102 protein-coding genes and 2 tRNA genes (1 of these 104 only partly in view) are annotated in these 113433 nt (G+C 74.5%); 67 read left to right on the top strand and 37 right to left on the bottom strand.

What is annotated here, in order from left to right; genetic code table 11:
• The 3 genes from QYM41_RS13180 to QYM41_RS13170 form a co-directional block, all read left to right on the top strand.
• Positions 1–443: the 3' portion of a glutamine amidotransferase gene (locus tag QYM41_RS13180; RefSeq protein ID WP_368800223.1), read on the top strand. 292 nt of this gene lie to the left of the window's left edge; 443 of the gene's 735 nt are visible here — the last part of the coding sequence; its start codon lies beyond the left edge, outside the window; the stop codon is at positions 441–443.
• A gap of 77 nt (positions 444–520) precedes the next feature.
• Positions 521–1645, top strand: a complete 1125-nt coding sequence (locus tag QYM41_RS13175; RefSeq protein WP_368800222.1) for a CPBP family intramembrane glutamic endopeptidase — start codon at positions 521–523, stop codon at positions 1643–1645.
• Between the two features lie 9 nt (positions 1646–1654).
• On the top strand, positions 1655–2974 hold the full coding sequence (locus tag QYM41_RS13170; RefSeq protein WP_368800221.1) for a M18 family aminopeptidase: 1320 nt from the start codon (positions 1655–1657) through the stop codon (positions 2972–2974).
• 158 nt (positions 2975–3132) lie between these two features.
• Here the strand turns inward: QYM41_RS13170 and QYM41_RS13165 are convergent, their stop codons facing one another.
• Entirely contained in the window at positions 3133–4584 is a 1452-nt protein-coding gene (locus QYM41_RS13165) for a glyceraldehyde-3-phosphate dehydrogenase (RefSeq protein WP_368800220.1), read from the bottom strand.
• Positions 4585–4797: 213 nt separating this feature from the next.
• Here QYM41_RS13165 and QYM41_RS13160 point away from each other — a divergent pair, with 213 nt between their 5' ends.
• From QYM41_RS13160 to QYM41_RS13140, 5 genes are read left to right on the top strand one after another with little or no spacing between them, the layout of a single operon-like run.
• Positions 4798–5727 carry a carbohydrate kinase family protein gene (locus tag QYM41_RS13160; RefSeq protein ID WP_368800219.1) on the top strand — a complete coding sequence of 310 codons (930 nt, stop codon included), beginning with the start codon at positions 4798–4800 and terminating at the stop codon, positions 5725–5727.
• 41 nt (positions 5728–5768) lie between these two features.
• Entirely contained in the window at positions 5769–6287 is a 519-nt protein-coding gene (locus QYM41_RS13155) for a YbhB/YbcL family Raf kinase inhibitor-like protein (protein WP_368800218.1), read from the top strand.
• A 14-nt stretch (positions 6288–6301) separates the two neighbouring features.
• Complete coding sequence (locus tag QYM41_RS13150) at positions 6302–7183, top strand: HAD family hydrolase (RefSeq protein ID WP_368800217.1); 882 nt, start codon at positions 6302–6304, stop codon at positions 7181–7183.
• 10 nt (positions 7184–7193) lie between these two features.
• The gene (locus QYM41_RS13145; RefSeq protein ID WP_368800216.1) at positions 7194–8018 is read left to right on the top strand and encodes a glycerophosphodiester phosphodiesterase family protein; all 825 of its coding nucleotides are present in this window, start codon (positions 7194–7196) and stop codon (positions 8016–8018) included.
• Positions 8019–8058: 40 nt separating this feature from the next.
• Positions 8059–9120, top strand: coding sequence for an enoyl-CoA hydratase/isomerase family protein (locus tag QYM41_RS13140; RefSeq protein WP_368800215.1), 1062 nt, complete (start codon positions 8059–8061; stop codon positions 9118–9120).
• A gap of 19 nt (positions 9121–9139) precedes the next feature.
• Here the strand turns inward: QYM41_RS13140 and QYM41_RS13135 are convergent, their stop codons facing one another.
• Complete coding sequence (locus QYM41_RS13135) at positions 9140–9751, bottom strand: hypothetical protein (protein WP_368800214.1); 612 nt, start codon at positions 9749–9751, stop codon at positions 9140–9142.
• Between the two features lie 234 nt (positions 9752–9985).
• Here QYM41_RS13135 and QYM41_RS13130 point away from each other — a divergent pair, with 234 nt between their 5' ends.
• Together QYM41_RS13130 and QYM41_RS13125 are read left to right on the top strand one after the other, a co-directional pair.
• Positions 9986–11368 (top strand): phosphoribosyltransferase family protein, encoded by a 1383-nt coding sequence (locus QYM41_RS13130; RefSeq protein WP_368800213.1) that lies wholly within the window; start codon positions 9986–9988, stop codon positions 11366–11368.
• Entirely contained in the window at positions 11365–12690 is a 1326-nt protein-coding gene (locus QYM41_RS13125) for an erythromycin esterase family protein (RefSeq protein WP_368800212.1), read from the top strand. The genes QYM41_RS13130 and QYM41_RS13125 overlap by 4 nt, the downstream gene beginning before the upstream one ends.
• A 19-nt stretch (positions 12691–12709) precedes the next feature.
• Here the strand turns inward: QYM41_RS13125 and QYM41_RS13120 are convergent, their stop codons facing one another.
• Positions 12710–13255: a hypothetical protein gene (locus QYM41_RS13120; protein WP_368800211.1), complete on the bottom strand. Its 546-nt coding sequence runs from the start codon at positions 13253–13255 to the stop codon at positions 12710–12712.
• Positions 13256–13569: 314 nt separating this feature from the next.
• Here QYM41_RS13120 and QYM41_RS13115 point away from each other — a divergent pair, with 314 nt between their 5' ends.
• From QYM41_RS13115 to QYM41_RS13100, 4 genes are all read left to right on the top strand, one after another.
• Positions 13570–13986: an Hsp20/alpha crystallin family protein gene (locus QYM41_RS13115; protein ID WP_368800210.1), complete on the top strand. Its 417-nt coding sequence runs from the start codon at positions 13570–13572 to the stop codon at positions 13984–13986.
• 155 nt (positions 13987–14141) lie between these two features.
• The gene (locus QYM41_RS13110) at positions 14142–14573 is read left to right on the top strand and encodes a universal stress protein (protein ID WP_368800209.1); all 432 of its coding nucleotides are present in this window, start codon (positions 14142–14144) and stop codon (positions 14571–14573) included.
• A 76-nt stretch (positions 14574–14649) separates the two neighbouring features.
• Positions 14650–15078, top strand: coding sequence for a universal stress protein (locus tag QYM41_RS13105; protein ID WP_368800208.1), 429 nt, complete (start codon positions 14650–14652; stop codon positions 15076–15078).
• Between the two features lie 85 nt (positions 15079–15163).
• Complete coding sequence (locus tag QYM41_RS13100) at positions 15164–15592, top strand: universal stress protein (RefSeq protein WP_368800207.1); 429 nt, start codon at positions 15164–15166, stop codon at positions 15590–15592.
• Between the two features lie 22 nt (positions 15593–15614).
• Here QYM41_RS13100 and QYM41_RS13095 read toward each other — a convergent pair whose 3' ends face one another.
• The 5 genes from QYM41_RS13095 to QYM41_RS13075 all read right to left on the bottom strand — a co-directional run bounded on the left by QYM41_RS13095 (position 15615) and on the right by QYM41_RS13075 (position 22314).
• Complete coding sequence (locus QYM41_RS13095; protein WP_368800206.1) at positions 15615–17504, bottom strand: heavy metal translocating P-type ATPase; 1890 nt, start codon at positions 17502–17504, stop codon at positions 15615–15617.
• Positions 17501–19948 carry a phosphoenolpyruvate synthase gene (gene ppsA / locus QYM41_RS13090; RefSeq protein ID WP_368800205.1) on the bottom strand — a complete coding sequence of 816 codons (2448 nt, stop codon included), beginning with the start codon at positions 19946–19948 and terminating at the stop codon, positions 17501–17503. Before ppsA ends, QYM41_RS13095 begins: the two co-directional genes overlap by 4 nt.
• Before the next feature lies 1 nt (position 19949).
• Positions 19950–20375: a four-helix bundle copper-binding protein gene (locus QYM41_RS13085; RefSeq protein ID WP_368800204.1), complete on the bottom strand. Its 426-nt coding sequence runs from the start codon at positions 20373–20375 to the stop codon at positions 19950–19952.
• Between the two features lie 38 nt (positions 20376–20413).
• Positions 20414–20815: a hypothetical protein gene (locus tag QYM41_RS13080; RefSeq protein WP_368800203.1), complete on the bottom strand. Its 402-nt coding sequence runs from the start codon at positions 20813–20815 to the stop codon at positions 20414–20416.
• A 140-nt stretch (positions 20816–20955) separates the two neighbouring features.
• Positions 20956–22314: a uracil-xanthine permease family protein gene (locus QYM41_RS13075; protein ID WP_368800202.1), complete on the bottom strand. Its 1359-nt coding sequence runs from the start codon at positions 22312–22314 to the stop codon at positions 20956–20958.
• Between the two features lie 161 nt (positions 22315–22475).
• On the opposite strand from QYM41_RS13075, the gene QYM41_RS13070 reads away from it, so the two are divergent.
• Positions 22476–23537 (top strand): iron-containing redox enzyme family protein, encoded by a 1062-nt coding sequence (locus QYM41_RS13070; protein ID WP_368800201.1) that lies wholly within the window; start codon positions 22476–22478, stop codon positions 23535–23537.
• Positions 23534–23791, top strand: coding sequence for a CDGSH iron-sulfur domain-containing protein (locus QYM41_RS13065; RefSeq protein WP_368800200.1), 258 nt, complete (start codon positions 23534–23536; stop codon positions 23789–23791). Before QYM41_RS13070 ends, QYM41_RS13065 begins: the two co-directional genes overlap by 4 nt.
• Positions 23792–23794: 3 nt before the next feature.
• On the opposite strand, the gene QYM41_RS13060 is transcribed toward QYM41_RS13065, so the two are convergent.
• The 5 genes from QYM41_RS13060 to QYM41_RS13040 all read right to left on the bottom strand — a co-directional run bounded on the left by QYM41_RS13060 (position 23795) and on the right by QYM41_RS13040 (position 28346).
• Positions 23795–24682, bottom strand: coding sequence for an ABC transporter permease (locus QYM41_RS13060; protein WP_368800199.1), 888 nt, complete (start codon positions 24680–24682; stop codon positions 23795–23797).
• Positions 24679–25860, bottom strand: a complete 1182-nt coding sequence (locus QYM41_RS13055; RefSeq protein WP_368800198.1) for an ABC transporter substrate-binding protein — start codon at positions 25858–25860, stop codon at positions 24679–24681. The genes QYM41_RS13060 and QYM41_RS13055 overlap by 4 nt, the downstream gene beginning before the upstream one ends.
• Complete coding sequence (locus QYM41_RS13050) at positions 25857–26621, bottom strand: ABC transporter ATP-binding protein (RefSeq protein WP_368800197.1); 765 nt, start codon at positions 26619–26621, stop codon at positions 25857–25859. Before QYM41_RS13050 ends, QYM41_RS13055 begins: the two co-directional genes overlap by 4 nt.
• The gene (locus tag QYM41_RS13045) at positions 26597–27688 is read right to left on the bottom strand and encodes an acyl-CoA dehydrogenase family protein (protein WP_368800196.1); all 1092 of its coding nucleotides are present in this window, start codon (positions 27686–27688) and stop codon (positions 26597–26599) included. Before QYM41_RS13045 ends, QYM41_RS13050 begins: the two co-directional genes overlap by 25 nt.
• Before the next feature lie 124 nt (positions 27689–27812).
• Complete coding sequence (locus tag QYM41_RS13040) at positions 27813–28346, bottom strand: DUF4242 domain-containing protein (RefSeq protein ID WP_368800195.1); 534 nt, start codon at positions 28344–28346, stop codon at positions 27813–27815.
• A gap of 212 nt (positions 28347–28558) precedes the next feature.
• Between QYM41_RS13040 and QYM41_RS13035 the strand changes: the two genes are divergently transcribed.
• Positions 28559–29257 (top strand): metal-dependent transcriptional regulator, encoded by a 699-nt coding sequence (locus QYM41_RS13035; protein WP_368800194.1) that lies wholly within the window; start codon positions 28559–28561, stop codon positions 29255–29257.
• Here the strand turns inward: QYM41_RS13035 and pgm are convergent.
• Positions 29247–30881 carry a phosphoglucomutase (alpha-D-glucose-1,6-bisphosphate-dependent) gene (pgm, locus tag QYM41_RS13030; protein ID WP_368800193.1) on the bottom strand — a complete coding sequence of 545 codons (1635 nt, stop codon included), beginning with the start codon at positions 30879–30881 and terminating at the stop codon, positions 29247–29249. The two genes, QYM41_RS13035 and pgm, sit on opposite strands and share 11 nt — an antisense overlap.
• A gap of 247 nt (positions 30882–31128) precedes the next feature.
• Here pgm and QYM41_RS13025 point away from each other — a divergent pair, with 247 nt between their 5' ends.
• The gene (locus QYM41_RS13025) at positions 31129–31314 is read left to right on the top strand and encodes a hypothetical protein (protein WP_368800192.1); all 186 of its coding nucleotides are present in this window, start codon (positions 31129–31131) and stop codon (positions 31312–31314) included.
• Here the strand turns inward: QYM41_RS13025 and QYM41_RS13020 are convergent.
• On the bottom strand, positions 31311–32846 hold the full coding sequence (locus QYM41_RS13020; protein WP_368800191.1) for an amidase: 1536 nt from the start codon (positions 32844–32846) through the stop codon (positions 31311–31313). The genes QYM41_RS13025 and QYM41_RS13020 overlap by 4 nt on opposite strands.
• Positions 32847–32991: 145 nt before the next feature.
• Here QYM41_RS13020 and QYM41_RS13015 point away from each other — a divergent pair, with 145 nt between their 5' ends.
• Together QYM41_RS13015 and QYM41_RS13010 are read left to right on the top strand one after the other, a co-directional pair.
• The gene (locus QYM41_RS13015; protein ID WP_368800190.1) at positions 32992–33417 is read left to right on the top strand and encodes a hypothetical protein; all 426 of its coding nucleotides are present in this window, start codon (positions 32992–32994) and stop codon (positions 33415–33417) included.
• Between the two features lie 531 nt (positions 33418–33948).
• On the top strand, positions 33949–34698 hold the full coding sequence (locus QYM41_RS13010) for a putative endonuclease domain-containing protein (RefSeq protein ID WP_368800189.1): 750 nt from the start codon (positions 33949–33951) through the stop codon (positions 34696–34698).
• 422 nt (positions 34699–35120) lie between these two features.
• On the opposite strand, the gene gabT is transcribed toward QYM41_RS13010, so the two are convergent.
• The 4 genes from gabT to QYM41_RS12990 all read right to left on the bottom strand — a co-directional run bounded on the left by gabT (position 35121) and on the right by QYM41_RS12990 (position 41677).
• Positions 35121–36464: a 4-aminobutyrate--2-oxoglutarate transaminase gene (gabT, locus tag QYM41_RS13005; RefSeq protein ID WP_368800188.1), complete on the bottom strand. Its 1344-nt coding sequence runs from the start codon at positions 36462–36464 to the stop codon at positions 35121–35123.
• 285 nt (positions 36465–36749) lie between these two features.
• Positions 36750–38288: an NAD-dependent succinate-semialdehyde dehydrogenase gene (locus QYM41_RS13000; protein ID WP_368800187.1), complete on the bottom strand. Its 1539-nt coding sequence runs from the start codon at positions 38286–38288 to the stop codon at positions 36750–36752.
• A 296-nt stretch (positions 38289–38584) separates the two neighbouring features.
• A complete protein-coding gene (locus QYM41_RS12995) occupies positions 38585–40126 on the bottom strand; it encodes a PucR family transcriptional regulator (protein WP_368800186.1) in 1542 nt (513 codons plus the stop codon).
• 81 nt (positions 40127–40207) lie between these two features.
• Complete coding sequence (locus tag QYM41_RS12990) at positions 40208–41677, bottom strand: APC family permease (protein ID WP_368800185.1); 1470 nt, start codon at positions 41675–41677, stop codon at positions 40208–40210.
• A gap of 313 nt (positions 41678–41990) precedes the next feature.
• Between QYM41_RS12990 and QYM41_RS12985 the strand changes: the two genes are divergently transcribed.
• The 3 genes from QYM41_RS12985 (at position 41991) to QYM41_RS12975 (ending at position 43827) form a co-directional block, all read left to right on the top strand.
• The gene (locus QYM41_RS12985; RefSeq protein ID WP_368800184.1) at positions 41991–42326 is read left to right on the top strand and encodes a rhodanese-like domain-containing protein; all 336 of its coding nucleotides are present in this window, start codon (positions 41991–41993) and stop codon (positions 42324–42326) included.
• Entirely contained in the window at positions 42323–43345 is a 1023-nt protein-coding gene (gene pheA / locus QYM41_RS12980; RefSeq protein ID WP_368800183.1) for a prephenate dehydratase, read from the top strand. The genes QYM41_RS12985 and pheA overlap by 4 nt, the downstream gene beginning before the upstream one ends.
• Before the next feature lie 143 nt (positions 43346–43488).
• Entirely contained in the window at positions 43489–43827 is a 339-nt protein-coding gene (locus QYM41_RS12975) for a hypothetical protein (protein WP_368800182.1), read from the top strand.
• Between the two features lie 93 nt (positions 43828–43920).
• Here the strand turns inward: QYM41_RS12975 and QYM41_RS12970 are convergent, their stop codons facing one another.
• A complete protein-coding gene (locus QYM41_RS12970) occupies positions 43921–44862 on the bottom strand; it encodes a diacylglycerol/lipid kinase family protein (RefSeq protein WP_368800181.1) in 942 nt (313 codons plus the stop codon).
• A 158-nt stretch (positions 44863–45020) separates the two neighbouring features.
• Here QYM41_RS12970 and serS point away from each other — a divergent pair, with 158 nt between their 5' ends.
• The 6 genes from serS (at position 45021) to QYM41_RS12940 (ending at position 51184) form a co-directional block, all read left to right on the top strand.
• Positions 45021–46325: a serine--tRNA ligase gene (serS, locus tag QYM41_RS12965; RefSeq protein WP_368800180.1), complete on the top strand. Its 1305-nt coding sequence runs from the start codon at positions 45021–45023 to the stop codon at positions 46323–46325.
• Between the two features lie 74 nt (positions 46326–46399).
• Positions 46400–47401, top strand: a complete 1002-nt coding sequence (locus tag QYM41_RS12960) for an HAD family hydrolase (RefSeq protein ID WP_368800179.1) — start codon at positions 46400–46402, stop codon at positions 47399–47401.
• A gap of 121 nt (positions 47402–47522) precedes the next feature.
• Positions 47523–48164, top strand: coding sequence for an ABC transporter permease (locus QYM41_RS12955; RefSeq protein ID WP_368800178.1), 642 nt, complete (start codon positions 47523–47525; stop codon positions 48162–48164).
• The gene (locus QYM41_RS12950; protein WP_368800177.1) at positions 48157–49398 is read left to right on the top strand and encodes an ABC transporter ATP-binding protein; all 1242 of its coding nucleotides are present in this window, start codon (positions 48157–48159) and stop codon (positions 49396–49398) included. Before QYM41_RS12955 ends, QYM41_RS12950 begins: the two co-directional genes overlap by 8 nt.
• Positions 49395–50207, top strand: a complete 813-nt coding sequence (locus QYM41_RS12945; protein WP_368800176.1) for an ABC transporter permease — start codon at positions 49395–49397, stop codon at positions 50205–50207. The genes QYM41_RS12950 and QYM41_RS12945 overlap by 4 nt, the downstream gene beginning before the upstream one ends.
• Entirely contained in the window at positions 50204–51184 is a 981-nt protein-coding gene (locus tag QYM41_RS12940) for a glycine betaine ABC transporter substrate-binding protein (RefSeq protein ID WP_368800175.1), read from the top strand. Before QYM41_RS12945 ends, QYM41_RS12940 begins: the two co-directional genes overlap by 4 nt.
• On the opposite strand, the gene QYM41_RS12935 is transcribed toward QYM41_RS12940, so the two are convergent.
• The 4 genes from QYM41_RS12935 to QYM41_RS12920 form a co-directional block, all read right to left on the bottom strand.
• Positions 51142–51807 (bottom strand): hypothetical protein, encoded by a 666-nt coding sequence (locus QYM41_RS12935; RefSeq protein WP_368800174.1) that lies wholly within the window; start codon positions 51805–51807, stop codon positions 51142–51144. The two genes, QYM41_RS12940 and QYM41_RS12935, sit on opposite strands and share 43 nt — an antisense overlap.
• Before the next feature lie 52 nt (positions 51808–51859).
• Positions 51860–52522, bottom strand: coding sequence for a hypothetical protein (locus tag QYM41_RS12930; protein ID WP_368800173.1), 663 nt, complete (start codon positions 52520–52522; stop codon positions 51860–51862).
• Positions 52519–56148, bottom strand: coding sequence for a TM0106 family RecB-like putative nuclease (locus QYM41_RS12925; protein WP_368800172.1), 3630 nt, complete (start codon positions 56146–56148; stop codon positions 52519–52521). Before QYM41_RS12925 ends, QYM41_RS12930 begins: the two co-directional genes overlap by 4 nt.
• Positions 56149–56598: 450 nt before the next feature.
• On the bottom strand, positions 56599–57126 hold the full coding sequence (locus tag QYM41_RS12920; RefSeq protein WP_368800171.1) for an inorganic diphosphatase: 528 nt from the start codon (positions 57124–57126) through the stop codon (positions 56599–56601).
• Between the two features lie 214 nt (positions 57127–57340).
• Between QYM41_RS12920 and dacB the strand changes: the two genes are divergently transcribed.
• The 20 genes from dacB (at position 57341) to QYM41_RS12820 (ending at position 77792) form a co-directional block, all read left to right on the top strand.
• Complete coding sequence (gene dacB, locus QYM41_RS12915) at positions 57341–58798, top strand: D-alanyl-D-alanine carboxypeptidase/D-alanyl-D-alanine endopeptidase (RefSeq protein ID WP_368800170.1); 1458 nt, start codon at positions 57341–57343, stop codon at positions 58796–58798.
• A gap of 45 nt (positions 58799–58843) precedes the next feature.
• On the top strand, positions 58844–60028 hold the full coding sequence (locus tag QYM41_RS12910; RefSeq protein ID WP_368800169.1) for a zinc-dependent metalloprotease: 1185 nt from the start codon (positions 58844–58846) through the stop codon (positions 60026–60028).
• Between the two features lie 129 nt (positions 60029–60157).
• Positions 60158–60637: a DNA-binding protein gene (locus tag QYM41_RS12905; protein WP_368800168.1), complete on the top strand. Its 480-nt coding sequence runs from the start codon at positions 60158–60160 to the stop codon at positions 60635–60637.
• Positions 60634–61746, top strand: coding sequence for a tRNA lysidine(34) synthetase TilS (gene tilS / locus QYM41_RS12900; RefSeq protein ID WP_368800167.1), 1113 nt, complete (start codon positions 60634–60636; stop codon positions 61744–61746). Before QYM41_RS12905 ends, tilS begins: the two co-directional genes overlap by 4 nt.
• Positions 61736–62287 carry a hypoxanthine phosphoribosyltransferase gene (gene hpt / locus QYM41_RS12895; protein ID WP_368800166.1) on the top strand — a complete coding sequence of 184 codons (552 nt, stop codon included), beginning with the start codon at positions 61736–61738 and terminating at the stop codon, positions 62285–62287. Before tilS ends, hpt begins: the two co-directional genes overlap by 11 nt.
• Positions 62288–62457: 170 nt before the next feature.
• A complete protein-coding gene (ftsH, locus tag QYM41_RS12890; RefSeq protein ID WP_368800165.1) occupies positions 62458–64608 on the top strand; it encodes an ATP-dependent zinc metalloprotease FtsH in 2151 nt (716 codons plus the stop codon).
• 12 nt (positions 64609–64620) lie between these two features.
• Positions 64621–65367 carry a GTP cyclohydrolase I FolE gene (gene folE, locus QYM41_RS12885; protein ID WP_368800164.1) on the top strand — a complete coding sequence of 249 codons (747 nt, stop codon included), beginning with the start codon at positions 64621–64623 and terminating at the stop codon, positions 65365–65367.
• A 4-nt stretch (positions 65368–65371) separates the two neighbouring features.
• The gene (gene folP, locus QYM41_RS12880) at positions 65372–66343 is read left to right on the top strand and encodes a dihydropteroate synthase (protein WP_368800163.1); all 972 of its coding nucleotides are present in this window, start codon (positions 65372–65374) and stop codon (positions 66341–66343) included.
• On the top strand, positions 66340–66798 hold the full coding sequence (gene folB, locus QYM41_RS12875; protein ID WP_368800162.1) for a dihydroneopterin aldolase: 459 nt from the start codon (positions 66340–66342) through the stop codon (positions 66796–66798). Before folP ends, folB begins: the two co-directional genes overlap by 4 nt.
• A gap of 1 nt (position 66799) precedes the next feature.
• Positions 66800–67330, top strand: a complete 531-nt coding sequence (folK, locus tag QYM41_RS12870; RefSeq protein ID WP_368800161.1) for a 2-amino-4-hydroxy-6-hydroxymethyldihydropteridine diphosphokinase — start codon at positions 66800–66802, stop codon at positions 67328–67330.
• 11 nt (positions 67331–67341) lie between these two features.
• Positions 67342–67911 carry a DUF3180 family protein gene (locus QYM41_RS12865; RefSeq protein ID WP_368800160.1) on the top strand — a complete coding sequence of 190 codons (570 nt, stop codon included), beginning with the start codon at positions 67342–67344 and terminating at the stop codon, positions 67909–67911.
• A gap of 10 nt (positions 67912–67921) precedes the next feature.
• Complete coding sequence (locus QYM41_RS12860; RefSeq protein ID WP_368800249.1) at positions 67922–68434, top strand: PH domain-containing protein; 513 nt, start codon at positions 67922–67924, stop codon at positions 68432–68434.
• Positions 68431–69948 (top strand): PH domain-containing protein, encoded by a 1518-nt coding sequence (locus QYM41_RS12855; protein ID WP_368800159.1) that lies wholly within the window; start codon positions 68431–68433, stop codon positions 69946–69948. Before QYM41_RS12860 ends, QYM41_RS12855 begins: the two co-directional genes overlap by 4 nt.
• A complete protein-coding gene (locus tag QYM41_RS12850; protein WP_368800158.1) occupies positions 69945–70883 on the top strand; it encodes a Rossmann-like and DUF2520 domain-containing protein in 939 nt (312 codons plus the stop codon). The genes QYM41_RS12855 and QYM41_RS12850 overlap by 4 nt, the downstream gene beginning before the upstream one ends.
• Positions 70880–71758: a pantoate--beta-alanine ligase gene (panC, locus tag QYM41_RS12845; RefSeq protein ID WP_368800157.1), complete on the top strand. Its 879-nt coding sequence runs from the start codon at positions 70880–70882 to the stop codon at positions 71756–71758. The genes QYM41_RS12850 and panC overlap by 4 nt, the downstream gene beginning before the upstream one ends.
• Positions 71759–71802: 44 nt before the next feature.
• A complete protein-coding gene (gene lysS / locus QYM41_RS12840; protein ID WP_368800156.1) occupies positions 71803–73326 on the top strand; it encodes a lysine--tRNA ligase in 1524 nt (507 codons plus the stop codon).
• A 73-nt stretch (positions 73327–73399) separates the two neighbouring features.
• Entirely contained in the window at positions 73400–73615 is a 216-nt protein-coding gene (locus tag QYM41_RS12835) for a hypothetical protein (RefSeq protein ID WP_368800155.1), read from the top strand.
• A 267-nt stretch (positions 73616–73882) separates the two neighbouring features.
• A complete protein-coding gene (locus QYM41_RS12830) occupies positions 73883–74212 on the top strand; it encodes a histone-like nucleoid-structuring protein Lsr2 (RefSeq protein ID WP_368800154.1) in 330 nt (109 codons plus the stop codon).
• 357 nt (positions 74213–74569) lie between these two features.
• Positions 74570–77134, top strand: a complete 2565-nt coding sequence (locus tag QYM41_RS12825; protein ID WP_368800153.1) for an ATP-dependent Clp protease ATP-binding subunit — start codon at positions 74570–74572, stop codon at positions 77132–77134.
• A gap of 130 nt (positions 77135–77264) precedes the next feature.
• Complete coding sequence (locus tag QYM41_RS12820) at positions 77265–77792, top strand: amino-acid N-acetyltransferase (RefSeq protein WP_368800152.1); 528 nt, start codon at positions 77265–77267, stop codon at positions 77790–77792.
• Here the strand turns inward: QYM41_RS12820 and QYM41_RS12815 are convergent.
• Positions 77776–78753 carry an iron-sulfur binding domain-containing protein gene (locus QYM41_RS12815; protein WP_368800151.1) on the bottom strand — a complete coding sequence of 326 codons (978 nt, stop codon included), beginning with the start codon at positions 78751–78753 and terminating at the stop codon, positions 77776–77778. The two genes, QYM41_RS12820 and QYM41_RS12815, sit on opposite strands and share 17 nt — an antisense overlap.
• 24 nt (positions 78754–78777) lie before the next feature.
• Here QYM41_RS12815 and QYM41_RS12810 point away from each other — a divergent pair, with 24 nt between their 5' ends.
• On the top strand, positions 78778–79515 hold the full coding sequence (locus QYM41_RS12810) for a hypothetical protein (protein ID WP_368800150.1): 738 nt from the start codon (positions 78778–78780) through the stop codon (positions 79513–79515).
• A 16-nt stretch (positions 79516–79531) separates the two neighbouring features.
• On the opposite strand, the gene disA is transcribed toward QYM41_RS12810, so the two are convergent.
• The 4 genes from disA to QYM41_RS12790 form a co-directional block, all read right to left on the bottom strand.
• Positions 79532–80608, bottom strand: coding sequence for a DNA integrity scanning diadenylate cyclase DisA (gene disA / locus QYM41_RS12805; RefSeq protein ID WP_368800149.1), 1077 nt, complete (start codon positions 80606–80608; stop codon positions 79532–79534).
• A 7-nt stretch (positions 80609–80615) separates the two neighbouring features.
• Positions 80616–82043 (bottom strand): DNA repair protein RadA, encoded by a 1428-nt coding sequence (radA, locus tag QYM41_RS12800; RefSeq protein ID WP_368800148.1) that lies wholly within the window; start codon positions 82041–82043, stop codon positions 80616–80618.
• A 184-nt stretch (positions 82044–82227) separates the two neighbouring features.
• A complete protein-coding gene (locus QYM41_RS12795) occupies positions 82228–82581 on the bottom strand; it encodes an ArsR/SmtB family transcription factor (RefSeq protein WP_368800248.1) in 354 nt (117 codons plus the stop codon).
• Positions 82566–83714 carry an FUSC family protein gene (locus tag QYM41_RS12790; protein ID WP_368800147.1) on the bottom strand — a complete coding sequence of 383 codons (1149 nt, stop codon included), beginning with the start codon at positions 83712–83714 and terminating at the stop codon, positions 82566–82568. The genes QYM41_RS12795 and QYM41_RS12790 overlap by 16 nt, the downstream gene beginning before the upstream one ends.
• Before the next feature lie 302 nt (positions 83715–84016).
• On the opposite strand from QYM41_RS12790, the gene pstS reads away from it, so the two are divergent.
• From pstS to pstB, 4 genes are all read left to right on the top strand, one after another.
• Positions 84017–85132, top strand: coding sequence for a phosphate ABC transporter substrate-binding protein PstS (gene pstS, locus QYM41_RS12785; protein WP_368800146.1), 1116 nt, complete (start codon positions 84017–84019; stop codon positions 85130–85132).
• Positions 85133–85305: 173 nt separating this feature from the next.
• Entirely contained in the window at positions 85306–86262 is a 957-nt protein-coding gene (gene pstC, locus QYM41_RS12780; RefSeq protein WP_368800145.1) for a phosphate ABC transporter permease subunit PstC, read from the top strand.
• Entirely contained in the window at positions 86262–87395 is a 1134-nt protein-coding gene (gene pstA, locus QYM41_RS12775) for a phosphate ABC transporter permease PstA (RefSeq protein WP_368800144.1), read from the top strand. The genes pstC and pstA overlap by 1 nt, the downstream gene beginning before the upstream one ends.
• A gap of 83 nt (positions 87396–87478) precedes the next feature.
• A complete protein-coding gene (gene pstB, locus QYM41_RS12770; protein ID WP_368800143.1) occupies positions 87479–88258 on the top strand; it encodes a phosphate ABC transporter ATP-binding protein PstB in 780 nt (259 codons plus the stop codon).
• 100 nt (positions 88259–88358) lie between these two features.
• Here pstB and QYM41_RS12765 read toward each other — a convergent pair whose 3' ends face one another.
• From QYM41_RS12765 to glsA, 4 genes are all read right to left on the bottom strand, one after another.
• The gene (locus tag QYM41_RS12765; RefSeq protein ID WP_368800142.1) at positions 88359–89372 is read right to left on the bottom strand and encodes an inorganic phosphate transporter; all 1014 of its coding nucleotides are present in this window, start codon (positions 89370–89372) and stop codon (positions 88359–88361) included.
• A gap of 4 nt (positions 89373–89376) precedes the next feature.
• Positions 89377–89991 (bottom strand): DUF47 domain-containing protein, encoded by a 615-nt coding sequence (locus QYM41_RS12760; protein ID WP_368800141.1) that lies wholly within the window; start codon positions 89989–89991, stop codon positions 89377–89379.
• A 342-nt stretch (positions 89992–90333) separates the two neighbouring features.
• The gene (locus tag QYM41_RS12755) at positions 90334–90978 is read right to left on the bottom strand and encodes a hypothetical protein (protein WP_368800140.1); all 645 of its coding nucleotides are present in this window, start codon (positions 90976–90978) and stop codon (positions 90334–90336) included.
• 43 nt (positions 90979–91021) lie between these two features.
• Positions 91022–92893 carry a glutaminase A gene (glsA, locus tag QYM41_RS12750; RefSeq protein ID WP_368800139.1) on the bottom strand — a complete coding sequence of 624 codons (1872 nt, stop codon included), beginning with the start codon at positions 92891–92893 and terminating at the stop codon, positions 91022–91024.
• A gap of 176 nt (positions 92894–93069) precedes the next feature.
• On the opposite strand from glsA, the gene QYM41_RS12745 reads away from it, so the two are divergent.
• A tRNA-Lys gene (locus tag QYM41_RS12745) sits at positions 93070–93142 on the top strand.
• A 69-nt stretch (positions 93143–93211) separates the two neighbouring features.
• Here the strand turns inward: QYM41_RS12745 and QYM41_RS12740 are convergent.
• On the bottom strand, positions 93212–93529 hold the full coding sequence (locus tag QYM41_RS12740; protein WP_368800138.1) for a hypothetical protein: 318 nt from the start codon (positions 93527–93529) through the stop codon (positions 93212–93214).
• Between the two features lie 240 nt (positions 93530–93769).
• On the opposite strand from QYM41_RS12740, the gene QYM41_RS12735 reads away from it, so the two are divergent.
• Together QYM41_RS12735 and QYM41_RS12730 are read left to right on the top strand one after the other, a co-directional pair.
• Positions 93770–94006: a hypothetical protein gene (locus QYM41_RS12735; protein ID WP_368800137.1), complete on the top strand. Its 237-nt coding sequence runs from the start codon at positions 93770–93772 to the stop codon at positions 94004–94006.
• A 29-nt stretch (positions 94007–94035) separates the two neighbouring features.
• Positions 94036–95328 (top strand): DUF2254 domain-containing protein, encoded by a 1293-nt coding sequence (locus tag QYM41_RS12730; RefSeq protein ID WP_368800136.1) that lies wholly within the window; start codon positions 94036–94038, stop codon positions 95326–95328.
• A 10-nt stretch (positions 95329–95338) separates the two neighbouring features.
• Here QYM41_RS12730 and QYM41_RS12725 read toward each other — a convergent pair whose 3' ends face one another.
• The gene (locus QYM41_RS12725; protein WP_368800135.1) at positions 95339–96865 is read right to left on the bottom strand and encodes an MFS transporter; all 1527 of its coding nucleotides are present in this window, start codon (positions 96863–96865) and stop codon (positions 95339–95341) included.
• Positions 96866–97027: 162 nt separating this feature from the next.
• On the opposite strand from QYM41_RS12725, the gene QYM41_RS12720 reads away from it, so the two are divergent.
• From QYM41_RS12720 to QYM41_RS12705, 4 genes are all read left to right on the top strand, one after another.
• Positions 97028–98821, top strand: coding sequence for an AMP-binding protein (locus QYM41_RS12720; RefSeq protein ID WP_368800134.1), 1794 nt, complete (start codon positions 97028–97030; stop codon positions 98819–98821).
• Positions 98822–99410: 589 nt separating this feature from the next.
• The gene (locus tag QYM41_RS12715) at positions 99411–101657 is read left to right on the top strand and encodes a RecQ family ATP-dependent DNA helicase (RefSeq protein WP_368800133.1); all 2247 of its coding nucleotides are present in this window, start codon (positions 99411–99413) and stop codon (positions 101655–101657) included.
• Between the two features lie 54 nt (positions 101658–101711).
• Positions 101712–102806, top strand: coding sequence for a glycosyltransferase family A protein (locus tag QYM41_RS12710; protein WP_368800132.1), 1095 nt, complete (start codon positions 101712–101714; stop codon positions 102804–102806).
• Positions 102807–102879: 73 nt separating this feature from the next.
• Complete coding sequence (locus tag QYM41_RS12705) at positions 102880–105033, top strand: acyltransferase family protein (protein ID WP_368800131.1); 2154 nt, start codon at positions 102880–102882, stop codon at positions 105031–105033.
• Between the two features lie 7 nt (positions 105034–105040).
• Here the strand turns inward: QYM41_RS12705 and QYM41_RS12700 are convergent, their stop codons facing one another.
• On the bottom strand, positions 105041–106507 hold the full coding sequence (locus QYM41_RS12700; protein ID WP_368800130.1) for a lipopolysaccharide biosynthesis protein: 1467 nt from the start codon (positions 106505–106507) through the stop codon (positions 105041–105043).
• Between the two features lie 106 nt (positions 106508–106613).
• Between QYM41_RS12700 and QYM41_RS12695 the strand changes: the two genes are divergently transcribed.
• From QYM41_RS12695 to QYM41_RS12675, 5 genes are all read left to right on the top strand, one after another.
• Entirely contained in the window at positions 106614–106850 is a 237-nt protein-coding gene (locus QYM41_RS12695; protein ID WP_368800129.1) for a hypothetical protein, read from the top strand.
• Positions 106851–106861: 11 nt separating this feature from the next.
• A complete protein-coding gene (locus QYM41_RS12690) occupies positions 106862–107962 on the top strand; it encodes a glycosyltransferase (RefSeq protein WP_368800128.1) in 1101 nt (366 codons plus the stop codon).
• 61 nt (positions 107963–108023) lie between these two features.
• Positions 108024–108112: transfer RNA gene (locus QYM41_RS12685), tRNA-Ser, on the top strand.
• A gap of 165 nt (positions 108113–108277) precedes the next feature.
• Positions 108278–108700 (top strand): spore germination protein GerW family protein, encoded by a 423-nt coding sequence (locus QYM41_RS12680; RefSeq protein ID WP_368800127.1) that lies wholly within the window; start codon positions 108278–108280, stop codon positions 108698–108700.
• A 12-nt stretch (positions 108701–108712) separates the two neighbouring features.
• Positions 108713–109123, top strand: coding sequence for a phage holin family protein (locus tag QYM41_RS12675; protein WP_368800126.1), 411 nt, complete (start codon positions 108713–108715; stop codon positions 109121–109123).
• A 13-nt stretch (positions 109124–109136) separates the two neighbouring features.
• Here the strand turns inward: QYM41_RS12675 and QYM41_RS12670 are convergent, their stop codons facing one another.
• The gene (locus tag QYM41_RS12670) at positions 109137–111254 is read right to left on the bottom strand and encodes a prolyl oligopeptidase family serine peptidase (RefSeq protein ID WP_368800125.1); all 2118 of its coding nucleotides are present in this window, start codon (positions 111252–111254) and stop codon (positions 109137–109139) included.
• A 62-nt stretch (positions 111255–111316) separates the two neighbouring features.
• Here QYM41_RS12670 and QYM41_RS12665 point away from each other — a divergent pair, with 62 nt between their 5' ends.
• On the top strand, positions 111317–113332 hold the full coding sequence (locus QYM41_RS12665; protein ID WP_368800124.1) for an FAD/NAD(P)-binding protein: 2016 nt from the start codon (positions 111317–111319) through the stop codon (positions 113330–113332).
• The last annotated feature ends 101 nt before the right edge of the window (positions 113333–113433 follow it).

Below are 113433 nucleotides of genomic sequence, written 5' to 3'. Positions count from 1 at the left end.
GCGCCTGCTACGGCGTCGGCACCCTCGGCACCCACCAGGGCGGGGTCGTGGACCGCAGCCGCGGCGAGGAGATCGGCGTCATCGAGGTCACCCTGACCGAGGAGGGGCTGCGGGACCCGCTGCTCCAGGAGTTCCCGCCCGTGTTTCACGGCTTCGTGGGGCACAAGGAGGGCACGCGCACCCTGGCGCCCTCCGCCGTCCTGCTCGCGACCGGCACGGACTGCCCCGTCCAGATGTTCCGGATCCGGCGGAACCTCTACGCGACCCAGTTCCACCCCGAGCTGGACGCCCCCGCCCTGCTCAACCGGATCGAGGCGTACAAGGAGCACGGGTACTTCCCGGCCGGCGAGGCCGAGGACGTCAAGGACCGCATCCGCACCGGCCCGCCGGTGACCGAGCCCCGGAGGATCCTGGCCGCGTTCGTGGACCGCTACGCGCGCTGAGCCCGGCCGGGGAACCGGCGCGTCCCCCGGGCCGGAGCCGTCCCCGCGCGGGCACGGCTGCGGATACCGTGGGAGGTATGACCGCGCGCGCCACCCCCTGGAGGAATGAGCCTCCCGCCGACCACCGCACGGGCCCCGCTGCCCGTCTCCTGCCGTACCACCGCCTCGGCCACGCCGACCCCGAGCACCGGTGGTGGAAGCCGCTCGTGGAGCTGCTGCTCTTCGGGGCCTTCTACCTGGTGCTCGCGATCGTCCTCGGCATCGTGTGGGCCGTGGGGCTCGTGGCCGTGCGCGGCGAGGAGGCCCTGGACGAGGTCTTCCTCCCGGGCGCGGAGCTGGACATCCTGGACCCGGCGATCTTCTTCGTGCTGTTCTTCTCCCTGGTCCTCATGATCCCGGCGCTGCTGGCGGCCCGGGCGATCATGGGTCCTCGGCCCCTCGGGCTGCTGCTGTCCGTGACGGGCCGGCTGCGCCCGGGCCTCCTGGGCCGGTGCCTCCTGGCGGCCCTCGTGGTCTACGCGGTGGCCCAGGCGGCCGCCTCCCTGGTGGAGTACGCACTGGCCGGAACGCCGGCCGCCCCGCAGCCGGTGGAGGGCTTCTGGTGGCTGATCGCGATGATCGTGCTCGTGGTCCCGCTGCAGTGCGCGGCGGAGGAGCTCGTCTTCCGGGGCTACCTGCTGCAGACCGTGGGGCGCTGGCTGCGCCGGCCCGTGTTCGCGATCCTGCTGCCCGTGCCGCTGTTCACGTTCGGGCACCTGTACGACGCGTGGGGGCTGCTGGCGGTCGCCGTGATGGCGGTCGTGGCCGGCTATCTGACCTGGCGCACCGGCGGGCTCGAGGCGGCGATCGCCCTGCACGTGGTCAACAACGTGGTCGCCACGCTCCTCGGTGCCCTCGGCCTGGCCGACCCCGACGCCGTGGAGTCGACCTGGGTGGCCCTGACGGTCTCCGCGGGCACGCAGCTGGTCTTCGCCTGGTGGGTGGTCCGGTTCGTGCGCCGGCACGGCGTGGAGGTGACCCGCACCGTGCGCCCGCCGCGGCCGGGTGCGCTCCCGGTGCCCGGACCCGCGGGACCCGCCGGCCTCGCCGGCCGCGGCGGGCCGGGCGAGGGGACCGGCGCCTGGGTGTGCCCCGGGCCGCCGGCCTGCCCCGGCCACTGGGCGGCGCGGACGCCCGGCCGCGCGCCCGAGCCCCTTCCGTAGACTGGCCGCATGGAACCGAGCACCGCAGCCGACCCCCGCCCCGCCGTCGAGGACCTCGGCCGCTACGTGACGGCGTCGCCGAGCTCCTTCCACGCCGCGCACGCCGCCGCGGCCCGCCTCGAGGAGGCGGGCTTCGTCCGCCTGCACGAGCCGGAGGACTGGACGGGCGCCGGCGTCCGCGGGCGCCGCTACGTGCTCCGCGACGGGGCGGTCATCGCGTGGGCCACCCCCGCCGAGGTCCCCGCGGCGGCCGGCTTCCGGATCCTCGGCGCGCACACCGACTCACCGGGCTTCAAGCTCAAGCCCCGGCCCACCAGCACGGTCCACACCTGGCACCAGGCAGGGGTCGAGACCTACGGCGGGGCGCTGCTGAACTCGTGGCTGGACCGGGAGCTACGCCTGGCGGGCCGGCTCGTGGTCCGGGGCGCGGACGGCGCCCCGGCCGAGCACCTGACCGCGACCGGCCCCGTGGCGCGCATCCCCCAGCTGGCCATCCACCTGGACCGGGAGGCGAACAAGGGCCTGCAGCTCGACCGGCAGCAGCACGTGCAGCCGGTCTGGGGCGTGGGGGAGCCGGAGGACGCGGACGTGCTCGCGCTGCTCGCCGAGCACGCGGACGGCGGGCCCGTGGACCCGGCCCGGATCGTCGGCTACGACGTGGTGCTGGCGGACTCCCAGCCCCCGGCCGTGTTCGGGCAGGACGGCACGCTGTTCGCCTCCGGCCGGCTGGACAACCTCTCCTCGGTGCACGCCGGGCTGAGCGCCCTGGTGCGGGAGGCCGAGGCGGTCGAGCAGGGCCGGCACATCGCGGTGCTCGCCGCGTTCGACCACGAGGAGATCGGCTCGCGGACCCGCTCCGGCGCCGCGGGGCCGTTCCTGGAGGACGTGCTGGTGCGCATCGCCGAGGGCCTGGACCGCACGCCCGCCGAGCACCGGCGCTCCCTGGCCGCGTCCGTGTGCCTGTCCGCCGACGCCGGGCACCTGGTGCACCCCAACTACCAGGGCCACCACGATCCCGTGAACCGCCCGCTGCCCGGGGCGGGTCCGCTGCTGAAGATCAACGCGGACCAGCACTACGCCACGGACGCCGTGGGCGCCGGGATCTGGGCCGAGGCCTGCGCGCGCGCCGGGGTGGCCTACCAGGAGTTCGTCTCCAACAACCGGGTGCCGTGCGGGTCCACGATCGGGCCCATCACCGCCGCCCGGCTCGGCGTGCGCACGGTCGACGTGGGCATCGGCCTGCTGTCGATGCACTCCGCCCGGGAGCTGTGCCACGTGGCCGACGTCGCGGCCCTCGGCGCCGTCGCGGGCGCCTTCTACACCTCCTGACCCGCTGCGCCGCCGTACGAGGGGCGTCGTCTGCTCGACCTGCTGCGCGAGGGGTCGCCACTGAACGGTGTGAGTCGGTCGTTCCGTTCAGTGGCGACCCCTCGCGCGGACGGTTCGCAGGTCGCGACCCCTCGGCCGCCCGGGCTTGCCGGGGCGGGTCAGCCGGCGACGGCGCCGACCGCGACCCGCTCGCCCGGGAACTGCGGCATGGCGATGTCGGCCATCCGGGCGAGCACCCGCACCACCTGGCAGGAGTAGCCGAACTCGTTGTCGTACCAGACGTAGAGCACCAGCGAGCTGCCGTTGACGATCGTGGCGAGACCGTCGACGACGCCCGCGCGGCGCGAGCCCACGAAGTCGGTGGAGACGATCTCGGGGGAGTCCGTGTAGTCGATCTGCTTGCGCAGCGACGAGTTCAGCGAGATGTCCTTCAGGTACTGGTTGACGGCGTCCGCGGACTCCGGGGCCTGCTCGAGCTGCAGGTTCAGGATGGCCATCGACACGTCCGGGGTGGGGACGCGGATCGCGTTGCCGGTCAGCTTGCCGGCCATCTCCGGCAGCGCCTTGGCCACGGCCTTCGCCGCGCCGGTCTCCGTGATGACCATGTTCAGGGCGGCGGAGCGGCCGCGGCGGTCGCCCTTGTGCCAGTTGTCGATGAGGTTCTGGTCGTTGGTGTAGGAGTGCACCGTCTCCACGTGGCCCTGCCGGATGCCGTACCGGTCGTGGAGGACCTTCACCACGGGGGTGATCGCGTTGGTGGTGCAGGACGCCGCGGACAGGATGGTGTCCTCCGCGGTGATGACGTCGTCGTTGACGCCGCACACGATGTTCTTCAGCTCGCCCTTGCCCGGTGCCGTGAGCAGCACCTTGGCCACGCCCTTGGACTGCAGGTGCTTGGACAGCCCGGCCTCGTCGCGCCACACGCCGGTGTTGTCCACGACGATCGCGTTGTCGATGCCGTGCGCGGTGTAGTCGATCTCGGTGGGGTCGTTCGCGTAGATGAACTTGATGGCCACGCCGTTGGCCGTGATGACGTCGTTCTCCTCGTCGACGTGGATGGTCCCGTCGAACTTGCCGTGCACCGAGTCGCGGCGCAGCAGGGACGCGCGCTTGACCAGGTCGTTGCCCGGCTTCTTGCGCACCACCACGGCGCGCAGGTTCAGCCCGGTGCCGTCGTTGCGGTTGATCAGGATGCGGGCGAGGAGGCGGCCGATGCGGCCGAACCCGTAGAGCACCACGTCCTGCGACTCGGGGGAGTTCTGGGCCCGGCGGTCCACCACGGGGGCGAGCTCCTCGCGCAGGAACGCCTCGAGGTCCTGGCCGGAGTCGTGGGCGAGCCGGTTGAGCTTGCCGAGGTCCACCGCGCAGGTGCCCAGGTTCAGGCCGGACATGGTCTCGAGCAGGCGGGCCGTGTCCTCCAGCGGCAGCTCCTCGCCGTCGATGCGGCGGGCGAAGCGGTGCGCCTTGATGATCTGGGTGACGGACTTGTGCACCAGGGAGCGGCCGTAGACCGTCGGCACGACCTTGTTCTCGCGGTGCAGGCGTCCGACCAGGGGGACGATGCCCTCGGCGAGTGCCTCGCGGTCGGCCCAGCTTTCAGGAGTGCTCAAGAATGACTCTCTTCCTCGGCCGGGGACGTCATCGTGTCCGGCCGTGACGTGCCGCGCCTCGTTGCGCGGTCGGGTGCGCGCGCCGCTGCGGTTCGCGCAGTGCGCCGCCCACCATTCTAGGGCCACGGGGACGGGACCGCGGTCCCTGTGACGCGCCCGCGGCACCGCTCCGGCGCCGGGGGCGGTGGGACGGGCGGGTGCTACCGTGAGGGCATGCTGACGGTGATCGGTGAAGCCCTCGTCGACGTGGTGTCGAAGCACGGCCAGGAGCCCCGGGCGCACGCCGGGGGGAGCCCCATGAACGTGGCCGTGGGCCTGGCCCGGCTCGGCCACGACGTCCAGTTCCTCGGCCGGTACGGGGAGGACGAGTACGGCACGCAGGTCGAGGCGCACCTGCGGGACAACGGTGTCCGCCTGCCCTTCGGGGCCGACGCGCGGCCCACCTCCGTGGCGGAGGCCGTGATCGGGGACGACGGCGCCGCGACCTACGACTTCCAGCTGGACTGGTCCCTGGACCTCTCGGACGAGCAGCTGGCGGAGCTGCTCCGGGACACCTCCCTGCTGCACGTCGGGTCGATCGGGGCCATGCTCGAGCCCGGCGCCTCGAGGGTGCTGCACGCCGTGGAGCAGGCCCACCGCTCCGCCCTGATCTCCTACGACCCCAACTGCCGGCCGTCGATCATCCCGGACTCCTCGGACGCCCGGGCCCGGGCCGAGCAGCTCGTGGCCCTCGCCGACGTGGTGAAGGCCTCCGACGAGGACCTGCTGTGGCTGTACCCCCACCGCAGCGTCGAGGAGAGCGCGGGCGCCTGGCTCAAGGCCGGCGCCGAGCTCGTCGTCGTGACCCGCGGTCCGCTGGGCCCCTGGGCCCGCACCCGCGCCACCGGTCCGCGCGGGGTGGAGGTGCCCGCGGCCCGCACCACCGTGGTGGACACCGTGGGCGCCGGGGACTCCTTCATGGCGGCGCTGCTGTCCTGGCTCACCGACCACGGGTACACGGGAGCGCCGGCCCGCGAACGGATCGACAACCTCGACGAGCAGCAGGTCGGCGAGCTGCTGCGCTACGCCGCCTCGGCGGCCGGCGTCACGGTCTCCCGCGCCGGCGCCGACCTGCCCCGGAAGGACGAGCTGCCCGCTCCCTGACCCGTTCCGCCACCGACCCGTTCCCGACCGGAGGAGATCCCGTGCTCGACCGCGACCCGTACGCCGACCTACCCGAGCTGCCGGGCTTCACCGTCACGTCCGAGGACTTCCACGACGGCGGGCCGCTCGCCCCGGCCCAGCTCTCGGGCCTCATGGGCGCCGGCGGCCAGGACGTGTCCCCCCAGCTGAGCTGGTCCGGGGCCCCGGAGGGCACGACGAGCTACGTGGTCACGGTCTTCGACCCGGACGCGCCCACCCCCAGCGGGTTCTGGCACTGGTGCCTGTCCAACATCCCCGCCGACGTCACCTCCCTCGCGCGAGGCGCGGCGTCCGACCCGCCGGCCGGGGCGGTCAAGCACCGCAACGACGGCGGCACCGACGAGTACGTGGGGGCCGCCCCGCCGCCCGGCCACGGGCCGCACCGCTACATCGTGTGCGTGACCGCGGTGGGGGAGGAGCAGGTCGACGTCGACGAGAGCGCCAGTCCCGCGGTCGTGAACTTCCAGCTGTTCAGCTCCGGGATCGCCCGCGCCTGCCTCACCGGGATCCACGAGGCCTAGGTGGCAGAACAGCCGTGAGCCCTGATCCGGGAGGCCCCGGGGCGGAGGCGCCGATCCGGATGATCGCCAGCGACCTCGACGGCACCGTGCTGGGGCACGACTTCCGCTTCCGCCCGCGCACCGTCGACGCGATCCGGGCCGCCCAGGACAGCGGCATCCACGTGGTGTTCGTGACGGGCCGCCCCATGCGCTGGCTCGATCCGCTGCGCGAGCAGCTCGACCACGAGGGCGTGGTGATCTGCTCCAACGGGGCGGTGGTCTACGACCTCGGCGCCGACCGCGTGGTGGAGTCGAGCCTGTTCCCGGCCCGGGACGCGTTCGTGGTGATGGACGAGGTCGCGGCCCGGCACCCCGGCACGCTGTTCGCCGCGGAGACGCTCGAGGGCGTGGTCACGGACCGCGGGTGGGCCCGGACGGACCGGATGGAGCTCGGCGCGCCCCTGGTCGGGGCCCTGCGCGAGCGGGTGCCGGAGGACCAGGGGCTGGTGAAGTTCCTGGCCAAGCTGGACACCGCGGAACCCCAGGAGTACTACCGGGCGCTCACCGAGCTCGTGGCGGGCCGGCTGTCCGTGACGCACTCCGTGGCGGCCTCCCCGCTCGTGGAGATGGGCCAGCGGGGACTCACCAAGGCCCGCACCCTCGAGCAGTACGCGGCCGAGCGCGGCATCCGCCCGCAGGAGGTCATGGCGTTCGGGGACATGCCCAACGACCTCGAGATGCTCACGTGGGCCGCCCACGGCTACGCGATGGCCGGCGGGCACCCCGCGGTGGCGCGCGCCGTGGGCCGCACGGCCCCGCCCTTCGAGGAGGACGGGGTGGCGCAGGTGATCGAGGCGCTGCTGCGCCGGGGGCGACCCGGTGCGTCATGGGCGGGACAAACCGCTACCATGGGGTAACAATAGGGGGGTGACCCCACCAGCGCACCGCCGCGACGCCCCCGCGGCCCTGGCCCACCGCGGTTTCTGCCGGGACGGGGCCGAGAACACCCTCGACGCCTTCCGCGCCGCCCGGGACCTCGGCTACGAGTGGATCGAGACCGACGTCAACACCACGGCCGACGGCGTGGTCCTCTCCTTCCACGACGAGACCCTGGACCGCGTCACCGCCGGGAGCGGGCGGGTCTCCGCGCTGACCTGGGAGCAGATCCGCACCCAGCGCGTCGCCGGCGCCGGGGGCATCCCGCGCCTGGCCGACCTGCTGACGGAGCTCCCCGAGCTGAAGTTCAACGTGGACGTCAAGGACGAGGCGTCCGTGGCGGCCCTGCCGGAGCTGCTGCACGAGCTCGGGGCCGTGGACCGCGTCCGGGTGACCTCGTTCTCCGAGAGCCGCCGGCGGCGCACGCTGCGGCGGATCCGCGAGCTCGACGGCCGGAGCGTGCCCACCTCCTCCGGCAAGGAGGGGATGCGCCTGCTGCTCGTGTGCTCGTGGCTGGGCGGGCCCAGCTGGCGCCTCGCCCGCCGGGCGGCCGCCCGGTGGATCGAACCGTTCGACACCGTGCAGATCCCCCGCCGGTACCGGGTGCGGGGCGGGGCCGAGCTCCAGCTCGTGACCCCCCGGTTCGTGGACTTCGCCCACCGGCACGGCATCGACGTGCACGTGTGGACCGTCAACGAGACGGCCGAGATGGCGGAGCTGCTCGAGCTCGGGGTCGACGGCATCGTCACCGACCGGGCCGACCTGCTCGCCGCGCTGCTGGCCCAGCGTGGACAGTGGCCGCCCGCGGGCGAGTGAGCCATGACACGGCCGCCCGGCCCGTGGCAGGCTGGGGGCCATGACCGACACCGCCACACCCGACACCGCCACGCCCGGCACCGACCGGCACGTCCTGTCCGAGGTCCGCAACGGCACCGGGCACATCGTGCTCAACCGGCCCCGTCAGCTCAACGCGCTGACCGCGCAGATGTACCGGGACCTCAAGGCCGCGCTCGAACAGTGGCGGGACGACGACGCCGTGCAGCACGTGCTCGTCACGTCCGCCTCGCCCAGGGCGTTCTGCGCCGGCGGCGACATCCGCGAGGTCCGTGACGCCGTGCTCGGCGGGCGGACCGAGGAGGCCACCGCGGTGTTCGCGGTGGAGTACGCCCTCGACTGCCTGATCGCCGACTACCCCAAGCCCTACGTGGTGCTGATGAACGGCATCTGCATGGGCGGCGGCATGGGCATCTCCGTGCACGGCTCCCATCGCGTGGTGGGCCCCTCCACGGTCATGGCGATGCCCGAGACGAAGATCGGCTTCTTCACCGACATCGGCGCCTCCTGGTTCCTGCCGCGCGTCTCCCGGCCGGAGCACCGCGACGGGACGGGGCGGGCCGTGGGCCGCTGGCTCGCCCTCGGCGGGCAGCGCGTCAGCGGCGCGGACGCCGTGGCGCTCGGCCTGGCCGACGTGCTCGTGGCGGACGAGGACTTCGAGGCCCTCGCGGGGGCCGTGCTGGAGGAGGGCCCGGAGGACGCGCTGGCCCGCTTCGCGCGCGAACCCGGTCCCTCCGAGGTGGTGGCGCAGTGGGAGCGGATCGAGGAGCGCTACGGCGCCCCGACGCTCGAGGAGATCGTCGCGGCGGCGCCGGAGGACCTCGCGGGGATGAGCCCGTCCTCCCTGGTGCGCACGTTCGAGCTGCTCGAGCGGGGGGCCGCCGACCACAGCGTGCGCTCCTGCCTCGAGCGGGAGCTGCGCCTGGCCGCGGACACCATCGCCCGCCCCGACTTCGCCGAGGGCGTGCGGGCCGTCCTCGTGGACAAGGACAACGCGCCGTCCTGGGAGCACGGCTCCGTCACGGACGTCGACGTCGCGGCCGTCCGGGCCGTGCTCGACGAGAAGCTGCCGCTGCCGCTGTAGACCGGCGCGCGCCCTGGGCTCAGCGGCGGGACGGGTGCTTGCCGTTGTCGCTGACCACCGTCCGCGGACCCGGCAGGTCGCCGTTGCCGCTGGGCCGGTCCACGAACCGGCGGTAGCCGAGGAACAGCACCACGACGAGGGCCACGGTCACCACGCCGAACGTGGCCAGGGTGTCCTGCGAGAGCAGGCCGCGGACCACGCTGTGGAGCAGGGTGAACAGGCCGCCCAGCAGGATCCCCTGGCCGAGCACCGCCCGGCGCCGCTCCACGGCCGGACCCGTCGCGAGGAGCGCGACCGAGACCATCAGGGTCGCCACGGCGACGTCGCGGTTGTAGCGCATGAACCGGTCCTCCCACGCCGCCCACTCGCGCTCGTAGGACGCCCACTGCTGCTGCTCCTCCGGGGCGAGCTCCCGGGACTCCCTCGCCATGGCGATCTCCGGGGGCGGGGCGGGCTCCTCCGGGCCCGGGTGGACCGTGGCGACGCCGAGACCCACGAACAGGGCCAGCAGAACCCCCAGGAAGACCGTGTAGACGGTCCGCAGGACCCTGCTGTCCGCGCGGGCCCCCCTGCTCGGTCGGGGGCGGTCCCCGGGGCTCCTGCGCGGGTGGCCCTCCGTGTGCTCCGGCATGCGGCGTGCTCCGTTCCCCCGCCCGTGCGGGACGTCCGTCCAGGTGCCCGGGGCCGCGGCCGGCCGGCCGCCGGGGCGTGCTCGCATTATGGGTCGCCCCGGATCCGTTGTCCACAGCCGTCACGTGGCCACCGGACCTTCCACCGGCCCGACGGGGCTCCTACGCTGGAGTCGTCCACGGCGGCCCGCAAGGCGCGGGCGGAGCCGGGGCGCACCGGAGGGGCGGTGGGCCGCGTGCCCACCGGAGAGGTGGTGGGGACCGTGGTGGTCTTCGAGAACAGGGTCGAGGCCGGACGTCAGCTGGGGAAGCGGCTGGGGTCCCTGCGCGGACAGGACGTGGTGGTGCTGGGGCTGCCCCGGGGCGGGGTGCCGGTGGCCCACGAGGTGGCCCGGATCCTCGACGCGCCGCTGGACGTGATCGTGGTGCGCAAGCTGGGGGTCCCCTCCCAGCCGGAACTGGCCATGGGTGCGATCGGGGAGGAGGGGGCCCGCGTGCTCGACGAGCGGACCCTCCAGTACTTCGGGGTGACGGACGCGCAGCTCGAGCAGATCGAGTCGCGGGAGCGGGCCGTGCTCGAGGCCCGGACGGCGCGCTTCCGGGAGGGCCGGGAGCGCGCCGACCTCACGGGGCGCACGGCGCTGGTCGTCGACGACGGCATCGCCACCGGCTCCACGGCGCGGGTGGCCTGCCGGATCGCCCGGCAGCTGGGCGCCGCGCGGGTGGTCCTGGCCGTCCCGGTGGCCCCGCAGGAGGCGCTGGCCAGGGTGGTCGAGGCGGACGAGGTGATCTGCCTCGCGACCCCGCCGTACTTCACGGCCGTCGGCTACCACTACCGGGACTTCGCCGCCACGGAGGACGACGAGGTCGTGGCCCTGCTCGACGCCGCCCGGCGCCGTCACCAGCTGGAGCTGCCCGGGCCGCCCCGGACGGACGACGCCGCGCCCGGCCACCCGGTCGACGCCGACGTGCGCATCCCGGCCGGGGAGGTGCAGCTCGAGGCCCAGTTGCACCTGCCCGGGCCCGGCGCCGGGGTGGTGGTCTTCGCCCACGGCAGCGGCAGCAGCCGGCGCAGCCCGCGGAACCAGTACGTGGCCTCTGTGCTGCAGCAGGCGGGGTTCGGCACCCTGCTGCTCGACCTGCTCACCCCCGGGGAGGAGCAGGACCGCGGCAACGTCTTCGACGTCGGCCTGCTCGCCGAGCGGCTGCTCCTGGCCACGGCGTGGCTGCGGGCCCAGCCCGGATCGGCGGCGTCCCCGGTCGGGTACTTCGGGGCCAGCACGGGCGCCGCGGCCGCCCTGTGGGCCGCGGCCGAGCCCGGTGCGTCGATCGCCGCGGTGGTCTCCCGCGGGGGCCGCCCCGACCTCGCGGACGAGCGGCTGCGCGAGGTCCGGGCGCCCACCCTGCTGATCGTCGGCAGCGAGGACGTGGAGGTGCTGGGCCTGAACCGGTGGGCGCAGGAGTCGATGCGCTGCCCCACCCGGCTGGAGGTCGTGGAGGGCGCCACGCACCTCTTCGAGGAGCCCGGCACGCTCGCCGAGGCCGCGGGCCTGGCGCGGGACTGGTTCCTCCGCCACCTCGGGCCCGCGGGGGAGCACCCCGACGGGGCGCCCCGGTGAGCACCCGCGGCCGCGGACCCGCCGGGACGGACGCGCTCCTCGCCGAGATCCGCTCCCTCGCGCGGCCGCTGGGGACGCCCCGGGACCTCGACCCGCTGGTGGAGCGCTGCGCCGGCGCCCGCTTCGTGTGCCTCGGCGAGGCGTCCCACGGCACCCACGAGTACTACCGGTGGCGGGCCCTGCTCAGCCTCCGGCTGATCGAGGAGCACGGATTCACCTGGATCGGCGTCGAGGGGGACTGGCCGGACTGCTGGCGGCTCAACCGGTGGGTGCGCGGCGAGGCGGACCAGGACCTCGACGCCCGCGGCGTCCTGGCACGCTTCGAGCGCTGGCCCACGTGGATGTGGGCGAACGAGGAGGTCGCCGAGTTCCTCGACCGGCTCCGGGCGGTGAACGCCCGCCGTGCCGGCCACGAGCAGGTGGGCTTCTACGGCCTGGACGTCTACTCGCTGTGGGACTCGCTGCGGGAGATCATCGGCTGGCTCGAGCGCAGCGCGCCCGAGGCCCTGCCCGCCGCGCTGCGGGCGTGGCAGTGCTTCACTCCCTTCCACGAGGACCCGCACCGCTACGCGTGGCGCACGCGGCTCGTGCCCGAGAGCTGCGAGGCCGACGTCGTGGCGCTCCTGGCCGCGGTGCGCCGGCGCACCATGGACCGGACGGCCGGGGACCCCGCCGCGTTCGACGCCGCGCTCAACGCCATGGTCGCCGTCGACGCCGAGCGCTACTACCGGACCATGGTCCGGGGCGACCGGCAGTCCTGGAACGTGCGGGACCAGCACATGGCCGACACCGCGGACCTGGTCTCCCGCCGGCACGGGCCCGGTGCCAGGGGCCTGGTGTGGGCGCACAACTCCCACGTGGGGGACGCCCGGGCCACCGACATGTTCGACGCCGGGCTGGTCAACGTGGGCCAGCTGCTGCGCGAGCGCCACCCCGCGCCCGAGGTGGTGCTCGTGGGGTTCGCCTCCTGGGCCGGCACCGTGGTCGCGGCGGAGTCCTGGGGCGCGGCCGAGGAGGTCCTGGACCTCCCGGAGGCCCGGTCCGGAAGCCACGAGGACCTCCTGCACCGGGCCCTGGAAGCGGCCGCGGTGCTCGTCCTGGGCCGCGACCGGTCCGGCCCGTGGCTCTCCGGGAGGTACGGCCACCGTGCCGTCGGCGTGGTCTACCACCCGTGGCGGGAGGCCGGCAACTACGTCCCCACCCGCCTGGGGGAGCGCTACGACGCCCTGCTCTGGTTCCCGGTGACCACCGCCCTGCGTCCGCTGCACCACGAGGGCCCGCCCGGTGAGCCCGAGCTGGAGACCGAGCCGACGGGCTTCTAGCGGTGGCCGCGGGCGGGGCTCAGACCCCGGTCTGCTCCTGACGCGGCCGGTCCGGGGCGTCGTCGCCGGGGGCGCTGCCCTCGGGACGGTCCTGGAAGAAGCGCCGGTAGCCGAGGAAGAGCACCACGGCCAGGCCCACGCCCACGGCGGCGAACGTCATCCGGGTCTCGCTGGAGGCGAAGCTCCGCCCGATGGCGTAGATGAGGGTGAAGAGGCCGCCGAGCATCACGCCGTTGGTCAGCACCCGGTTGCGCTTCTCGAGCACCAGGCTGAGTCCCAGCAGCGCCACGGAGGCGCCCAGGGCGACGACCGCCACGTTGCGGTTGTAGGTCTGCTGCTCCTCCTGCCACTGCTGCCACTGCCGGTCGTTCTCCGCCAGTGCCTCGCGCTGCTCCTCCGTGGAGGTGTCGCTCTCCCGGGGCGCGAACTCCACCCCGGAGGTCGGCTCCGGCATCTCCGGGCCCGGGTAGAAGGTCTGGATGCCGAGCCCCACGAAGAGCGCCAGCAGGGCCCCCAGGAAAAAGGTGTAGACGATCTTCATGACGTTGTTGTCCACGGCGGACACCTCGATCTCTCCTGCTCCCCGGGGGCGCGCACCGGACGGTGGGGCCCGTGGGGATGCCCCGATTATCTCCCCGTCGCACGCGCGGATCCAGGTGCCTCGAGCGCGGATCCGGGCGCCTCGTGCGGGGCCCCGGCGACGGGCCGCCCGCCGTCCGAAGGGCGCGGAGCCCCGGTCCGTCATCCTGCGACCCGGACCCCGCGGGTCTTACGCCCCCGGGCGGCGGTGTCTACGCTGGAAGGGTCCAGGCGGTCCGCACCGTCGCCCCGCCGGCCGGCCGACGCCGCGGGACGGGTGCCACGAGAAGGAGTCAGGTCATGGCCGGATTGATCCGCAGGGAGGGCCTGGAGATGCTCGAGCCCCTCCGGCGGCTCCTGGAGGGGGACGTGGAGACGTCCTGGCCCCGGGTGGAGGAGTACCGGGACGGCGACACGGTGGTGATCCGCGCGGAGCTGCCGGGCATCGACCCCGAGCAGGACGTGGAGCTCACCGTGGCCGACGACGTGCTCCACCTCCGGGCCGAGCGCCGGGAGCGCACCGAGCACAAGGACAAGGGCAGCTACCGCACCGAGTTCCGCTACGGCTCGTTCTCCCGCACCCTCCCGCTGCCGCCCGGGTGCCGGGACGAGGACATCAGCGCCGCCTACCGCGACGGCGTGCTGGAGGTCCGCGTGCCCGTCGCCGAGCACGTGGAGCCGCCGGCCACCAAGAAGATCCAGGTGACCCGCGGCTGAGCGGACCGGGCGCCGGCCGGGCGGGGCCCGGGACGGCGCCGCCCGCTCGCCGTCGCGGACGTCACGGGAGCCGGGCACCGTGGTGACCGGGCGCACCGGGGCGTATCGTGCAGACAGGCGGGCCCGCCGGCTCGCCCCGAGCAAGGGGGAACAGCATGGACGAGCCGTCGTCCGGTGGCCGGATCGTCGTGGGAGTCGACGGGTCCGGCTCGTCCAAGGCCGCCCTCCGGGAGGGGGTGCGGCTCGCCGAGGCCCTGGGCGCGCCGCTCGAGGCCGTCATGTGCTGGGAGGACCCGCTGCTCTACGAGAGCTACCGCGTGGTGGATCCCGAGGAGTTCCGCCGCGGCAGCGAGCAGCTGTTCGAGAGCACGCTCGCCGAGGTGTTCGGGGACCAGCGCCCGGCAGGACTGACCGCCCGGCTGCTGCGCGGGCAGCCCGCGGCCCGGCTCATCGAGGAGAGCGAGGGGGCCCGGATGCTGGTGGTCGGCCGGCGGGGCACCGGCGGGGTGCTGGGGATGATCCTCGGCTCCGTCTCCTCGGCCCTCGTCTCCCACGCCAAGTGCCCCGTCCTCGTGGTGCGGCACTGAGCGCTCCGGCAGGAACCTGCCGGACGGAACGCGCCCCGGGCACGGACCGCGGGCGCCGGAACGAAGGAGTTCGACCATGGCCGCACCATCGCAGCAGCGCATCCTCGTGGGGGTCGACGGATCGGACTCCTCGAAGGAGGCCCTCCGGCAGGCGGACCGGATCGCGCGGGCCCTCGACGCCCCGCTGACCGCCGTCATGTTCTGGCAGGGCCCGCCCGTCTACGAGGGCTGGGAGACCGTCGACCCGAACAAGCCGCCGGCCGGCACCGAGGACGTCCTCCGGGCGGCGGTCGCCGACGTCCTCGGCGAGGAGCTCCCCCCGCACGTGCGCACCGAGCTGCTCCACGGACGGCCCGCGGCGCGCCTGGTCGAGGAGAGCGAGAACGCCCTGATGCTGGTCCTCGGCCGCCGGGGCCACGGCGGCATGCGGGGCTCGGCCCTGGGCTCCGTCTCCAACGCGTGCATCGCCCACGCCCACTGCCCGGTGCTGGTCGTCCGGCACTGACCACCCGCGCCGGCCCGTCCGGCGCGGACCGCGCGGCACCGACAGGCCGGCTCCCCGGAGCCCGCCCGGACAAGGAGGTTCGGTCATGAGTGCACCGACGGACCAGCGGATCCTCGTGGGGATCGACGGCTCGGAGTCCTCGAGGGAGGCCCTGCGGCTCGCCGCGGTCCTCGCGGAGGCCCTCGACGCCCCGCTCGAGGCCGTCGCGTGCGCCGGGGACCCCACCGTGCTGGACGCGGAGCTCCTCGTGGACGAGGACGCGCTGCGCGCCAACCACGAGCGGATCCTGGCGCGCACGGTCGCCGACGTCTTCGGGGAGGACGTCCCCGGCCGGCTCACCACCACGGTGACGCACGGGCGCCCGGCGGGCCGGCTCATCGCGGAGAGCGAGACCGCCCAGCTGCTCGTGCTCGGCCGGCGCGGCCGCGGGGGACTCCTCGGCTCGGCGCTGGGCTCGGTCTCCCACGCGTGCGTCTCCTACGCCCACTGCCCGGTGCTCGTGGTCCGGCACTGAGCGGACCCGGGCGGGGTGCCCGTCACCGGGCCCCGCGCGGCCCGCGCAGGGCCCGCAGGGCGTTGAGGATGGCCAGGAGGTCCACGACCTCCTGGCTGAGCGCGCCGAGGATCGCCGGGATCGAACCGGTGGCGGCCACGAGCATCAGCACCACGGACAGGGCGATGCCCAGCCAGATGCTCTGCAGCGCCACCTGCAGGGTGCGCCGGCCGATCCGCACGGCCGTCGCGGTCCGGGCGAGGTCCTCGGTGAGGATCACCACGTCGGCGGACTCGCTGGCGGCGGTCGCGCCGCGGGCCCCCATCGCGACGCCGACGTCGGCGGCGGCGAGCACGGGGGCGTCGTTGACGCCGTCGCCGACCATGAGCACCGGCCGCTCCGGGGCGTCCCGCACGGTGCGGACCTTGTCCTCGGGCAGGCACTCGGGCAGCACCCGGGTGATGCCCAGCGCCGCGGCGACGTGCTCCACGGTCGCGCGGGCGTCCCCGCTGAGCACCAGGATCTCCCGGATCCCGAGCTCGGACAGCTGGCGCATCGTGGCCGCCGCGTCCTCGCGCACCTGGTCGCTCATCACCAGGGTGCCGGCGAAGCGTCCGTCCACGGAGACGTAGACGGCCAGCTCACCCGGTCCGAGCGCCTGCTCGGCCACGTCCGGGGCGGAGCGGGCCACGTGGGCGCGCTTGCCGACCACGACGTGGTGCCCCTCGACGGTCGCGGTGACCCCGTGGGTGGCCTCCTCGTGGGCGTCCTGCGCCGGGGCCGGCTCCAGGCCCCGGGCGAGCGCCGCGTCCCGCACCGACGCGGAGAGCACGTGCGAGGAGTACTGCTCGGCGGACGCCGTCAGGCGCAGCAGCTCGTCCTCCGGGAACGGGGGACGGGCGTGGACGGCCAGCAGCTCGGGCCGGCCGTAGGTGATCGTCCCGGTCTTGTCGAAGGCGGCCGTGCGCACGGCCGCGAGCCTTTCCAGGGTCCCGGCGTTCTTGATGATCACGCCGTTGCGCGCCGCCCGGCTCATGCCCCCCAGGAACGCCACGGGGGCGGCGATCAGCAGCGGGCAGGGGGTCGCCACCACGAGGACCTCCGCGAAGACCACCGGGTCCCCGTGGTACCACCACGCCAGCCCGGCCACGAGGAACGCGAACCCCGTGAACGGCACGGCGTACCGGTCGGCCAGGCGCACCACCGGTGCGCGGGACTCCGCGGCCTCGCGCACCATCGCCACGATCTGGGCGTACTGGGACTCCGCCGCGGTGGCGGCCGCCCGCAGCACCACGGCCTGCTGCTCGTTGAGGACGCCCGAGAGCACCGTCGCCCCGGTGCCCCGGGTCACGGGCAGGCTCTCCCCGGTGATGGAGGACTCGTCGAAGTCGGCCTCGTCGCTGAGGAGGACGCCGTCCACGGGGACCACCTCGGCGGGACGGACCAGCAGCCGGTCCCCGGGGCGGACCTCCTCGACGGGGACGTCCTGGACCGAGCCGTCCGGGTGCAGCCGGTGGGCGAGCACGGGGGCGCGCTCGAGCAGCGCGTTGAGCTCCTTGCGGGCCCGGTTCGCGGCGTAGTCCTCGAGCGCCTGGCCGCCGGTGAGCATGAGGACCACCACGAGGGCCGCCAGGTACTCGCCGACCGCCACGGTGGAGCTGATCGCGGTGACCGCCAGCAGGTCCACGCCCCAGTGCCCGGCGATGATGTCCCGGACCATGCCCCACGCCACCCGGGAGGCCACGGCCAGAGCCCAGCCCGAGCCCACCCACTGCGCCGGTCCCGGCTGCCCGGCCACCAGCAGCCCCAGGACGAGCACGCCCACGGCCAGGGTCGCGGCGACGAGCGGATAGCGCCGGGGGAACTCCAGCAGCCGGCCCGCGCGGCCGGGATCGACGTCGAGGTCGGGGCGCGCGCCCACGGAGAGGCTCATGGGCCTATTGTGCCCTCGTCCCCGTCCCCGTCCCCGTCCCCGGTGCCGCCCTCGGCCGCGAGGCGCTGCTCGGTCTCGGCGATCCGCCGCACGGTGCGCAGGAAGCTGTCCGGGTTCAGGGAGATCGAGTCGATCCCCTCCCGCACCAGGAACTCGGCGAAGTCGGGGTGGTCGCTGGGGCCCTGACCGCAGATGCCGATGGGGATGCCGGCGGCGTGGGCCTTGCGGATCGCCTCGCCGATCATCCGGGTGACGGCCTCGTCCCGCTCGTCGAACAGCGCGCGCAGCGCCTCCGCGTCCCGGTCCACGCCCAGGACGAGCTGGGTGAGGTCGTTGGAGCCGATGGAGAAGCCGTCGAAGCGGGTGGCGAACTGCTCGGCCAGGATCACGTTGGAGGGGATCTCGCACATCATGTAGACCTTCAGGCCGTGCCGGCCGCGCTCGAGCCCGTGCTCGGCCATCGTGGCCAGCACCCGGTCCGCCTCCGCCACGGTGCGGCAGAACGGGACCATGACCACCACGTTGTCGAAGCCGATGCGCTCGCGGACCCGCCGCAGCGCCCGGCACTCCAGGGCGAAGCCCTCGCGGTACCGGGGATCGTAGTAGCGGGAGGCGCCCCGGAAGCCGAGCATCGGGTTCTCCTCGGGCTCCTCGAAGACGGACCCGCCCACCAGGTGGGCGTACTCGTTGGTCTTGAAGTCGCTGAGCCGCACGACCACCGGCCGGGGGTGGTACGGGGCGGCGAGCTTGGCGATGCCCAGCGCCAGCGTCTGCACGAAGTACTCCTGCCCGTCGGCGAAGCCCGCCGTCAGCCGGGCGATCCGCCGCCGGTCCGCCTCGTCCTGCACCCGCTCCGGGTGCACGAGGGCCATCGGGTGGACCTGGACGATGGAGTTCACGACGAACTCCATCCGGGCCAGCCCCACCCCGTCGGCCGGCAGCCGCCACCAGCGGAAGGCCGCGGCGGGGCTCGCCACGTTGACCATGACGGCGGTGCGCGTGCCCGGCAGCTGCCCCAGGTCGACCTCCTCCACGTCGAAGGCCAGGGTGCCCTCGTAGACGGTGCCCCGGTCGCCCTCCGCGCAGGAGACCGTCAGCTCCATGCCCTCCGGGATCGTCCGGGAGGCGTCACCGGTGCCCACCACCGCGGGCAGGCCCAGCTCCCGGCTGACGATCGCGGCGTGGCTGGTGGCTCCGCCGTGGTCGGTGACGATCGCGGCGGCGCGCTTCATCACCGGGACCCAGTCCGGGTCCGTCATCTCGGTGACGAGCACGGCCCCGTCCCGGAAGGACTCGATGTCCGCCGCGGTGCGCACCACGCAGGCCGGGCCGCTCGCCACGGCGTCCCCGACCGCCGCGCCCACCGCGAGCACCCGTCCTCGCTCCCGGAGGTGGTGGACCGTGAAGCGGGTCCCGCTGCGCCCGGCCTGGACGGTCTCCGGCCGGGCCTGCACCAGGAACAGCTCGCCGGTCAGCCCGTCCTGGGCCCACTCCAGGTCCATGGGCCGGCCGTAGTGGTCCTCGACGAGCACGGCCCAGCGGGCGAGCTGCAGGACGTCGGTGTCGTCGAGCACCCACGCCTCCCGCTCCGCGGCGGTGGTCGGCACGAGCCGGGTGGCGGCGGCCCCGCCCGGGGCGTCGTCGTCGTGCACGAGCTTGTGCAGCTTGGCGCCCCGGGTCCGTTCCACGACCGGGACCTCCGCCACGTCCAGCAGGGGCTTGAACACGAGGTACCGGTCCGGGTCCACGGTGCCCTGCACGACCGTCTCGCCCAGCCCCCACGCCGCGCTGATCACGGCCACGCGGGGGAAGCCGCTCTCGGTGTCGATGGAGAACATCACCCCGGAGCCGCCGAGGTCCGAGCGCACCATCTCCTGGACCCCCACGGAAAGGGCGACCGCGAGGTGGTCGAAGTGCTTGAGCTCCCGGTAGCTGATCGCCCGGTCCGTGAACAGGGACGCGTAGCACCGCCGGCACGCCGCCAGCAGCTGCTCCTCGCCGACCACGTTCAGGAAGGTCTCCTGCTGACCGGCGAAGCTCGCGTCCGGGAGGTCCTCCGCGGTCGCGCTGCTGCGCACGGCCACGGACAGCGCGGGGCGGCCGGTCCGCTCGCAGAGCTCCCGGTAGGACCGCCGGATCTGCCGGGCCGTCTCCTCGGGGAACTCCCCGCGCAGGAACAGCTCGCGCACGGCGGCGCCGGTCTCCCGCAGCGTGGCGCGGCCCGCGCGGTGCTCCTCGAGCCGGTCCCGCAGCGCGGGCCCGATCCCGTTGGCCGTCACGAAGGAGCGGTACGCGTCCGCGGTGGTCGCGAAGCCGCCGGGCACGCGCACGCCGCGGGAGGCCAGCTCCCGCACCATCTCCCCGAGGGAGGCGTTCTTGCCGCCCACGCGGGGGACGTCCGCGATCCCGAGCTCCTCGAACCAGTGGACCTCGGGGGCGGCCACGTCAGCTCCTCCGGGCCAGCAGGGCGGAGCAGGCCTGCTCGCAGCGCTCGCAGGCCTCGGCCGCGAGGGCGCAGTGCTCGTAGCGCTCGTCGTGCCGGCGGCACGCGTCCCGGCAGGCCCGGGCCGCGGCCCGGCAGGACTCGAGCAGCGGCACCAGCACGGCCCGGCCGTCCCCGGACTCGGGGAAGCCGAGACGGGCCAGCACCTGGGCGGTGGCCGAGCAGATCGCGGCGCAGTCCTGCTCGGCGCGCAGGCAGTCGCGCAGGTCGGCGACGGCGTCCTCCTCCACGCAGGCGTCGGCGCCGATCCGGCAGGTCTGGGCGGCGTCGAGGCACGCCTCGATGCACTCGGCCTCGGCCGCCCGCTCCTCGTGCGTGAGCTCGGGGGCGGCGGGGTGCGCCATCAGGGCGCGGCGGATCGTGCTCACGGGCTGTCCTCCATCTGGTGGGACCGGTGCGGGCCGTCTCAGCCCGCGAGGCGCGCCCGCGGGGCGGCCCGGGTGCCCGCCGTCCGGCGCGCGGGCTCGGGGGCACCGGGGCGGTCGCGGGCGCCCGTCCACCCGGCGAGCCGGGTGACGGTGCCGTGACCGGGGAGCTCCGCGGGGAGCACGAAGTCGACGGCGGGGGTGCCGCGCACGGCGTCCTCGTGCTCGGCGGCCCAGCGCAGGAGGTCCACGGCGGCGGGCTCCACGTGGTGGGCGGAGGTGAGGTCCACGACCACGGCGATGTCCGGCACCAGGGCGCGGGCGCGGCGGACCAGGGGGCACAGGGCCCGGTGGTTGAGCTCGGTGACGCACCCGCTGACCACGAGCCGGACGTGTCGGCCGTCGAGGTCGACCCGGACGAGGACGGACGGTCTGTGGTGCATGGTCTCTCCCTGCAGCTCGCGGTGCGTGGCCGGCTGCTCGGCCTTCCCGCGCTCCACGCTAAGGGAACGGGAGCCGGGTCACCACGGAAAGCGGCCGCTCAGGGGCACATTTCCTCTACCGACGGGTAGGGTCTTCGTGCTCAGCCCAGGGGCGAGGGCAGCCGGGTGGTGTCCGGGGCGAGCGGGTCGCTGCCCGCCGTCCCGCGCACGCGGGCCAGGAACGCCATCAGGTGGTAGACGACCAGCGTGGCCGCGGTGCCCAGGGCGATGCCCGCGAACTGCAGCCCGGAGGCCTCCCACGTGTAGTCGGCGATCCCCACGATCATGGCCACCGCGGCGGTGGTCAGGTTGACCGGGTTCGAGAAGTCCACCCGGTTCTGCACCCAGATGCGCACGCCGAGCATGCCGATCATCCCGTACAGCACCGTGGCCGCCCCGCCCAGGACACCGGCGGGGACCGTGGCCACGGCGGCGCCGAAGACCGGGAAGACGCTCAGCAGGATCGCGACCACGGCGGCCACCCAGTAGGCCGCCGTCGAGTAGACCCGCGTGGCCGCCATGACCCCGATGTTCTCGGCGTAGGTGGTGGTCCCGGACCCGCCGCCTGAGCCGGCGACCACGGTGGCGAGCCCGTCGGACATGATGGCGCGCCCGATGTAGGGGTCGAGGTCGTCGCCGGTCATGAGCGCCACGGACTTCACGTGCCCGATGTTCTCGGCCACCAGCACCAGCACCACGGGGACGAACAGGCCCATCAGGGGCAGGTGGAACTCGGGGGTCTGGAACGGGGGCAGCCCGAAGAGCCCCTGCTCCTGCCACACGGTGCCCAGCGCGGAGAAGTCTACCTCCCCGCGGAGCACCGCCGTCACGTAGCCGATCAGCACGCCGAGCAGGATCGACAGCCGGCCGGGCAGGCCGCGGAAGAGCACCGAGATGAGGATGATGGAGGACAGCGTCACCAGCGCGGTGACGGGGGCCTCCATGAAGTTGGCCTTGGCCGAGGGCGCCAGGTTGAACCCGATGAGGGCCACGATGGTGCCCGTGACCAGGGGCGGCATGAGCTTCTGCAGCCAGGCGGTGCCCGCGAACTGGACCACGAGGCCGATGAGGAACAGCGCGGCGCCGGCCATCAGGACGCCCCCCAGGGCGCCCCCGGGGCCGTACTGGTTCGTCGAGGCCGTGATGGGGGCGATGAACGCGAAGGAGGAGCCGAGGTAGGACGGCACCCGGCCCGCGGTGACCACCAGGAAGAGGATCGTGCCCACGCCGGAGAAGAACAGCGTGGTGGACGGGGGGAAGCCGGTGATCAGCGGCACCAGGAACGTGGCGCCGAACATGGCCACCACGTGCTGGGCGCCGATCGTGATCGTGCGGGGCCACGTGAGCCGCTCCCGCGGCCTGACGACCTCTCCCGCGGTGACGGTCCGGCCGTCGCCGTGGAGGCGCCAGCCCAGGCCGAGGCGGTCGGCGGTGGTGGGTCCGGGCACGGGGGAACTCATGCGGGTCTCCTCGACAGCGGGGTGGGGGCCCGGAGCCGGGCCCCCACCACTGTACTCGGTGGCCCTGCCGGGCGGTGTCGGAGGCCGTCCATATGATCAGCACGGTGATGGAAACTATGATGGTGGGCGATCACGCCCAGCGTCCGGACAGGAGTCGACACATGCGTCAGCCACAGCCACGAGGGCCGCTCGGCGAGGACCTCCTCGCGGTGCTCCGGGAGGAGCCGGGCACCCCCGGTGCCGAGGACCGGGCCGCGGCGCTGCCGGCGGCCGCCCGCGCCGCCGTGTCCCGCGCGGAGGAGGTCCTCGAGGACGACGACGTCCAGCTGAGCCTGTTCGTCCTGCACGCCCTGCACTACCAGGGCGTGGACGGGGTCGACGACCGCTGGGAGAGCGACCCCGAGCTGCTGCGCACCCGGGAGGTCCTCTCGGGGGCGCTCGAGGCGCAGCTGCGCGCGGAGCTGCCCGCGGACACGGTGCCCGGCACCCCGCAGGCGGTCGCCGACGCCCTGTTCGCCATGGCCGCCGAGGACGACGGGCCGAGCCTCGCGCGCCACCTCTCCGGGCGCGCGGACGGCGAGCAGGCCCGGGAGTTCCTGCAGCTGAAGTCCGCCTACCAGCTCATGGAGGGCGACCCGCACACCTGGGGCATCCCGCGGCTGAGCGGCCGGGCGAAGGCGGGTCTGATCGAGATCCAGATCGACGAGTACGGGGGCGGCAGCCCCGCCCGCATGCACGCGGCCCTGTTCGCCGCCGGGATGCGCGAGGCCGGCCTCGACGACGCCTACGGCAGCGCCGTGGACCGGGTGCCCGCCGTGTGGCTCGCCGGCGTCAACACCGTCACGATGTTCGGCCTGCACCGCCGCCTGCGCGGCGCGGTGGTGGGTCACCTGGCGATGTACGAGATGACGTCCTCCGTGCCCTCGAGGTTCCTCGCGCGCGGCTTCCGGCGCCTGGGCCTGCCCGCCGCGGCCGCGTTCTACGACGAGCACGTCGAGGCGGACGCCGCCCACGAGCAGATCGCGGCCCGGGACATGGCCGGCGGTCTCGTGGTGGAGGACCCCGCCGTCGCGGCGGACGTCTTCTTCGGCGCGCGCTGCGTCTTGCACCTGGACGGGCTCGCCGCCCGCCGGACCCTGGACCGCTGGGACGCGGGGGAGTCCGCGCTGCGCCCGGCCACGGCGCAGCCCGCCCCGCGCGGTGCCGCGGAGCTCGTCCGGTGAGCGCCGAGCACCGCGCCGAGGACGTGGGCCCGGACCCAGTGCCGGGGAGGGCGGGAGGCGCCGCCGACCCGGTGACGATCACCGTGTGCCCGGACGGGCCGCTGCTGGTGCGCGGCGGCTACGAGCTGCTGGACGGGGACGACCGGCCCATCGACCCGGGCCGCGCCACCGTGGCGCTGTGCCGCTGCGGGGCGTCGTCCACCAAGCCGTTCTGCGACGGCTCGCACAAGCGGGCGCGCTTCCGGGCCCGCTGAGGCTCAGCGGCGCGGGCCCGGCTCGCGCAGCGCCCACTGGGCGAGCTGGTCCAGGGCCATGCCCAGCAGGCCGATCACGAGGATGACCACGAGCATCTCGTCGTAGGCCAGCCGGTCGCGGGCGTTGAGGATCTCGTAGCCCAGGCCGCTGCTGACCCCGAGCATCTCGGCCGGGACGATGACCACCCACGAGATCCCCAGCGCCAGCCGCACCCCGGTCATGACGAACGGCCGGATGCTGGGCAGCACCACGGTGCGCAGCCGCTCGACCGGGGTGGCCCCGAGGGTCTCGGCGACCCGCAGGTGCAGCGGGTCCATCGCCTTCACGCCCGCGGCCGTGTTCAGGGTGATGGGCCAGACGGCGGCGGCCGCCACGAGGAAGACGACGGGCGCGTTGCCGACCCCCAGCAGCGCCACGGCCACCGGCGCCCAGGACAGCGGGGAGACCATGCGCAGGAACTGCACCACCGGGGCGCTGGTCCACCGGAAGCGGCGGGAGGAGCCGATGAGCAGCCCCAGGGGTACGCCGAGTCCCGTGGCGACGGCGAGTCCGCACAGCAGCCGCCACAGGCTGGTCAGGCCGTCCTGGACCACCACGCCCCGCTCGAGCAGCGAGGCCACGGCCCCGGGCATGCGCTCGGGCTGGAACGCGGCGATCATCGTGCTGGCGCCCGCCGCGGCGTGCGTGAACGCCCACCACACGGCGACCGTCACCAGCACCCCGAAGACCCCCCAGGCCGGTCCGGCCCAGCGGGACCCGCTGCGCCGGGGCGGCCGCGCCGGGGCGGAGCCGGACGGGCGGGTCGGTCCGCCCGGGCCGGCGGGGGCGACGTCGTCCAGGTCGGTGGGGCTGCCCGGGGCGTCCTGCGGGGTGCGGTGCGCGGCGCTCATGGGTCGATCTCCTCGGTGCGGGTCGTGCCGGTCAGGCCGAAGACGCCCAGGCCGCCGACCTTCTCGATGCTGCGGGTCACGAGCGTGTCGTCCACGAGCTCGCGGTGGGCGGCGGCCGGGTCCAGGCCCGCGAGGAATCCCGCCGGCGCGTCGACCACCGTCTCCTGCATGGCGCGCACCAGCTCCTCGGTGAAGCTGGCGTACGGGTACGGGCGGAAGTCCAGGCGCTCGCCGTTCCACGCGGGGTGGTGCAGGGCGTCCTGGTGCTGGGCCGCGTGGTAGGTCAGGGCCTGCTGGATCACGGGCCGCGGCTGGGGGAGGTAGCCGGCGGAGAGCAGCGCCGCGGTCTCGGGGCGGTTCTGCCGGGCCCACGCCTGCGCGCGGACGAGGGCGTCCATGAACCCCTGGGCCTGGGCGGGACGGTGCCGGATGAGCTCCGCGCGCATCATCGTCACGCAGCAGGCGTGGTCGTGCCAGACGTCGCCGAGGAACCGGTGGATGTTCCCCACGTCCCTCGCCTCGGCGGCCGCGTTGAACGGGTCGGCGACCACGTAGCCGCCGATCACCCCGTTGTTGAGCGCGGGCAGCATGTCGGACGGCGCCATGGGCAGCAGGGCGACGGTGCGGCGCCGCGCGGACGGGGCCTCCCGCATCACCGGGGTGAGCCCGGCCTCGCGCAGCATCTTCTGCACGATCACGTTGTGCACGGACCACCACGCCGGGATCGCCACGGACTCCCCGGAGAGGTCCTCGAGCCGCGCCACGTCCGGGCGGACGGTGAGCGCGGACCCGTTGATGTGGTTCCACGCCGTGATCCGGACGTCGGCCCGCAGCCCGTAGCGCATGTAGAGGGCCATGGGCATGAGCATGTGGATCGCGTCCACCTTGCCCGCCACGAAGGCCTCGGACAGGGAGGCCCAGCTGCGGAAGAGCACCGGGTCCGCGACCGGGACGGCGGCGTCCTCGTAGTACCCGTTGGCGTGGGCGACCAGCAGCGGGGAGGCGTCCGTGATCGGCAGGTACCCGATCCGCACGGGGCGGTCCGTGCCGGCCGGGCCGCGGGCGTCCTGCTGGCTCCCCGCGTACAGGGCCCCGGCGCCCCAGCCGAGGCCCGTGAGGGCTGCGGCCCCGGCCCCGGCCCGCAGCAGGGTCCGCCGGTCCGGGCCGATCCCGCTCATATGACCCAGTTCCCGGAGCCGTCGTCGCTGCCGCGGTAGTGGGCGAGGATCTGCTCGGCCGTCGTGCCGCCCTGGGCCGGCACCCACTGCCGGCGGAACCCGCGGGGGCCGGCGAAGAAGCCGATCCGGTCGCCGAGGGTGATGGCCTCGTCGACGTCGTGGGTCACGAGGAAGACCGTGAGCTCGAGCTCGGTCGCCAGCGTGCGCAGCCACAGCTGCAGGTCCTTGCGGGTCGCCGGGTCCAGGGCGCTGAACGGCTCGTCGAGCAGCAGCACGTCGGGGCGCACGGCGAGCGCGCGGCCCACCGACACGCGCTGGGCCTGCCCGCCGGAGAGCTCCTGGACGGGGGTGTGCGCGAGCCGGTCGAGGCCGAGGATCTCCAGCAGGTCGTCCACGCGGGCGTCGTCGAAGCGGTCGCGGTTGCGCCGGTAGCGCCCGCCGAGGGCGATGTTCCGGCGCACCGACAGCCAGGGGAACAGCCCGGGGTCCTGGAAGACGACGGCGAAGCGCTCGTCGGGCCGGCCGAACTCGATGCTGCCGCCGTCCAGGGGCTCGAGCCCGGCGATGGCCCGCAGCAGGGTGGACTTCCCGGAGCCGCTGGGGCCCAGCACCGCGAAGGTCTCGCCGCTGCGCAGGGTCAGGTCCACCCCGTCCAGGGCGGGAGCGGCGGCGCCCGGATAGCTCTTGCGCAGCCCGCGGACGGTGAGCGCCGGCCGTGCGGGGGAGGCCGCGCGGCTCAGGCCAGGTTCTGCAGCACCCACCGCAGGTGACCTTCCGTGGGGGACTGCACGGGCAGGAACGCGGCCTCGCGGGCCCGGCGGGCCGTGGGGGAGGACATGGCGTAGCCGCGCCCGCCCACGACCTTCCCCTCGATCCGGGTGGCACGGCCCGTGAGCAGCGCGGCGTCCAGCCGGAGGGAGAACAGCTCGCGGGGGGCGGCCTCGCGGGGCGTCTCCGCCAGGCGCAGCAGCCCGGCGCGCAACCGGACGAACTCGGCGGTCGCCTCCTCGAGCTCCTCCCGGAACACCTCGGCCACGCCCTGCAGGGCCTCGTGGGCGGCCGTCAGCGCGGCGGCCGCGAGGCCGAGGCAGAACGCGCTCTGCAGCAGCAGGAAGGGGCCCCGGACGGCGGCGAGGAAGGACGGGAGGTCCTCGCTCAGCAGGTCCTCGTCGAGGTCGACGGGCACGTCCTCGAGCACCAGCACGCCCGAGGCGGTCGCGTCGAGCGCCATCAGGTTCTCGAGCAGCCGCACCGTCACCCCGGGGGCCGAGACCCGGGTCCGCAGCACCGCGCGCGAGCCGTCCGACCGCACGGCGGGCAGCACCACGATGCCCTCGGGGTAGAGGTTGGAGGCCCACGGCACGGTGCCGTTGAGGACCGGGCCCGCGGCGCCCTCGGTGAGGGTCACGGGGATCTCCCCGATGCCGGCCGCGTCCTTGAACGCCGGCGCCATCGCCGAGCACCCGGGCACGGCCCCGGAGCGCACCTCCTGGGGGATCTCCGTCCCGGTGGCGGCGAGGTACTCGACGGTCGCCCGGTGCGCCCACAGGGAGAACGCCGTGGCGGTGCACTCGGTGGCGAGGTCGAAGACGACGGCGGCCTGGGGGGCCAGCGACCCGGTCAGGCCGAGGTCCAACAGCCCGCGGGCGCCGAGCTCGCGCAGGGTCTCGAACGGGGAGGCGGCCGCCGTGTCGACGTCGCGGGCCCGCGCCGCGGCGGTGCGGCGGACGAACTCGTGGTCCGGGTAGTCGGCGAGCGGGGCCAGCAGCGGCCGGCTCTCGGGCGCCGGCCCGCCGGACGTGGACGGGGAGCGGGTGGACTGGGTCATGGGTGTCCGTTCTGCCGGGACGTGCGGGCGGGGCCGGGCCGTGCGGCGGGCCGGGACGGGGCGGGACGCGGGACGGCGGCCCCCGGGGCGCGGGGGCCGCCGTCCTGCGGGGTGCCGGGGCCGCTCAGACGTTGAGCTTGAAGAGCCGGTCGAAGGGGGTGCCGACGGCCTGGCGGGCGCGCTCGACGGCCGCCTCGTCGGGGGCGTTGTAGAAGCACAGGCACTTGGCGGTGTCCTCGCGCACGTAGGTGCGCAGGAAGGAGACCTCGGGGACCTCGGCGTACTTCGGGGAGTTGGCCTTCTTGCGGGCCAGGTACTGCTCCATCGTGATCTCCGCGGGGATGTCCCACTCCACGAGGTACTGGGCGTCGCCCTTGAGCTTCTTGATGTCATCGAGTTCGGCGCCGACGAGGCGCACGGCGTCGGGGCCGGTCACCTCCGCGGCGGCGTCCCCGGCGGCGGCGCGCACCGTCTCGGCGAGCCCCTCGTCGGAGTCGGCCTCGACGATCACGAACACCCGGCCGTGGTCGGCGGTGACCTGGGACTCGATGAACTCGGCGCCGGCGGCGGCGACGGCCTCGGAGACCGTGGCGATGAGCCCGCTCACGGCGTCCTTGGACGCGGAGGCGGGGACGATCTCGAGCAGGTGGAGAGACATGGGGTACCTTCCTGTCAGCGGTGGCGGACGGGCCGCCCGGGCTCTGTTCCCCAGGCTAGGCTCCCGTCCCCCGGGCGTCGCGGAACGCGTCATCCTTCGTCACATTCACTCCGACCGGCGGGTCGGATGGCCACGGCGTGTCGTCGCGGGGACAATGCGCGTCCTTCCGCGCCCGGGCCGTGACGCGGGCCCGCGGCCGGTACGCTGGGCCCGTGCGTGCGGAAGAGCTGAACCGGTCCGTCCAGGACTGCCTGAAGACCGTCTGGCTGGCCCAGGAGTGGTCCCCGGAGGCCGTGACCACCACCGGGCTGGCCCAGCGGCTGGGGCTCTCCCCGTCCACCGTGTCGGAGGCCGTCAAGAAGCTTACGGCCCAGGGCCTGCTGAGCCGCCCGGCCCACGGCGGGATCGTCCTCACGGACCGGGGCCGGGAGGTCGCCGTCCAGATGGTCCGGCGGCACCGGGTCCTCGAGACGTTCCTCACCGGCCGCCTGGGCTACGGGTGGGACGAGGTGCACGAGGAGGCCGAGGTGCTCGAGCACGCCGTGAGCGAGAAGTTCGTCGCGCGGCTGGAGGCGATGCTCGGCCATCCGGAGCGGGACCCGCACGGGGACCCGATCCCGCGGCGGGACGGCACCGTGCCGTCCGCCCCGGCCGTGCTCCTGGCCGACGTCCCCCCGGGCAGCCCCGTGGTCGTGGCCCGCGTCTCGGACGCGGACCCGGCCGTGCTGCGCCGGCTCGGGGCCGCCGGCATCCGGCCCGGCGCGGAGCTCGTGCTCGGCGAGCCCGGGGTCCGCGCGGTGCCCGTGGTGCTGGACGGGGACGTCGTCGAGGTCGACGTCCTGGCCGCGGAGGCGGTCTGGGTCCGGCCGCGGGACCGGCCCGGACCGCCCCCGGGCCCCGTCAGGAGATGACGTCGTCCACGAGGGCCTTGGCCTCCTGCTGGACCTGCTTCAGGTGCTCCTCGCCGAGGAAGGACTCGGCGTAGATCTTGTAGACGTCCTCCGTGCCGGAGGGCCGGGCCGCGAACCACGCGTTCTTCGTGGTGACCTTCAGCCCGCCGATCGCCGCGCCGTTGCCGGGGGCGTTGGTCAGCTTCGCCGTGATCTGCTCGCCGGCCAGGGTGTCCGCCTCGACCTGGGCGGGGGAGAGCTTCTTCAGGGCCGCCTTCTGCGCCCGGTCCGCCGGGGCGTCGATGCGCTGGTAGACGGGGTCGCCGAACTGCTGGGTGAGCTCCGCGTAGCGCTGGGACGGGGTCTTCCCGGTGCGCGCCGTGATCTCCGCCGCCAGCAGCGCCAGGATGATCCCGTCCTTGTCGGTGGACCACACGGAGCCGTCCCGGCGCAGGAAGGACGCGCCCGCGGACTCCTCGCCGCCGAAGCCGATCGAGCCGTCCATCAGCCCGGGCACGAACCACTTGAAGCCCACCGGCACCTCGACCAGCTCGCGGCCCAGGGACGCCGCCACCCGGTCGATGATCGAGGAGGACACCAGCGTCTTGCCGACCCCGGCCTCCGGGGACCAGCCGGTGCGCTCGCGGAAGAGGTAGTCGATGGCCACCGCCAGGTAGTGGTTGGGGTTCATCAGCCCCGCGTCCGGGGTCACGATGCCGTGGCGGTCCGTGTCGGCGTCATTGCCCGTGGCGATGTCGTAGCGGTCCCGGTTGCCGATGAGGGAGGCCATGGCGGCGGGGGAGGAGCAGTCCATCCGGATCTTCTCGTCCCAGTCGAGGGTCATGAACGCCCACTGGGGGTCCACCTCGGGGTTCACCACGGTCATGTTCAGCCCGAAGCGCTGGGCGATCTCGCCCCAGTACGCCACGGAGGCGGAGCCCATGGGGTCGGCGCCGATGTGCAGCCCGGAGTCGCGGATCACGTCGAGGTCCACGACCTCGGGCAGCGTCCGCACGTACTCCTCGAGGAAGTCGTAGCCGCCGGTGGTCCCGGCGGCCCGCGCCTGCGCCAGGGGCACCCGGCGGACCCCCGCCATGCCGTTCTCGAGGAACTGGTTGGCGCGCTGGGCGATCCACTCGGTCGCGTCGGTGTCCGCGGGGCCGCCGTTGGGCGGGTTGTACTTGAAGCCGCCGTCCGAGGGCGGGTTGTGGGACGGGGTGATCACGATGCCGTCCGCCATCCCCTCCGCCCGCCCCGCGTTGTGGGTGAGGATCGCGTGGGACAGCGCCGGGGTGGGCACGTAGCCGTCCCGGGAGTCCAGCAGGACGGTCACGTCGTTGGCGGCCAGCACCTCCAGCGCGGTGTCCTGGGCGGGCCCGGACAGGGCGTGGGTGTCCTTGCCCATGAACAGCGGCCCCGTGATCCGCTGGCCGGCCCGGTACTCCACGATGGCCTGGGTGATCGCCGCGATGTGCTGCTCGTTGAACGAGGCCTTGAGCGACGAGCCCCGGTGCCCGGACGTGCCGAAGGCCACGCGCTGGTCCGGGTCGGACGGGTCGGGGATGACGTCGGTGTAGGCGTCGAGGAGCGAGCCGAGGTCGACGAGGTCACTGGGGAGGGCGACGGTGCCCGCACGGTTGGTCATGGCGCCCAACCTACCGCCGGGCGGCGGGCCCGTGGGGACTGGCACGCGAATCGGGTCGCCAGGTTTCGTGCCCCGCGCGCCCGCCCGTGCGTCGCCCGCCCGTGCCCGCCCGCCTGTGCCCCGCCCGCCTGTGCCCCGCCGGGCGTGCCGGACGGGCGGGGCACAGGCGGGGGCTGGAGGAATCGCGGCCGGTGGGCCAGGATGAGGACACCAGCCACGGCAGGACCGGACGAAGGGGACCGACACCATGAGCAACGCACCCGACGAGACGACCGAGGGCTCGGGCAAGGGACCGGAGGGCACCGTCCCGGACAACGCGCAGGGCGTCGGGCTGACGGCCGACGAGAACGCGACCGGGTTCGAGCCGGAGGAGGACCCCGCGGCGGCCACCGACCCGGACGACGACGGGGAGGCGGCCCTGGGCCACTCCTAGGGTCCCGGGGCCCCGGCACCCCGGCGCGCGGGGCGGGAGCCGGGCAGGGCCCCGTCCTCGAGCTGGGCGACGACGGCGAGCAGCTGCGCCTCCGCGCTCGGCCGGCCCACGAGCTGGACGCCCATGGGCACCACCGGCCCGTCGTCGTCGCCCGCCGCGCGGGTCCACAGCGTGGGGACGGTCACCGCGGGGAGGCCCACGACGTTCACGAGCGAGGTCCACGGCGTGTACGCGCACTGGCGCCGGTAGTCCTGGTCCGCGCCCGCGGGGTCCGCCAGGTCGTAGCCCTCCCAGTACCAGCCCAGCGGACGCGGGGTCATGGCCAGCGCGGGCGTCAGCACCATGTCCCAGGCGCCGTACGCCTGCACGACCTCCTGCTCCACCCGGCGCAGGACGGTCACGGCCCGGGCCAGCTCGACCGCCGACCGGCGCAGGGCGCGGGCCCGGAACTCCCCCGCGAGCCCGGTCAGCCGCCCGGCCTGCTCCGCGTCGAGGGGCGCGGTGCCCATCGCGGTGGTCCACACGTCGAAGAACGCCTCCGGGTACTCGGGATCGTAGGAGAGCCGGGCCGGCCCGACCTCGTGCCCGGCGGCCCGCAGCGCGGCGACGCCGGCCTCGAGTCCGGCGCGGGCCTCCGCGGAGACCTCGATGTCCTGGACGGAGTCGAACGGAGAGGCAGTGCTCACACCGATCCGCAGCGGCCGGTCCCCCCACGGGAGCCGGCCGCGCCGGGCCGCGCGCACCGTCTCCAGGAACGACCCCTGCGGGGCGGCCCGGACGGCCCGCCGCACCACGTTGCCGTGCGCCGGACCGGGCGCGGGGGAGCACAGCACGTCGAGCAGCAGGGCCGCGTCCTCGGCGGTGCGGGCCAGCGGACCGTGCACCACCAGCTGGGCGGCGTCCGACTGGGCGTCGGCGGTCGGCACCCGGCCGCGGTTGGGCTTGAGCCCGACCAGCCCGCACGCCGCCGCCGGGATCCGCACCGAGCCCCCGCCGTCGGAGCCCGGCGCCACGGGCAGCAGGCCGGCCGCCACGGCCGCCGCCTGCCCGCCGGAGGAGCCGCCGGCCCCCGTGGCCGGGGCGTGCGGGTTCCGGGCGGGCGGGGCCACGAGGTTCTCGGAGTAGCAGTTGAGGCCGAACTCGGGCACCTGGGTCTTGCCCAGGAGCACGGCGCCGGACGCGCGCAGCACGGCCGCGAGGTCGTCGTCGGTCTCCGCCAGGGGCGGGTTCCCGCCCGGGCCGGCGACGGCGGCGGAACCGTAGCCGGTGGGCATCCCCGCGACGTCGTGCAGGTCCTTCAGCGCGAGCGGCACGCCGTGCAGCGGCCCGCGTTCGGCTCCGGCCGGCAGCGTGTCGAGGGCCCGCGCCCGGGCCAGCGCGAGGTCCGCGGCGACGTGCACGAAGGCCCCCAGCGCCGGGTTGTGCCGGTCGATCCGGGCCAGGAAGTGCTCGGCGGTCTCCACCGCGGTCAGCTCCCCGGCCGCGAGCGCGTCCCGCAGCTGCACGGCGCTGAGGTCTCCGATCGAGCTCACGGCAGCTCCTCCGAGGGGTCGGGCGGCACCCGCGCGGGTCCGCCGGGTGCTGTGCCCAGGCTAGTAGGCTGGCGGCTGTCCGGACGTGCCCGCACGCCCCGCTTCCCGACATGCCCCGACCTTCCCCGACCCGCAGGAGACCCCCGTGCCCACCGCCAGTGCGTCCCGTCCCGCGGCGATCCGCGCGGCGACGGCGTCCGTCCTGCTCCTGGCCCTCGCCGGCTGCTCAGCCTCATCCTCCGACGGGGACACCGCGGCCGACAGCGGGCCGGAGGCGACGGCGTCCGCCGCGGCGAGCGCCCCCACGGCCTCCGGCGGGGCCTCCTCGGCCACCGTCCAGGAGACGTGCGCCCGCGTGCTCGAGACCGTGCGCACCGCGCCGCAGCAGCTGCGGGACGATCCCGCCGGGCTGTTCACCGAGGTCGACGAGCTCGCGGCCACCGCCCCGGACGAGCTGTCCGGGCAGCTCACCTCGGTCCGAGAGGCCGTCGCCGGCTTCCGCCAGGGCGAGCGCTCCTTCATCAGCGTGGTGCAGGAGGTCAGGGGCCTGCAGGAGCGCTGCTCCGGCTGACCGCCCACCGTGCCGAGAGCTCGCGTCCCGCACTCCCGGCTCGCGAGGGGTCGCATCCGGCACTCCCGGCTCGCGTGAGGGCTCGCGTTCGGCACTCGCGGCTCGCGAGGGGTCGCGTTCGGTGGAAAACAGGGGCCGGAAGGGTCCGGCAGCGACCCGCCGGTGACGGCGACGTGCAGAATCCGCCCCTCGCCGTGGAGGGGCCGCAGGATGCCGGGCAGCGCAACCGCACTCCACCGGGGCGCGATGTCGGTCCGGGGGACAGCACCGCACCACTCCGCGTGCTCGCGCCGTCCTCCGCCCGTCCACGGCGGTCATGCTCTCGGCATGAGACACCCCGGACCCTTGCCGCCCGAGCTCCGTGGAATCGGCTTCTCACGTCAGGAGGCCCTCGCACTGGGCGTCGCGGAGCACCGGCTCCGGGACGCCGACCTCACCAGTCCCGTCGGCAGGGGAGTGCGGGTCCCCGCCGGCTGTCCCGCTCCTCTGCTGGAAGCGGCACGGGCACTGACCCGCCGGTATCCGGGGACGGTGCTCAGCCACCGCTCCGCGGCGCTGCTCCACCGGATGCGGGTTCCTGCCCACTGGCAGCAGGACTCGGAGCTGTGGCTCACGCGCGCCGACAACTCGAGGGCGCTGAGGCGGCCCGGCGTCGTCTGCCGGAGGGGACGCCTCGGTCCGCACGAGGTGATCAGCGTCCACGGGGTGGCCGTCACGTCACCGGTGCGCACGTTCGTGGACGTCTGCGCCGAGCTCACGGTCACGGAGGCAGTGGTGCTCGCCGACGGACTGGTCAACGCCCACCGCTACGGGATCCGCCGGGCCGTGGCCGCGGTGTGCCGACCGGACGAGCTCGAAGCCGGACTGCGGCAACACGCCGGGCGGCGCGGCATCCGTACGGCCCGCGCCGCGCTGGAGCGGATGCGGGTGGGGTCCGACTCGCCCGGCGAGACACGGCTGCGGCTGCTGCTCGAGGACCACGGGATCCGGAGCCTGGTGCTCGACCATCCTCTGCTGGGACCCGACGGGACGCTCCTGGCGCAGCCCGACCTCGCGCTGGAGAGCCACCGGCTGAGCCTGCAGTACGAGGGTGCCCACCACGACCGGGCGGAGCAGCGAGTGCTGGACATCGGGCGGTTGCGGGCCACGGAGTCGGCGGGGTGGCGGGAGCTCCGGATCTGCGCTCAGGACCTGCACCGGCACGCGACGACGACGCGGGGCCGGGTGCCGGTGGCGGTCGCTCTGGTGTGGGAGGCCATGGGGATCGCGCACCGCCTGTGACGGGTCGAGCCGCGGTGCGCGCGGCGAGGGGTCGCGATCGGCGGCCTGCCGTGCCGAGGGGTCGCGACCGGCGGCCCGCTGCGCCGAAGGGTCGCGATCGGCGGCCCGCTGCGCCGAGGGGTCGCGATCGGCGGCCCGCTGCGCCGAAGGGTCGCGATCGGCGGCCCGCCGCTCTGAGGAGGCCCGTTCGGACGGAATGTGACTGACTGACCGTGCGAACGAGACTCCTCGGCGAGAGGGGGTGCTGAACGAGACTCCTCGGCGAAAGAGGAGCGCTGAACGGGACTCCTCGGCGGACGGGGATGCTGAACGAGACCCCTCGGCGGGAGGAGGGTGCTGAACGAGACCCCTCGGCGGGAGGAGGGTGCTGAACGAGACTCCTCGGCGAGAGAGGAACGCTGAACGGGACCCCTCGATCCGGTCTAGGCCGCCGCGTTGCGGACGGCCTGCGCGAGGACCCGCAGGCCGTCGCGCAGCAGCTCCTCGCCGATGACGAGCGGGGGCAGCAGGCGCACGATGTTGCCGAAGGTGCCGCAGGTCAGGATGATGACGCCCTGGGCGAGGCACTCCGCGGCGATCGCCTTCGCGGCGTCGGCGTCCGGCTCCGTGCCGCCGGGGCGGACGAACTCGAGGGCCATCATGGCCCCGCGGCCACGGATCTCGCCGACGGTGCCGGTCTCCTCGGCCACCGGGGCCAGTTCCTCGCGGATGATCTCCTCGACCCGGCGGGCGCGGGAGACCAGGTCCCACTCCTCGATCGTCTCCAGCGCGCCCAGGGCGGCGGCGCAGGCCACGGGGTTGCCGCCGTAGGTGCCGCCGAGGCCGCCGGCGTGCACGGCGTCCATGATCTCGGCGCGGCCGACCACACCGGACAGCGGCATGCCGCCGGCCACGCCCTTGGCCACCGTGATCAGGTCGGGGACGACGCCCTCGTGGTCCACGGCGAACCACTCGCCGGTGCGCGCGATGCCGGACTGCACCTCGTCGACGACGAACACGGCGCCGTTGTCGGTGCACCACTCGGAGAGCGCGGGCAGGAAGCCGTCGGCGGGCACGATGAACCCGCCCTCGCCCTGGATGGGCTCGATCACGACGGCGGCCACGTTCTGCGCGCCGACCTGCTTCTCCACCTGGAGCAGCGCGCGGCGGGCGGCCTCGGCGCCCGTCATGCCCTCCGGGTCCCGGAACGGGTAGGACACGGGCACGCGGTAGACCTCGCCGGCGAACGGGCCGAAGCCCTGCTTGTAGGGCATCACCTTCGCGGTCATCGCCAGGGTCATGTTGGTGCGGCCGTGGTAGGCGTGGTCGAACACGACGACGGCCTGGCGGCCGGTGTGCACGCGGGAGATCTTTACGGCGTTCTCGACGGCCTCGGAGCCGGAGTTGAACAGCGCCGCCTTCTTCGGGTGGTCGCCGGGGGAGAGCTCGGCGAGCTTCTCCGCGACGGCCACGTAGCCCTCGTAGGGGGTGACCATGAAGCAGGTGTGCGTGAAGCGCGCCACGGCCTCCTGCACCCTGGCGACCACGGCGGGGGCGGAGGCGCCCACGGTGGTCACGGCGATGCCGGAGCCGAGGTCGACGAGCTGGTTGCCGTCGACGTCGAGCACGATCCCGCCGTCGACGTCGGCGGCGTAGGCGGGCACGGAGGAGGCGACGCCGGAGGCCACGGCCGCGGCACGCCGTTCGGCCAGCTCGCGGGACGCCGGGCCCGGGAGGGCCCCCTCGATGCGGCGGACCTGCTCGAGGCGGTACTGGATCTCGGTCATGACGAGATCTCCTTTCGGTGCGGAAGGGCAGAGAGGGGAAGGGAAGAGAGGGAAAAGGAACGCGGAGAGGACGCTGCAGCGGACGGGAACGAGCGGTGCGGCGAAGGGGCGGTGCTGGATGGAACGGTGCGGGAACGAGCGGTGCGGGGACGCAACGGGGCGGAGCCGGCTCTGCCGGGGGAGGGGTGGCCGGCGGCGTGGAGCGGGCGCACGCCGGTGCGGGACGGCGGTCGCCGCAGCTGCCTGCGGCGACCGCCGTCCCGGGAGGGGACGCGGGTCAGGACCTCAGGCGGGGGTCCCGGCGCCGGGCACCGGGACGTTGCTCCAGGGGTTCTCCACGCCGATGTACTGGGTGGTGGTGTACTCGTGGAGGCCCTCGGCGCCGCCCTCGCGGCCCAGGCCGGACTGCTTGACCCCGCCGAAGGGGGCAGCGGCGTTGGAGATCACCCCCACGTTGAGACCCATCAGGCCGAACTCGATGCGGTCGCCGATGCGCAGGCCGCGGGAGATGTTCTCGGTGAACACGTAGGAGGCCAGCCCGTACTCGGTGGCGTTGGCCAGGGCCACGGCCTCGTCCTCGTCGGCGAAGGTGACGACCGGGGCGACGGGGCCGAAGATCTCCTCGGTCACCGCCCGGGCATCACGGGGGACGTCGCGCAGCAGGGTGGGCTGGAAGAAGTAGCCGGGCCCGTCCACGCGCTTGCCGCCGACCACGACCTTCGCCCCGCGCTCGACGGCGTCGTCGACGAACTCCTCCACGGAGTCCCGGGCCTTGGCCTCGACCATCGGGCCCACGGTGACCCCGTCCTCGACACCGTTGCCCACGGTCAGCGCGGACATCTTCGCGGCGAGCTTCTCGACGAACTCGTCGACGACCGACTCGTGCACGAGCAGGCGGTTGGCGGCCGTGCAGGCCTCACCCATGTTGCGCATCTTCGCGGCCATCGCCCCGGCCACGGCCTTGTCGATGTCGGCGTCCTCGAAGACGATCAGCGGGCCGTTGCCGCCGAGCTCCATGGAGGTGCGCAGCACGTTGTCCGTGGCCAGCTTCATCAGCTGCTTGCCCACCGGGGTGGAGCCGGTGAAGGAGACCTTCCGCAGCCGCGGGTCGGCCATGATCGGCTCGGAGACCGCGGAGGCGGACTTCGAGGAGACCACGTTGAGCACACCGGCGGGCAGGCCCGCGTCCAGCATGAGCTGGGCGAAGTACTGGGAGGTCAGCGGGGTCAGGCGCGCCGGCTTGAGCACCATGGTGCACCCGGCGGCCACGGCCGGGGCGACCTTGCGGGTGGCCATCGCCAGCGGGAAGTTCCACGGGGTGATCAGCAGGCACGGGCCCACGGGCTTGTGGGTGACCAGCATCCGCAGGTTGCCCTCGGGGGTGTCCATGTAGCGGCCGTAGTCGCGCACGGCCTCCTCGGCGAACCAGCGCAGGAACTCCCCGCCGTACTTGACCTCCCCGGCGGCCTCGGCCAGCGGCTTGCCCATCTCCAGGGTCATCAGCAGGGCGAGGTCCTCGGCGCGCTCCTGCACGAGGTCGAAGGCGCGCCGCAGGATCTCCGAGCGCTCCCGGGCCGGGGTCCGGGCCCAGGACTCCTGGGCGTCGGCGGCGGCGTCCATCGCGGCCTGGGAGTCCTCGCGGGTGGCCGAGGCCATGGTCGCGAGCACCTCGCCGGTGGCGGGGTTCTCCACCTCGAAGGTGCCCCCGTCCGAGGCGTCGCGCCACTGGCCGCCGATCAGCAGTCCGGTCGGGGTCTTGGCCAGGACCGCCTCGATGCGCTCCTGGATGCCGGGGGCCGCGGGGGCCTTGTCCGTGGTGCTCATGTATCAGCCTCTCTTCGTCGACGCGGCGACGCCACCGGGCACCGGTGCCGCTTCGCTGCGTCAAGGGGGTCGTCGGACGGGCGGGCGACAGCACTGGGCCCGCCCGTCCATCGTAGGACTCCGGGCCGGCCTCTCCGTGGGGAGCCGTCACCGTGCGACGTCGAGCCGGGGTGGAGTCGGTGCCGAAGGCCGCCGCGGTCCCTCGACAGCTCCAGGCTAGCCCCGCAGGCACCCAGCAGGATGCTGAATCTTCGCGGGGTCGTTGTGCATGCTGCACCGGAAATCCCGGCGGCGGATCACGGAGCCGGCCGGTCGGACCGTTCATGGAGGCGCAGGGCGATCCACAGCTCCGCGCGCAGCTGCGGATCGTCCACGGACCGGCCGAGGACCTCCTCGATGTCCTGCAGCCGCTGCTGCAGGGTGTTGCGGTGGATCCCCAGGGCTTCGGCGGTTCCGCTCCGGTTGCCGTTGTGCGCGAGGAACGTGCGCAGCAGGGCCAGCCGCCCGGCCCGGTCGACGGGGCGCAGCAGCTGCCGGGCCCACGCCCGGGCTGCCTCCGGGGGCAGCAGGCCGGCGACGCCGCCCGCCACGAGGTCGTCCCACGTGCCGACGCGCTGGCGGTCCGTCGTGCGCTCCAGGGCCTCGCGGGCCTCCCGGTCGCTCGCGTGCGTCTCGTGCACGTCCGACGGGCCGCCGATGCCGGCCCGCAGCCCTGAGGCCTCGGCGGCGGCGCGCACCTCGGCCAGCCGCTCCGGGAGGTCCTCGAGCAGCACCGCGGCGGTCTGCTGCCCGGACGGCTCCGTGGCCGGCGCCCCGACGAGCACGGGTCGCGTGCCACGGGCGGTGTGCGCCTCGAGCCGTCGCACGCCGTCCCGGAGCTCCTCGGCGCCGCCCAGCAGGCGGGCCACCCGCACCCGCGCGGCCGTCGACCACGTCGTGTCGTCCGCCACCTCCAGCAGCGCGTCCGCCGAGCGCACCTCGCCGTTGAGCAGGAGGGCGAGGGCCCCCGCCCGGACCCGGCGGCGGAACAGCGCCTGCTCCGCGGCACGCTCCGCGTGCAGCGAGAGCAGGGCCACCGCGGTGGCGATCACGCCGGTCCGGACGGGATCGAACGCGTCGGGCAGGGACACCACGAGGTAGCTCCGGGGGGCGTCGTCCACCCCGAGGGGGTGGACGACCACCGCGCCCGCCGGGCCGGACTCGCTCAGGGACCCGCGCAGCCCGGCCGGACGCAGCCGGTCGAGGAGGTCGGGGAGCGTCCGGCCCGAGGGCAGCTCGGGCATCCCGGGACCGGAGCGCTCCACGATCCGGGCGTCTGCTGTGCACACGCCCGCCCATCCGCCGCCGAGCACCGCCACCAGCGTGCGGACCACGCGGGCCGGGCCGTCGCGCCCCACGGCCGCCCGCGTCAGGCTCCGCTGCTCCGAGAGCATCGTCTCGAGGGCGGTGCGCGCCTCGGCCGCCCGCATCTCGGCCGCGGCGCGGATGATGCCCAGGAAGGGCGTGCGCTCGGGTACCCGGAACAGGGTCATTCCGGCGTCCCGGCACGCGGCGGCGAGGGCGTCCGGCACGCGGAGGTGGGACAGCCGTCCGCCCACGCCGAAGCCCAGCGCCACCACGCCCCGGTCCGTGAGGCGGCCGACGTACTCCGTCCAGGAGTGCTCGCGGGCGGAGGTGTGGATGCCGGTCAGCAGCAGGATCTCGCCGCCCTCGAGGTACGGGGTGGGGTCGGCGAGCTCGCTGGTCACCACCCAGCTCACGGGCAGATCGGTGGCCGCCTCCACGACGGGCTCCAGTCCCAGCCCGGGGAGGCCGAGCACCTGGGCGACCGTGACCATGGGCAGTCCTCCTCTGCGACGGCCTCGTCGGCGGCGCGCCGGGGACAGCCTAGGGCAGAGGTTCCCGGCGCCGCGACCGGCTCAGGCCTGCTGCCGGCGGCGCTCCACCTCGGCGACGAGCCGGTGCTCGGCGTCGGCGCCCGGCCGGATCCCGGTGGGGATCCGGAGCAGGAACACGAGCCCGAGCAGCCACCACAGCCCGAAGATCGTCCAGGCGGGGGCGCTCAGGAACGCGGGCATCCCGGGCAGGTAGAGGCTGATGAGAGCCAGGCACAGGACCACGGAGAGCACGCCGATCGCGGTGCCGCCGTGGCGGCGGCCGCCGATCCGGAAGGGGCGCTCCATGCCGGGCTCGCGCCGGCGCAGGATCACGAAGACCACGGAGACCAGGGCGTAGGCGATCACGATGGACGGGGACCCGGAGTCCACGAGCCAGCCGAGCATCTCCGCGCCGAAGAACGGCGCCACGAAGGACACGGCGCCCACGAAGAGCAGGGCGTTGGCCGGGGTGCCGTACTTCGGGTGCAGGCGCCCGAACCACCGCGGCACCATCCGGGAGTTGCCGAGCGCCCACAGCAGGCGGGAGGCACCCATGAGGAGCGAGTTCCAGGAGGTCAGGATGCCGGCGAGACCGCCGGCGATGAGCAGGTTGGCCACGACCGTGCTGTCGAAGACCGAGCCCATGGCGTCGGCCACGGCGATGTCCGCGCCGGCGAGCTCCCCGGCGGACATGGACGCCGAGGTGGTGAGCACGACCATCACGTACCAGGCGGCGGCGAGCAGCACCGAGATGATGATGGTGCCGCCGAGCTTCTTGGGCGGCAGGTGCATCTCCTCGGAGACCTGGGGGATGACGTCGAAGCCGACGAACAGGAACGGCACGGTCACGAGCACGAGGAAGAAGCCGGCGGTCCCGGGCGTGAAGAACGGCTCCATGGTGGCCGCGGAGCCCTCGGTGAAGGCGCCGAAGAGCATCATGAGCCCCACGATCAGCAGGAAGAGGATCACGAAGATCTGCACCACGGAGGCGTGCTTGACGCCCCGGATGTTGATCCCGGTGATGAGCACGGCGGTCAGGGCCCCCACCAGCGCCCAGGTCAGGTTCACCTCGAAGCCGGCCACCGTCCACAGCGGGATCTGGCTCAGGCCGGGGAAGATGTACTGCGCGGTGCGCGGCACCGCCACGGCCTCGAAGGCCACGATGGTGATGTAGCCGCCCGTGATGGCCCAGGAGCCCACGAACGCCCAGCGCGCGCCCATGCCGCGCATGAGGTAGTTGTGCTCCCCGCCGGCGTACGGCATGGCGGCGACGAGCTCGCCGTAGACGAGCCCCACGACGGCCATGATGAGCCCGCCGGTGACGAGGGCCAGCACGGCGCCCATGGTCCCGGCCTCGGCGAGCCACTCGCCGGTGAGGATGACCCAGCCGAAGCCGATCATGGCGCCGAAGCCGAGGGCGATCGCGTCGAGGCGGCCGAGGACCTTCTTGAAGCCGTGGTCCTCGCGGTCCGGGGCGAGCGGCGTCGCGCCCCGGGATTCGTTGGTGCTCATGGGCGTGGTTCCTTCTGTCGAGGGCGCCGGGCAGGGCGTGCCCGGTCGGACCTGCCGCGCGGCACTCCCGGCGGCGAGGGCACAATTTATACAGGCATTGTTTCGATTCTGTGTGCTCCCTGACAGACCTGCGCCGCCCGGGGCGCCTCGGCCCCGCGTCCCGGCACCGGGGCGCCCCGTTCGCCGCCCGTCCGGGGTGCCACGGTCGGGTGCCGGGCCGACCCCGTCCGGGAGCCGCCGGTGCGGTGCGCACTAGGCTGGTCCCGAGAGAGCCGTTGGCCGCCAGACAGCCGCAAGAGAGAGGACCCGGACGATGGACAACCTGAACAGCCTGCCCAGCGCCCCGGTGGAGGAGATCCCCGAGGGCGCACGCATCCTGGACGTGCGCGAGGACGAGGAGTGGGAGGCCGGGCACATCGCCGGCGCCCAGCACATCCCGCTCCGGCAGCTCCCGGAGCGCTACGGCGAGGTGCCCGTGGACGAGGACGTGTACGTGATCTGCCGCTCCGGGGGCCGCTCGCTCAAGGCCACGGCCTACCTGCAGCAGTACGGCTTCGACCCCGTCAACGTCCTGGGCGGCATGGGGGCGTGGATGGACGCCGAGAAGCCCATGGTGTCCGAGACGGGCGAGACCCCGACCGTCCGTTGAGGTACGCCTACCTGGGGCCGGCCGGCACCTTCACGGAGGCGGCGCTGCTGGGGGTCGAGGGCGCCCGGGAGGCCGAGCGCGTCCCCGTGTCCTCCGTGCCCGTGGCCCTCGCCGCCGTCCGGTCCGGCGACGTCGACGCCGCCATGGTGCCCATCGAGAACTCCGTGGAGGGCGGGGTGACCGCGACCCTCGACGCCGTGGCCACCGGCAGCGAGCTGCGCATCGTCCGGGAGGCGCTCGTGCCCATCAGCTTCGTGCTCGTGGCCCCGCCGGGCACGGCGCTCGCCGACGTCCGCACCGTCTCCACGCACTCCCACGCCTGGGCCCAGGTGCGGGGCTGGATGGACGAGCGGCTGCCGGGCGTCGGCTACGTCCCGGCGTCCTCCACGGCGGCGGCGGCGCTCGCCCTGCTCCCCGGGGCGCCGGGGGAGCAGGAGGGCCCGGCGCGGACCGCCGGCTTCGACGCCGCGGTCTGCTCGCCCGTGGTCGTCGAGCAGCACCCCGAACTCGCGGTGCTGGCGGAGGACATCGGGGACAACAGGGCAGCGGTCACCCGCTTCGTGCTCGTCGCCCGGCCCGGGGCGCCGCTGCCGCCGCGCACGGGCGCGGACCGCACCACCCTCGTCATCCCGCTGTGGGAGGACCGGGCCGGGGCCCTGATGGAGATCCTCGAGCAGTTCGCCACCCGCGGGGTCAACCTCTCGCGGATCGAGTCCCGGCCCACCGGCAACTTCCTCGGGGAGTACTTCTTCAGCGTGGACGTGGACGGCCACATCCTCGACGCCCGCGTGGCCGACGCCCTCGAGGGGCTGCGCCGGGTCTGCCCCAGCACGCGCTTCCTCGGCTCCTACCCGCGGGCCGACCACAAGGTGGCGACCGTCGCCCGGCAGCACTCCGACGGCGCGTTCCGCGAGGCGGAGGCCTGGGTCGCGGCCCTGCAGGGACGGGATCCCCGCGCCCCGGCCGGGCCCTCCGCCGCGGCCGGGCCTTCCGCCGCGGGCGGGACGGGACCCGCGTAACGGGGCGTCGTGCACCGCGCCCCCGCTTGTTAGCAATTGCGAATGCATGCACCATGGGGGTGCGGGCGCGTCCGTGCCCGCGATCTTCAGCCGGTGTCGATCGACCCCCCGGGTCGGGACCGAGCCCGACCGGAGGTGCCACCATGCCCGCTCCCGCCGCCCGCCGCCTCGCCCTCGCCGCCGCCCCGGCCCTGCTGGCCTGTGCGCTCGCCGCCCCGCCCGCGGCGGCGTCCGCGGCGGCGTCCGCGCCGCCCGAGCCGGCCCCGGTGGTCCGCGCCGAGGTCGGGCCGGGCCCCGTCGTCGGCGACCCGCGGGCCGCCGACGCCCTCGACCTCGTGCCGGCCTCCCGGGTGGTCCCGGAGCCCGGCCCCGCGCTCACCGACCGCGGCCGGGGACCGCTGCTGGCCGTGGGCCTGGCCGTGCTCGGGCTCGTGGGGGCGTTCGTGGCGGGGCTGAGCCGCAGGCCCGGTCCCGCGGACTGACGCCCTGCCCGGCCCGAGCACGGACCGCCCGCAGGCCGCCGGCGTACCGCCGCCGTACCGCTGCCGTGCCGCTGTGCTGTGTCGCCCCGGGCGTCAGTCGCCCTGCGTGGGCGGCACCCGCACGGAGAGCGCGCCCGGCAGGATCTCGGACTCGAACCCGTTGATCAGCCCCGTGCCGTCCCCGTCCATCTGGGACTCGATGGGCTCGTGGAACTCCACGCGCACCTTCTTCGCGGCGAAGAACTCGATCACGGGCAGGTCGCGCCGCTGCCGGAACACGACCTTGGCGGCCATCAGCGCCCACTCCAGCGTGCTGCGCGGGGACATCACCACGAGGTCCAGCAGGCCGTCGTTGATCTTCGCCTGCGGCACCAGGATCAGGCCCGCCGTGAGGATGCCGCAGTTGGCGGCCATCACGGAGCGCACCCGGCGGCTCTGCCACTCGCCGTCGTCGATCCGGAAGCGGGCCCACCGCGGGGGCGCGATCAGGTGCCGGACGCCGGCCTCCCCGTAGGCGGCCCACCCGACCAGCTTCTTCAGCTCGTCCCGGGTGTCCGTCATGATCTGGGCGTCGAAACCGGCCCCGCCCATCACGCAGAAGGCGTGGTCCCGCACCGTCCCGTCGTGGAGCTCCACGCGGAACGTGGCCATGTCGATGGCCCGCTCGGCGCCGAAGAGCGCGATGTCCACGTTGCGGTGCGGATCGCCGAGGTCGGCGCCCAGGTTGCGGGCCAGGAGGTTGCCGGTGCCCAGCGGGATGAGGCCCAGCGGGGTGTCGCTGCCGATCAGGGCCTCCGCGACCGCCCGGACCGTGCCGTCACCGCCGGCGGCGACGATCAGGTCCACGTCCTGCTCGAGGGCCCGCCGGGTCATGGCGGTGCCGGGGTCGTCCTCCGCGGTCTCGAAGAACACCGGGTCCGGGAACCCGCCCTTGCGGCAGCCGATGATGACCGCGTCGCGGGCGACGTCCGCATCGGCCTTGATGGGGTTGATGACGACGGCGACCCGTTTGGGGGCCACTGGAGTGGCGGTCACGGAAGGACTCCTCGGTTCTGCGGCGCGGGGGACCGGTGGCACCGTGCGCGGGGGCGGTGGACCCCGGCGCGGTGCCGCGGGCCCGGGGCACCGGGCGGATCGCGGCGGGCCTCCACCCTAACCCGGGCGCCTCGCGGGGACTTGGGTACCCTGTCAGGGTGATCGACATCAACCAGCTCCGTGAGAACCCCGACGACTTCCGCGCCTCCCAGCGTGCCCGCGGGGCGGACGTCTCCCTGATCGACCGGATCCTGGAGGCCGACGTCGAGCGCCGCCGGCTGATCACCGACTACGAGTCCCTGCGGGCCGAGCAGAACGCCTTCGGCAAGCAGGTCGCCCGCGCCCGGGGCGAGGAGAAGCAGGCCCTGCTCGCCGAGGTGAAGGAGCTGGCGGCCCGGGTCAAGGAGGCGCAGGCCGCGTCCGAGACCGCCCGCTCCCGGCAGGACGAGCTCCTGGCGGTCGTGGACAACCTCGTTCTCGAGGGCGTCCCCACGGGCGGCGAGGACGACTTCGTCCTGCTCCGCACGGTCGGGGAGCCCCGCGACTTCGCCGCCGAGGGGTTCGAGCCGCGGGACCACCTCGAGATCGGGGAGCTGGTGGACGGCATCGACATGGAGCGCGGCTCCAAGGTCTCCGGTGCCCGGTTCTACTTCCTCAAGCGGGACGTCGCCCGGCTCGAGACCGCCCTGCTGCTCATGGGCCAGGACCAGGCCGTGGACAACGGGTTCGTCCCGATGACCACCCCGAACCTGGTGCGCCCCGAGATCATGAGCGGCACGGGCTTCGACGTCGCGCACTCGGACGAGATCTACCACGTGGGCAAGGACGAGCTGTACCTGGTGGGGACCTCCGAGGTGCCCCTCGCCGGGTTCCACGCCGACGAGATCCTCGACCTCTCCGCGGGGCCGCTGCGCTACGCCGGCTGGTCCTCCTGCTACCGCCGCGAGGCCGGCTCCGGGGGCAAGGACACCCGGGGCATCATCCGCGTGCACCAGTTCAACAAGCTCGAGATGTTCGTCTACTGCTCCCCGGAGGACGCGGAGGCCGAGCACGCGCGGCTGCTCGCGTGGGAGGAGGAGATGCTCGCCAAGTGCGAGCTCGCCTACCGCGTGATCGACACCGCCGCCGGGGACCTCGGCACCTCCGCCGCCCGCAAGTTCGACTGCGAGGCGTGGGTGCCCACCCAGGGCAAGTACCGGGAGCTGACCTCCACCTCGAACTGCACCACCTACCAGGCGCGGCGGCTCAACATCCGCGAGCGGCTGCCGGAGACCACGGACGCCGCCGGCACGCTCCGCAAGGGCGGCACCCGCACCGTGGCCACCCTCAACGGGACCCTGGCCACGACCCGGTGGCTGGCCGCCATCCTGGAGACCCACCAGCAGGCCGACGGCTCGGTGCGCGTCCCCGAGGCGCTGCGGCCGTACCTGCGCGGCCAGGAGGTCATCCCCGTCCGTCGCTGAGCCGCCGGACGGCGTTCGGCTCCCGTTCATCTCGCATCGAAATCTCGGCCATCCTGTCGGTGTGGTGTGGCACCATGTCCCGCATGACAAAAGAAAAGACCGCTGGCACCGAGGACCAGCACGAACTCGTCGGCATCAACTCCACCGTCCCGCTGAAGGTCGAGCACTCGGAGGACCTCAGCGACACCGCCGGCGGCACCACCGCGCCCGCGCGCTCCGCCGCCGACGTCCGGATCCCGCTCAAGGTCCAGCCGCCCCGCTCGAACGGGTGGCGGAAGGAGGCGGGCGTCCGCTACCTCGTGGCCCTCGACGTCGACGGCACCCTCGTCGACCACGACGGCCACATGTCCCGCCCGGTGCGCGAGGCGGCCCAGGCCGTGCTCGAGGCCGGCCACCACGTGGTCATCTCCACCGGGCGCTCCAAGGGGGCCACCCTGCCCGTGGTGGAGCTCATCGGCCAGGAGCGCGGCTACGCCGTGTGCTCCAACGGGGGGATGACCCTCGAGCTGGACCCGGAGCTGCCCGCGTACCACCGGGTGCTGGAGTGCGTCTCCTTCGACCCCGGCCAGGCCCTCGAGGCCCTGGAGCAGCGCCTGCCCACGGCGAAGTTCGCCCTCGAGACCGAGGACGGGTCCTTCTACTCCACGGAGCGCTTCCAGGACGCGTCCTTCGGCATCGAGGCGATCGGCGTGGACCTGCACGAGCTGGCCCGGATGAAGGCCGTGCGGATGGTGGTGTACAGCACCGAGCACACCCCCGAGGAGTTCGCCCTGGCGATCGACGAGGCGGGGCTGCACGGGGTGACCTACTCGGTCGGCTGGAGCGCCTGGCTCGACATCGCCGCCAACGGCGTCTCCAAGGCCAGCGCGCTCGAGCAGGTGCGCCGCCGGCTGGGCGTGGACCCTTCCCACACGGTGGCGGTCGGCGACGGCCGCAACGACATCGAGATGCTCGACTGGGCCGCCCGCGGCGTGGCCATGGGCCAGTCCCCGGACGAGGTCGCGGCCGCGTGCCACGAGGTGACGCACACCGTCTACGAGGACGGGGTCGCCCGCATCCTGCGCTCGCTGCTCTGAGCCGCGCCCCGCGGCGCACCCCCGGCACCGCTGTGACCTTCGTCACCTCCAGAAATCCGGAATGGTAGGGTTTCGGGTAGACCGGGTGACGACGTCATCGACGACGACGGAGGGGTGCACCGTGATCGAGTACGTGTCCGACCGGTGGGAGCAGATCCTCTTCTCCTCGTGGCAGCACTTCTCCCTGGTGGTCCAGTGCCTGGTCCTGGCCACCGTCCTCGCCGTGGGCCTCGCGGCCCTGTGCTACCGCTCGCCGCGGCTCACCGCCGTGGCCAACAATCTCTCCGCCGTGGGCCTGACGATCCCCTCCTTCGCGCTCATCGGCCTGCTGATCGCGCCCCTGGGCTTCGGGGTGACCCCCGCCGTCGTCGTCGTCACCTTCTTCGCCGTCCTGCCCGTGCTGCGCAACGCGGTGGTCGGGCTGGCCGGGGTCCCGCCGTCCACGGTGGAGGCCGCGCGCGGGCTCGGCATGGGCCGCGCGGCGACCTTCCTGCGCGTGGAGCTGCCGATGGCCTGGCCGGTCATCCAGGCCGGCATGCGGGTCTCGGCGCAGATGGTGATGGGCGTGGCCGCCATCGCGGCCTACGTACTGGGCCCGGGGCTGGGCGGCTTCATCTTCTCGGGCCTGTCGCGCCTCGGGGGCGCCAACTCGTTCGCGTCGGTGGTCACCGGCGTCGTCGCCGTCATCGTCGTCGCACTCATCCTGGACGGGCTGCTCGTGCTGCTCGGCCGACTCACCACATCGCGAGGTATCCGTGTCTGACTCCGTGACCACCACCAGCACCGACTCCTCCGTCACCGGCGCCCGGATCCTGCTGGAGAACGTCTCCAAGCGCTACCCCGGGCAGGCCCGCGCCGCGGTCGACGGCCTGACCCTGGAGATCCCCGCCGGCAGCATCGTCATGCTCGTGGGGCCCTCCGGGTGCGGGAAGACCACCACGCTGAAGATGATCAACCGGCTCATCGAGCCCACCGAGGGCCGGATCGTCATCGACGGCCAGGACGTGACCTCGATGAACGGCGACGAGCTGCGCCGCGGCATCGGCTACGTCATCCAGGCCGGCGGGCTGTTCCCGCACATGAGCGTGGCCACCAACATCGGCATGGTCCCGAAGATGCTCGGCTGGGACCGCGGGCGCATCGCCGCCCGGGTGGACGAGCTCCTCGAGCTGGTCTCCCTGGACCCGGCCGTCTACCGCGACCGCTATCCCCGGGAGCTCTCCGGCGGGCAGCAGCAGCGGGTCGGCGTGGCCCGGGCCCTCGCCGCGGACCCGCCCGTGCTGCTCATGGACGAGCCCTTCGGTGCGGTGGACCCCATCACCCGCCAGCGGCTCCAGGACGAGCTCATCAACATCCAGCACGAGCTGCAGAAGACCATCGTGTGCGTGACCCACGACTTCGACGAGGCCGTCAAGCTCGGCGACTGGATCGCGGTCTTCGACGAGGGTGCCCGGATCGTGCAGTACGACGCCCCGGAGCGGATCCTCGCCGAGCCCGCCGACGAGTTCGTGGAGGACTTCATCGGCTCGGGCGCGGGCCTCAAGCAGCTCACCCTCACCCGCGTCCGGGAGGTCGACCTCGTGCCCGCGGTGACCACCCGTCCGGGCGAGGACGTCCGGGCGGTGCTCGGGCGCGCCGACGAGGCGGGCACCCGCGACGTCGTGGTCCTCGACGACCGCGGCCGGCCGCTGTCCTGGCCCTCCCGCCGGCAGCTGGAGCGCTTCGGCACCGTCCCCGCGGAGCGCAACGAGCGCCTGCCCCTGGTCGGCACGGGCTCCACGCTCAACGACGCCCTGGACACGATGCTCGTCTCCAGCACCGGGGCCGCCCTGGTGGTGGGGTCCCGGGACGTGTTCGAAGGCGTCATCTACGTGGAGACCGTCATGGCCGCGATCACCGAGGCCCGCCGGGCCGTCGCCGCGGAGGACGCGCCGCTGGGCCACAACACGGGCGAGATGCCCGCCGTGAGCACGAGCTCCGGAGGAGGGGACCGATGAGCACGCAGACCGAGCGCCCCGCCGCGGAGGAGCAGGACCCCGGTGACGCCGCCGGGCCCCGCCCGGCCCCGGTCGACACCGACCAGCACACCTGGAAGGGCCTGCTCCTGCAGCCCCTGATCATCCTCGCGGCGCTGGGGCTGCTCGTGCTGTGGCTGTCCACGGCGGACCTCACGGAGACGGAGGCCGTGACCCTGAGCCCCGGGTCCCTGTGGGGCTACACCGTGGAGCACCTGCAGCTCACCGTCGTGGCCACGGTGGTGGTGCTGCTGATCGCGATCCCGGTGGGCATCCTGTTGACCCGCAGGCCGTTGCGCTTCCTCACCGGCCCGGTGATCGCGCTGGCGAACATCGGCCAGGCCGCCCCGGCGGTGGGCCTGATCGTCCTGTTCGCCTTCTGGTTCGGCTTCGGCTTCCAGGCCGCGGTGGTCGCGCTCATCGTCTACGCCATCCTGCCCGTGCTCAAGAACACCATGGTCGGCCTCGACGGCGTGGACCGCAGCCTCGTGGAGGCCGGCCGCGGCATGGGGATGAGCGCCGCGTCCGTCCTGTTCCGCGTGGAGCTGCCCCTGGCCGTGCCCGTCATGCTGGCCGGGGTCCGCACCGCCCTGATCCTGGTGGTCGGCACCGCGACCCTGGCCACGTTCGTCAACGGCGGCGGCCTCGGCCTGCTCATCACGACCGGGGTCAACCTCAACCTCGTGCGGGTGCTCATCGCCGGCTCGATCCTGGTGGCGCTGCTCGCGCTCACCATCGACTGGATCGGCCGCGTGGTGGAGCACGTCGCGCGCCCGAAGGGACTGCGATGAGAACCTCCCGTGCCGCCGGCGGCGCCCTGCTGCTCTCCTGCGCCGGCCTGCTCCTGACCGGGTGCGGGCTCGAGCCCTCCACCGCCTACGTCCCCGCCGCCGATCCCGGCTCCATCGAGCCCGTCGAGGGCGCGGAGGACACGGAGGTGCGGGTGACGTCCAAGAACTTCACCGAGCAGCTCATCCTCGGCAAGATCGCGGTGCTGGCCATGCAGGCCGCGGGCTTCGAGACCGAGGACATCACCAACGTCCCCGGCTCCCAGCCCGTGCGCGAGCTCATGCTCAGCGGCGACGCCGACCTCACGTTCGAGTACACCGGCACGGCCTGGCTGACGTACATGGGCAACGAGACCGGCATCCCCGACCAGCAGGAGCAGTGGGAGGCCGTGCGCGAGGCCGACCTCGAGAACGGGCTGACGTGGGGGCAGCCGGCCGCCCTCAACAACACCTACGCCCTGGCCGTGCGCTCCGAGTACGCGGAGGCCAACGACCTGGAGACGATCTCGGACATCGCGTCCCTGCCCGTGGCGGAGCGCACCTTCTGCGTGGAGTCCGAGTTCAACTCCCGCAGCGACGGGCTCACGCCCCTGCTCGCCCACTACGGCCTGGACCGCGGCAGCGAGGTGCCGGAGGACAACATCGGCATCTACGACACCGGCGCCATCTACTCGGCCACGGACGACGGGGAGTGCAACTTCGGGGAGGTCTTCTCCACGGACGGGCGCATCCCCGCCCTGGACCTGACCGTGCTGGAGGACGACCGGCAGTTCTTCCCCGCCTACAACGCGGCGCCGGTGTACAACACCGAGCTGCTGGAGGAGTTCCCGCGGGTGGAGGAGATCATGGAGCCGATCTCCGCGGCGCTGACCGACGACGTCATGCAGGAGCTGAACCGCCAGGTGGACGTCGAGGGCCGGGATCCCGCCGACGTCGCCTACGAGTGGATGCTCTCCGAGGGGTTCATCGTCGAGCCCTGAGCCCCGCCGTGCGCCGGCCCGTCCGGGGCCGGCTCGCACAGGTCCAGCAGCCGGGCCGCGGCGGGCCGGGCGTCCCACTCCTCCTGCCACCGGGTGCGCGCGACCGCCTTGGACACGGCCTGCGGGGAGATGCCGAGCTCGGCGGCCACGAGCTTCTGCTGCCCGCGGGCCCCCGGCACGAGCAGGTCCACCACGCGCCACTCCGCGTCGGTGCGCTCCGCCACGATCCCGCCCAGCAGCCGCAGCACGGCCTGCGCCTGCGCCGCGGCGGGGGCGTCCTCGGCGGCCACGCACACCGGCACCCGCCCGGCGGCGGCCTCGGCGGCGCGGTGCCCGTGCGCCGCCCCGGGCCCGTCGGCCCGCAGGCCCGTGCGGCCCTCCGGGTCGGTCGCGCTCTCGAACCGGACCGGTCCCACGCCGATCCCCACCCGCCAGGCCCCGCCGCGCAGCCCGGCCAGCGCGGCCGCGACTGCCGCACCGGGGTCCGCGGTGATGCCCTGGACCGTGCGCGCCCGGGCGCGCTGGAACGGCACCACGGTCTCCAGCTCCGCGAGGCGGCGCAGGAGGCCCGGCGCGAGGTCGCCGGCCTCGCGGCGGCGCTGCTCCAGGGTCACGACGTACACGGTCCCAGTATCGGTCACACGGGCCGCCGCGGAGCGGGGGCGCGGCGGGGCCTCACTCCCAGAACCTCGGCTCGATGTCGACGCCCTGCACCAGCAGCTCGTCCTCCAGGGGCTCCCGGCACACCAGCGGCAGGCGCAGGCAGCCGATCCGGTCGTCGGGGCCGAAGTAGGCGGTGAGCCGGTCGAAGCCCTGCCGGAACCGGGTCAGCTCCCGGGCCGTGGCGGCGACCTCCGCCAGGTCGGCGTCGGAGCCGAGCACCCAGAAGGAGTCCGGGTCGGTCAGCTGGAGCAGCCCCACGGGCGCCCCGGCGTCGGTGTTCTCGGTGCCCGCCCAGCCGGGGACCCGCAGCCACCCGCCCGGTGCCGCGGCGCCCAGGGGAGGGGCCAGGGGGTCGTACTCCCAGGCCCGGGCCCGCTGCAGCCAGTCCGGCGGGGCCGGCAGGTAGAGGGGGCCGTCGAGGTCCACGGGCCAGCGGGCGGCGGCGAAGGCCCCGGCGTCCACCCGGTCCCAGAACTGCGCGGCGGTCAGGTCGGTGCCCACGCTGTTGAGCGCCGCCCCCGGGTCCTCGCGCCGCATGCCGTGCCAGTAGGTCGGGCGGGTCGGGACGTCGGCGCGGCGCAGCAGGGCGTCCAGCTCCTCCAGGTGCGCCGGCTCCCCGAGCACCACCGTCCGGGACTCGAAGTGCAGGACGTAGGGCACGCGGTCGCGGCTCACGGCAGCCCCGCGGGCCGTCCGTGGCGGCACAGCCGCGTGAAGCGGCCCAGCACCTGCAGCGCCTCCGGGGTGGCGGGCAGGTAGTCCGTCAGGTCGGGGGAGCGCACCAGCACGGCGCACCACTGCCCCCGGGAGACGGCCACGTTGAGCCGGTGGGGCGAGAGCAGGAACTCCATGCCGCGCGGGCCGTCGGCGGCGGAGGCGGCCATCGAGACGATCACCACGGGCGCCTCCTGGCCCTGGAACCGGTCGACGGTGCCCACGCGCACCCCGCCGCCCTCCTCATCCCGCAGCCCCGCGGCGGTGAGCTCGCGGCCGATCAGCTCCACCTGGGCGTTGTAGGCGGCCACCACGAGCACGTCCTCGGGCGTCAGCGCCCGGGGGAGGGCGTCGGGGCCGGAGCGCCAGGGCGTCCCGACGAACTCCCGGGCCAGCTCCACCACGCGCCGGGCCTCCTCGGGCGAGGACGTGCGGTTGCCGGTGTGCTCCACGGAGCAGATCCGCAGGCCGGGGGGCACGCCGGTGAGCTCGCGGCGGCCCGCGGCCGGGGCGGACCCGAGCCGGCCCGCGTAGGACAGCTCGGAGACCGGCTCGCACAGGGCCGGGTGCATCCGCCAGGTGCGGTCCAGGAAGTAGCCGTGCTCGGCGGGCAGGGTGGGGGATCCCCGGGAGAGCCAGCCCAGGGCCGACTCGTCCACGGGCAGGGGGTGGGTGCCCTGGGAGACCTGGGGCAGCTGCTGCGGGTCTCCCAGCAGCAGCAGGCGCCGCGCGGCGCGGGACACGGCCAGGGTGTTGGCGAGCGAGTACTGCCCGGCCTCGTCCACCACGAGCAGGTCGAGCGCCTCGTCCTCCAGGTTCCGGGCGTTGGAGAAGTCCCAGGCGGTGCCGCCGACCACGGCGCCGCCGTCCGCGAGGAACGCCGCGAAGTCCTTCCCCGGGACGTCGCACCACGGCACCTGCCGGTCCGCGGCCCGGGAGGAGGACGGCTTCTTGCCGACCCGCTCGGGGGCCACCCCGCCCTTCTCGAGCACCCCCGTGAGCAGGTTCTCCACGACGGCGTGGGACTGCGCCACCACCCCGATCCGCCAGCCCGCCTCCACGAGCCGGCCGATGACGTGGGAGCCCAGGAACGTCTTGCCGCTGCCCGGAGGCCCCTGGACGGCGAGGAAGGTGCGGTCGAGGGTGCGCAGGGACCGCACCACGGCGTCGACCGTGCCGTCGGGACCCTCGTGCGGACGCGGCAGGGGACCGCCGCCCGCAGGCCTCGGCGCACGGCGCCGGAGCAGCTCGAGGCCGGGCTGGTCCGGCAGCCCCGGCAGGGCGTCGGCCGTGCGCGCGGCCAGGTCCTGCAGCGCCTCCTCGAGGGAGCGCGTGGCGATCGGCTGGGCCGGGCCCAGCGCGAGCGGCAGCTCCGCCCAGGGCTCGGGGGCCGGCCCGTCCCTCGGCTTCCGCAGCCGCTCGCGCACGGTGAGCACCGCGGTGCCGTCCTCGTGCTCCTCGAGGTCCTCGAGCGCGGCGGTCCAGTCCCCGGCGCGGCCGCTGCCGCGCCGGGCGGCGTCCTCGGCCAGGTGCGCGGGCACGGGGGCCCCGTACATCAGGAACAGCCCGGCGGTGCCCGGCCTCGGGGTCGAGCCCTCCCCGAAGCGGCCCGTGAGGCGCAGCAGCCGGACGGGCGCGGCACCGCGGCGCTTCGCCGGGTCCTGCGCCCAGTCCTCGAGGACCTCCGCGCGCCGGACCACGAACACGTCGCGGCTGTCCTCCCAGTCCTCGACGGGACCCTCGAGGCGGTCGAAGTGGGACCACCAGTACTGCTTGCGCTCGCGCCGGTGGTAGCCGGTGGCCGAGGCCACCATCGCGACGGCCGTGCGCTCCTCCTCCGTCAGGGCGTCCCGGGTCCGCGGGTCCTCCAGGTGCTCGTGCAGGCGGTGCTCGGCGCCGGTCATCCCGGCGTCCGGCAGCTCCCCGGGCGGCTCGAGCCGCTCCTGGGCGGGGCGCGGCGGGTGGTCCGCCGGGTCCGGGGAGATCCCGGCGAGGCCCAGCAGCCAGTCCCGCAGCCGCAGGGTGGAGAGGCAGTCGTACTCGTTGTAGTCGGCGATCCCGGCCAGGAGCCGCGCCGCGGCGTCCTCCTGCCCGGCCTCCCGGGCCGTGCACCAGTCGGCGTAGGCGACCACCGACGCGCCGGCGTCCAGCACGTCCCCGGCGCGCAGGTGCGCGCCCATGTAGAGCGGCTCCAGCGCCTTGATGGAGTACGAGCGCTCCGACAGCCGCAGGCTCCCGCGCACGGTGTCGTAGAGGTCCACCAGGACGTTCTCGCGCAGCAGCTCGTCCACGGCGTCCTCGCCCACCGCGTGCACGAGCGAGAGCCGGCGCAGGGCGGCCTTCTCGTAGTCGGCGTAGTGGTACACGTGCATGCCGGGGAAGCGGGCGCGGCGCTCGGCCACGTAGTCCAGGAAGGCCCGCAGCGCCTCCCGCTCCTCGGCCCGGGAGTGCGCCCAGAACGGCCGGAAGACGGGGGCGGCGCCGGGCGCGGGGGGCTGCTCGACGACGCCGAAGAGGTACTCGAGCCCCCAGGACGCCGGGTCCCGGGGGTCCTGCCACAGCGGGTCGCCCTCGAAGTCGAAGAACACGTCCCCGGCGTCGGGGGCGGGCAGCCGCCGGAGCGGCTCCCTGCTCGTGACCCGGTAGGCGACCCGGCGGGTGCCGCCGTCCTTCGGGTACTCGACCGCGCCGTCCGCACCACCCCGGCCGGTCTGCATGGCGGCCTGGTCCCGCAGCCGCCGGACCGCCGCCGGGAGCCCCCGGTCCGGCAGCACCGCGAGCTCGTCCACGGTGCGCACCCCGTGCCGCTCGCGCAGCGCCCGGCGCGTCCGCACGGACAGCCCCGCCGTCAGCAGCAGGTCCCGGTGCTCCGCCACGGCCCGGGTGCAGTGCTCGCACCGGCCGCAGCGGGCGACGCCGTCGTCCTGCCAGTCCACGGGGCCCGTCCGCGCCCGGTGCGCGGCGGCGGCCGCGACGAACCGCTCCCGGCGCTCGCGGTGGACCGCCAGGTGCTCGGAGAGCGGGAAGACCGCCTCCCGCCGGTCGCCGAGGACCAGGGTGACCTCGGGGGCCACGGCCACGCCGGCCCGCTCGAGCTGGTCCGCGTAGGCGGCGAGCTGGAGCAGAGCGGTGACCTTCGCGTGCCGGGCGAGCTTGGTGTCGTGCACCGCGTACGCGCCGTGAGGGCGGCGGACGAGGAAGTCGGCGCGGCCGTGGAAGCTGCCGTCGAAGAAGGAGGCCTGGAAGACGACGTCCGCGCCGGCGCGCAGGGCGTGCAGCGTCTCGGCGTGCTTGGCCGTCAGCTCGTCCCGGTCCATGCGCCGGGCCGGCTCGACCTCGTGCACGCCCCGCCCGGTCGCCGCGTCCCAGGGGCCGAAGGCCTCCCGGTGGGCGGCCAGGACCCGGTGCTCGTGGGCGTCGCCCAGCTCGGCCGTGCGGGCCAGCATCGGGTCCCGACGGGGGGCGCTGCGGGGCGCCCGGCCCAGCGTCTCGTCCAGCACGCACAGGTTCGCGTAGGGGCACTGGGCCGCGCGCACCAGGTCGCTCGCGGAGAAGACGAGGTCCGCCTCGGGGCCCAGCAGGAACATGCGCATCCTTCCGACGGCTCCGGGTCCGTCCCGGGTCCGGCTCCATCGAACCACAGGCACCGGACGTCACAAGGAGGCGGAACGGGGATCGGCCGGCAGGTCCGCAGACCCGCCGGCCGACTCCCGGCGGGCCGGCAACCGGCCCGCCGGGATGGACCGGGAGAGATCGGTGGGATGCGGCGCGGGTGGGGGGACCCCCGCCGCCACCGGGCACCTCGCGGGTGCGCTCCGGCGACCTCGATCCCGGTCGACGGCCCGGATGCCGATGGGGGGATGCATCCCGGGACCGTCGGGCCGGCTGAGCCGGCCGATCCCAATATAACGAAAATCATGGAGTCTCTGTAGGGTGCCCGTCACGTGGCGTCGCGTCCGCACCCGGCCGGGACCCCCCGCCCGTGCGAGGGGCCGGGGACCACCGGTCCCCGGCCCCTCGCCGGTGCGCCCGTCCGCTCAGTCGGTGGACGGGGCCTTCTCCTCGGCCTCGGCGGCCGACTCGTAGTGCGACTTCTCGAAGCGCTCGCGGGCCTCCTCGACGAGGCGCTCCGCGGTCTCCCGGCCCTCCCAGCCCTCGCCCTTGACCCACTTGTTGGGCTCGAGGTCCTTGTAGCGCTCGAAGAAGTGCTGGATCTCCTTGAGCTTGAACTCGTCGATGTCGTCGAGGCCCTGGATGTGGTCGTAGCGCTTGTCCGTGGACACGCAGAGGATCTTGGCGTCCCCGCCGGCCTCGTCGTTCATGTTGAACACGGCGATGGGGCGGGACTCCACGAGCACGCCCGGGACGATCTCGAAGTCCAGCAGCACGAGGGCGTCCAGGGGGTCGCCGTCCTCGCCCAGGCTGTCCTCGAAGTAGCCGTAGTGGGCGGGGTACTGCATCGACGTGAACAGGACGCGGTCCAGGCGCAGGCGGCCGGTCTCGTGGTCGATCTCGTACTTGACGCGCGATCCCCGGGGGATCTCGATGGTGACGTCCAACTCCATGGTGTCTCTCCTCGTGCTGGGAAGGCCCGGACGGGCCGGAAGGGGCTCAGAGCGGCCGCGCGCGGCCGCACCACCCGGTGTGGGTGGGGCAGATCCGGGACCCACGATAGCGGCGGCCCCGCGGGCGGCGGTAACCGCCCGGGCCGGGACCGTGCCCGCCGGGGACCCGCGCGGCAGCCGCGGCCGCGCCGCCGCGGGGACCACAATGGGGCCCATGAGCAGTCCCCCACGCCACGGTCCCCCCGCCGGGCGGGGGCCGCGGGCCCGCCCGGGCCGTGGCCGCCGCGTCCTGACGGCGCTGCTCGCCACCGGCTGCCTCGCGGTGGCGGGCTGGCTGCACCCCCACTGGCCCCCCGGGCCGGGTGCGGACGGCGGGCAGCTCCCCGCCGCCCGCGTGCTCCCGGCGCAGGCGCCCGCCCCGGCGGGGGCGGTGCCCCCGGACCCGGACGCCCCCGTGCCCCGCCCCGGGGAGGTGGCCGCGGCGGTGGACCCCGCGCTCGCCGGCGCCCCCGCCGGGCGGCGCTCCGTGGTCGTGGCCGACGCCCTCACCGGAGAGCGCCTGCTCGAGCGGGACCCGGACGTCCCCCTGGTCCCCGCCTCGAACCAGAAGCTCGTCACGGCGCTGTCCGTGCTCACCCACGCCGACCCCGGCCGGCGGCTGCGCACCACGGTGGTCCAGGGCCGGGAGCCCGGGGCGGTGGTGCTCGTCGGCGGCGGGGACACCCTCCTGAGCCCGGGCCGCTCCGACCCGGACGCCGTGCTGGGCCGGGCCGGGATCCGGACCCTGGCGGAGGAGACGGCCCGGGCCCTCGCCGGGCGGGGAGCCCCCGCGCCCACCACCGTGCGGTGGGACGCCAGCCTGTTCACGGGCCCGGCCGTGAACGCGGACTGGGCGCCCGGCGACATCGCGGCGGGCCAGATCGGCCCGGTCGCGCCCCTGGCCCTCTGGTCCCACCACGTGCCCGCGGGGGAGGGCCCCGGCCCCGAGCGGCCCCGGAACGCGGCGCAGGACGTCGCCGAGGTCTTCGCGGCCGAGCTCGCGGCCCGGCTCGCCGCGGACGGGCCGCCGGTGCCCGTGCCCGTCGTCGCCCCCGGCCGGGCGCCCGAGGGCGCGCCCGAGCTGGCCGCCGTGGAGTCCGCGACCCTCGCCGAGCAGACCGGGCTCATGCTGAGGGAGTCCGACAACCACCTCGCGGAGGTCCTCTCGCGGCTCGCGGCCCGGGCCGCGGACCGGCCCGCGAGCATCGAGGGCGGCCGCGCCGCCGCGGCCGCGGCGCTCGAGGCGCACGGGGTGCGCACGGACGGGGTCGTGCTCTCCGACGCGTCCGGGATGTCCCTGGCCGACCGGCTCCCCGCCCGCACGATCGAGCACGTGGTGCGGCTGCTCCTCACGGACCCCACGGGGACGCTGACCCCGGGCGCCCGGGCCCTTCCGGTGGCCGGCGGCAGCGGCACCCTCGAGGACCGGTTCGACGACGACGCCGAGCGCTCCGCGCGCGGCCTGGCGCGGGCGAAGACGGGCACGCTGAACTCCGTGGTCTCCCTCGGCGGCCACGTCAGCACGGAACGGGGGCGGCTGCTGACGTTCTCGGTGGTGCTCAACGAGGTCACCGACCCGGCCGCGGCCCGGGACGCCGTGGACCGTGCCGTGGCGGCCCTCGCCCGACTGTGACGGACGGTGCCGGGGCCTCCCAGGGGCGTGTGGTTGCATGAGGCCATGAGCGCAGCACAACGACCGCCGGAGACCGAGGCCGAGGCGCCCGGGATCGTCCGGTGGGACCTCGCGGCCTCGGCCGCCGCCCGGCTGACCCCTCCGGGGCCCAGGATGAACGCCCGGGCCATGCAGGCGGCGGTGGCCTCCCTGCGTCGCCACGCCGAGGCGTCGGTGGACCACGTGCACCGGATCACGGGCCTCGAGGCCGCCCGGGACCTGCGGGACTCCACCGTGCTGGTCGTGGACCGGGCCGGCTGGTCGAAGGCCAACGCCCAGGCCTTCCAGGTGCTCATGGAGCCGGCGGTGCAGGCCCTGCGCCGGCGCCGCCCGGAGCAGTTCGGCGCGGCCGCCACCGCGCTCGGCGGCACGGCCACGGCCATGGAGATGGCCGCGGTGCTCGGCTTCCTCTCGGCGAAGGTCCTCGGCCAGTACGACCCGTACGCCGGGATGGTCTCCGCCGCTGCCGCCCGGCGGCACCCCGGCGGACGGCTCATGCTGGTGGCGCCCAACATCCTCACGGTCGAGCGGGAGCTCAACGTCGAGCCGGAGGACTTCCGGCTGTGGGTCTGCCTGCACGAGCAGACCCACCGCGTCCAGTTCGCCGCCGCCCCCTGGCTGCGGGAGCACATGATCGAGCAGATCAACGAGCTCGCGGACTCGCTCATGGGCCACGCCGAGACCCTCGGGGCTCGGCTCACGGAGGCGGTCCGGTCCCTGCCCGGGCGCGGCGGGGGAGCGGAGGAGCCCCGGGCGTCCCTCGGCGTGGTGGGCCTGCTCATGGGCCGGCGGGAGCGGGAGGTGCTCTCCCACCTCACCGCGGTGATGAGTCTGCTGGAGGGGCACGCGAACTTCGTGATGGACGGGGTGGACGCCTCGGTGGTGCCCTCCGTCAGGACCATCCGGCGGCGCTTCGAACGGCGCTCCGAGCTGCAGGGCAGCCTCGACCGCTTCGTCCGGCGCCTGCTCGGGATGGACGCGAAGATGCGCCAGTACAGCGACGGCCAGCGGTTCGTCTCGACCGTGGTGGCCACCGTGGGCCTGGAGCGGTTCAACCGCGTCTGGGAGTCCCCGGACCACCTGCCGAGCGAGGCCGAGATCCACGCCCCCGAGCGATGGATCGAGCGCGTGCTGGGCCCGGGATCCCCGACCCTGCCGCCCGTTCCGGCCCCGGAGCCGCCGAAAGTGTGATAGGGACCACGCACCCCGGTTTGACATGCAGATTCATGCAATGTACGGGTCCGCGTCATGGTCTGTGAGGCCCCGGTCACAGCGCGACACGCGGTAGGACGGATCACCATTGTGTGACAAGATTTTTACGTGAGCACAGAGAACATCGAACAGCAGGTCAAGCTGTACGGCCAGCCCCTGTCGGAGCGCTTCGGCACGGTCGTCCAGGCCTACGGCATCACGCAGCGGCGACTGGCCGAGGTCCTCGGCCTCTCCGCCCCCATGCTGTCGCAGCTCAACAGCGGCCGCCGGATCAAGATCGGCAACCCGGCGGTCTACGAGCGCCTGGTGATGCTGGAGCAGCGCATCGGCACCCCGGACATCGAGGAGACCCTCGCCGCCGTCGAGGCCTCGCAGCCCGTGCTGTCCACCACGCAGATCCAGGCGGGCATCCACAGCGAGACCAACGCCGTGGCGGCCCTCGCCCACGTGGTCCCGCGGCACGAGCTGGAGGCCGCCCTCGACCTGCTCGGCGAGACCGCCCCGACCCTCGCGAAGGTCGTGCGCCTGGCCGTGCGGGAGTCGCAGAACCAGCAGGCCGCGAGCGAGCGCGAGGACGCCCGCCGGTGACCCAGTTCGCCCGCCGCGGCCGACTGTCCCCGGACGTCGCCGCGGGGCGGCGCCGCGTGCTCGCCTCCGTGCAGGAGCACGTCCCCCGGGAGCCCGGACGGACCCCGCTCGTGCTCGTCGCCTGCAGCGGCGGCCCCGACTCGCTCGCCCTGGCCGCCGTGGCGGCCCACTTCGCCCGCCGCGGCACCCTGCGCGTCGGCGCGGTGGTGGTCGACCACGGCCTGCAGGAGGACTCCGCGGCGGTCGCGGCCCGCACCGCCGGCACGCTCGAGCGGACCGGGCTGGCCCCCGTGGCCGTCACCGCCGTGACCGTGCGCCGGGACGCGGGCGGGCCCGAGATGGCGGCCCGCACCGCCCGCTACGCCGGCATCGCGGAGGTCGTGGCCCGGACGGGCGCCGACGCCGTGCTGCTCGGCCACACCCTGGACGACCAGGCGGAGTCCGTGCTGCTGGGCCTGGCCCGCGGCTCCGGCACCCGCTCGCTGGCCGGGATGCCGCCCGTGCGCGAGCTCGACGGCGTCACCTACCTCCGGCCGTTCCTCGACCTCTCCCGCGAGCAGACCCTGCGGATCTGCGCCGCCGAGCAGCTCGAGCCCTGGCACGACCCCACGAACCGGGACACCACCCTGATGCGCTCGCGGGTCCGCCACCGCGTGCTCCCGCTGCTGGAGGACGAGCTCGGCCCCGGGCTGGCCCGCGCCCTGGCGCGCTCCGCGGCGATCCTGGGCCCGGACGCGGACTACCTCGAGCGCGCCGCGGCCGAGCTGCTCGAGCGCGCCCGCGCCGCGGCCCCCGAGCTGCCCGGATCCCTGGCCCTCGACCTCGCCACCGTCCGGGCGGCCCACCCCGCGCTGCGCCGCCGCGCCCTGTCGGCCGCCGTGGTGGCCGCCGGCGGGCAGACCCCCGCCCACGAGCGGCTCGGCGCGCTGGACGAGTTCGCGGCGGGGCACGGCGCCGCGGGGCCCGTGCAGATGGCGGGTAAGGTGTCCGTGTGGCGCCGCCCGGCGGCGGGCACCCGCGGCCCGGGACATCTGGAGCTCGTCCGCCCGGGGCCCGCGGACACCACCCGACCCGCATCCGCATCACACGAGGAGCGCCGTGAAGGCTGAGAACGTCCAGGGGGATCTCACCGAGGTCCTGTACACCAAGGAAGAGATCGACACGAGGATCGCCGAGCTGGCCGCGGCCGTGGACGCCGACTACCGGGGCCGGGACGTCCTGCTCGTGGGCGTGCTCAAGGGCGCGGTGATGGTCATGGCCGACCTGTGCCGGGCGCTCCAGGGGCAGTACCCCATGGACTGGATGGCCGTGTCCTCCTACGGCTCCGGGACGAAGTCCTCGGGCGTGGTCCGCATCCTGAAGGACCTCGACACGGACCTCACCGGCCGGGACGTGCTCATCGTGGAGGACATCATCGACTCCGGGCTGACTCTGTCCTGGCTGCGCGCCAACCTGGAGTCCCGCGGGACGGCCTCGGTGGAGATCTGCGCCCTGCTGCGCAAGCCGGAGGCGGCGAAGACCGCGATCGACGTCAAGTACGTGGGCTGGGACATCCCCAACGAGTTCGTCGTGGGCTACGGGCTCGACTACGCCGAGAAGTACCGCAACCTCGACTGCATCGCGACCCTGGCCCCGCACGTCTACGAGTGAGCCCGGAGGCCGCGCCCCGGGCGGCTGTCCGCTGACAGGGAACTCCCGGCCCGTCCGGGGCGGGAGCCGGAGTCCGGGCTGTACATTGTAGGTCTGCGTCCCCTGGACCCCCGGCCCTGGGCGGGCCCGGCCCGAGGGGCCGGACAACCATCCACGGGAGGATCAGCGGCTTGGCCACGGCGAAAAAACCCAACAACTTCTTCAGAGGACCCTGGTTCTGGGTCCTCCTGGCCGCGCTGATCCTGTTCCCCCTGGTGGGCACGCTCACCACGGGCTCCTCGGGGCGCGTGGACACCAACGTGGGCCTGCAGCTGCTCCGCGACGGCCAGGTGTCCGAGGCCAAGATCTACGACGGCCAGCAGAAGGTCGAGCTCCAGCTCGAGGAGGACCTCTCCCTCGACGGCCGGGACCTCGGGCGCAGCGTGGAGTTCTACTACGTCACCCCCCGCGGGGACGAGGTCGTCGAGGCGATGAACGCGGCGGACCTCGAGGGCTTCACGGACCAGCCGGTCGAGTCGAACTGGTTCACGAGCCTGCTCGGCTTCATGCTGCCGTTCCTGATCATCCTGGCCATCTTCTGGTTCGTGTTCTCCCGGATGCAGGGCGGCGGGTCCCAGGTCATGCGCTTCGGCCGCTCGCGGGCCAAGATGTTCGACAAGGACAACCCCACGGTGACCTTCGCCGACGTCGCCGGCGCGGACGAGGCGGTGCAGGAGCTCGACGAGATCAAGCAGTTCCTCGTGGAGCGGGACCGCTTCACCGCCCTCGGCGCCAAGGTGCCCAAGGGCGTGCTCCTCTACGGCCCGCCCGGCACCGGCAAGACGCTGCTCGCGCGGGCGGTGGCCGGTGAGGCCGGGGTCCCGTTCTTCTCGATCTCCGGCTCCGACTTCGTCGAGATGTTCGTGGGCGTGGGGGCCTCCCGGGTGCGCGACCTGTTCCAGCAGGCGAAGGAGAACGCGCCCGCCATCATCTTCGTGGACGAGATCGACGCCGTGGGCCGCCAGCGCGGCGCGGGCATGGGCGGGGGCAACGACGAGCGGGAGCAGACCCTCAACCAGCTGCTCGTCGAGATGGACGGCTTCGACGCCACGACCAACGTCATCCTGATCGCCGCGACCAACCGCCCCGACGTCCTCGACCCGGCGCTGCTGCGCCCCGGCCGCTTCGACCGGCAGATCGGCGTGGAGGCCCCCGACATGAAGGGCCGCCTGCAGATCCTCCGGGTGCACTCGCAGGGCAAGCCGCTGGCCGACAACGTGGACCTCCCCGCCGTGGCCAAGCGCACCCCCGGCTTCACCGGCGCGGAGCTCGCCAACGTGATGAACGAGGCGGCGCTGCTGACCGCCCGCTCCCACGCCCAGCTCATCGACGACCGCGCCGTGGACGAGGCGATCGACCGCGTGATCGCCGGGCCGCAGAAGCGCAGCCGGATCATGAAGGAGCTCGAGCGCAAGGTCACCGCCTACCACGAGGGCGGGCACGCCCTCGTGGCCGCCGCCCTGCGCAACACGGACCCGGTCACCAAGATCACGATCCTGCCCCGCGGCCGCGCCCTCGGCTACACCATGGTCATGCCCCTGGACGACAAGTACTCCACGACCCGCAACGAGCTGCTCGACCAGATGGCCTACGCCATGGGCGGGCGCGCGGCGGAGGAGATCGTGTTCCGGGACCCGTCCACCGGGGCCTCCAACGACATCCAGAAGGCCACCGACACGGCCCGCAAGATGGTCACCCAGTACGGCATGAGCGCCCGCGTGGGCTCGATCAAGCTCGGCGGGGACAGCTCCGAGCCGTTCCTCGGCCGGGACGCCGCCGGCTCCGGCCGGGAGTACTCCGAGCGCACGGCCGCGATCGTGGACGAGGAGGTGCGGGCCCTGCTCGAGCAGGCCCACGACGAGGCGCACGCGATCCTGATGGACAACCGCCCGGTCCTGGACCGGCTGGCCCTCGAGCTGCTCGAGAAGGAGACGCTCAACGAGGCCCAGATCGCCGACATCTTCCACGACATCCGCAAGCGGGACCTGCGTCCCGTGTGGCTGTCCAAGGACACGCGGCCGCTGTCCGAGGACCCGCCGGTGGTCACCCAGGCCGAGCGCGAGGAGGCCCGGCGGCTCCACGCCCAGGACCCCGCGACCCTGGCCCCGCAGGACCAGGCCGCCGCCGCCAACCCCGAGCACCCGCTCGAGGTCCCCGAGCGCGGGCACTCCGTGCCGCCGGGGGAGGGCGCGGGCACCGGCGCCGAGAGCAGCGCCGGGAGCGGCTCCGGCCGGAGCCCCGGGACCGGGCCGGGGAGCGCCCCGGGACCCGGCACGCCCTGACCCGGGCCTAGGATGGAGCGACAGCCGGTCGCGTCCGCCGACCCCCGTTCCGCCCGGCAGACCCGGTCGATCCCGAAGGAGGGCGCGTTGCCCCACGAGGCCCGCACGAAGCAGACGACCGCGCACGACCCGCGCGCGGAGGCGTTCGAGCCGCCGTACCCCGACCCGGCCCCCGCGCTGGAGGCCGGCGCCGGGGCGGTGGACCAGCCGCGGGTCGCGGCGGCCGTGCGCGAGCTGCTGCTGGCCATCGGGGAGGACCCCGACAGGGACGGTCTGCAGGGCACCCCGGGGCGCGTGGCGCGCGCGTACGCGGAGATGTTCGCGGGACTGCACCAGGACCCCGCCGAGGTGCTCGGGACGACCTTCGACATCGGCCACTCCGAGATGGTCCTCGTGAAGGACATCGCCTTCTACTCGACCTGCGAGCACCACCTCGTCCCGTTCCACGGGCACGCGCACGTGGGCTACATCCCCGGCCACGACGGGATGGTCACCGGCCTGAGCAAGCTCGCCCGCCTCGTGGACCTCTACGCGCGCCGGCCCCAGGTCCAGGAGCGGCTGACCACGCAGATCGTCGAGGCGATCGTGGAGCACCTCCAGCCGGCGGGCGTGATCGTGGTGATCGAGTGCGAGCACCTGTGCATGTCCATGCGCGGGGTGCGCAAGCCGGGCGCCATGACCGTCACCTCGGCCGTGCGGGGCCAGCTGCGCGAGACCGCGACCCGCGCCGAGGCGATGAGCCTCATCCTGGGGCACTGAGCGGATGACGACCCCCCACCGCGCCGACCCGGCGCCCCGGCCCACGGGCTGGGGCTCCTTCGCGGACCTGCCCACCGCGCGCACGCTGGTCATGGGCATCCTCAACGTCACCCCCGACTCCTTCAGCGACGGCGGGCAGCACGCCGGGCACGAGACCGCGATCGCGCACGGGCTGCGCCTGATGGCCGAGGGCGCCGACGTCGTGGACGTGGGCGGCGAGTCCACCCGGCCCGGTTCCGACCGGATCTCCTCCGCCGAGGAGCGGCGCCGGATCCTGCCCGTGGTCGAGGCCCTCGCCGCGGCCGGGGCGGTGCTCAGCGTCGACACGCTCCACGCCCGGACCGCCGAGGCCGTCCTGGACGCGGGGGCGCACATCGTCAACGACGTCTCGGGGCTGGCCGTGGACCAGGACATGCTCGACCTGGTCGCGGAGCGGCAGGCGCCCTACGTCCTCGTGCACGCCCGGGGCCTGCCCGACGTGCACGACTCGCGGGCCGTCTACGACGACGTCGCCGGGGACGTGCTCGGCGAGCTCGAGGCGCTGGCGGGGCGCTGCCTGGCCGCCGGCCTGGCCCCGGAGAACCTGATCCTGGACCCCGGGCTGGGCTTCGACAAGCGGGGGGCGCAGAACTGGGAGCTGCTGCGGGCGCTGCCGCGCCTCACCGCCACCGGCCACAAGGTGCTCGTGGCCGCGTCCCGCAAGCGGTTCCTCGGCACCCTGCTCGCGCAGGGCGGCGTCCCGCGCCCGGCCGCCGGGCGGGACGCGGCCACGGCCGCGGTCAGCGCCCTGTCCGCCCAGGCGGGCGCGTGGTGCGTGCGCGTGCACGACGTGCGCGCGAGCGTCGACGCCGTGGCCGCCGCGCACGCCTGGCGCGGGGTGGCACCGGCCCTGCTGCGTCCCGGCGCGGACTCCGGGACGGGCGCCGGCGCGGACGCCGGCGCCCTGCCGGCAGGATCCCCCGGAGCGCTCCGGTGAACCGGGAGCCGCACGAGGGCGCCGACGCCCGGCTGCGCCCCGGGGACCGGGCCGGCCGCCAGCACGTCCCCGTCTCCTCCGGCCGCTCCACGGACCGCCGTGACCGGATCAACCTCCTGGGGGTCGGCGCGGTCGGCTACCACGGGGTCCTCGACCAGGAGAAGCGCAGCGGGCAGCCCTTCTTCGTGGACCTGATCATGTACCTGGACCTGTCCGCGGCGGGAGCCTCGGACGACGTCGCCCGGACCGCCCACTACGGCGAGGTCGCCGAGGAGGTGCGGGACATCGTGATCGGCCCCAGCGTCGACCTGCTGGAGACACTCGCCGAGCGCATCGCCCGGCGGCTGCTCGAGCGCTTCCCGCTCGAGGCGGTGGAGGTCACCGTGCACAAGCCCAAGGCGCCCATCGAGGTGACGTTCTCCGACGTGTCCGTGACGATCTACCGGGAGCGCTGAGATGGGCACCCTGGCCGTCCTCGCCCTCGGCGCCAACCTCGGCGACCGGGAGGCCACCCTGCGCCGGGCCGCCCACGACCTGGCCGACCACCCGCGGATCACCCTGACCCGGGCCTCGCCGGTCGTGCGCTCCAAGCCGGTCGGCGGGCCGGGCGGACAGGGCGACTACCTCAACGCCGTCGTCGAGGTGGACACCGACCTGAGCCCCTTCGCGCTGCTCCGGGCGTGCCAGGAGATCGAGGAGCGCCACCACCGCCGGCGCGTCCAGCGCTGGGGGCCCCGCACCCTCGACGTCGACATCGTGGTCTACGGCGGCCTGCGCCTGGACGAGCCGGACCTCACCGTGCCCCACCCGCGCGCCGCCGAGCGCGCGTTCGTGCTCGTGCCCTGGGCCCTGATGGACCCCGGCGCCACGCTCGAGGGGCGCAGCGTCGCCGAGCTGGCCCGCCGGGCGGCCGACCTCGGCGGCCTGGGGCCCGACACCGTCCCCCTGCTCGGCGAGCTCCCCGCCCCCGGCGGGGACGGGGACTGACGGGGACCGCCGTGCACGTGCTCACGGTCCCCGCCCTGCTGATGTGCGCCGCCGCCGCCGGCGCCGTCGGCTGGACCGCGAACCGGGTGTCGACGGGGGCGGGCGGGCCGCTGCTGATCCTGCCGTGGGCCTCGCTCGCGGCCCTCGCCGCCGTCGCCGTCGCGCTCGTGGTGCTCGGCGTGCGGGTCAAGCGCCACCAGGACGGGGAGCGCCCGGAGCGCTTCGACCCGCTGATCGCGGCCCGCACCGCCGCCGGCGCCCAGGCGGTGGCCTGGGCGGGGGCGATGCTGACGGGCTGGCACGCCGCCGTCGCCGTGGAGCAGCTCGCGCTCGTGAGCGTGCGCTCCGACCAGGGCCCGCTGTGGGCGAGCCTGGTCCACGCCGGGGCGGGACTCGTCCTGGTCGTGGTGGGGTGGGTCGTGGAGGGCTTCTGCAAACTGCCGCCCGACGATCCCGACGCGGAGGAGGGCGCCGAGTACCGTAGGGGACGGCAGAAGGAGCTCCCCGAGGGAGAAGGTGGTTATGCCCGAGAGATCCGCCCGCGAGAGCGCCGGCGGCCCCGGGGCCGGGACGCCCGGTGACCGGGTGCCCCTGAGCAACCCCGCGATCGACCCCGAGGGCCTGGCCTGGGCCCGGGTCTCGCCCCGGCACGTCACCGTGGTGGTCCTCTCCACGCTCCTGTCCACCCTGTTCTGGCTCGCGGCCCTGGGCTGGCCGGCGGTGCTGGCGGCCACGGGCGTGTGGGGCGGGGCTCCGCTGGGGCTGCTGGCGCTCCTGCCGGCCGCCGTCCTGGCGGCGGGACTGGTCTCCGTGCTCCTGGCCCCGCGGCGCGTCCGGGCCATCGGCTACGCCGAGCGGGGCGAGGACCTGCTCGTGCGGCGGGGGCTGCTCTACCAGCGGGTCACGGTCATCCCCTACGGGCGGATGCAGTACGTGGACGTGTCGGTCTCCCCGCTGCAGCGCAGCTTCGGGCTGGCCACCGTGAAGCTGCACACCGCCGCCGTGGGCAGCCACGCCGAGATCCCCGGGGTGGAGCACGCCGAGGCGTCCCGGCTGCGCGAGCGGCTCACCGCCCGCGGCGAGGCCCTCCTGGCGGGCCTGTGAGCGCTGCGCCGGCCCCCGCGGCGGCCCCGCAGTGGCACCGTGTCCACCCCCTGACGCCCGTCGTCAAGGGGTGGCTCGCGATGATCGTGATCGCCGGGGCCGTGGTCAACATCCTGCTCGACGACCTCCTCAACGCCTCCCTGGGCCTCGGGGAGGCCGGACCGCCCCAGGACTTCGACCCCGCCCGGATGGGCGCCCTCTTCTGGTGGGCGCTGGCCGGGCTCGTGGGCGTCGTGCTGGTCGTGTTCGCGGCGGCCGTGCTGGTCTCGTGGTGGTTCACCCGCTATCAGGTGACCCCCGAGCACGTCCGGATCCGCTCCGGGGTGCTCTTCCGGCAGGAGCGGCAGGCCCGCCTGGACCGGGTGCAGGCCATCGACATCCACCGCCCGTTCCTGCCCCGGCTGCTCGGGCTGGCCGAGCTGAAGTTCGAGGTGGCCGACGCCGGGCAGTCCGCGGTCTCCCTGTCCTACCTCACCCATGCCCAGGCCCGCGCGCTGCGCGGGGAGCTGCTGGGCCGGCTCGGCCTGGCCGCCCCGGCACGGGGGCCCGCCGTCCCGCCGCCGGCCGGCGCGCCCGTGCGGCGGCCCGCGCCCTGGGCGGTGGCCGGGGACGAGGAGCGCCCGGTGCTCGGGGTGCCGGTGCCGCGGCTGATCGGCTCCGTGCTGGCCTCGGGCTCCGCCCTCGCCCTGGCCGTGCTGCTGGCCGCCGCCCCGCTCGCCCTCCTGGCCGACCCCCGCACCGGCCCGGCGATGCTGGCGGCCTGGCTGCCCGGTCTGGTCAGCTTCGGGGCCGTCTCCTACCGCCGGGTGGAGCAGGGCTGGTCCTTCCGGCTGCTGCGCGTCCCGGAGGGGATGCGCGTGCGCTACGGCCTCTTCTCCGTCCGCTCCCAGACCGTGCCGGCGGGACGGATCCAGGCCCTCGGCGTGGACCAGCCGCTGCTCTGGCGGCCCTTCGGCTGGTACCGGGTGCGGGTCAACGTGGCCGGCTACGGGCCCGCGGCGGGGGAGGGCGACGCCATGCGCTCCACGCTGCTGCCCGTCGGCACCCTGCCCCAGGTGCACCAGGTGCTGCACCTGGCCCTGCCCGGGGCGCGGGACGGGGACCTCGCGGCGGTGCTGCGGGAGGGCCTGCACGGGCTGGGCGCGCAGGGCCGGTTCACCACCTCCCCGCGCCGGGCCCGGTGGCTGGACCCCCTCGTGCACCGGCGGACCGGCTTCGCCGCGACCGGCGACGTCCTCGCGGTGCGCTCCGGGCGCCTGAGCCGGCGCACCGCGGTGCTGCCCCACGAGAAGACCCAGTCGGTGGCGCTGAGCCAGGGACCCCTCGAGCGGGCGCTCGGCCTCGCCGACGTCCACCTGCACTCCACCCCCGGCCCGGTCACCGTGGCCGTCCCGCACCTCGACGCCGGGGACGCCCGCGCCCTGGCCGCCGCGCAGTCGGCGCACGCGGCCGGTGCCCGTAGACTGGCCGACGGCCCGAGCCGCCCCCAGACCCCCCGGCAGGAGACAGCATGACCCACCCGTCCGACCGCCCCGGACGCCTCGGGGTCGGGGTCGTGAGCGCCGGGAAGGTCGGCGCGGTCCTGGGCGCCGCGCTGCGCGCCGCCGGCCACGCCGTCGTCGGCGTCAACGCCGTCTCCGAGGCCAGCCGGGACCGGGCCGAGGCCCTCCTGCCCGGGGTGCCCGTCCTCGACGTCCCGTCCGTGCTCGAGCGGGCCGAGCTCGTGCTCCTCGCGGTGCCCGACGACGAGCTGCCCGGGCTCGTGCAGGGCCTCGCCGACGCCGGGCTGTGGCAGGCCGGCCAGCTCGTGGTGCACACCGCGGGCCGCTGGGGCACCGGCGTCCTGGACCCGGCCCGCCGGCTGGGGGCGATCCCGCTGGCGGTCCACCCCGCCATGACCTTCACGGGCTTGAGCCTGGACCTGGCCCGGCTGAGCGACTGTTCGTTCGGGATCACCGCCCCCGCCCCGGTGCTGCCCATCGCCCAGGCGCTGGTGGTCGAGATGGGCGCCGAGCCCGTGGTGGTCGCGGAGGCGGACCGCGCGCTCTACCACGCCGCCCTCGCCCACGGCGCCAACCACCTGATGACCGTCGCCGGGCAGTCCATGCAGGTGCTGCGGGACATCGGCGTGGAGCACCCCGACCGCATGGCCGGCCCGCTGCTGCGGGCCACCCTGGACAACGCCCTGGCCGCGGGGGAGTCGGCCCTGACCGGCCCGGTGGCCCGCGGCGACGCGGGGACCGTGGCCGCCCACCGGGACGCCCTCGACGAGTACGCCCACGGCCACGGCGGCGACGACGTCCTGCTGGCCTACCTGGACCTCGCCCGCGTCACCGCCCGCCGCGCCCTCGACCGGGGGCTGCTCGACCGCCCGCGCTACGACGCCGTGCTCGCCGCCCTCGAGCTCACCCCGGGGACCGGCGGCACCGGCGGAGAGGACACCCCGTGAGCACCCCCACCCCCCGCGTCTGCCGCGGCATCGGCGAGTTCCGGGAGGCCCTCGCGGACCGGCTCCGTGCGGCCCCCGCGTCCCCTCGGCGGCCGTCGCTGGGCCTCGTGCCCACCATGGGCGCCCTGCACGAGGGGCACGGCCACCTGGTGCGCCTGGCCCGGGCCGAGAACGACGTGGTCGCGGTCTCGGTCTTCGTCAACCCCCTGCAGTTCGGCCCGGACGAGGACCTGGAGCGCTATCCGCGCACCCTCGACGCCGACGTCGAGCTGCTCTCCCGCGTCGGCGCCGACCTCGTGTTCGCCCCGTCCGCCGCCGAGATGTACCCGGACGGGGAGCCCCTGGTGCGCGTGAGCTCCGGCCGGCTCGGCTCCGTGCTCGACGGCGCCAGCCGCCCCGGCCACTTCGACGGCGCCCTCACGGTGGTCAACAAGCTCCTGAACATCACGGCCCCGCCCGTGCCAGCCGTGTTCCGGGCGTACTTCGGGGAGAAGGACGCCCAGCAGCTGCTGCTCGTGCGGCGGATGGTCGCCGACTTCGACCTCCCCGTCACGGTCCGCGCGGTGCCCATCGTGCGCGACGACGACGGCCTGGCCCTGTCCTCCCGCAACCGCTACCTGGACCCCGCCCAGCGCCGGGCCGCGCTCGTGCTCCCGCGCACCCTCCGGGCGCTCGCCGCGGGGGAGCTGGACCCCGGGGCCGCGCGGCGGCGGATCGACGCCGAGCCGATCGGGAGCGCGGACCGGGTCCGGCTCGACTACCTCGTCGTCGTCGACCCCCGCACCCTGGAGCCGGTCGAGCCGCGGCCCGGGGCCCTCGCCCTCGTGGCGGCGCACGTGGGCGGCACCCGGCTCATCGACAACCTCGTGCTGTGAGCGTCCCGGCCGGGATTTGACCCCTCCCGTTATCCTGGACAACTGTGACCAACGCGCAGAACACCTCCCCGACCGCCCAGGACGAGGCCGAGCAGGCCGAGCTCTCGGACCAGATGCAGTTCCGGCTCGCCAAGCGCGCCCGGCTGCTCGACTCGGGCCGGGAGCCCTACCCCGTGGGCGTGGAGCGCACGCACACCCTCGCCGAGGTGCGGGACGCCCACGGCCGGCTCGAGCCCGGCGAGGAGACCGGGCAGTTCGTCGGCGTGGCCGGGCGCGTGGTCTTCGTGCGCAACACCGGCAAGCTGTGCTTCGCCACCCTGCAGGAGGGGGACGGCACCCGGCTGCAGGTCATGCTCTCCCTCGCGAAGGTGGGGGAGGAGTCCCTGGGCGAGTGGAAGTCCCTCGTGGACCTCGGGGACTTCGTGGCGGTGCACGGAGAGGTGATCGCCTCCCGCCGCGGCGAGCTCTCCGTCATGGCCGACCGCTGGGACATGGCCTCCAAGGCCATCCGGCCCCTGCCCACGCTGCACCACGAGCTCAGCGAGGAGACCCGGGTGCGCCGGCGCTACCTCGACCTCATCGTCCGTCCCGAGGCCCGCGAGGTCGTGGTCCAGCGGGCGCGGATCATCCAGACGGTGCGCAACGTCCTCGTGGAGCACGGCTACGTGGAGATCGAGACCCCGATCCTGCAGCTGGTGCACGGCGGGGCCACGGCCCGGCCGTTCGAGACGCACCTCAACGCCTTCGACCAGGACATGACCCTGCGGATCGCCACGGAGCTCTTCCTCAAGCGCGCCGTGGTCGGCGGGATCGAGCGGGTCTTCGAGATCGGCCGGGTCTTCCGCAACGAGGGCGTCGACTCCTCGCACAGCCCGGAGTTCACCACCCTGGAGGCCTACGAGGCCTACGCCGACCAGTTCACGATGGCCGAGCGGATCAAGGAGATCATCCTCGCGTGTGCCGACGCCCTGGGCGTCGACACCATCGAGACGGAGCGGGGCACCATCGACCTGCGCGGGGAGTGGCGCTGGCTGTCCGTCTACCCCGCCCTCTCCGAGGCGGTGGGGCAGCAGATCACCCCGGCGACCCCCGTGGAGACCCTGCACCGGATCGCGGAGGAGCACGAGGTGCCCGTGGGCCCGATGTGGGACGCCGAGAAGTACGTGCTCGAGCTCTTCGGCGAGATCGTGGAGCCCACCCTCGTCCAGCCGACCTTCGTGTGCGACTACCCGCCCTCGGCGCAGCCCCTGGCCCGCCAGCACCGCTCCGAGCACGGCCTGATCGAGGCGTGGGACCTGATCATCGGCGGGATGGAGCGCGGCACGGCGTTCTCCGAGCTGATCGACCCCGTGGTCCAGCGCGAGCGGCTCACCGAGCAGTCGCACCGGGCCGCGGCCGGCGACGCCGAGGCCATGCGGCTGGACGAGGACTTCCTGCGCGCCCTCGAGCACGGCGCCCCGCCCATGGGCGGCCTGGGCCTGGGCCTGGACCGGCTCATCATGCTCTTCACCGACCTGGGGATCCGGGAGACCATCCTGTTCCCCCTCATGAAGCCGGAGCAGGACTGAGACCGGACCGCGGCCCCGCCGCGGTCCTCCCGTCCCCAGCCGCCGCCCAGATCCGCCCGGGAGAATCGACCCCATGGAATACATCGCTGTCCTGCTGCCCTCGATCAGCATCGGCATCATCTTCTGGTTCGTCCTGCGCTGGATCTTCCGCGGCGACCGCACCGAGCGCGCCGTCGAGGCCCGCTCGCAGGAGGACGCGGAGCGCTGGTACGAGGAGCTCAAGCGGCGCGACGGCGAGGACCTGCCCTTCGGCCGCTCCCCGCGCCGCGGCCGCGGCACGGAACGCTGAGCCGAACGCCCTCTCCGGTCTTTCCGTTTCGTGCCGGCAATTCGAATCGGTGCCGGGATTGTCCGCTATTCCGTGCTGTTGAATTCCGTTCCGGAATTGTAGGATAAAGTCGACGACGCCGGGAGTTCTGTCTCCCGGTGGTCGCCGGAATTCACGATCCGGATCAACCGGTCCGACACGGGGGAATCAGCACCGACCCAGGACTCGCCGTATTGCGGTGCGCCCCGGGGAAGGACGAGCGCCGAAAGGCGGAGGGAAGTTCACAATATGGCACAGACCGTGAAGATCATTCTCGAGGACGACCTCGACGGCGGGCCCGCCGAGGAGACCGTGCGCTTCGGCCTCGACGGCGCGCAGTACGAGATCGATCTCTCCGAGGAGAACGCGGCCAAGCTGCGTGACGCCGTGCGGCCGTTCATCAGCAAGGCCCGGCGTGCCCAGAGCAAGCAGGCGGCCAAGCAGGCCCGGCCCGCGGGGAAGTCGAACCCCGACACCGCGGCCATCCGGCAGTGGGCCCGGGAGAACGGCCACCAGGTCTCCGACCGCGGACGTATTCACCAGGACGTGCAGAAGGCTTACTACGACGCGCACCAATAGGAGCTGCGGCGCGCACCAATAGGCGCGCCCGGGGTATCCGGAGAACATGCGGAGGGGCCGTTCCGACGGCCCCTCCTTTTCCTTTCCGGGACCCCGGGGAACTCCCCGTGGTGCCGTTCCCGGCGAGGGTGAATTCTTTTCCTCATTCCATTCGCGACCTGCGCTTCTGCCGGTGCGCGGCCGGGCGCGCGCAATTCCCGCCGGGCCGTCTCGTGCCGGCGGGTCCCGGCGCCCCGGCCGGTCCTGCCCGCTGCCGCCCGCGGCGTGGTCCCCGGTGGTCTCGCCGGTGGCGAACAGCCCCCCGTTCGCCCTCCCGGGTGCGTAGCATCGGGTGCAGACATCGACTGAGGAGTATCCATGTTCGAACGCTTCACCGACCGCGCCCGCCGGGTCGTGGTGCTGGCCCAGGAAGAGGCCAGGATGCTCAACCACAACTACATCGGCACCGAGCACCTGCTGCTCGGGCTGATCCACGAGGGCGAGGGAGTGGCCGCGAAGGCGCTCGACTCCATGGGCATCACCCTCACCGGCGCCCGCGAACAGGTCCAGGACATCATCGGGCCGGGCCAGCAGGCCCCGTCCGGGCACATCCCCTTCACCCCCCGGGCCAAGAAGGTCCTCGAGCTCTCGCTGCGCGAGGCCCTGCAGCTCGGCCACAACTACATCGGCACCGAGCACATCCTGCTCGGCATCATCCGTGCCGGCGAGGGCGTCGCGGCCCAGGTGCTCACCAAGCTCGGCGCGGAGCCCCAGAAGGTGCGCTCCACCGTGCTGGAGCTGATCTCCGGCTACCAGGGCGGGGGCACCCCCGAGAAGGAGGGCGCCGGCGTCCGCTCGGCCGGCCAGTCCGAGGGCACGCCCGCGGGCTCCGCCGTGCTGGACCAGTTCGGCCGCAACCTCACCGCGGCGGCCCGCGAGGGCAAGCTGGACCCGGTCATCGGGCGGTTCCGCGAGATGGAGCGGGTCATGCAGATCCTCTCCCGGCGCACCAAGAACAACCCCGTGCTGATCGGCGAGCCCGGCGTGGGCAAGACCGCGGTGGTCGAGGGCCTCGCCCAGGCCATCGTGCGCGGGGACGTCCCGGAGACGCTGAAGGACAAGCACCTCTACACGCTGGACCTCGGCTCGCTCGTGGCGGGCTCCCGCTACCGCGGCGACTTCGAGGAGCGGCTCAAGAAGGTGCTCAAGGAGATCCGCACCCGCGGGGACATCATCCTGTTCATCGACGAGATCCACACCCTCGTGGGCGCCGGCGCGGCCGAGGGCGCGATCGACGCCGCCTCCATCCTGAAGCCCATGCTGGCCCGGGGAGAGCTGCAGACCATCGGCGCCACGACCCTCGACGAGTACCGCAAGCACATCGAGAAGGACGCGGCCCTCGAGCGCCGCTTCCAGCCGATCCAGGTGGACGAGCCCTCCGAGGCGCACGCCGTGGAGATCCTCAAGGGCCTGCGCGACAAGTACGAGGCGCACCACCGCGTCTCCATCTCGGACGACGCCCTCGAGGCGGCCGTGCACCTGGCGGCCCGGTACATCTCCGACCGCTTCCTGCCGGACAAGGCCATCGACCTGATCGACGAGGCCGGGGCGCGCCTGCGGATCAAGCGGATGACCGCCCCGCCGGAGATCAAGGAGCTCGACGACCGGATCACCGAGGTGAAGCGGCTCAAGGAGGCCGCGATCGACGGCCAGGACTACGAGAAGGCCGCCTCGCTGCGCGACACGGAGCAGAAGCTCATCGTGGAGCGGGACGAGAAGGACCGCGCCTGGCGCGAGGGCGGCGACGAGCTCGCCGAGGTGACCCCCGAGGTCATCTCCGACGTCCTCTCCGCCTCCACCGGGGTGCCCGTCTACAAGCTCACCGAGGAGGAGACGGGCCGTCTCCTGCACATGGAGGACGAGCTGCACAAGCGCATCATCGGCCAGGACGACGCCATCAAGGCGCTCTCCCGGTCCATGCGGCGCACGCGCGCGGGTCTGAAGGACCCCAAGCGCCCGGGCGGGTCGTTCATCTTCGCCGGGCCCACGGGCGTGGGCAAGACGGAGCTCGCGAAGGCGCTGGCGGAGTTCCTGTTCGGGGACGAGGACGCCCTCATCACCCTGGACATGTCCGAGTACCAGGAGAAGCACACCGTCTCCCGGCTCTTCGGTGCCCCTCCGGGCTACGTGGGCTACGAGGAGGGCGGCCAGCTCACCGAGAAGGTGCGCCGCAAGCCGTTCTCGGTGGTGCTCTTCGACGAGGTCGAGAAGGCGCACCAGGACCTGTTCAACTCGCTGCTGCAGATCCTCGAGGACGGCCGCCTGACCGACTCGCAGGGCCGCGTGGTGGACTTCAAGAACACCGTGATCATCATGACCACGAACCTGGGCACCAAGGACATCTCCCGGGCCGTTCCCGTCGGGTTCCAGACCGGCGTGGACCCTGCGTCCAACTACGAGCGGATGCAGGCGAAGGTCCAGGACGAGCTCAAGGAGCACTTCCGGCCGGAGTTCCTCAACCGCGTGGACGAGATCATCGTGTTCCCGCAGCTCACCGAGACGGAGATCGTCCAGATCGTGGACCTGTTCGTGGCCCGGCTGCAGGAGCGGCTGCGCGACCAGGGGATGTCGATCGAGCTCTCCGACTCCGCGAAGCGGTGGGTCAGCCGCAAGGGCTACGACCCGTCCATGGGTGCCCGTCCGCTGCGCCGCACCATGCAGCGCGAGATCGAGGACCAGCTCTCGGAGAAGATCCTCTTCGGGGAGATCAGCACCGGCGAGAAGATCTTCGTGGACACCGAGGGCGAGGGGGACGAGCAGAAGCTGGTCTTCTCCTCCACCCCGATGTCCGACCTCACGGGCGACGGGATGGTCGACCCGATGGGCGGCCTGGAGGACGTCGACGTCTCCCGCGGGGACGGCGAGCGCCGCTCCGAGGACTGAGACCGCCGCGCTCCGCCGGAGGGCCTGCCGCGCACCCGCGCGGCGGGCCCTCCGGCGTCCACCCAAGTGGGGACGGACCCTCGGCGTCACCCCGGCGGGTCAGGGGAGTTCGCAAGCGTACACTTGCGGCGTGACCGACCTGCGCCTGCGACCTGCCCGCACCTCCGACGTCCCCGCCATCAAGGACCTCGTGGCCCCGCTGGCGCGCGCCGGGGTGCTGATCAACAAGGACACGGTCGCCTACTACGAGGGCATCCAGGAGTTCCTGGTGGTGGAGGCCGTCGGCGACGACCGGCCCGGGCTCATCGGCTGCGGTGCCCTGCACGTGATGTGGGAGGACCTGGGCGAGGTCCGCACCCTGGCCACCTCCGAGGACTGGCGGGGCCGCGGGGTGGGGCGCACCCTGCTGGCCGGGCTGATCGAACGGGCCCGTGCCGTGGGGGTCTCGCGCGTGTTCTGCCTGACCTTCGAGGTCGAGTTCTTCAGCCGGTACGGCTTCGAGGTCATGCCCAACCAGAACCAGGTCGACCCCGACGTGTTCGCCGAGCTGCTGCGCTCGCACGACGAGGGCGTCGCCGAGTACCTCGACCTCGCCCGCGTGAAGCCCAACACCCTCGGCAACACCCGGATGCTGCTCGAGCTCAGCCCGGAAGACTGACCCCGGCGGGCCCGGACACGGCCAGCCCGTCCCGGACCAGGCCGTCCAGGGCGCGCCGGCGCTGCTCCTCCGGGGCGTCCAGCCCGTGCAGCGCGTCCAGGGCCCGCAGGGCCTCCGGCGGCATCCCGGCCCCCGCCGCCTGGTCCACGGGACCCGTGAGGTGGCGCGCCGGCACCGGCGCCGAACCGGCCCGCAGCACGGCCATGACCGCACCGCGGACCTGACGGTCCGTGCCGTGCCAGCGCTGGGCGCGCGGCGCCTCGGTCGGTTCGGGCCGGCCCGCGGCGACCCACGCGCACGCGTCCCGCACCGGGCACTGGCCGCACCGCGGGGAGCGGGCCGTGCAGACGAGGGCGCCGAGCTCCATGACGGCCTGGTTCCAGCGCACGGCCAGGGCGTCGTCGGACGGCATCAGGTCCTCCGCGAGCCGCAGCTCCGCGGCCGTCAGCGACCGTGCCGGCAGGGCCCGTCCCGTGACGACGCGGGCCTGCACCCGGCGGATGTTGGTGTCCACCACGGTCTGCCGGTCCCCGAACGCGAAGACCGCGATCGCGGCGGCCGTGTAGGCGCCCACCCCGGGCAGGGCGAGCAGCGCCCCGTGCGCGGCCGGGACCCGGCCGCCGTGCCGCTCGGTGATCTCCACGGCGGCCGCGTGCAGGCGCAGGGCCCGTCGCGGATAGCCGAGCCGGCCCCACGCCCGCACGGCCTCCCCGGGGCTCTCGGCGGCGAGGTTGGCGGGCCTGGGCCAGCGCTGCATCCACGTCCGCCACACGGGCAGCACGCGCGCGACAGGGGTCTGCTGGAGCATGAACTCGCTGACCATCACCCCCCACGGGGTGCGGGACGGGTGCCGCCACGGCAGGTCCCGGGCGGCGGCGTCGTACCAGTCGGTCACGGCCCGGTGCAGGTCCGGCGCGGCGGCGGTCGCGCGGGTGGACGCGGCGGTGTGCAGGGAGCTCATCGGAGTCCACTGTAGCCTGGGAGCATGGCGCAGAAGGGTACCGGGAGCACCCCCGGCGGACGGCCGGGGAACGGGCGGGACGAGCACGGACGAGCTCCCCGCCACCCCGGGTCCCGGCGCGAGAGCCCCGAGGTGTACCGCCGCCGCCGGCTCGTGGCGGCCCTCGCCGCGGGCGTGCTGCTGGTGCTCGTGGCCGTGGGGGCGGTCTCGGCCCTCGCGGGTGTGCTGGGCTCCGAGGAGCCCACGGACACCCCGGCCCCGGACACCGCCACGGCCTCCGCCGCCGCGGCCTCGGCGGAGCCCTTCGCGGACTTCACCCCGCGGCCGGACGAGAGCGCGTCGGCCTCGGCGTCCGCGTCCGCCACGGAGGGCCCGGTCCAGGAGTGCGGCCCCGACCTCGCCGTGCGGGCCTCCACGGACCGGGAGAGCTATCCGGAGGGCGTGGAGCCGGTCCTCGTGCTGACCCTGGAGAACACGGGGGAGGACCCCTGCCGCGTCAACGCGGGCACCTCCCGGATGGTCTACGAGGTGACCTCGGGCGCGGACATCGTCTTCGACAGCCGGCACTGCCAGGCCGGCGCCGAGGACACGGAGGTCACCCTCGAGCCCGGCCAGGAGCAGAGCGCCCGGCTGACGTGGAACCGTCTGCGCACCGCCGAGGGCTGCGCGGAGGCGGGGGGCGAGGCCCAGCCCGGCTACTACCGCCTCGTGACCTCCCTGGGGGAGCGCACCGCGGAGCCGGCGCCGTTCGTCCTCGAGTGAGCGCGCCGGTCGCGGCTCACATGAAGCGTTCGAGCAGGCTGGTCTCGGCCATCCGGGACAGGGACTCGCGCACCGTGCGGGCCCGCTGCTCGCCGATGCCCTCGACCGCCTTGAGGTCCTCGAGGTTGGCGGCCATGAGGGACTGCAGCCCGTCGAACTGGCGCACCAGGCGGTTGGCCACCGCCCGCGGCATCGACTTGATGCCCTCCAGCAGCCGGTAGCCGTGCGGGTGCAGGTCCGTCTCGAGGCTGCCCTGCGGCTCGATCAGGCCCACCGACACGGCGATCCGCTGCAGGTCGATGAGCTCGGCCGGGGTGAGCTCGGCGAGCCGTCCCAGTCCCTCCTCGATGCCCTCCATCGGGGTGCCGTCGGGCAGGTAGTCGCGCAGCACCACGTCCGGCCCCGGGCCGTTGCCCGCGGTGAGCTCCTCGAGCTGCAGGGCGATGAGCCGCCCGTCCACGCCGAGCTCGAGGACGTACCAGCCGATCTCGGAGGAGATCCTCCGGACCATCTCCATGCGCTGGAGGGTCAGGGCGACGTCCCGCACCGTCACGGACGCCTCGATCTCGAGCGAGGAGAGGTTCCCGAGCACCTGCTCCATCCGGTGGCTGTAGTGCTCGAGGGTCTGCAGGGCCTGGTTGGCGCGGGCCATGATCGACTGCGAGCCCTCGATGGCGTAGCGGGTCTCGCCCAGGTAGATCGTGATGACGCTCATGGACTGGCTCACCGAGATGACCGGCACCCCGGTCTCCTTGGCGGTGCGCTCCGCGGACCGGTGCCGGGTGCCGGACTCGGTGGTGCCGATCGAGGCGTCCGGCACGAGCTGGACCCCGGCCTTGAGGATGCGGGTGGCGTCCCGGTCGCAGATGATGGCCCCGTCCATCTTGGCCAGCTCCCGCAGCTTGGGCGCCGAGCAGTCGGTGTCGATGTCGAAGCCGCCGGAGCAGATGGCCTCGACGGATCGGTCGAATCCGAGGACGATGAGCCCGCCGGTGCGACCGCGCAGGATCCGTTCGAGACCGGTGCGCAGCTCGGTGCCCGGCGCGATGCGGGCCAGCGTCTTGCGCAGTGCGTTCTCAGGGGTCTTCGCCACGGTCACATCATACGGCCGCGGCGGCCTGCCGCCTGCGGGCCGGTGCGGCGGCGGAGGAGGGGAACAGCAGCTCCATGGCGTCGCCGATCGTGGTCACCTCCCGGACGGTGAACCCGGCCGGGACCGGGCCGGGACCGGTGGGGCTCGCGGGCACGACCGCGTGGGTGAAGCCGAGCCGGGCGACCTCCTGGATGCGGCGCCCGATGCCCGGGACGGGCCGCACCTCGCCCGCCAGGCCCACCTCCCCGAAGCACACCAGCCGCTGCGGCAGCGGCCGGTCCTGGGCGGCCGAGGCCAGCGCCATGGCCACGGCGAGGTCGGTGGACGGCTCGGTGAGCTTCACGCCGCCGACCGTGGAGACGTAGCAGTCCAGCCCCGCCAGGTTCACCCCGGCCCGCCGCTGCAGCACGGCGAGCAGCATGGCGACCCTCGAGGAGTCCAGGCCGGCGGTGGCCCGCCGCGGCTGGGCGGTGGAGGAGCGGTCCAGCAGCGCCTGCACCTCGGCGAGCAGGGGCCGGCGGCCCTCCAGGGTCACCGTGAGGCACGTGCCGGACACGGGCAGGGCCGTGCGGGAGACGAACAGGCCAGAGGGGTCCTCCACGCTCGTGATCCCGGTCTCGGTGAGGTCGAAGCAGCCGACCTCGTCCGTGGGGCCGTAGCGGTTCTTGACCGCGCGCAGCAGCCGGATCCGGGAGTGCTTCTCACCCTCGAACTGGCACACGACGTCCACCAGGTGCTCGAGCAGCCGCGGCCCGGCGATGGAGCCGTCCTTGGTCACGTGCCCCACGAGCAGCGTGGTCATGTTCCGCTTCTTGGCCGCGGCGATGAGGGAGGCGGCGACCTCGCGGACCTGCGTGACCCCGCCCGCGGAGCCCTCGACCTCGGCGCTGGCCAGCGTCTGCACGGAGTCGACCACGAGCAGCCGCGGGGAGATCGTCTCGATGTGGCCCAGTGCCGTGGCCAGGTCCGTCTCGGCGGTGAGGTACAGGGTGGGCGCCACGGCGTCGATCCGGTCCGCGCGCAGCTTCACCTGCGCCGCGGACTCCTCGCCCGTGACGTAGAGGACGTCGCGGGTGCCCGTGCCCGCGCCCTCCGCGAAGCGCGCGGCGACGTCGAGCAGCAGCGTCGACTTGCCGACCCCGGGCTCGCCGGCCATCAGCACGACCGCGCCGGGCACGAGCCCGCCGCCGAGCACACGGTCCAGCTCGGGCACCCCGGTGGGCGCCGAGGTCGCCACGGTGGCGTCCACCTGGGCGATGGGGCGGGCGGGCTCGGCGATCGAGCGGGCGGCGGTGGTGCGGGCCTTGTGCTCGCCGATCTCCTCGACCGTGCCCCACGCCTGGCACTCCCCGCAGCGGCCCACCCACTTGGCCGTGCTCCAGCCGCACTCGGTGCAGCGGTAGGCGGGGGAGTTTCGGCGGGTGCGGGTGCTCATGGCGTCCAGGCTAGCCGCCGCGTCGGACGGCACAGCGCGTGGACCGGGACGGGGCGTCGGGCGGCTCGGGGCGTGGGCCGGGACGGGGCGTCGGGCGGCTCGGGGCGTGGGCCGGGACGGGGCGTCGGGCGGTTCAGCGCGTCGGACGGCACAGGGCGGCGGACGGCACAGGGCGGCGGGCGGCTCAGCGCAGGTCGAGGAGGGCCCGCAGCTCGGCGAAGGCCTCGGGCACCACGGAGCAGTGCGCCCACTTGCCGCGCTGCTCGCGGGTGACCAGGCCGGCGTCGACGAGCCTCTTCAGGTGGTCGCTGACCGTGGGCCGGCTGATGCGGAGGTCGTCGGTGAGGCTGCGCACGCACACGGTCTCGCAGCCCTGGGCGGCCACGTGGGAGAGCAGGCGCCGCCGGGCGCTCGCAGACGGCCGCCGCCTACCTCGCCCACCTCTCGAGCGGGCGCATCGAGGTGCGCTCGGCCGGCTCCGGCCGCGAGCACTCCGTCCTGCGGATCCGGTCGCGGCGCTGCTCAGGCGCGGTCCCAGCCCTCGAGCCGGGGGAGCTGGTCGCGCGCCTCCTCGTGGGTCATCCCGGCGGCCTCCAGGAGGTCCACGACCATCGGGCGCATGTCCAGCACCAGGGTCTCGCCCTCCATGGTGCGCACCCCCATCTGCCCCGGGTGCAGGCGCCCGGCCACGTTCGCCAGCTCGTTGCGGGCCTGACGCAGATAGCTCTCCCGGGACCCGGGAGCGGCCACCGCGAGCGCGTTGCCCAGGGTGGTGACGGCATCCGCGAGGTCGTCGAGGGCGACGCTCATGGCGACCACGGCCTCCTCGGAGAGCGTCACGTGGTTGAGCACGGAGGCGAGCCGGCGGGTGAGGACGCGGGCATTGCGCACCGCGAGGTCCAGGTAGCGGATGGAGTGCGCGATGCCCTCGATCTCGGCCCGGCGGCCGCGGTACAGGGGGGAGGCCGTGACGATCTCGAGGGCCGACTTCAGCCCGGACGTCACGGAGTCCACGAGCGGCTGCGTCTGGCGGGCCCGGACCAGGGCGTGCCACGCGGCGGTGGCGTCGTCGTCCTCCATGGCCCGGCTCGCCTCGCGGAGCACCCCCGAGAACTCGTCGACGAGCGCCCGCAGTCCCTGGCGGGGCTGGCTGCGCGGGTCCGTGGGCACGAAGTAGGCCATGGCCAGGGCGCACAGCCCGCCCACGACCGCGTCCGTGGACCGGGCGAAGACCCCGTCCTGGGAGGGCGGGAGCAGGACCACGAGCACGGACTGCAGGCCCATCTGGGTGGTGAACAGCGTGCCGTTGTCCAGGAAGCGAGCGAGCAGGATCGAGGTCATGAGGACCACGCCGGCCTGCCACACGCCCGTGCCCAGGACGTGGATCAGCGCGTCCCCCACGGCGATGCCTAGGGTGCAGCCGATCGAGACCTCGAGGACCCGCCGGTAGCGCAGCCCGCCCGTTGCGAACCCCAGGGAGACGAGGGCGGCCGTGGCCGCGAAGATGGGCCCGGTGTGGCCCAGGAACTGCTCGGCGATCAGATAGGCCCCCACACTGGCGACCGTGATCTGGAAGCTCTGGAGCACTCCCGTCCGGACGCGGGTGAGGCCGACCCGGGTACGGCTGCGCACCGCGCGGGCCGCGGCTCGCGTGCGGTCGCCTGGCTGCATGGGGCCATCCTAGGCGAGCGGTGCGGAGCCCCCGGCGCCCCGGCCCGGGGCCGTCGACCCGGCCCCGGAACGGGGGCGGCGGTGTGAGATCCGCAACTCCGGCACGGCTTCCGGCACCGGTGTTCACCCTCCGTTCACCTTGCCGGGTCAAGCTGGCCACCTGCGCTCCCTAGCGTCTCTGGGTGAGAGGTCCGCGGTCGCACCGCAGGTCCGCCTCTCGCACCGGCCCGGAACCCGTCCGGCGCCACCTCGAACGACGGCCCCTCCGTGGGGCACCACTGTGATCTGAAGGGGCTATTCACGTGAAGGTTTCCCACCTCGGCCGTACCGCGGCCGTCCTGGCCATCGGCTCGCTCGCACTGACCGCCTGCGGCTCGGACAACGCCACGGGCGAAGGCTCCGGCTCCGCCGGGACCTCGGCCTCCGGCGCCGGCGTCTCCGGCACGCTGACCGGGATCGGCGCGTCCTCGCAGCAGGCCGCGATGACGGCCTGGCAGGACGGTTTCCAGACCGCCAACCCCGAGGCCCAGGTGCAGTACTCCCCGGACGGCTCCGGTGCCGGGCGCGAGGCCTTCACCGCCGGCGGCGCCGACTTCGCCGGCACCGACGCCTACCTCGACGAGGAGGAGTACGCGGCCTCCCAGGAGGTCTGCGGCCCCGACGGCGGCTTCCACATCCCGGCCTACATCTCCCCGATCGCCGTGGCCTTCAACCTGCCCGGCGTGGAGACAGTGAACATGGACGGGGAGACCCTCGCCAAGGTCTTCACCGGCGAGATCACGACCTGGAACGACCCGGCGATCGCCGAGCTCAACCCGGACGCCGAGCTGCCCGACACCCGGATCACCGTGGTGCACCGCAACGACGAGTCCGGCACCACCGAGAACTTCCAGGAGTACCTGGCCGCGGCCGCCCCCGAGGTGTGGACCGAGGAGGTCTCCGGCAACTGGCCGTCCCAGTGGGCCGCGGAGAACAACAAGGGCACCGCCGGGGTGGTCCAGTCCACCAACGCGACCGAGGGCGCCATCACCTACGCCGACGCCTCCGCCGTGGGCGACCTCGGCACCGTGGCCGTGCGGGTGGGCGAGGAGTACGTCGAGTACTCGCCGGAGGCCGCGGCCACCGCCGTGGAGAACTCCACGCCCATCGAGGGGCGCGCCGAGTACGACATGGCGATGGACCTCGCCCGCGACACCACCGCCTCCGGCTCCTACCCGATCGTCCTCGTGTCCTACCACCTGTACTGCTCGCAGTACGATTCGCAGGAGACCGCCGATCTCGCCAAGGCCTTCGGCGAGTACGTGATCAGCGAGGAGGGCCAGCAGACGGCCGCCGACGCGGCCGGCTCCGCCCCGATGTCGGAGAGCCTGCGCACCTCCGCGCAGGAGGCCCTCGACCAGATCACGGTCGCCGGCTGATCTTCGTTCCACCGCTCCCGTTCGGCGCGGGCCGGGCCCTCGCGCCCGCGCCCGCGCCGAACGGGACATTTCTGTGTGTGGCGTCCTCGACGTGAGCCGCCTCACCGGATCCCGGCGCCGGGACCGATCCCGTCCGGCGCAGCTCGTTCCAGGCCATCGAAGGGGCGTACGACATGTCCACCACCCTCACCACCCAGGAGCCCTCCGCGCTCGCCGAGGACGCGGCGTCCGGCGGCCGGGCGGGTGACTCCGTCTTCGCGGGGTTCAGCCTCGGCGCGGGCATCCTGATCCTCGCGTCCCTGGCAGCGGTCGCGCTGTTCCTCTTCCTGGAGGCGCTGCCCACCTTCCAGGCCCCCGCCGAGGAGATCACCGGCGGCGCCGGCTTCTGGTCCTACATCTGGCCCCTGATCATCGGCACCGTGATCGCGGCCGTCATCGCCCTGGTGATCGCGACCCCCATCGGGGTGCTGGTGGCCCTCTACATCTCCCACTACGCCCCCGCGCGGATCGCCAAGCCCGTGGGCTACGTGATCGACCTGCTGGCCGCGATCCCGTCCGTGATCTACGGCGCGTGGGGCACCACGGTGCTCGCCTCCGCGCTCGTGCCCTTCTACGCGTGGCTCACCGCGAACCTCGGCTTCATCCCCCTGTTCGCCGGCCCGGCCTCGCAGACGGGCAAGACCATGCTCACGGTCGGCATCGTGCTGGCCATCATGATCCTGCCGATCATCACGGCCATGTCCCGGGAGATCTTCATCCAGACGCCCAAGCTGCACGAGGAGGCGGCCCTGGCACTGGGCGCCACCCGGTGGGAGATGATCCGGATGACCGTGCTGCCCTTCGCGCGCCCCGGCATCATCTCCTCCGTGATGCTCGCCCTCGGCCGGGCGCTCGGCGAGACCATGGCCGTGGCCCTCGTGCTCTCGGGCGGCCCGCTGACGGCCTCGCTCGTGCAGTCCGGCAACCAGACCATCGCGGCCGAGATCGCGCTCAACTTCCCCGAGGCCTACGGCCTGCGGCTGTCCGAGCTCATCGCCGCCGGGCTCATCCTGTTCCTGATCACCCTGGTCGTGAACATGATCGCCCGCGCCATCATCGCCCGCTACAAGGAATTCTCGGGAGCCAACTGATGTCGACCGCATCCCTCCGCCAGTCGAACGCGTCCCCGGGCCCCGCGGGGCGCCGGCCCACGCTGACGCGCAACCAGAAGCCGACGTGGCTCGTCCCGGTGATCGCCCTCGCCGCCGTGGTGGTGGGCGCCGCCCTGGCCGCGCTGCTGGGGTTCTCCACGGTCCTCTGGGCCGTCCTCGCCGTCGTGCTGTTCCTCGTGGCGGCCCCGGTCGCCGTGACCGCCGTCGAGGGCCCGCGCAAGGGCGCCGACTCGCTGATGACCTACCTGGTCCACGCGGCGTTCCTCCTGGCGGTGATCCCGCTGATCTCCGTGATCTGGACGGTGCTCGCCAACGGACTGCCCGGGCTGACCTCCAACCTGCTGCTGACCTCCATGAACGGCGTCACGGGCGCCACGGACAACACCGCGGTCGCGGAGGGCGGGCCCGTGCTGGGCGGGGCGTACCACGCGATCGTGGGCACCGTGTCCATCACCTTCTGGGCCACGCTCATGTCCGTGCCGATCGGCCTGCTCACGGCGATCTACCTCGTGGAGTACTCGAAGGGCGGCTGGCTCGGGAAGTCGATCACGTTCTTCGTGGACGTCATGACCGGCATCCCCTCCATCGTGGCGGGCCTGTTCGCGGCCGCGCTCTTCGGGCTCCTGTTCGGTCCGTCCACCCGCTTCGGCTTCGTGGCTGCGGTCGCGCTGACCGTGCTGATGATCCCCACGGTCGTGAAGAACACCGAGGAGATGCTGAAGATCGTCCCCAACGAGCTGCGCGAGGCGGCCTACGCCCTGGGCGTGCGCAAGTGGCGGACCATCCTCAAGGTGGTCATCCCCACCGCGATCTCCGGCATCGCCTCCGGGGTGACCCTGGCGATCGCCCGCGTGATCGGGGAGACGGCCCCGCTGCTGGTCACCGCGGGCTTCGCGACGGCCATCAACTGGAACTCGTTCTCCGGCTGGATGACCACGCTGCCGACGTTCATCTACTACCAGATCCTCACGCCCACCTCGCCCACCAACCCGGACCCCTCGCAGCAGCGGGCCTGGGCGGCCGCGCTGATCCTGATCCTGATCGTGATGCTGCTGAACCTGATCGCCCGGCTCGTCGCCCGGGCGTTCGCCCCCAAGACCGCCGGCCGCTGACGCACGGCGCTCCCACCGGAGCGCCTGCGCGCAGCGCCCGACCCGCCCGCACGACCTCTGCGAGAAAGAAGCAAGGAACACACATGTCCAAGCGAATCGACGTCGAGAACCTCAATGTCTACTACGGCGACTTCCTGGCCGTCGAGGACGTCGCCATGGGGATCGACGCCCGCTCGGTGACCGCGTTCATCGGCCCGTCCGGCTGCGGCAAGTCCACCCTGCTGCGCACCCTCAACCGCATGCACGAGGTGATCCCCGGGGCCCGCGCCGAGGGCCAGGTCCTCCTGGACGGGGAGAACCTCTACGGTCCCGGCGTGGACCCCGTCCTGGTGCGCTCGATGATCGGGATGGTCTTCCAGCGGCCCAACCCGTTCCCCACGATGTCCATCCGCGACAACGTGCTGGCGGGGGTCAAGCTCAACAGCAAGCGGATCTCCCGCTCCGACGCCGACGACCTGGTGGAGAGCTCCCTGCGCGGGGCGAACCTCTGGAACGAGGTCAAGGACCGCCTCGACAAGCCGGGGTCCGGGCTCTCGGGCGGCCAGCAGCAGCGTCTGTGCATCGCCCGGGCGATCGCGGTGAAGCCCGAGGTCATCCTCATGGACGAGCCCTGCTCCGCGCTCGACCCGATCTCCACGCTGGCGATCGAGGACCTGATCAGCGAGCTCAAGGAGGAGTACACCGTGGTCATCGTCACCCACAACATGCAGCAGGCCTCCCGGGTGTCGGACCGGACCGCCTTCTTCAACATCGCCGGCACCGGCAAGCCGGGCAAGCTCATCGAGTACGGTCCCACCACCGAGATCTTCAGCAACCCCACGGAGAAGCAGACCGAGGACTACGTCTCCGGCCGCTTCGGCTGATCCGCCCCGCCCCCGACGACGACGGGCGCCGGCCACCCCCCCCAGGGGCGGCCGGCGCCCGTCGTCGCCGGTGCCCCGGGCCCGACGGCTGCGCGAGGCCCTACAGCAGCGGTGAGAGGGCGAGCAGCAGCGTGCCGGAGATCGCCCCGCACGCCGGGACGGTGAGGACCCAGGTGAGCAGGACCTGCTGCACCACCCGGACGTTGACCGTGTGGAAGCGCTGCTGCCGCCCCGCCCCCAGGATCGCGGCGGCGGTGGTCTGGGACGTGGACATCGGCAGGGGGATCAGGGTGCCGCCCAGGAACAGCAGGGATCCCGCCACGCCCTGGGCCACGGCGCCGCGGAACGGGTCGATCGTGATCATCCGGGAGGACAGGGTGTAGGCGATCCGCCAGGCTCCCAGCAGGGTGCCCGCCGCCAGCCCGCCCGCGACGACCAGGAACAGCCACGGGGCGGACCCCTCGAGGGGATCCGCGGCGCCCGCGCACAGCAGCAGCGTCGCGAGGATCCACGCGGCCCGCCGGCCGTGGTGGACGCCGTGCCCGAAGGAGACCGCGGCCGCGCCGATGGCGAGGACCAGCCGGGACCGGAACATGGTGGCGCCCGGCTCGGAGTGCCGCAGCAGGTGCAGCAGGGGGACCACGAGCACCCAGGCCGCCGCGTACGCGGCCAGCGGCGCGAGCAGGAGGGGCACGAGGACCTGGTACAGGGCGGCGACCGTCAGCGGGTTCGCGCCGACGAGGTCCACGGCGTGGGCCCCGAGGAGAGCACCCAGCAGCGCGCCCGACAGGGCCGTGGTCGAGGAGCTGGGCATGCCCCGCCACCAGGTGAGCAGGTTCCAGCCGATCGTGGTCAGCAGGGAGCACACGATCGCCGCGGAGCCCACCGCGTCGTGCGGCACGGGCACGCCCGAGATGATCCAGTCCGAGAACAGGAACGCGGCGGCCCACACGCCGGCGACGTTGACGAGCGCGCTGAACACCAGGCCCACCCGCGGGGTGAGCGCCCGGAAGCGCACGGGCAGCGCGAGGGCGTTGGGGGCGTCGTGGAAGCCGTTGACGACGACGTAGGCCAGGCCCAGGGCGATCCCGACGACGGTCAGGGCCGTCAGCACGACCTCAGGACTCCGCCACGACGATGCGGCCCACCTCGGTGGAGACCCGCCCCAGCGCCCGGGCGGCCCCGACGAAGCGCCGGACGGCGCGCTCGCGCCGCAGGGCGGGGATCGCCTTGTGGTGCTCGAGCAGGTGCGACATGTGCAGCTGGTAGATGCGCTCCGCCTGCTTGCCCAGCCGCAGCATCTCGTACCAGTAGTCGTCGAGCCCCTGGAGGCTGCCGAGATCGCGCATCGCCCGGGTGGTCAGCTCGGACATCCGCTCGATCACCGCGAGCTGGTCCGTGGCGTAGGAGGGCGGCCGGGTGAGGGCGTAGGCGACGTGCGCCTCCCCGACGGCCAGCAGCTCCTCCGCGGCCTGATTGAGCCAGTGCCCGAGGATGTAGACGTCCTGCCGGGGGATGGGGATCACGAACGTGGAGCGCACCGTGGTCATCACGGAGAAGTACAGGTCGGTCGACCGGGCCTCGCACTCCCGGATCGCGTCGAGGGTCGCGACGTCGATCTCGGGGGAGCCCAGCAGCTCCGACAGGAGCCGGACGCTCTCCGTCACCTGTCCCGACATGTCCGCCAGCAGGTCCAGGACCAGCTCGTCCTCCGGGAAGATGCGAAGCGCCATGTGTTGACCGTCCTGGGCGTCGGGACCTGCGCCGCGGAGCACGGCGGATCCCACTGTACATGGGGCCGCCCGGCGGCCCGGAGGGCGGCCGCGGCGGGGGAGGGAGGGGGCGGTGCCGGACCGGGAGCGCCTCTCGGCGGAAGGCCGCTCGTGGCGGCTATGTGATGGAGCCCGGGGCTGCCGCGGCCCGGCACCTGGCTTCCATGGTAGTCCACGCGTCCGGAACGCCAAGTCCCGCCGGCCCCCGCTCCCGCGGACCGGGGCGGTGCGCCGGAGCCGGGGCGCGCGCTGGAGCAGCGAGCGGGAGCCGTGCGCCGGGGCGGAGCGCCGGCGCGGCGGGCCTCAGTCGAGGTGCCCGCGCCGCCACTGGTTCGCGGCGGCCTCGAGCTCCTCCGCGGTCCGTTCGAGGCGCTGGGTGAGGGCCACGGTGCTCGGGGCCCGTGCCGCGCCCGGGTCCACGACCGGCATCTGCCCCGTGTCCGTCAGCCGGATCCGGCCGAGGGCGATCACGCGGCAGAAGGCGGCGAACCGGTCCAGGGCGACGTCGAACTCCCCGTTGAACGCCCCGGAGAGGATCGCGTCCGCCATCGAGGTGATCTCCTCCGCCCCGGGCGGCTCCGCGACGCCGGCCACCACGTGCGAGACCTGCGCGGTGCCGCGTCCCGCCGCGAAGTAGCGGCCCATCCGCACCGGGTCCTTCCGGACCCCCGCCCGCAGGGCGTAGAGCCGCCACAGGGCCCCCGGTAGGGAGACGGCCGGGGCCTCCGCCCACATCTCGGCGATCCCCTCCAGCCCCTGCTCGTCGGTCAGCTCGATGAGCCGCCGGCTGATCTCGGGGTCGTCGCTGGCCCGCCCGCGGGAGACCAGGGCGTGGGCGGCGAGGTGCGCCGCCTCCGAGACGCGCGCCGGGTCGGGGCCGCCCTCGTGCGCGTCGAACTGCTCCGGGGAGAACTTCACCGGCCGGTGGTGGCGGGGCGCTTCGCTCATGCGTCCAGCGTACGGCCGCGGCCCGCACCGGGCCACGGGGCGCTCACCAGTCGCTGGAGGCGGCGTGCACCGCCGCGTCCCGCCACTGCTGGTCGGCCCGCTCGAAGCCGTCGCGGGCCAGGGCCCTCCACAGCCGCAGCCCCAGCGCCGGGTCCTGCTGCTCGAGCTCCGTGAGCGCCTGCGGGGTCAGCACGCGGGCGGTGACGTCGGTGAGGGCGCTGAGCGTCACGTGCTGCTTGTCCCCGGTGCCCAGCGCCAGCTCCCCGAAGCTCATGCCCGGCCCGAGCACCTGCAGCTCCACGCGCTCGCCGACCGGCGTGCGCAGGGACATCGACACGCTGCCGCTGACGAGCAGGTGGATGCCGGCGAAGTTCTGCCCCGCGCGCAGGATGTTCTCCCCGGCCGTCCAGGTCCGCTCCACGGTGAGCGCGCGGAGGGCGCGGGCGTCCTCGGGGTCCAGCCGGGAGAACAGCTCCGACTCCACGGGCCGGACCCGGGAAGGGGTGCACTCCGGCCCGCCGTGCTCCTCGAGCAGGGCGTCCTCGACCCACTTGATGGCCGCGGCGCGGCTGGGGAAGACCTCCAGCGGGGGGCCGCCCCCGAAGGAGCCGGCGAAGCCCGGGTCCGAGGCCACGGCCACCACGGTGCGGCCCGCGGCCTGCAGCTCGGCCCGGGTCTTGGCCAGGAACGGCATCGCGTACTCGGCGATCACGTCCACCCGGCGGACGTCCACCACCACGTACCGGGCGTCGTAGGCGACGTCGCGGATCGTGCGGATCGCGGTCTCGGTGCCCGCGAAGAGCAGGTCGCCCTGGAGCTCCACGACGACCCCGTCCCGGCCGTGCTCGGCCAGCACCGACTCCGCCTCGGCGTTGCGGCGCACCAGGGACGGGGACTGGTCGATCGGGTAGCTGGCGCGCACGGTGGAGCGGGACACCCGGGCGGTGTGCGTGAAGTGCAGGTCGAGGTCCTGGGACAGGCGCTCGCAGGCGAGCACCCCGCGCACGCTGTTGCCGTGCCGGTCCAGGGGCGGGGAGAACGTGGCCACCGCCAGCTCCCCGGGCAGGACGGCGATGATGCCGCCGCCCACCCCCGACTTCGCGGGCAGGCCCACCCGGACCATCCACTCGCCGGCGTCGTCGTACATCCCGCAGGAGCTCATCACGGAGAGCACCCGGGAGACCGTGTCGACGTCGAACACCTCGTCACCGGTCAGCGGGTTCGTGCCCCCGTTGGCGAGGGTGGCGCCCATGAGGGCGAGGTCCCGGCACGTGATCAGCACCGAGCACTGGGCGAAGTAGTCCTCGAGGGCCTGCGCCGGGTCGCCCTCGATGATCCCCGCGGAGGCCAGGAGATAGCCGAGGGCGCGGTTGCGGTCCCCGGCGTCGTGCTCCTGGGCGAGGACCTCCGGGCTGATCGCGAGCTCACGGCCCGCGCACCGCGAGTAGGCCTCGCGGATCCGGTCCCGGCGCAGGTCCCGGTCGCTGTCGGGGACCAGCCACGTCGAGGCGATCGCCCCGGCGTTGATCATCGGGTTGGCGGGCCGTCCGGTGCCGGGCTGGAGGGAGATCTCGTTGTAGGCGTCCCCGCTCGGCTCCACGTCGATCTTCGCGTGCACGGCCTCCGCACCGAGGTCGGACAGGGCGAGGGCGTAGGTGAACGCCTTGGAGATCGACTGGAGGCTGAACTCGTCCCGCGTGCTGCCGGCCTCGTACACGTGGCCGTCCGCGGTGGCGATGACCACGCCGAAGCGCTCGGTGTCGGCGCGCGCCAGCGCCGGGATCGAGGCACTGGGCTCGCCGTCGCGCACGTCCTGCAGCTGCTCCACGACCTGCTGGAGGTACTCGGTGACGGCGGACGGGCCGAACAGACCCGTCTCGGCGCGCCCTTCTTCCTCGGTGCTCGGGTGCGGCACGGACGGTCCTCCGGTCGGGTCGGCGCGGGTGGCACGGGACTGGCCATCACTCTAGCCGCCGGGCGGCCGGGTCGGTCCGGGGTGCGGCGGCCCCGGCGGGGGGCGCCGGATCGCGGCGGCGACCGTGCGGTAGAGTGGTGCCCGCTCCGGACCGGCCGCGCCCGCCGGCGGAGCACGGGCCTCTAGCTCAGTTGGTAGAGCAGTGGACTTTTAATCCATGGGTCGTGGGTTCGAGCCCCACGGGGCCCACGCACCACGAGGACCTCGACCCCCGGCAGGCACCGGGGATCGGGGTCCTCCGTCATGGCGGGACCGGCGCTACTGCTCGAGCAGCGCGAGGGCCTCGCCGATGCGGTCGCGCAGTGCCCTGGCCTGCTCCACGGTCCACGCCTCGTGGCCGATGTGGAGGACCGTGCCGTCGGGATGGGCGTAGGAGCCGTCCGCCGTGCTGATGACCTCCCAGGTCTCCAGGAGCGCGATCGGGGACGGACCGGCGAGGGAGCGCGCGGGCAGCTCCCGGGAGTTGGTGACCGTCTCGGGGTCGGTCATCTCCTGCCGGGTGGCCCAGCGGGGGCGGGGGACGAGAGCGGTGTTCTCGTACATGGGGGTGCCTTCCAGGATGGGGGGTATCTCCATGTTTATGCATGTGAGGGCTCGGTCGCGCCCGCGGCGCGCGCGTGTCGCGCGGAGTTCGAGGTGTAGACGTCCGTCACGGGCTCCTGCACCTTTGTCCTGCCGGGCCGCGGGGCGGCCCGTCGAGCCGCCGGGCGGGCCGCCCGGGTGCGCTGCGGGCCCTCGAGCTGGGCGGAGGGGGTGGGCGCCGGCCCGGGGTGTGCGAGGATCCGGGGACCAGCACGCCGACCGGCAGGAGCCGCCATGTCCGAGCGAAGCAGGGAACGCACCGCCCTCGTCCTCCTGTCCGCGACCGCGGTGCTGCTGCTCGCGGGTCAGCTCCTCACGTGGTCCTCCGAGGACGGGGTGTTCAGCGCGTTCGTGTTCGTGCTGCTGCTGCTCTGGGCAGCGGTCATCGGCGTCCGGGTGGTCCGCTTCCTGCGGGGGGACCCGCCCCGCGGGCCGGGGCCGGAGGATCCCGGGCCCGGTGATCCGGGGTAGGGCGGGGCCTGGACCATTAGGGTGAGGCCATGGAAAAGCTCTCCGGGTCCTGGCGCCGGCTGCTCGACAGGTTCTGGTTCGTGCCCGCCGTGTGCGTGCTCACCGCCGTCGTCCTGGCCCAGTCCGTCGTGGCCGTCGACCGGTGGCTCCCCGAGAGCCTGGACTCCCCGTGGATCGCCTGGCTCTACGCCGTCGGCATCGACGGGTCCCGGGCGATGCTCTCCGCGATCGGCGGGTCGATGCTCGCCGTGGCCGCGACCGCCTTCTCCATCACCATCTCGGTCATCGCCACGGCCAGTTCCACGTACGGACCCCGGCTGGTGCACAACTTCATGGCGGACCGCGGCAACCAGGTGGTGCTGGGCGTGCTGGTCTCCACCTTCATCTACACCCTGCTGGTGCTGCGCACGATCCGCTCGGCCTCGGACGACCTCGCGCAGCCGTTCGTGCCGCACCTGGCCGTGAACCTCGGGGTGCTGATGGCGGTCGCGGACGTGGCCCTGGTCGTCTACTTCATCCACCACATCGCGGACTCCGTGCAGGTCGACACCCTCGTCCACGGGGCGCGCCGGCGCCTGCTGGCCGTGGTCGAGCGCTGGCACCCGGAGCAGCCGCCGGAGGACGTGGTCCGGACCGCCGGCGGCCGCACCGGCGGCGGCGAGGTCCGGGCGGACGCCGTGGGCTACGTCACCGACGTGGACTTCGAGCGGCTCCGGGACCACGCCGAGGCCGGGGACGTCGTCCTCGAGCTCGTGCCGCGCGTGGGCGACCACGTCCTGGCGGAGGAGCCGCTCGTCCGGGTGTGGCCGGAGCACCGGGCCGAGGAGCTGGAGGCCCGGCTGCGGCGCTGCGTCCAGGTGGGCGACTCCCGCTCGGCCCACCAGGACGTGCGCTACGCGGTGCAGCAGGTGGTGGAACTGGCCGTGCGCGCCCTCTCGCCGAGCACCAACGACCCCTACACCGCGGTCAACGCCATCGAGCAGGTCGCCTCCGGGATCGTTCCGGCCGTCTCCCGCCCGCTGCCGGGGAACACGGTGGTGGTGGACGGCGTGCACCGGCTCCGCTACGGGGTGGTCGGGGTCGACGAGATCGTGGACATGCCGTTCGACCAGATCCGCCCGCACGCCACCGGGCACGTGAGCGTCCTGCTCGCCCTCGTGGACCTCGCCGCACGGATCGAGGCGGCGAGCATCCACCCGTCCGTGCAGCGGCAGGCGCGGGAGCACGTGGAGGCGCTGCTCGAGCAGTTCCGGGACAGCGCACCGCACCCCCGGGACCTGGCCCGGGTGGAGCAGCACGTCAGGGCGCGCGCGGCCGACTGAGCGGGGCCCGCTACCGGCGCCGCAGCCGGGGGACCCGGCGCAGCAGCAGCCCCACGACCACGGCGGTCCCGGCCAGCAGGGCGGCGCCGATCCCGGCGGACAGGTGCACGCCCGCCTCGAAGGCGGTGACGGCCGAGGACAGCAGCTCCCGGGACGCGTCCGGGCCGAGGCCGGCGGCGACCTCGAGCGCGCCGCCGAGGCTCCCGGACGCGGTGGCGGCCTGCTCGGGGTCCAGCCCCGGCGGCAGCGCGGTGCGGCCGGTGTAGGTCGCGGTCACGGCCGTCCCGAGGACGGCCACGCCGAGACCGGCGCCCAGCTCGTAGGCGGTCTCCGAGATCGCCGAGGCCGCGCCCGCCTGCTCGGGCGGCACCTCGGTGAGCACGAGGTCCCCGGCGATCGTCTGGGCCGCGCCCGAGCCCAGGCCGATGACCACGAGGGCGACCACGAGCACGCCCCCGCCGGAGAGGTCGCCGAGCAGCAGGACCAGGAAGCCCGAGGCCATGACCAGCAGCCCGCCGCCGAGCACGACCGCCGGGGGCACGACGCCGACCACGCGCACCACCAGCAGCCCCGAGGCGATCGTGACGGCGGCGCCCGGCAGCAGGACCAGGGCCGCCGTCAGGGGCGGCATGCCCTGCACGAGCTGCAGGTGCTGGGAGACGGAGAACAGGACGCCGATGAAGGTGGTGGAGGCCACCAGGTTGTTGAGCAGCCCGCCGGTGAACGGGGCGTGGCGGAACAGCCGCAGGTCCAGCATCGGCACGGGGCTGGACAGCTGACGGCGCACGAACAGCACCCCCGCCCCCGCGGCCAGGGCCGCGGCGGCCAGCACCCCGGCGGAGGGACCGTGCGCGCCGAGGTCCTTGATGCCGTGGACCAGCGCCACCATGGCGACCGTGATCAGCGCGGCGCTGGGCACGTCCACCGGGCCCGGCGCCGGGTTGCGGGACTCCGGGACCAGCACGGGCGCCAGGACCAGCAGCGGCAGCAGCACCGGGACCGCCAGGAGGAACACGGCCCCCCACCAGAAGTGCTGGAGCAGGACCCCGCCCACGATCGGGCCCAGGACCCCGCCCGCCGAGAAGCCCGTGGCCCACACCGCGACGGCCGCCCGCCGCTGCGTGGCGTCGGGGAACATGTTGCGCAGCAGGGACAGGGTGGCGGGCATGAGCATCGACCCGAACAGGCCCAGCACCGCCCGCGCCGCGACGAGCGCCTCTCCGGTCGGGGCGAGGGCGGCGAGGGCGGACACGGCCGCGAAGCCCGTGCTGCCCACCAGCAGCAGCCGGCGGCGGCCCACCCGGTCCCCGAGGGCGCCCATGGGCACGAGCAGCCCGGCGAGCACCAGCGGATAGGCGTCCACGATCCACAGCAGCTGCGTCCCGGTGGGCCGCAGCTCCCGGGAGATCTCGGGCAGCGCGAAGTTGAGCACCGTGTTGTCCACGGAGATCAGCAGCACCGGCAGCATCAGGACCACGAGGCCGGCCCACTCGCGGGCGCCGGCCCGGGCCGGGACGTCGGTAGCCGGGGACAGCATGACGGGGCGGGTCTCCTTCCGGGGCGGGGTGCGGTCCCCATCCTCCCAGAGCCCGCCCGGTGCCGCCCGCCCCCGTCCCGGGCGGCCCGCCGCACTAGACTGCTCGGGACGGCCCGCCGGGCGAGTGCGCCCGGCCCGCAGCGACAACGACGGAGGTCCCCGATGGTCGAGCCGGTCCCCACGAGCCCGATGTCCGACGCCGCCCCCGGCGTCTCCGAGCAGTACGAGGCGGTCCGGGACCGTGTCCTGGAGCTGCGGGAGGACTACGACCGGGCGCGGGAGGAGTTCCGCTGGCCGCGGATGGAGCACTTCAACTTCGCCCTGGACTGGTTCGACCACGTGGCCCGGGACCCGGAGCGCGGGGCCAGGGACGCGCTGTGGATCGTGGGGGAGGACGGCACCGAGCTGCGCCGGACCTTCCGGGATCTCTCCGGGTCCTCGGACCGCACCGCGACCTGGCTGCGGGGTCTCGGGGTGCGCCGCGGCGACCGCGTCCTGCTCATGCTCGGCAACCGGCTCGAGCTGTGGGAGACCCAGCTCGCCGGCATGAAGCTGGGCGCGCCCCTGATCCCGACCGCCGTCATGATGCCGCCCGCGGACCTGCAGGACCGGGTGCAGCGGGGCAAGGTCTCGTGGGTCGTCACGGACACCGCCAACGCGCCCAAGTTCGCCGGTGTCGAGGGGGACTACGAGCTCGTCGTCGTCGGCCCCGCCGAGGAGGCCGGGGCGGTGCGGGCGCAGCTGCCCGGCCGTGCCGTGCACCTCTACGCCGAGGCCGCGGCCGCGGACGCCGGCTTCGTCCCGGAGGGCGTCACCCGCTCCCGCGACCCCCTGCTGCTGTACTTCACCTCCGGCACCACGTCCCAGGCCAAGCTGGTGGAGCACACCCACTACTCGTACTCCTTCGGGCACCTGTCCACGGTCTACTGGATGGGGCTGCGCCCGGGGGACGTCCACCTCAACATCGCCTCGCCGGGGTGGGGCAAGCACTCGTGGTCCAACTTCTTCGCCCCGTGGATCGCGGAGGCCACCGTCTTCATCTACAACCAGCACCGGTTCGACGCCCCGGGGCTCATGGAGCAGATGAGCCGTGCCGGGGTCACGAGCTTCTGCGCCCCGCCCACCGTGTGGCGGATGCTCATCCAGGCGGACCTGCACCGCGTGCAGAACCCGCCGCTCTCCGTGGTCTCCGCCGGGGAGCCGCTCAACCCCGAGGTCATCCGGCGCGTGCAGGAGGCCTGGGGCGTGACGATCCGCGACGGCTACGGCCAGACCGAGACCACGCTGCAGATCGCCAACACGCCGGGCCAGCCCGTGGAGCCGGGCGCCATGGGGCGGCCCCTGCCGGGCTTCGTCGTCGAGCTCTTCGACCCCCGGACGGGTGCGCCCGCCGAGGAGGGGGAGATCTGCCTGAAGGTCGACGACGACCCGCCCGGGATCATGGCGGGCTACATCGACGAGCCCGAGCGGACCGCGGAGGTGGTCCAGGACGGCTGGTACCACACCCGGGACATCGCCCGCCGCGACGAGCGCGGCGTGTACACCTACGTGGGGCGCACCGACGACGTCTTCAAGGCCTCCGACTACCGGATCTCCCCGTTCGAGCTGGAGTCGGTGCTCATCGAGCACCCCGCGGTGGCCGAGGCCGCGGTCGTCCCGGCCCCGGACCCGGTCCGGCACGCCGTGCCGAAGGCCTACCTGGTGCTCGCCGCCGGCGCCGAGCCCACCCGGGAGCTCGCGGGGGAGATCCTGCGCTTCGCCCGGGAGAACCTCGCGCCCTACCAGCGGGTGCGCCGGGTGGAGTTCACCGACCTGCCCAAGACGATCTCCGGCAAGATCCGCCGGGTGGTGCTGCGGGAGCGGGAGGAGGCCGCGGACCGGTCCGCCCCCGTGGCCGCGGACGGCGGGTACGGCGTCGAGTACACCGAGGCCGACTTCCCTGGGCTGCGGGACTGAGCGCCGGCGGCCGAGGCGTTCGCAATGTGACGTCACGCATGCCGCGGACCGGGCTCCCCCTGGGGGACACCCGGCACCCCGGGTGTCCCCACTTGGTGCCACGCCGGCCCGGGCACCGCGCCGCTCCAGGGGGACCAGAGGCCGCCGGCATCGGTCTTGACTAGTGCAAATAGATGCATAAGCCGCGATGTCCACCATTCTGAATGTGACTTCCCGGCCCGTGACAGGCCGCGGAAACCCTGCCACGATGGTGCCGATTGGTTCACCCGATGGGGCGGAACCAACCGATCCGCCGGGGGGCGGATCGACAGCGGTTCATCGGGGGATGGGCCGCACGCACGCAGGCATCGGGGGGTGCCGGTGCGACCGGTTCATCGGGGGGTGAACCGACAGGGAGCACCGCTGGGGGGCGGTACTCCCGCCAGGCGAGTCTCTGCTCGCCGCCGGCCGTCAGGCCGGTCGATGCGCCCGCTGCGGGGGCCGTCCGCCAGACGGACGGGCAGCGGGCGCATCGCTCTGTCCGGGGCCGGGCACCGCCCGCCGCGCCCGCCGGCCGCACGGCGTCGGGGGGCCCTGGAAGACTGTGCCCATGACGACCTCCCCGGCCCACGACACCGCAGCCCCCCACACCGCAGCGCCCGGCACCGCCGCCCCCGACACCGTGGACACCGGCACGGCCGCCCCCGGCACCGCGGCGGACCCGGCGCTGCGCGAGGACGCGCTCGGCCTGCTGCGCGCGCTCACCGGACGGGCGGACGCCGCCTTCCACCCCGGACAGTTCGAGGCCGTCGAGGCCCTCGTGGGACGCGGCCGGCGGGCCCTGGTGGTGCAGCGGACCGGGTGGGGCAAGTCCGCCGTCTACTTCCTCTCCGCCCTGCTCCTGCGCGCCCGGGGCCGGGGCCCCACCCTGATCGTCTCCCCGCTGCTGGCCCTCATGCGGGACCAGGTCGCCGCCGCGGCCCGCGCCGGAGTGCGGGCCGCGGCCATCAACTCCGCCAACGCCACCGAGTGGGGGCAGATCGCCGCGCAGCTGGAGGCCGACGAGCTCGACGTCCTCCTGGTCTCCCCCGAGCGGCTCAACAACCCGGTCTTCCGCGAACAGCAGCTGCCGCAGCTCGTGGCCCGGCTCGGGCTGCTCGTGGTGGACGAGGCCCACTGCATCTCCGACTGGGGCCACGACTTCCGCCCCGACTACCGGCGCATCCGCGACCTGATCGCCCGGCTGCCCGAGCAGGTCCCCGTGCTCGCCACCACCGCCACGGCAAACGAGCGCGTGGTGGCCGACGTCGAGGAGCAGCTCGGCGTGCGGCCCGGCGGCAGCAGCACGGGGGAGGTGTTCACCCTCCGCGGCCCGCTGTCCCGGGCGTCCCTGCGCCTCGGCGTGCTGGAGCTGCCCTCGGCCACGGCCCGGCTGGCCTGGCTGCTCGAGCACGTCGGGTCCCTGCCCGGCAGCGGGATCATCTACGCGCTCACCGTGGGGGCCGCCGAGGACACGGCCCAGGCGCTCGCCGGGGCCGGCATCCCCGTGCGCGCCTACACCGGGCGCACGGACCAGGGCGAGCGCGAGGAGCTCGAGGCCGCCCTCAAGGAGAACCGGGTCAAGGCGCTCGTGGCGACCTCCGCGCTGGGCATGGGCTTCGACAAGCCGGACCTCGGCTTCGTGGTCCACCTGGGCGCCCCGTCCTCGCCCGTGGCCTACTACCAGCAGGTGGGCCGCGCGGGCCGCGCCACCGACAACGCGGACGTGCTGCTGCTGCCGGGTCCCGAGGACCGCCGGATCTGGGAGTACTTCGCCACCGCGTCGATGCCCACCGAGCAGAAGGCCTCCGCCGTGCTGGGCGAGCTGGAGGCCGCGGGCGGCGCCCTGTCCGTGGCCGTCCTGGAGTCCCGGGTGGACGTCCGGCGCAGCCCGCTCGAGCTGCTGCTGAAGGTCCTCGCCGTCGAGGGCGCGGTGGAGCGCGTGCAGGGCGGGTGGCGGAGCACGGGGACGCCGTGGCGCTACGACGCCGAGCGCTACGGCCGCATCGCCGCGGCCCGGGTGGCCGAGCAGGAGGCCATGCTCGAGTACGAGCGCACCTCCGGGTGCCGCATGGAGTTCCTCGCCCGGCAGCTCGACGACCCCACGGCCGAGCCCTGCGGGCGCTGCGACGGGTGCGCCGGGCCCTGGTACCCCACGACCGTCGACGAGTCCGCCACCGACTCGGCCGGGGCCGCCCTGACCCGCGTGGGCGTGGTGGTGGAGCCGCGCGCCCAGTGGCCCACCGGGATGCCGCGGCTCGGGGCCGACGTCAAGGGCCGCATCCCGGAGGAGGAGCGCTGCGCCGAGGGCCGCGCCCTCGCCCGGCTCACGGACCTCGGCTGGGGCAACCGGCTGCGGGAGGTGTTCCGCACGGACGAGCAGGGCGCGCCGGTCGACGGGCCGGTGGACCCCGCCCTCGGCCGGGCGTGCGTGCAGGTGCTCGCGGAGTGGGGCTGGGCCGACCGTCCCGCCGCGGTCGTCTCCGTCCCGTCCCGCTCCCGCCCCCGGCTCGTGCGCTCCCTGGCGGAGGGCATGGCCGAGGTCGGGCACCTGCCCTACCTCGGGGAGCTCGACGTCCCGGACGGCTTCCCGTCCGGCGGGCACGGCGGCAACAGCGCGTACCGCCTCGCCGCCCTGTGGGAGAAGTTCCGGGTGTCCCCCGAGCTCGCGCAGCAGCTGGACCGGCTCGGCGGGCGCCCGGTCCTGCTCGTGGACGACCTGGTGGACAGCCGCTGGACCCTCGCCGTGGCCGCCCGCGCGCTGCGCCGGGCCGGCTCCGGGCCCGTGCTGCCGTTCGTCCTGGCCGCACAGGGCTGAGCGGCGGACCGCGCCGGGGCGGCCCGCCCGGCGCGGTCTTGTACGCTGGCCTGCGTGCCTCCTGCTCCCGCCCCGCTCGTCGACGTCATCATCCCGGTGCACACCACCGCACGGCCCGTCGACCGGGCCGTGGGCTCCGTGGTGGCGGGCGGTCTCCCGGTCGGCGAGCCCGGCGGCGTGCACATCACGGTGGTGTGCCACAACGTCGGGGCCGCGGCGATCCGCGACCGCCTCGCGCCCGCGCACCGCCCGCTGGTCGAGCTGGTGGAGTGCTCCGACGGCACCGCCAATCCCGCCGCGCCCCGCAACCTGGCCCTGGAGCGCTCCCGCGCCCGCTACGTCTCCTTCGTGGACAGCGACGACACCCTCGCGCCCGGGGCGCTGGCGGCCTGGACGGCCGTGGCCGAGCGCCGCGGCTCCGCGGCGGTGCTGCCGCGGCTGCTGCACGGCGGCGGCGGCGTGCTCCGCACCCCCGTGCCCCGGCCCCGGCGGCGGGCGGACCTCGACCCGGTCCGGGACCGGCTCGCCTACCGCACCACCAGCCTGGGGCTGCTCCGCCGGGAGGTGCTCGCCGAGCGCGGCCTGCGCTTCCAGGGCCAGTACGCCACCGGGGAGGACCTGGGCCTGACCGCCCGGGTCTGGTTCGGGGGCGGGCGCATCGACCTCGCGCCCCGCTGGGCGCACTACGTGGTGCACGACGACGCCGACGGGCGGATCACCACCGGGACCCGGCCCCTCTCCGAGGACCTCGCCGCGTTCACCGACCTGCTCGCCGGCTCCTGGTACGCCGGGCTGAGCACCGAGCAGCGCACGGCGATCGCCGTCAAGGTGCTGCGGGTCCAGCTGTTCGGCGCCGTGCACGCCCGGGCGGCCGCCGGGGCGTGGACCGACGGGGACACCGGGACGTGCCGGGCGGTGCTGCGGCTGGTGGAGTCGGTGGCCGGGCCGGCGCTCGAGGTCCTCCCGCGGGCCGACCGGGACCTGCTCGACCTGGCCGTCCGGCCCGGGGCCACCGCCGCCGAGGTGCTCCGGGCGTCCGCGCGGCGGCGCCGCTTCGGCCGCCCCGCCACGCTGCTCCCGCGGGACCCGCGCCGGGTCCTGCACCGGGAGGCCCCCCTGCGGTTCATGGCCGCGTCCCTGCTGGTGTGACCGGGCGTCGCCGCCGATCGGTGGAACAATGGGGCCCAGCCAGTCGTCCGCCCCCGCCCGACGAGAGACCTCCATGAGCCGAATCCTCCCCGCCGACCCGTCCCCCGGGGTCGCGAGCCCCACCGCGCCCCCGGCGGGCGCCGCTCAGCACGCCCACCGCTTCCGCCCCGAGGTCCAGGGGCTGCGGACCGTGGCCGTCCTGCTGGTCGCCGTGTACCACGTGTGGATCGGCGGGGTCTCGGGCGGGGTGGACGTCTTCCTGTTCATCTCCGCGTTCCTCATGACGCTGTCCTTCGTGCGCCGGATCGAGTCCGGCAGCGGCCCGCAGCTGGGCCGGTACTGGGCCAGGACGTTCTCGCGGCTGCTGCCCCCCGTCGTCGTCACGGTGCTGGGCACCCTGGTGATGGTGCGGATGCTGTACCCGCCCGACCGCTGGTACGCAGCCATCGAGGAGGCGGCGGCCACGGTCCTGTACTCGCAGAACTGGGTGCTCGCCTTCAACGCCGTGGACTACTACGCCGCGGACACCTCCCAGGCCAGCCCCTTCCAGCACTTCTGGTCCCTGTCCGTGCAGGGCCAGGTGTTCCTGCTCTGGCCGCTGCTGCTGGCCCTGTGCGGGCTGCTCGCCCGGCGCACCGGGCGCTCCGTCACCCGGGTGGCGGCCGGGGTGTTCGGCGCCGTCTTCCTCGCCTCGTTCGCGTACTCCGTGGTCGCGACCCGCAACGAACAGGCCTTCGCCTACTTCGACACCCGCGCGCGCCTGTGGGAGTTCGCCCTCGGGTCCCTCCTGGCCCTGGCCGTGCTGCGGGGCGTCACCCTGCCGGGGGCGCTGCGCCTCGTCCTGGGCTGGACCGGGCTGGTGGCGATCGCGGTCTGCGGGCTCGTCCTGGACGTCCAGGGCTCCTTCCCCGGCTGGGTGGCCCTGTGGCCGCTGACCGGCGCCGCCCTCGTGATCCTCGCCGGGCACACCGGCGACCCCCGCGGGGCCGACGCCCTGCTCAGCCGCCGGCCCCTGCTCGTGCTGGGCCAGGCGTCCTACGCGATCTACCTGGTGCACTGGCCCGTGCTCGTGACCTACCTCGTGGTCACGGACCGGGCGAAGGCCACGCTGCTGCACGGGCTGCTCATCCTGCTGGGCAGCATCGTCCTGGGCGTGCTGGTGCAGCGGTTCGTCGAGCGGCCCCTGCGGCCGCGCAAGGGACCCCGCGCGGGCCTGCACCAGCTCGGTCTCGTGGTGCTGTGCGTGGCGCTCGTGCTGGTCCCGGCCGCCGGGGCGCGGGTCGTCCTGGACCGCCAGGCGCAGGAGACCGCGGAGCGGGCGGCCGTCGAGAGCCCGGGGGCCGCGGTGCTGACCGGCAGCCTCTCGTGGGAGCGGGACCCGGACGTCCCCACGATCCCCGACCCGCTGGTGCGCGAGGGGCAGTGGTCGGAGCTGCCCGAGTCCTGCGACGCCGCCACGGAGGACTGGTTCGAGGGGTACAAGGTGGCCTGCTCCACCCTGCCGGTCGACCCGGACGCCGAGGTCGAGGCCATGGTGATCGGCAACTCCCACGCCGAGCAGTGGCTGCCCGCCGTCGAGGCCGTGGCCCAGGACCGCGGCTGGAACCTGCGCTCGATCGTCCGCGGCGCCTGCCGCTACCAGCCCGTGGAGACCACCGACAACACGGAGTGCCAGGAGCTGATCCGGCTGACGCAGCAGTACATCGAGGAGCAGGGCATCGACGTGGTGTTCACCACCTCCACCGTCACCGCCGACGAGGGCCCCGGCGAGCAGATCGCCCCCGGCTTCGGGCAGGTCCTCGAGGACCTCGGCGAGCAGGGTGTCACGGTGGTCGGGATCCGGGACAACCCGCGGTTCCCGTTCAACATGGTCACCTGCATCGACCAGGACGGCCCGGACGCCGAGCGCTGCAACCCGCCGCGGGCGCAGAAGCTCGCCCCGCAGAACCCGGCCGAGGCGCTGACGGCGCGGCACGAGAACTTCGTCAGCATCGACATGAGCGACTGGATCTGCCCCGGCGGCACGTGCCCGTCCCGGATCGGCAACCGCTGGGTCTACATGGACGACAACCACATGCCCCGCGACTACGTGGTCACGATGGTCCCGGCGTTCGTGGAGCAGTTCGACCGGCAGCTCGACCGGCCGATCGGGCAGCAGATCGACGCGCAGCGCGATCCGCAGTCCGGGCAGCAGGCCGTCGGCCGGTCGCAGCCCCCGACCGGCTGAGCGGGGCTCAGCGCCGGAGCCGGCCACCCACGGCCCGCACCACGGGGCGGAGGTCCCGGGCGCTGAGCCCCGCCCAGACCGCGAGGAACACCGCGGTCGCCCCGAGCGCCGGCAGCGCCCCGACGTCGGGGCCGAGCAGCCGCAGCGCGAGCAGGATCATCGCGTAGCCGGCCGTGATCCGCAGCAGGACCGGGCCCCACCGCATCCGGTCCAGCCGCCAGACCACGAGCAGCGGCAGCACCGAGCTGAGCAGCGAGCCCACCAGGTAGCCCAGCGCGGAGGCCATGATCCCCAGCTCCGGGCCCAGCACGAGCATCGTGACGACGCCCAGCACGAGACCCAGACCGTTGGCGGCGGCCAGGAGCTTGATGCCCCAGGGCTCGGTGCCGTTGAGCCGGGCGTTCGCGGCGTTGAAGCTGGTCGCCGAGACGGCCAGGAACAGCACGACCAGCAGCGGCTCGGCGGCGGCGAACTCGGGCTCCGCGGCGTAGACCAGGCGCAGGACCGGCTCCGCCCACAGGGCGCCCACGCCGAAGACCGGCAGGAACACCGTGACCATGGTCCGCAGGATCGTGTCCACCTGGCGGGCCAGCCCGGCGGTGTCCCCGGCGGCGTACATCCGGGCCACGCTGGGGGAGAGCGCGGTGAGCATGGCACCGGAGAGCATGCTCGCGGGGGTCGCGAGGGACACCGCCGCGGCGTAGAGGCCGACCTCGGCCTTCGTGGCGAAGCCGTCGCCGAGCACCAGGGACAGCTGCATCAGGCCGGAGGCGGCCACGATGTGGGCCGATCCCCAGGCGGTGAACAGGAGGATCTCCCGGCGGTGCGCCGGGTCGAGCCGCGCCCCGGTGCGGCGGGGCCAGGACGGGAGCGCGTAGACCGCGTAGCCGAGGATCAGCGGCAGCAGCAGGGCCCAGTGCCAGCCGGCGAGCAGCACCAGCAGCAGCAGCGTGAGGGTGAGGAACGAGCTGATGGTGTCCCACGCCGTCGTCGTGACGAACTGGTTGTTGCCCGTGCGGACCCCGCGCACGAAGTTGTAGGCCGACAGGGCGAGCATCAGCAGGCCCGCCGAGACCGCGTAGCCCCAGGACAGCTCCAGCACGAACGCGGCGTAGAGCACCGCCGAGGCCGAGAGCACCGCCATGCCGGCGGACGCGCTGGCCGCGGTGAACGACGCCGTGGCCGCCTGCGCGTCCCGGTCCTGGCGGCCGCGGGCCATCGCGATGAACTTCGAGGCGGCCGTGCCCGAGGCCTGCGGCCACAGCAGGACCAGGAACAGGGCCAGCGAGATCGTGAGGTTGACCTCGGCGAGCGCCTCCTGGCCCAGCAGGTTGCCCACCAGCACGCTGTAGCCGAAGCGCGAGAGGCCCTGGACGAACACGGCCACCACGGTCAGCGCGAAGGCCGACCCCAGGGGGTTGTCGGTGTTCGCGTGGTTGGGCGGCGGGAAGAGGATCGAGCGCAGCCGGGACATCAGGCGGCCGACCCGGGGTCTGGGCTGGTCATCGCGCCCGAGTCTACTCGGGGCCCGGGCCCCTCCCGGACCTCCTCGGGGGCGGCCCCGCCGCTAGGCTGGGCGCATGACCGCCGCCCCCGCCTGCCACCCGTCCCCCAGCCCGTCCGGCGTCCGCTCCGGCACCCCCGGGGGCGTCCCGCCCGGCACCCCCGGGGGCGTCCCGTCCGGCACCCCCGGGGGCGTCCCGGCCGGCGCTCCCGCGGGCGTGCGGGCCGGGACCGCCGCGCGCGTCCCGGCCCGCACAGCCGCGCGGGCCGCGTCCGGCGAGGTCCCCGGCCGCCCCGGCGCGGGTCGGGGCTGAGCGCCGTGCGCGTGCTCGTCGTCAGCACCTGGTACCCCTCCGCGGAGCGGCCCGGGGAGACGCCGTTCGTCCCCCGGCACGTGCGCGCGGCCGCCCGCCGGCACGAGGTCCGGGTGCTGCACGTGCGGCTGCTGCGCACGGGACCGGCCGTCCAGGAGCACTGGGACGGCGTGCCCGTGCTCCGCCTGCCCTTCCACCCCCTGCACCCGGGCACGGTGCTGCGGGCCTACGCCGCGCTCCGCCGCCACCTGGCCGGCGCCGATGTCCTGCACACGATGCCCTTCTCGGCCGCGCTCGTCTGCCTGCCCCTCGCCGGCCGCCGCCCGTGGGTGCACACGGAGCACTGGAACGGCGTGCTCACCCCGGAGCAGAACGGACCCGTGTGGCGGCGCCTCGCCGGGATCCGGCGGATCCTGCGCGTCCCGGACCGGGTCACCGGCGTGAGCACCATGATGTGCGACGTGCTGCGTCGCTTCGCCCCTGCCGGACGGGTCGAGCGGATCGGCAACGTGGTCGACCACGCCGGGCACGTCACGGACCCGCCGCGCGGGCCCACCCTCGAGCTCGTCGCGGTCGGCGCCCTGCGCGGGATCAAGGACCCCCTGCTCGCGGTCGAGACCGTGGCGTGGCTGCGGGACGCCGGCCACGACGTGCGCCTCACCTGGTGCGGCTCCGGAGGCCTGGAGCAGGACGTCCGGGACCGCGCCCGGGAGCGGGGGGTCGCGGAGCGCGTGCGGCTGCTGGGCACCGTGAGCGCGGAGGAGGTGCAGCGGCGCCTGGCCGCCGCCGACGTGTTCCTGCTGCCCAGCCGGTCCGAGACGTTCTGCGTGGCGGCCGCCGAGGCCCTCGCCGCGGGCCGGCCCGTGGTCATGGGCGCCCTCGGCGGGCAGCGGGACTTCGTGCACCCCCGCAACGGGCGCCTCGTGGCCGAGCGCACCCCCGAGGCCTTCGGCCGCGCCGTGCTGGAGCTGCTCGCGGACCCGGGCCTGCTCGCGCCCGGGGCCATGGCGGACGAGATCCGTTCCGTCTACGGCTCCGAGCGGATCGCCGCGGACCTGGACCGGATCTACCGCGACGCGCTCGCCGCGCGGTACGGGCGCCGCCGGCTTTGACCCCGTGCCCGGTCCTCCCTTAAGCTGGCCTGTGTTGTCCACCCCTGGGGTGGGCCACGGAGGAGACGTGCCAGAGCGGCCGAATGGACTTCACTGCTAATGAAGGGTCGGGGTTAAACCCGACCGGGGGTTCAAATCCCCCCGTCTCCGCGCGAGCAATGTCCCCGGACATCGGAGAGCCCCGGACCAGCGGTCCGGGGCTCTTCGACGTTCCGCGCCCCGCCCGTCATCTGCGGCCGGTGCCGTGACCGCGGCCCCCGGCCTTCCTAGACTGGGGCCATCGCGCCGCCGGCGCCCGAGCCCAGGGGGAGCACCATGCCGGAACAGGACCGTCCCGAGACCTCGTCCGCCGGACCGTCCGGTCCCCGCCCCGCCCCCGCCTGGCGGGCCGGGACCACGGACCGCTCCGTCCTGGAACAGGCGGTCGACGCCGTCACGGTGCGCCGGGTCTTCGGCGAGGCGTACCAGGTGGACGGCACCACGGTGATCCCCGTCGCCCGCGTCCGGGGCTGGGGCGGCGGTGGCGGGGGATCCGGCGAGGAGAAGGACAGCTCGGGCAGCGGCTCGGGGGTCGGCTACGGCGTGCACGCCGAGCCGGCCGGCGTCTACGTGGTCCGGGGGGACAGCGTCATCTGGCGGCCCGCGGTCGACGCGGGACGGATCGCCCTCACGCTGGGGCTGGCGCTGTGCGGCGCGGCCGCGGTCGTGGGCTGGGCCGCCGCAGGCCGCCGCGCCTGAGAGGATGGGGCCATGTCCTTCCTGCTCCGCGTCCTCGTCAACGCCCTCGCCATCTGGGTGGCCGCCTGGATCCTCCCCGGCATGGCCATCGCGGCGGACCCGTCCGTGGTCTCGGCCGTCGGCGGGGAGACCACGGCCTCGGTGCTGGCCTACCTGTTCATCGGCCTGGTCTTCGGGGTCGTGAACGCGGTCGTGCGGCCCGTGCTCACCGTCCTGTCGCTGCCCATCACCTGCCTCACGCTGGGCCTGTTCGCCATCGTGGTCAACGCGGCGATGCTGTGGCTGACCTCCTGGCTCAGCTCCTTCACACCGCTGCGGCTCGAGCTCGACTCCTTCCTCTGGACGGCGGTGCTCGCCACCCTGATCATCGGGGTCGTCTCCCTCGTCATGGGCTGGATCGTCCCCGAGCGCGAGAAGCGCTGACCGGCGCCGGGGCTCAGCCCCGGTGCAGCGCCGCCCACAGGAACTCGTGGGAGAGCGCGTGCAGGCGGGCGGCCTGCCTGTTGTCGCCCGCGCCCGCGTGCCCGCCCTCGGTGGCCTCGTAGAACCACACGTCCTCGTAGCCCATGGCGAGCATCCGCGCCGCCGCCTTGCGCGCCTGGACCGGACCCACGCGGTCGTCGCTCGTGGCGGTCCAGAACAGGACCGCCGGGTAGTCCCGCCCCTCCTCCAGCAGGTGGTACGGCGAGAACGTGCGCACGGACTCCCACTGCTCCGGGTCGTCGGGGTCGCCGTACTCCGCGATCCAGGAGGAGCCCGCCGAGAGCTTCGTGTAGCGGCGCATGTCCAGCAGGGGCACCCCGCAGGAGACCGCCCCGAACAGCTCGGGATGCGTGGTGAGCATGTTGCCCACGAGCAGCCCGCCGTTGGAGCCGCCCGAGCACGCGAGCGTCTCCCGGGTGCACACCCCGCGGGCCTGCAGGTCCGCCGCGACGGCCGCGAAGTCCTCGTACGCCCGGTGCCGGTTCCCCTGCAGCGCCGCGCGGTGCCAGGCCGGACCGTACTCCCCGCCGCCGCGGATGTTGGCGAGGACGTACACCCCGGACCGCCCGGCGTCGTCGGTGCGGGTCAGCCAGGACCGGCCGAGCGCACCGGAGTAGGCGGGGGTCCGGGAGACCTCGAACCCCCCGTAGCCGGAGAGCAGCGTCGGGTTCCGCCCGTCGAGGGGGAGGCCGGCGGGGCCCACCTGGAAGTAGGGCACCCGTGTGCCGTCCGCGGAGACCGCGAAGTGCTGCTCGACCGTCAGCCCCGACGCGTCGAAGAACGCCGGGGCGGTCCTCGCCACCGCCGGCGGGGCCGCCGTCCCGCCGGCGGTGGCGAGGGTGCCGCGGGAGACCGTGGTGGGGGTGAGGAAGCCCGTGGCCACGAGCCAGTAGTCGTCGCCCGCCTCCGGGTCCTCGTCGTCGACGGCGTAGGCGTCCACGCTGGACAGCGCCGGCGCCCCGGGCAGCTCCGAGGAGGTCCACGGCCCCGGCTCGGCGACCCGCACCACCGAGGAGACGTCCCGCAGCAGGTTCAGGAGCAGCCGGCCGGCCGTCCAGGACCAGGACTGCAGGGAGGTGCTCGCGTCCGGGACGAACACCGCGGTCACGGTGCGGTCCCCGGCGAGGAACGCCTCGAGCTCGGCCGCCAGCAGGGATCCGGCCGCGTGCACGGTCCCGTCCAGCTCGAGCTCCTCCTGCGGGCGCAGCAGGAGCCACTGCCGGTGCAGGTCCACGGTCACCGAGTCCGGGACGTCGACGTGCACGAGCTCCCCGTCCCGCACCAGGTAGGTGCGGGAGGCGAAGAAGTCCACGACGTCCACGGCCACGTCCCGGACGAAGCCCGGGGTGTGGTCGCGCACGAGCACCGCCTGGACGTGGTCCTCGGCCACCTCGAACACCTGCCGCGCCTGGGCGAGGTCCTGCCCGCGGCGCAGGACACGCACCGTGCGGGGGTAGGAGGACGTGGTCATCGAGCCGGGGCCCACGTCGGTGCCCACGTGCAGGGTGTCCGCGTCCAGCCACGTCACGCTGGACTTCGCCGTGGGGACGTCGAAGCCGTCCGGCACGAACCGGCGCTCGTCGAGATCGAACTCCCGCACCCGCTTCGCGTCGCCGCCGTCGGGGGAGAGGCTCAGCAGCGCCCGCCGGTGCCGGCCCCCGGTGTACTGCGGGCGCAGCATCCGCGCCCCGCCCCAGACCCAGTCGACGCCCTCCTCGGCGGCCAGCGCGTCGACGTCGAGCAGGACCTCCCACTGCGTGTCCCCGCCCAGCCAGGACTCCCAGGTGGTGCGGCGGAAGACGCCGCGCGGGTGCTGGGCGTCGCGCCAGAAGTTGTAGTAGTGCGGCCCGTGCTTGGCGACCATGGGGATCCGCTCGGCCGAGTCCATGACCGCGAGCACGTCGGCCTCGAGCTGACGCAGCCCCGGGCTCTCGAGCGCCGCCAGGGTGCGGGCGTTCTGCTCGGCGACCCACGCCAGGGCCGCGTCCCCGGTGATGTCCTCGAGCCAGAGGTGCTCGTCGTGCGGCTGCTCGGCGGTCGGGCGGGCGGCGGTCTGCGCGGTCTCGGTCATGACCGCCATCGTAGGCGCCGCCCCGCCGGGGGCCTGCCGCGCGGATCGATATCCTGGGGCGCATGAGGGCAACGGGCGGACCAGGCAGCGAACGACGGGTCACGGTGATCGGGGCCGGCCCCCGCGGGCTGTCGGTGGTCGAGCGGCTCGCGGCCCGCGCGGCGGCCTCGGGAGCCCGGGTGCGCATCGACGTCGTCGACCCCTTCCCGCCCGGCCCCGGGCACGTGTGGCGCACGAACCAGTCCCCGCTGTACCTCATGAACACGCCCTCGGTCTTCCCCACGGTGATCGCCGACGACGGCGTGCTGCCCGTGGACCCGCTCGAGCCGCTGCGGAACATGAGCTTCGAGCACTGGCGGCTCGCCGCCGTCGCGGGGGCCATCGCCGTGGACCCCGACGACGCCGCGCACCTGACCCGGATGACCCCGCAGTCCTACCCCTCCCGGCGGATGTACGGCGTCTACCTCGCCTGGGTCTTCCACACGCTCCGGGACGCCCTCCCGGCCTCCGTGCAGCTGGCCGTGCACCGGGCCGAGGCCGTGGGCGTGCACGTGCGCGAGCACGCCCGGCACCGCTACGACGTGGAGATCAGCGGCGGGCAGAACCTCCCCGCGGACGCCGTGGTGCTCGCCCTGGGCCACCTCGACGCCGACCTGCGCCCCGACCAGCGAGAGCTCGTGGACGGCGCCGCCGAGCTCGGGCTGACCTACTGGCCGCCCGCCGTGCCGGCCGACGTGCACTGGGAGGACCTGCCCGCCGGGCGCACGGTCCTGGTGCGCGGCATGGGCCTGAACTTCTGCGACGTGCTGGCCCAGGTCACCGAGGGCCGCGGCGGGATCTACACCCAGGACGGCGAGCGCTACGTCTACCACCCGTCCGGCCGGGAGCCCGTGATCGTGGCCGGCTCCCGGCGCGGCGCACCGTACCGCTCCAAGGCCGTGCTCGAGGGCTACTACGCGTCCTCCCTCGTGACCCGGTTCTTCACCCTCGACGCCGTGCGGGCGCTCGCCGCGCGCACGGAGGGGCCGCTGTCCTTCGGCACGGACCTCTATCCGCTGATCCGCAAGGACGCCCAGTGGAACTACTACACCGTCCTGGCGCGGACCGCCCCCGAGGCCTTCGAGACCGACCCGCAGGAGTTCCTGGCGCGCTTCGACGCGGTGCTGCGCACCGGGGACGACCACCCGGAGGGGCCCTGGACGTCCCGGGCGGAGCGGCTCATCGCGTCCGCGGTGGTCCCGGGCCGGCAGCTCAACGCCATCCGGCTCGCCCGCCCCTTCGAGGGGCTCAGCTTCGGCTCCCACGACGAGTACGCGGCGGCCGTGGTGCACCACCTGGACCGGGACGTGCACGGTGCGCTGGCCGGGGAGGACGACCCGCTGCAGATGGCGGTCGCCTCGCTCAACGCCGCCCGCACCGTGCTCAAGGCCGTGCTCGCGGACCTCGGGATCGGCGACGCCTCCTGGACCGACGAGCTGCGGCGGGCCTTCGAGCCGTTCGTGGAAGGCCTCGCCTCCGGGCCCCCGGTGCTGCGGACCCAGCAGCTGGCGGCGCTGGCCCGGGCCGGCGTGGTGCGCTTCCTGGGCCCGGACCCCCAGTTCGTGGTGGACGAGGAGGAGGGCCGGTTCGTGGCGAGCTCCCCGTGGGTGAAGGACGAGCCCTTCCGCGCCGAGCACCTCGTGGAGGCCATGTCCCCGCCCAACGACGTCCGGCGCAACATCTCCCCGCTGCTGTCCGCGATGCACCGGGAGGGCCTGGTGCGGGTGCGGGCGATGGACACCCGGGACGGGGTGGCGACCGTGCCCGGCTCCGGTCTGGACGTGACCCGCCCGCCGTACCGGGCCGTGCGCGTCGACGGCGGGGTGGAGCCCGGCGTGCTCGTGCTCGGCCTGCAGCTCTCGTCGGTCCAGTGGGGCGTGGCGATCGCCGCGGAGGCCGGTGCGTCGGCGGAGCTGGGCGCCCGGACGCTGGCGGACGCCGACCGGATCGCCGAAGCGGTGCTGCGCCCGCCCGCGCCCCGCCCGCCCCACCACGCCCCGCCCGCCCCGCCCGCGCCGCCCGCCCCGCCCCGCGAGTGACCACGCGTCCGGCGAGTGACCACGCGATCCCGTGGTGTCCTGTCTGGGCGCTTCGTGGACGTTTCTGTCTCGGCGGTTCGTGGACACTGTGATGTCTCAGG

It is taken from the genome of Kocuria oxytropis (assembly GCF_040981195.1).
In the GTDB taxonomy this organism is placed as follows: Bacteria; Actinomycetota; Actinomycetes; order Actinomycetales; family Micrococcaceae; genus Kocuria; species Kocuria oxytropis.
This window is presented reverse-complemented; position numbering and strand designations above follow the sequence as displayed.

Excerpts from the sequence above, each read along its gene's own strand:
- QYM41_RS13095 (WP_368800206.1), bottom strand. The coding sequence starts at position 17,504 with ATGAGCCTCTCCGTGGGCGCGCGCCCCGACCTCGACGTCGATCCCGGC.
- QYM41_RS13100 (WP_368800207.1), top strand. The coding sequence starts at position 15,164 with ATGAGTGCACCGACGGACCAGCGGATCCTCGTGGGGATCGACGGCTCG.
- QYM41_RS13105 (WP_368800208.1), top strand. The coding sequence starts at position 14,650 with ATGGCCGCACCATCGCAGCAGCGCATCCTCGTGGGGGTCGACGGATCG.
- QYM41_RS13160 (WP_368800219.1), top strand. The coding sequence starts at position 4,798 with ATGCTGACGGTGATCGGTGAAGCCCTCGTCGACGTGGTGTCGAAGCAC.
- QYM41_RS12975 (WP_368800182.1), top strand. The coding sequence starts at position 43,489 with ATGCCCGCTCCCGCCGCCCGCCGCCTCGCCCTCGCCGCCGCCCCGGCC.
- QYM41_RS12675 (WP_368800126.1), top strand. The coding sequence starts at position 108,713 with ATGTCCTTCCTGCTCCGCGTCCTCGTCAACGCCCTCGCCATCTGGGTG.
- QYM41_RS12850 (WP_368800158.1), top strand. The coding sequence starts at position 69,945 with ATGACCCACCCGTCCGACCGCCCCGGACGCCTCGGGGTCGGGGTCGTG.
- QYM41_RS12665 (WP_368800124.1), top strand. The coding sequence starts at position 111,317 with ATGAGGGCAACGGGCGGACCAGGCAGCGAACGACGGGTCACGGTGATC.
- dacB (WP_368800170.1), top strand. The coding sequence starts at position 57,341 with ATGAGCAGTCCCCCACGCCACGGTCCCCCCGCCGGGCGGGGGCCGCGG.
- QYM41_RS12740 (WP_368800138.1), bottom strand. The coding sequence starts at position 93,529 with ATGGAGATACCCCCCATCCTGGAAGGCACCCCCATGTACGAGAACACC.
- QYM41_RS13055 (WP_368800198.1), bottom strand. The coding sequence starts at position 25,860 with ATGAGCGGGATCGGCCCGGACCGGCGGACCCTGCTGCGGGCCGGGGCC.
- QYM41_RS13045 (WP_368800196.1), bottom strand. The coding sequence starts at position 27,688 with ATGACCCAGTCCACCCGCTCCCCGTCCACGTCCGGCGGGCCGGCGCCC.
- QYM41_RS13080 (WP_368800203.1), bottom strand. The coding sequence starts at position 20,815 with ATGCACCACAGACCGTCCGTCCTCGTCCGGGTCGACCTCGACGGCCGA.
- QYM41_RS12815 (WP_368800151.1), bottom strand. The coding sequence starts at position 78,753 with ATGAGCTCCCTGCACACCGCCGCGTCCACCCGCGCGACCGCCGCCGCG.
- QYM41_RS12705 (WP_368800131.1), top strand. The coding sequence starts at position 102,880 with ATGAGCCGAATCCTCCCCGCCGACCCGTCCCCCGGGGTCGCGAGCCCC.
- QYM41_RS12835 (WP_368800155.1), top strand. The coding sequence starts at position 73,400 with ATGGAATACATCGCTGTCCTGCTGCCCTCGATCAGCATCGGCATCATC.
- QYM41_RS12825 (WP_368800153.1), top strand. The coding sequence starts at position 74,570 with ATGTTCGAACGCTTCACCGACCGCGCCCGCCGGGTCGTGGTGCTGGCC.
- QYM41_RS12725 (WP_368800135.1), bottom strand. The coding sequence starts at position 96,865 with ATGCTGTCCCCGGCTACCGACGTCCCGGCCCGGGCCGGCGCCCGCGAG.
- QYM41_RS12920 (WP_368800171.1), bottom strand. The coding sequence starts at position 57,126 with ATGGAGTTGGACGTCACCATCGAGATCCCCCGGGGATCGCGCGTCAAG.
- gabT (WP_368800188.1), bottom strand. The coding sequence starts at position 36,464 with ATGACCGAGATCCAGTACCGCCTCGAGCAGGTCCGCCGCATCGAGGGG.
- QYM41_RS12720 (WP_368800134.1), top strand. The coding sequence starts at position 97,028 with ATGGTCGAGCCGGTCCCCACGAGCCCGATGTCCGACGCCGCCCCCGGC.
- QYM41_RS12810 (WP_368800150.1), top strand. The coding sequence starts at position 78,778 with ATGGCGCAGAAGGGTACCGGGAGCACCCCCGGCGGACGGCCGGGGAAC.
- QYM41_RS12925 (WP_368800172.1), bottom strand. The coding sequence starts at position 56,148 with ATGTTCCTGCTGGGCCCCGAGGCGGACCTCGTCTTCTCCGCGAGCGAC.
- folE (WP_368800164.1), top strand. The coding sequence starts at position 64,621 with ATGGAGCGACAGCCGGTCGCGTCCGCCGACCCCCGTTCCGCCCGGCAG.
- QYM41_RS13040 (WP_368800195.1), bottom strand. The coding sequence starts at position 28,346 with ATGTCTCTCCACCTGCTCGAGATCGTCCCCGCCTCCGCGTCCAAGGAC.
- QYM41_RS12995 (WP_368800186.1), bottom strand. The coding sequence starts at position 40,126 with ATGGTCACGGTCGCCCAGGTGCTCGGCCTCCCCGGGCTGGGACTGGAG.
- QYM41_RS12960 (WP_368800179.1), top strand. The coding sequence starts at position 46,400 with ATGTCCCGCATGACAAAAGAAAAGACCGCTGGCACCGAGGACCAGCAC.
- QYM41_RS12790 (WP_368800147.1), bottom strand. The coding sequence starts at position 83,714 with ATGCAGCCAGGCGACCGCACGCGAGCCGCGGCCCGCGCGGTGCGCAGC.
- pstB (WP_368800143.1), top strand. The coding sequence starts at position 87,479 with ATGTCCAAGCGAATCGACGTCGAGAACCTCAATGTCTACTACGGCGAC.
- QYM41_RS13140 (WP_368800215.1), top strand. The coding sequence starts at position 8,059 with ATGACCGACACCGCCACACCCGACACCGCCACGCCCGGCACCGACCGG.
- QYM41_RS13000 (WP_368800187.1), bottom strand. The coding sequence starts at position 38,288 with ATGAGCACCACGGACAAGGCCCCCGCGGCCCCCGGCATCCAGGAGCGC.
- pstC (WP_368800145.1), top strand. The coding sequence starts at position 85,306 with ATGTCCACCACCCTCACCACCCAGGAGCCCTCCGCGCTCGCCGAGGAC.
- pstA (WP_368800144.1), top strand. The coding sequence starts at position 86,262 with ATGTCGACCGCATCCCTCCGCCAGTCGAACGCGTCCCCGGGCCCCGCG.
- QYM41_RS12670 (WP_368800125.1), bottom strand. The coding sequence starts at position 111,254 with ATGACCGAGACCGCGCAGACCGCCGCCCGCCCGACCGCCGAGCAGCCG.
- QYM41_RS12680 (WP_368800127.1), top strand. The coding sequence starts at position 108,278 with ATGCCGGAACAGGACCGTCCCGAGACCTCGTCCGCCGGACCGTCCGGT.
- QYM41_RS12735 (WP_368800137.1), top strand. The coding sequence starts at position 93,770 with ATGTCCGAGCGAAGCAGGGAACGCACCGCCCTCGTCCTCCTGTCCGCG.
- QYM41_RS12945 (WP_368800176.1), top strand. The coding sequence starts at position 49,395 with ATGAGCACGCAGACCGAGCGCCCCGCCGCGGAGGAGCAGGACCCCGGT.
- QYM41_RS13110 (WP_368800209.1), top strand. The coding sequence starts at position 14,142 with ATGGACGAGCCGTCGTCCGGTGGCCGGATCGTCGTGGGAGTCGACGGG.
- QYM41_RS12730 (WP_368800136.1), top strand. The coding sequence starts at position 94,036 with ATGGAAAAGCTCTCCGGGTCCTGGCGCCGGCTGCTCGACAGGTTCTGG.
- QYM41_RS12715 (WP_368800133.1), top strand. The coding sequence starts at position 99,411 with ATGACGACCTCCCCGGCCCACGACACCGCAGCCCCCCACACCGCAGCG.
- QYM41_RS13060 (WP_368800199.1), bottom strand. The coding sequence starts at position 24,682 with ATGAGCGCCGCGCACCGCACCCCGCAGGACGCCCCGGGCAGCCCCACC.
- QYM41_RS13135 (WP_368800214.1), bottom strand. The coding sequence starts at position 9,751 with ATGCCGGAGCACACGGAGGGCCACCCGCGCAGGAGCCCCGGGGACCGC.
- QYM41_RS13070 (WP_368800201.1), top strand. The coding sequence starts at position 22,476 with ATGCGTCAGCCACAGCCACGAGGGCCGCTCGGCGAGGACCTCCTCGCG.
- QYM41_RS13025 (WP_368800192.1), top strand. The coding sequence starts at position 31,129 with ATGAGCAACGCACCCGACGAGACGACCGAGGGCTCGGGCAAGGGACCG.
- QYM41_RS13175 (WP_368800222.1), top strand. The coding sequence starts at position 521 with ATGACCGCGCGCGCCACCCCCTGGAGGAATGAGCCTCCCGCCGACCAC.
- QYM41_RS13170 (WP_368800221.1), top strand. The coding sequence starts at position 1,655 with ATGGAACCGAGCACCGCAGCCGACCCCCGCCCCGCCGTCGAGGACCTC.
- pgm (WP_368800193.1), bottom strand. The coding sequence starts at position 30,881 with ATGACCAACCGTGCGGGCACCGTCGCCCTCCCCAGTGACCTCGTCGAC.
- QYM41_RS13075 (WP_368800202.1), bottom strand. The coding sequence starts at position 22,314 with ATGAGTTCCCCCGTGCCCGGACCCACCACCGCCGACCGCCTCGGCCTG.
- folK (WP_368800161.1), top strand. The coding sequence starts at position 66,800 with ATGGGCACCCTGGCCGTCCTCGCCCTCGGCGCCAACCTCGGCGACCGG.
- QYM41_RS12755 (WP_368800140.1), bottom strand. The coding sequence starts at position 90,978 with ATGAGCGAAGCGCCCCGCCACCACCGGCCGGTGAAGTTCTCCCCGGAG.
- radA (WP_368800148.1), bottom strand. The coding sequence starts at position 82,043 with ATGAGCACCCGCACCCGCCGAAACTCCCCCGCCTACCGCTGCACCGAG.
- QYM41_RS12695 (WP_368800129.1), top strand. The coding sequence starts at position 106,614 with ATGACCGCCGCCCCCGCCTGCCACCCGTCCCCCAGCCCGTCCGGCGTC.
- QYM41_RS12985 (WP_368800184.1), top strand. The coding sequence starts at position 41,991 with ATGGACAACCTGAACAGCCTGCCCAGCGCCCCGGTGGAGGAGATCCCC.
- QYM41_RS12940 (WP_368800175.1), top strand. The coding sequence starts at position 50,204 with ATGAGAACCTCCCGTGCCGCCGGCGGCGCCCTGCTGCTCTCCTGCGCC.
- QYM41_RS12910 (WP_368800169.1), top strand. The coding sequence starts at position 58,844 with ATGAGCGCAGCACAACGACCGCCGGAGACCGAGGCCGAGGCGCCCGGG.
- QYM41_RS12990 (WP_368800185.1), bottom strand. The coding sequence starts at position 41,677 with ATGAGCACCAACGAATCCCGGGGCGCGACGCCGCTCGCCCCGGACCGC.
- QYM41_RS13115 (WP_368800210.1), top strand. The coding sequence starts at position 13,570 with ATGGCCGGATTGATCCGCAGGGAGGGCCTGGAGATGCTCGAGCCCCTC.
- folP (WP_368800163.1), top strand. The coding sequence starts at position 65,372 with ATGACGACCCCCCACCGCGCCGACCCGGCGCCCCGGCCCACGGGCTGG.
- QYM41_RS12700 (WP_368800130.1), bottom strand. The coding sequence starts at position 106,507 with ATGTCCCGGCTGCGCTCGATCCTCTTCCCGCCGCCCAACCACGCGAAC.
- QYM41_RS12760 (WP_368800141.1), bottom strand. The coding sequence starts at position 89,991 with ATGGCGCTTCGCATCTTCCCGGAGGACGAGCTGGTCCTGGACCTGCTG.
- QYM41_RS12830 (WP_368800154.1), top strand. The coding sequence starts at position 73,883 with ATGGCACAGACCGTGAAGATCATTCTCGAGGACGACCTCGACGGCGGG.